At 60.5% G+C, this 111,726-nt stretch carries 85 protein-coding genes, 1 tRNA gene and 6 pseudogenes (1 of these 92 running past the window's edge); 58 read left to right on the top strand and 34 right to left on the bottom strand.

The genetic code is table 11. The features are described 5' to 3' along the window. Window positions 1-109: 109 nt before the first annotated feature. Window positions 110-874 (bottom strand): helix-turn-helix domain-containing protein, encoded by a 765-nt coding sequence (locus tag ACLD1Y_RS08145; RefSeq protein WP_429477061.1) that lies wholly within the window; start codon window positions 872-874, stop codon window positions 110-112. Between the two features lie 172 nt (window positions 875-1,046). Here ACLD1Y_RS08145 and ACLD1Y_RS08140 point away from each other — a divergent pair, with 172 nt between their 5' ends. The 10 genes from ACLD1Y_RS08140 to ACLD1Y_RS08095 all read left to right on the top strand — a co-directional run bounded on the left by ACLD1Y_RS08140 (window position 1,047) and on the right by ACLD1Y_RS08095 (window position 14,917). Then, the gene (locus ACLD1Y_RS08140) at window positions 1,047-1,973 is read left to right on the top strand and encodes a 4-hydroxyproline epimerase (protein ID WP_429477059.1); all 927 of its coding nucleotides are present in this window, start codon (window positions 1,047-1,049) and stop codon (window positions 1,971-1,973) included. A gap of 37 nt (window positions 1,974-2,010) precedes the next feature. Continuing rightward, entirely contained in the window at window positions 2,011-2,958 is a 948-nt protein-coding gene (locus tag ACLD1Y_RS08135; protein WP_429477057.1) for a dihydrodipicolinate synthase family protein, read from the top strand. A gap of 3 nt (window positions 2,959-2,961) precedes the next feature. After that, window positions 2,962-4,203 carry an NAD(P)/FAD-dependent oxidoreductase gene (locus tag ACLD1Y_RS08130; RefSeq protein ID WP_429477055.1) on the top strand — a complete coding sequence of 414 codons (1,242 nt, stop codon included), beginning with the start codon at window positions 2,962-2,964 and terminating at the stop codon, window positions 4,201-4,203. Between the two features lie 171 nt (window positions 4,204-4,374). Beyond that, window positions 4,375-7,002 (top strand): LuxR C-terminal-related transcriptional regulator, encoded by a 2,628-nt coding sequence (locus ACLD1Y_RS08125; RefSeq protein WP_429477053.1) that lies wholly within the window; start codon window positions 4,375-4,377, stop codon window positions 7,000-7,002. A 163-nt stretch (window positions 7,003-7,165) separates the two neighbouring features. Then, entirely contained in the window at window positions 7,166-9,247 is a 2,082-nt protein-coding gene (locus ACLD1Y_RS08120; protein ID WP_429477051.1) for a hydantoinase/oxoprolinase family protein, read from the top strand. 12 nt (window positions 9,248-9,259) lie between these two features. Then, window positions 9,260-10,918, top strand: coding sequence for a hydantoinase B/oxoprolinase family protein (locus tag ACLD1Y_RS08115; RefSeq protein WP_429477049.1), 1,659 nt, complete (start codon window positions 9,260-9,262; stop codon window positions 10,916-10,918). A gap of 47 nt (window positions 10,919-10,965) precedes the next feature. Further along, window positions 10,966-11,856 carry a hypothetical protein gene (locus tag ACLD1Y_RS08110; protein ID WP_429477047.1) on the top strand — a complete coding sequence of 297 codons (891 nt, stop codon included), beginning with the start codon at window positions 10,966-10,968 and terminating at the stop codon, window positions 11,854-11,856. A 32-nt stretch (window positions 11,857-11,888) separates the two neighbouring features. Continuing rightward, on the top strand, window positions 11,889-12,710 hold the full coding sequence (locus ACLD1Y_RS08105) for an aspartate/glutamate racemase family protein (RefSeq protein ID WP_429477045.1): 822 nt from the start codon (window positions 11,889-11,891) through the stop codon (window positions 12,708-12,710). Window positions 12,711-12,730: 20 nt separating this feature from the next. Continuing rightward, entirely contained in the window at window positions 12,731-14,083 is a 1,353-nt protein-coding gene (locus ACLD1Y_RS08100; RefSeq protein WP_429477044.1) for an MFS transporter, read from the top strand. Window positions 14,084-14,092: 9 nt separating this feature from the next. Beyond that, on the top strand, window positions 14,093-14,917 hold the full coding sequence (locus tag ACLD1Y_RS08095) for an avidin/streptavidin family protein (protein WP_429477042.1): 825 nt from the start codon (window positions 14,093-14,095) through the stop codon (window positions 14,915-14,917). A gap of 358 nt (window positions 14,918-15,275) precedes the next feature. On the opposite strand, the gene ACLD1Y_RS08090 is transcribed toward ACLD1Y_RS08095, so the two are convergent. The 6 genes from ACLD1Y_RS08090 to ACLD1Y_RS08065 all read right to left on the bottom strand — a co-directional run bounded on the left by ACLD1Y_RS08090 (window position 15,276) and on the right by ACLD1Y_RS08065 (window position 21,182). Then, a complete protein-coding gene (locus tag ACLD1Y_RS08090) occupies window positions 15,276-16,256 on the bottom strand; it encodes a GlxA family transcriptional regulator (RefSeq protein ID WP_429477085.1) in 981 nt (326 codons plus the stop codon). A 71-nt stretch (window positions 16,257-16,327) separates the two neighbouring features. Further along, window positions 16,328-16,996: a signal peptidase I gene (gene lepB, locus ACLD1Y_RS08085; protein ID WP_429477041.1), complete on the bottom strand. Its 669-nt coding sequence runs from the start codon at window positions 16,994-16,996 to the stop codon at window positions 16,328-16,330. A gap of 335 nt (window positions 16,997-17,331) precedes the next feature. Beyond that, window positions 17,332-17,940: a LysE family translocator gene (locus tag ACLD1Y_RS08080; protein WP_429477039.1), complete on the bottom strand. Its 609-nt coding sequence runs from the start codon at window positions 17,938-17,940 to the stop codon at window positions 17,332-17,334. A gap of 275 nt (window positions 17,941-18,215) precedes the next feature. Continuing rightward, window positions 18,216-18,383: a hypothetical protein gene (locus ACLD1Y_RS08075; protein ID WP_429477037.1), complete on the bottom strand. Its 168-nt coding sequence runs from the start codon at window positions 18,381-18,383 to the stop codon at window positions 18,216-18,218. A 224-nt stretch (window positions 18,384-18,607) separates the two neighbouring features. Next, a tRNA-Cys gene (locus ACLD1Y_RS08070) sits at window positions 18,608-18,681 on the bottom strand. A gap of 212 nt (window positions 18,682-18,893) precedes the next feature. Further along, window positions 18,894-21,182, bottom strand: coding sequence for an acylase (locus ACLD1Y_RS08065; RefSeq protein WP_429477035.1), 2,289 nt, complete (start codon window positions 21,180-21,182; stop codon window positions 18,894-18,896). 239 nt (window positions 21,183-21,421) lie between these two features. On the opposite strand from ACLD1Y_RS08065, the gene ACLD1Y_RS08060 reads away from it, so the two are divergent. Then, the gene (locus ACLD1Y_RS08060; RefSeq protein ID WP_429477033.1) at window positions 21,422-21,802 is read left to right on the top strand and encodes a fe2+ zn2+ uptake regulation protein; all 381 of its coding nucleotides are present in this window, start codon (window positions 21,422-21,424) and stop codon (window positions 21,800-21,802) included. Window positions 21,803-21,810: 8 nt separating this feature from the next. On the opposite strand, the gene ACLD1Y_RS08055 is transcribed toward ACLD1Y_RS08060, so the two are convergent. Continuing rightward, entirely contained in the window at window positions 21,811-21,999 is a 189-nt protein-coding gene (locus tag ACLD1Y_RS08055; protein WP_010210250.1) for a hypothetical protein, read from the bottom strand. Window positions 22,000-22,338: 339 nt separating this feature from the next. Here ACLD1Y_RS08055 and ACLD1Y_RS08050 point away from each other — a divergent pair, with 339 nt between their 5' ends. Beyond that, window positions 22,339-25,932 (top strand): hypothetical protein, encoded by a 3,594-nt coding sequence (locus tag ACLD1Y_RS08050; protein ID WP_429477031.1) that lies wholly within the window; start codon window positions 22,339-22,341, stop codon window positions 25,930-25,932. A gap of 11 nt (window positions 25,933-25,943) precedes the next feature. Here the strand turns inward: ACLD1Y_RS08050 and ACLD1Y_RS08045 are convergent, their stop codons facing one another. Further along, entirely contained in the window at window positions 25,944-26,861 is a 918-nt protein-coding gene (locus ACLD1Y_RS08045) for a LysR family transcriptional regulator (RefSeq protein WP_429477029.1), read from the bottom strand. A 118-nt stretch (window positions 26,862-26,979) separates the two neighbouring features. Between ACLD1Y_RS08045 and ACLD1Y_RS08040 the strand changes: the two genes are divergently transcribed. From ACLD1Y_RS08040 to ACLD1Y_RS07920, 25 genes and pseudogenes are all read left to right on the top strand, one after another. Continuing rightward, window positions 26,980-27,975, top strand: a complete 996-nt coding sequence (locus tag ACLD1Y_RS08040) for an aldo/keto reductase (protein WP_429477027.1) — start codon at window positions 26,980-26,982, stop codon at window positions 27,973-27,975. Window positions 27,976-28,107: 132 nt separating this feature from the next. Then, window positions 28,108-29,241, top strand: a pseudogene (locus tag ACLD1Y_RS08035) (HAMP domain-containing protein); the annotation flags it as partial. 15 nt (window positions 29,242-29,256) lie between these two features. Beyond that, window positions 29,257-30,102, top strand: coding sequence for a methyl-accepting chemotaxis protein (locus ACLD1Y_RS08030; RefSeq protein WP_429477083.1), 846 nt, complete (start codon window positions 29,257-29,259; stop codon window positions 30,100-30,102). Between the two features lie 81 nt (window positions 30,103-30,183). Next, on the top strand, window positions 30,184-30,642 hold the full coding sequence (locus tag ACLD1Y_RS08025; RefSeq protein WP_429477025.1) for an SRPBCC family protein: 459 nt from the start codon (window positions 30,184-30,186) through the stop codon (window positions 30,640-30,642). A 97-nt stretch (window positions 30,643-30,739) separates the two neighbouring features. Next, window positions 30,740-31,186: a DUF411 domain-containing protein gene (locus tag ACLD1Y_RS08020; RefSeq protein WP_429477024.1), complete on the top strand. Its 447-nt coding sequence runs from the start codon at window positions 30,740-30,742 to the stop codon at window positions 31,184-31,186. Between the two features lie 3 nt (window positions 31,187-31,189). Continuing rightward, the gene (locus ACLD1Y_RS08015; protein ID WP_429477022.1) at window positions 31,190-31,633 is read left to right on the top strand and encodes a YqaA family protein; all 444 of its coding nucleotides are present in this window, start codon (window positions 31,190-31,192) and stop codon (window positions 31,631-31,633) included. A gap of 44 nt (window positions 31,634-31,677) precedes the next feature. Next, entirely contained in the window at window positions 31,678-32,679 is a 1,002-nt protein-coding gene (locus ACLD1Y_RS08010; protein ID WP_429477020.1) for an alpha/beta fold hydrolase, read from the top strand. 26 nt (window positions 32,680-32,705) lie between these two features. Continuing rightward, entirely contained in the window at window positions 32,706-33,659 is a 954-nt protein-coding gene (locus tag ACLD1Y_RS08005; RefSeq protein WP_429477018.1) for a D-2-hydroxyacid dehydrogenase family protein, read from the top strand. 494 nt (window positions 33,660-34,153) lie between these two features. Then, window positions 34,154-35,707 carry a glycogen synthase GlgA gene (glgA, locus tag ACLD1Y_RS08000; RefSeq protein WP_429477016.1) on the top strand — a complete coding sequence of 518 codons (1,554 nt, stop codon included), beginning with the start codon at window positions 34,154-34,156 and terminating at the stop codon, window positions 35,705-35,707. Between the two features lie 20 nt (window positions 35,708-35,727). Next, window positions 35,728-37,473, top strand: coding sequence for a malto-oligosyltrehalose trehalohydrolase (gene treZ / locus ACLD1Y_RS07995; RefSeq protein WP_429477014.1), 1,746 nt, complete (start codon window positions 35,728-35,730; stop codon window positions 37,471-37,473). After that, window positions 37,470-39,554 carry a 4-alpha-glucanotransferase gene (malQ, locus tag ACLD1Y_RS07990; protein ID WP_429477012.1) on the top strand — a complete coding sequence of 695 codons (2,085 nt, stop codon included), beginning with the start codon at window positions 37,470-37,472 and terminating at the stop codon, window positions 39,552-39,554. Before treZ ends, malQ begins: the two co-directional genes overlap by 4 nt. Next, entirely contained in the window at window positions 39,551-42,286 is a 2,736-nt protein-coding gene (locus tag ACLD1Y_RS07985; RefSeq protein WP_429477010.1) for a malto-oligosyltrehalose synthase, read from the top strand. The genes malQ and ACLD1Y_RS07985 overlap by 4 nt, the downstream gene beginning before the upstream one ends. A gap of 24 nt (window positions 42,287-42,310) precedes the next feature. Continuing rightward, window positions 42,311-42,553 (top strand): DUF2934 domain-containing protein, encoded by a 243-nt coding sequence (locus ACLD1Y_RS07980; protein WP_429477008.1) that lies wholly within the window; start codon window positions 42,311-42,313, stop codon window positions 42,551-42,553. A 235-nt stretch (window positions 42,554-42,788) separates the two neighbouring features. Next, complete coding sequence (gene glgX / locus ACLD1Y_RS07975; RefSeq protein ID WP_429477006.1) at window positions 42,789-44,948, top strand: glycogen debranching protein GlgX; 2,160 nt, start codon at window positions 42,789-42,791, stop codon at window positions 44,946-44,948. Window position 44,949: 1 nt separating this feature from the next. Further along, window positions 44,950-45,948 carry an acyl-CoA dehydrogenase gene (locus ACLD1Y_RS07970; RefSeq protein ID WP_429477005.1) on the top strand — a complete coding sequence of 333 codons (999 nt, stop codon included), beginning with the start codon at window positions 44,950-44,952 and terminating at the stop codon, window positions 45,946-45,948. After that, on the top strand, window positions 45,945-46,703 hold the full coding sequence (locus ACLD1Y_RS07965; RefSeq protein ID WP_429477003.1) for a PIG-L deacetylase family protein: 759 nt from the start codon (window positions 45,945-45,947) through the stop codon (window positions 46,701-46,703). The genes ACLD1Y_RS07970 and ACLD1Y_RS07965 overlap by 4 nt, the downstream gene beginning before the upstream one ends. Continuing rightward, window positions 46,700-47,299: an SAM-dependent methyltransferase gene (locus ACLD1Y_RS07960; RefSeq protein ID WP_429477001.1), complete on the top strand. Its 600-nt coding sequence runs from the start codon at window positions 46,700-46,702 to the stop codon at window positions 47,297-47,299. Before ACLD1Y_RS07965 ends, ACLD1Y_RS07960 begins: the two co-directional genes overlap by 4 nt. Then, complete coding sequence (locus tag ACLD1Y_RS07955; RefSeq protein ID WP_429476999.1) at window positions 47,296-47,955, top strand: glycosyltransferase; 660 nt, start codon at window positions 47,296-47,298, stop codon at window positions 47,953-47,955. Before ACLD1Y_RS07960 ends, ACLD1Y_RS07955 begins: the two co-directional genes overlap by 4 nt. A gap of 179 nt (window positions 47,956-48,134) precedes the next feature. Continuing rightward, entirely contained in the window at window positions 48,135-48,896 is a 762-nt protein-coding gene (locus tag ACLD1Y_RS07950; RefSeq protein WP_429476997.1) for a PIG-L deacetylase family protein, read from the top strand. A gap of 247 nt (window positions 48,897-49,143) precedes the next feature. After that, window positions 49,144-51,717 (top strand): autotransporter outer membrane beta-barrel domain-containing protein, encoded by a 2,574-nt coding sequence (locus ACLD1Y_RS07945; protein ID WP_429476995.1) that lies wholly within the window; start codon window positions 49,144-49,146, stop codon window positions 51,715-51,717. 138 nt (window positions 51,718-51,855) lie between these two features. Beyond that, the gene (locus tag ACLD1Y_RS07940) at window positions 51,856-52,890 is read left to right on the top strand and encodes an alpha/beta fold hydrolase (RefSeq protein WP_429476993.1); all 1,035 of its coding nucleotides are present in this window, start codon (window positions 51,856-51,858) and stop codon (window positions 52,888-52,890) included. Further along, window positions 52,890-53,375: a cytochrome P460 family protein gene (locus tag ACLD1Y_RS07935; RefSeq protein WP_429476991.1), complete on the top strand. Its 486-nt coding sequence runs from the start codon at window positions 52,890-52,892 to the stop codon at window positions 53,373-53,375. Before ACLD1Y_RS07940 ends, ACLD1Y_RS07935 begins: the two co-directional genes overlap by 1 nt. Before the next feature lie 230 nt (window positions 53,376-53,605). Next, complete coding sequence (locus tag ACLD1Y_RS07930) at window positions 53,606-55,765, top strand: TonB-dependent siderophore receptor (protein ID WP_429476990.1); 2,160 nt, start codon at window positions 53,606-53,608, stop codon at window positions 55,763-55,765. Between the two features lie 144 nt (window positions 55,766-55,909). Continuing rightward, window positions 55,910-57,403: a methyl-accepting chemotaxis protein gene (locus ACLD1Y_RS07925; protein ID WP_429476988.1), complete on the top strand. Its 1,494-nt coding sequence runs from the start codon at window positions 55,910-55,912 to the stop codon at window positions 57,401-57,403. Window positions 57,404-57,493: 90 nt separating this feature from the next. After that, window positions 57,494-58,387, top strand: coding sequence for a LysR family transcriptional regulator (locus ACLD1Y_RS07920; protein WP_429476986.1), 894 nt, complete (start codon window positions 57,494-57,496; stop codon window positions 58,385-58,387). 230 nt (window positions 58,388-58,617) lie between these two features. Here the strand turns inward: ACLD1Y_RS07920 and ACLD1Y_RS07915 are convergent, their stop codons facing one another. The 7 genes from ACLD1Y_RS07915 to ACLD1Y_RS07885 all read right to left on the bottom strand — a co-directional run bounded on the left by ACLD1Y_RS07915 (window position 58,618) and on the right by ACLD1Y_RS07885 (window position 64,254). Further along, complete coding sequence (locus ACLD1Y_RS07915) at window positions 58,618-59,730, bottom strand: (R)-mandelonitrile lyase (RefSeq protein ID WP_429476984.1); 1,113 nt, start codon at window positions 59,728-59,730, stop codon at window positions 58,618-58,620. 16 nt (window positions 59,731-59,746) lie between these two features. Then, on the bottom strand, window positions 59,747-60,799 hold the full coding sequence (locus ACLD1Y_RS07910) for an alpha/beta hydrolase (RefSeq protein WP_429476982.1): 1,053 nt from the start codon (window positions 60,797-60,799) through the stop codon (window positions 59,747-59,749). A gap of 129 nt (window positions 60,800-60,928) precedes the next feature. Then, window positions 60,929-61,627, bottom strand: coding sequence for an arsenical resistance protein ArsH (arsH, locus tag ACLD1Y_RS07905; protein WP_429476980.1), 699 nt, complete (start codon window positions 61,625-61,627; stop codon window positions 60,929-60,931). Window positions 61,628-61,636: 9 nt separating this feature from the next. Then, window positions 61,637-62,107 (bottom strand): arsenate reductase ArsC, encoded by a 471-nt coding sequence (locus ACLD1Y_RS07900; protein ID WP_429476978.1) that lies wholly within the window; start codon window positions 62,105-62,107, stop codon window positions 61,637-61,639. Window positions 62,108-62,137: 30 nt separating this feature from the next. After that, window positions 62,138-62,485 carry a metalloregulator ArsR/SmtB family transcription factor gene (locus tag ACLD1Y_RS07895; RefSeq protein WP_429476976.1) on the bottom strand — a complete coding sequence of 116 codons (348 nt, stop codon included), beginning with the start codon at window positions 62,483-62,485 and terminating at the stop codon, window positions 62,138-62,140. 75 nt (window positions 62,486-62,560) lie between these two features. After that, window positions 62,561-63,757 carry an FAD-dependent monooxygenase gene (locus ACLD1Y_RS07890; RefSeq protein ID WP_429476974.1) on the bottom strand — a complete coding sequence of 399 codons (1,197 nt, stop codon included), beginning with the start codon at window positions 63,755-63,757 and terminating at the stop codon, window positions 62,561-62,563. Further along, a complete protein-coding gene (locus ACLD1Y_RS07885) occupies window positions 63,757-64,254 on the bottom strand; it encodes a MarR family winged helix-turn-helix transcriptional regulator (RefSeq protein ID WP_429476972.1) in 498 nt (165 codons plus the stop codon). Before ACLD1Y_RS07885 ends, ACLD1Y_RS07890 begins: the two co-directional genes overlap by 1 nt. Window positions 64,255-64,452: 198 nt before the next feature. On the opposite strand from ACLD1Y_RS07885, the gene ACLD1Y_RS07880 reads away from it, so the two are divergent. Together ACLD1Y_RS07880 and ACLD1Y_RS07875 are read left to right on the top strand one after the other, a co-directional pair. After that, complete coding sequence (locus ACLD1Y_RS07880) at window positions 64,453-65,013, top strand: hypothetical protein (RefSeq protein ID WP_429476970.1); 561 nt, start codon at window positions 64,453-64,455, stop codon at window positions 65,011-65,013. A gap of 87 nt (window positions 65,014-65,100) precedes the next feature. Further along, window positions 65,101-65,469, top strand: a pseudogene (locus ACLD1Y_RS07875) (LysE family translocator); the annotation flags it as partial. Between the two features lie 646 nt (window positions 65,470-66,115). On the opposite strand, the gene ACLD1Y_RS07870 reads toward ACLD1Y_RS07875, so the two are convergent. Beyond that, window positions 66,116-67,444, bottom strand: a complete 1,329-nt coding sequence (locus tag ACLD1Y_RS07870) for an AAA family ATPase (protein ID WP_429476968.1) — start codon at window positions 67,442-67,444, stop codon at window positions 66,116-66,118. A 492-nt stretch (window positions 67,445-67,936) separates the two neighbouring features. Here ACLD1Y_RS07870 and ACLD1Y_RS07865 point away from each other — a divergent pair, with 492 nt between their 5' ends. After that, window positions 67,937-68,824, top strand: a complete 888-nt coding sequence (locus ACLD1Y_RS07865) for a hypothetical protein (RefSeq protein ID WP_429476966.1) — start codon at window positions 67,937-67,939, stop codon at window positions 68,822-68,824. Between the two features lie 633 nt (window positions 68,825-69,457). Then, window positions 69,458-70,291: a hypothetical protein gene (locus ACLD1Y_RS07860; RefSeq protein WP_429476965.1), complete on the top strand. Its 834-nt coding sequence runs from the start codon at window positions 69,458-69,460 to the stop codon at window positions 70,289-70,291. Between the two features lie 239 nt (window positions 70,292-70,530). On the opposite strand, the gene umuC is transcribed toward ACLD1Y_RS07860, so the two are convergent. Next, window positions 70,531-71,808, bottom strand: coding sequence for a translesion error-prone DNA polymerase V subunit UmuC (gene umuC / locus ACLD1Y_RS07855; RefSeq protein WP_429476963.1), 1,278 nt, complete (start codon window positions 71,806-71,808; stop codon window positions 70,531-70,533). Next, window positions 71,801-72,226 carry a LexA family protein gene (locus ACLD1Y_RS07850; RefSeq protein ID WP_429476961.1) on the bottom strand — a complete coding sequence of 142 codons (426 nt, stop codon included), beginning with the start codon at window positions 72,224-72,226 and terminating at the stop codon, window positions 71,801-71,803. Before ACLD1Y_RS07850 ends, umuC begins: the two co-directional genes overlap by 8 nt. Before the next feature lie 480 nt (window positions 72,227-72,706). Between ACLD1Y_RS07850 and ACLD1Y_RS07845 the strand changes: the two genes are divergently transcribed. Both ACLD1Y_RS07845 and ACLD1Y_RS07840 read left to right on the top strand, forming a co-directional pair. Further along, window positions 72,707-73,006: a hypothetical protein gene (locus tag ACLD1Y_RS07845; protein WP_429476959.1), complete on the top strand. Its 300-nt coding sequence runs from the start codon at window positions 72,707-72,709 to the stop codon at window positions 73,004-73,006. A gap of 108 nt (window positions 73,007-73,114) precedes the next feature. Next, a pseudogene (locus ACLD1Y_RS07840) lies at window positions 73,115-73,736 on the top strand (LysE family translocator). Between the two features lie 127 nt (window positions 73,737-73,863). Here the strand turns inward: ACLD1Y_RS07840 and ACLD1Y_RS07835 are convergent. Further along, window positions 73,864-74,511: a hypothetical protein gene (locus ACLD1Y_RS07835; RefSeq protein WP_429476958.1), complete on the bottom strand. Its 648-nt coding sequence runs from the start codon at window positions 74,509-74,511 to the stop codon at window positions 73,864-73,866. A gap of 132 nt (window positions 74,512-74,643) precedes the next feature. On the opposite strand from ACLD1Y_RS07835, the gene ACLD1Y_RS07830 reads away from it, so the two are divergent. From ACLD1Y_RS07830 to ACLD1Y_RS07805, 6 genes are all read left to right on the top strand, one after another. After that, complete coding sequence (locus ACLD1Y_RS07830) at window positions 74,644-75,036, top strand: ester cyclase (protein ID WP_429476956.1); 393 nt, start codon at window positions 74,644-74,646, stop codon at window positions 75,034-75,036. Window positions 75,037-75,068: 32 nt separating this feature from the next. Beyond that, window positions 75,069-75,551, top strand: coding sequence for a VOC family protein (locus tag ACLD1Y_RS07825; protein ID WP_429476954.1), 483 nt, complete (start codon window positions 75,069-75,071; stop codon window positions 75,549-75,551). 283 nt (window positions 75,552-75,834) lie between these two features. Continuing rightward, the gene (dapA, locus tag ACLD1Y_RS07820) at window positions 75,835-76,683 is read left to right on the top strand and encodes a 4-hydroxy-tetrahydrodipicolinate synthase (RefSeq protein WP_429476952.1); all 849 of its coding nucleotides are present in this window, start codon (window positions 75,835-75,837) and stop codon (window positions 76,681-76,683) included. Between the two features lie 140 nt (window positions 76,684-76,823). Further along, complete coding sequence (locus ACLD1Y_RS07815; RefSeq protein ID WP_429476950.1) at window positions 76,824-78,032, top strand: alpha/beta hydrolase; 1,209 nt, start codon at window positions 76,824-76,826, stop codon at window positions 78,030-78,032. Between the two features lie 198 nt (window positions 78,033-78,230). Continuing rightward, window positions 78,231-79,607: a pyridoxal-phosphate dependent enzyme gene (locus ACLD1Y_RS07810; protein WP_429476948.1), complete on the top strand. Its 1,377-nt coding sequence runs from the start codon at window positions 78,231-78,233 to the stop codon at window positions 79,605-79,607. Beyond that, entirely contained in the window at window positions 79,604-80,770 is a 1,167-nt protein-coding gene (locus tag ACLD1Y_RS07805; RefSeq protein ID WP_429476946.1) for a cystathionine gamma-synthase, read from the top strand. The genes ACLD1Y_RS07810 and ACLD1Y_RS07805 overlap by 4 nt, the downstream gene beginning before the upstream one ends. Before the next feature lie 120 nt (window positions 80,771-80,890). On the opposite strand, the gene ACLD1Y_RS07800 is transcribed toward ACLD1Y_RS07805, so the two are convergent. Then, the gene (locus tag ACLD1Y_RS07800; RefSeq protein ID WP_429476944.1) at window positions 80,891-83,089 is read right to left on the bottom strand and encodes an OsmC domain/YcaO domain-containing protein; all 2,199 of its coding nucleotides are present in this window, start codon (window positions 83,087-83,089) and stop codon (window positions 80,891-80,893) included. A 163-nt stretch (window positions 83,090-83,252) separates the two neighbouring features. Between ACLD1Y_RS07800 and ACLD1Y_RS07795 the strand changes: the two are divergent. Next, window positions 83,253-83,525 (top strand): annotated as a pseudogene (locus ACLD1Y_RS07795) (PAS domain-containing protein); the annotation flags it as partial. A 348-nt stretch (window positions 83,526-83,873) separates the two neighbouring features. Next, window positions 83,874-84,818, top strand: a pseudogene (locus tag ACLD1Y_RS07790) (methyl-accepting chemotaxis protein); the annotation flags it as partial. Here ACLD1Y_RS07790 and cysC read toward each other — a convergent pair. From cysC to ACLD1Y_RS07755, 7 genes are all read right to left on the bottom strand, one after another. Then, entirely contained in the window at window positions 84,808-85,395 is a 588-nt protein-coding gene (gene cysC / locus ACLD1Y_RS07785) for an adenylyl-sulfate kinase (RefSeq protein ID WP_429476942.1), read from the bottom strand. The pseudogene ACLD1Y_RS07790 and the gene cysC overlap by 11 nt on opposite strands. Then, on the bottom strand, window positions 85,385-86,302 hold the full coding sequence (locus ACLD1Y_RS07780) for an alpha/beta fold hydrolase (RefSeq protein ID WP_429476940.1): 918 nt from the start codon (window positions 86,300-86,302) through the stop codon (window positions 85,385-85,387). The genes cysC and ACLD1Y_RS07780 overlap by 11 nt, the downstream gene beginning before the upstream one ends. Next, on the bottom strand, window positions 86,235-89,336 hold the full coding sequence (locus ACLD1Y_RS07775; RefSeq protein WP_429476938.1) for an autotransporter domain-containing protein: 3,102 nt from the start codon (window positions 89,334-89,336) through the stop codon (window positions 86,235-86,237). The genes ACLD1Y_RS07780 and ACLD1Y_RS07775 overlap by 68 nt, the downstream gene beginning before the upstream one ends. A gap of 42 nt (window positions 89,337-89,378) precedes the next feature. After that, window positions 89,379-90,200 (bottom strand): sulfotransferase family protein, encoded by an 822-nt coding sequence (locus ACLD1Y_RS07770; protein ID WP_429476936.1) that lies wholly within the window; start codon window positions 90,198-90,200, stop codon window positions 89,379-89,381. Continuing rightward, window positions 90,197-90,715 carry a hypothetical protein gene (locus tag ACLD1Y_RS07765; RefSeq protein WP_429476935.1) on the bottom strand — a complete coding sequence of 173 codons (519 nt, stop codon included), beginning with the start codon at window positions 90,713-90,715 and terminating at the stop codon, window positions 90,197-90,199. Before ACLD1Y_RS07765 ends, ACLD1Y_RS07770 begins: the two co-directional genes overlap by 4 nt. After that, window positions 90,709-91,785 (bottom strand): hypothetical protein, encoded by a 1,077-nt coding sequence (locus tag ACLD1Y_RS07760; protein WP_429476933.1) that lies wholly within the window; start codon window positions 91,783-91,785, stop codon window positions 90,709-90,711. Before ACLD1Y_RS07760 ends, ACLD1Y_RS07765 begins: the two co-directional genes overlap by 7 nt. A gap of 239 nt (window positions 91,786-92,024) precedes the next feature. Beyond that, window positions 92,025-93,428 carry an XAC2610-related protein gene (locus tag ACLD1Y_RS07755; RefSeq protein WP_429476931.1) on the bottom strand — a complete coding sequence of 468 codons (1,404 nt, stop codon included), beginning with the start codon at window positions 93,426-93,428 and terminating at the stop codon, window positions 92,025-92,027. 760 nt (window positions 93,429-94,188) lie between these two features. Between ACLD1Y_RS07755 and ACLD1Y_RS07750 the strand changes: the two genes are divergently transcribed. Continuing rightward, entirely contained in the window at window positions 94,189-94,941 is a 753-nt protein-coding gene (locus ACLD1Y_RS07750; protein ID WP_429476929.1) for an Asp/Glu racemase, read from the top strand. Here the strand turns inward: ACLD1Y_RS07750 and nirD are convergent. Both nirD and nirB read right to left on the bottom strand, forming a co-directional pair. Continuing rightward, complete coding sequence (gene nirD / locus ACLD1Y_RS07745; protein ID WP_429476927.1) at window positions 94,907-95,248, bottom strand: nitrite reductase small subunit NirD; 342 nt, start codon at window positions 95,246-95,248, stop codon at window positions 94,907-94,909. The two genes, ACLD1Y_RS07750 and nirD, sit on opposite strands and share 35 nt — an antisense overlap. Continuing rightward, complete coding sequence (gene nirB / locus ACLD1Y_RS07740; RefSeq protein WP_429476925.1) at window positions 95,248-97,788, bottom strand: nitrite reductase large subunit NirB; 2,541 nt, start codon at window positions 97,786-97,788, stop codon at window positions 95,248-95,250. The genes nirD and nirB overlap by 1 nt, the downstream gene beginning before the upstream one ends. A gap of 543 nt (window positions 97,789-98,331) precedes the next feature. On the opposite strand from nirB, the gene ACLD1Y_RS07735 reads away from it, so the two are divergent. The 3 genes and pseudogenes from ACLD1Y_RS07735 (at window position 98,332) to ACLD1Y_RS07725 (ending at window position 104,381) form a co-directional block, all read left to right on the top strand. Then, entirely contained in the window at window positions 98,332-102,303 is a 3,972-nt protein-coding gene (locus tag ACLD1Y_RS07735; RefSeq protein ID WP_429476923.1) for a molybdopterin-dependent oxidoreductase, read from the top strand. Window positions 102,304-102,428: 125 nt separating this feature from the next. Continuing rightward, window positions 102,429-103,478, top strand: a pseudogene (locus ACLD1Y_RS07730) (cache domain-containing protein); the annotation flags it as partial. Between the two features lie 135 nt (window positions 103,479-103,613). Next, window positions 103,614-104,381 (top strand): methyl-accepting chemotaxis protein, encoded by a 768-nt coding sequence (locus tag ACLD1Y_RS07725; RefSeq protein WP_429477081.1) that lies wholly within the window; start codon window positions 103,614-103,616, stop codon window positions 104,379-104,381. Here the strand turns inward: ACLD1Y_RS07725 and ACLD1Y_RS07720 are convergent. The 3 genes from ACLD1Y_RS07720 to ACLD1Y_RS07710 all read right to left on the bottom strand — a co-directional run bounded on the left by ACLD1Y_RS07720 (window position 104,378) and on the right by ACLD1Y_RS07710 (window position 107,480). After that, on the bottom strand, window positions 104,378-105,565 hold the full coding sequence (locus tag ACLD1Y_RS07720; RefSeq protein WP_429476921.1) for a sensor histidine kinase: 1,188 nt from the start codon (window positions 105,563-105,565) through the stop codon (window positions 104,378-104,380). The genes ACLD1Y_RS07725 and ACLD1Y_RS07720 overlap by 4 nt on opposite strands. Before the next feature lie 28 nt (window positions 105,566-105,593). Beyond that, complete coding sequence (locus tag ACLD1Y_RS07715) at window positions 105,594-106,307, bottom strand: alpha/beta fold hydrolase (protein ID WP_429476919.1); 714 nt, start codon at window positions 106,305-106,307, stop codon at window positions 105,594-105,596. Between the two features lie 144 nt (window positions 106,308-106,451). Next, window positions 106,452-107,480, bottom strand: coding sequence for a UV damage endonuclease UvsE (locus ACLD1Y_RS07710; protein ID WP_429476917.1), 1,029 nt, complete (start codon window positions 107,478-107,480; stop codon window positions 106,452-106,454). Between the two features lie 176 nt (window positions 107,481-107,656). On the opposite strand from ACLD1Y_RS07710, the gene ACLD1Y_RS07705 reads away from it, so the two are divergent. The 3 genes from ACLD1Y_RS07705 (at window position 107,657) to ACLD1Y_RS07695 (ending at window position 110,350) form a co-directional block, all read left to right on the top strand. Beyond that, window positions 107,657-108,070, top strand: coding sequence for a DUF2231 domain-containing protein (locus tag ACLD1Y_RS07705; RefSeq protein ID WP_429476915.1), 414 nt, complete (start codon window positions 107,657-107,659; stop codon window positions 108,068-108,070). Beyond that, window positions 108,067-109,359, top strand: coding sequence for a PQQ-dependent sugar dehydrogenase (locus tag ACLD1Y_RS07700; RefSeq protein WP_429476913.1), 1,293 nt, complete (start codon window positions 108,067-108,069; stop codon window positions 109,357-109,359). Before ACLD1Y_RS07705 ends, ACLD1Y_RS07700 begins: the two co-directional genes overlap by 4 nt. Before the next feature lie 70 nt (window positions 109,360-109,429). Beyond that, window positions 109,430-110,350, top strand: a complete 921-nt coding sequence (locus tag ACLD1Y_RS07695; RefSeq protein WP_429476912.1) for a bifunctional helix-turn-helix transcriptional regulator/GNAT family N-acetyltransferase — start codon at window positions 109,430-109,432, stop codon at window positions 110,348-110,350. A gap of 37 nt (window positions 110,351-110,387) precedes the next feature. Here the strand turns inward: ACLD1Y_RS07695 and ACLD1Y_RS07690 are convergent, their stop codons facing one another. Then, window positions 110,388-111,726, bottom strand: partial view of an MFS transporter gene (locus ACLD1Y_RS07690; RefSeq protein ID WP_429476910.1) — the 3' portion only. 65 nt of this gene lie beyond the right edge of the window; only the last 1,339 of its 1,404 coding nucleotides appear in the window; its start codon lies beyond the right edge, outside the window — the gene reads right to left on this strand; it ends in the stop codon at window positions 110,388-110,390.

Genomic DNA, 111,726 nt, shown 5'->3' with positions numbered 1-111,726 from the left:
AATGCGGTGTGTCAGCCAATGAATAAGTTGACTGACACACCGCTTTCGCGAGCAAGCCCGCTCCCACATTAGGACTTCAATTGACTGTGAGACCTCCATTCTAGGCCTCTCAAGTCTCGCGATATTGCCTCGGCGTAAACCCGGTGGAGGCCTTGAACTGCCGGGTAAACGCGCTGTGGTCGGTATATCCGCATTGCAACGCCACGTCGGTAATCGGCAGGTCGGTGTGCAATAGCCGATGGGCATGTTCCAAGCGTACTTTCTGGATCATCTGCCGGGGTGTCAGGTGGAACACGCGCTTGCAGTAGCGCTCCAGTTGCGCCACTGAAATCCCGGCGATTCGCGTCAGTTCACTCAAGGTCACGCGGCGGTTGAAGTGGGTGCGGATGTGGGCGTCCACGGCGGCCAGGCGTTGGTACGCGGGGTGGGTTTCGCTGGCCGATTGCAGGTCCACCGAAATACCCGCCAGGCCGATGATCACGCCACTGTCGTTGTACAGCGGCCATTTGTGCGTCAGGCACCAACCCGGTTCACGGGTGCCGTACAGGTGCAGTTCAAGCTGGTCTTGCAGCACAAACCCTTGGTCCAGCACGCGCCGGTCCTGCTCGGTGTAGCCGGGGCCCAATTGCGCGGGGAAGACTTCAGCGCTGGTCTTGCCCAGCAGCGGTTGCAATTGCTTGAGCCCACAGCGCTGCACCAGGGTGCGGTTGGCGAGCACGTAACGCGCCTGGATGTCCTTGATAAAGATCGTCGCATTGGGGATCACGTCCAGCATCGGCAACAGTTGCACGACACTGGCCAACAGTTGCTCGATGGTCTGCGGCGGATTGGCCCGGTCCCCTTGGCAAAGGGTGGCAAACGCACGTTGCATCATGACGGTATATCCCTGCGCTGATCCGCTCGACGCGTAGCAGATTGCACCATGCTCCAAGCGCTGTCGAGCGGCGAACACTGTGCTGATTTCGTCATCGAGTCCGCTAAAAAACATCAATCGCCGATGCCTTCACCGGGCTCATTGTAGGCCTGCCCACTGATTGGAGCCTCTTATGAAGCGACTGCATGTGATCGACTCCCACACCGGTGGCGAGCCCACGCGCCTGGTGCTCAATGGTTTCCCTGAGTTGACCGGCGCCACCATCGCCGAACAATTGCACAGCCTGCGCACAGACCATGACCTATGGCGCCGCGCTTGCCTGCTGGAGCCGCGTGGCAACGCTGTATTGGTGGGCGCGCTGTACTGCGCGCCGGTCACGCCCGGTGCGACCTGCGGCGTGATTTTCTTCAACAACGCCGGTTACTTGGGCATGTGCGGCCACGGCACCATTGGCCTGGTGGCGTCCCTGCACTACCTGGGCCGAATAGCGCCAGGGCTGCACACCATCGATACGCCCGTTGGCCCGGTGACGGCGACCTTGCACGATGACGGCGCGGTTACGCTGGGCAACGTGCCCGCCTACCGTTATCGCCAGCAAGTAGAAGTGCGGGTCCCGGGCCACGGCGCGGTTCGGGGCGATATCGCCTGGGGCGGCAATTGGTTTTTCCTGGTCTCCGAGCACGGCCAACGCCTGCAGATGGACAACGTTGATGCCCTCACCGAGTACACCTGGGCGATGCTCAAGGCCCTGGAAGACCAAAGTATCCACGGCGCCGACGGGGCGCTGATCGACCATATCGAATTGTTCGCCGACGATGCCCAGGCCGACAGCCGCAATTTCGTGATGTGCCCCGGCAAGGCCTACGACCGCTCGCCTTGCGGCACCGGCACCAGCGCCAAGCTGGCCTGCCTGGCCGCCGATGGAAAACTGGCGCCCGGTGAAACCTGGGTGCAAGCCAGCATCACCGGCAGCCAATTTGAAGCCCGCTATGAGTGGGACGGCGACCGCGTGCGCCCCTTCATCACCGGCCGCGCCTACATGACCGCCGACAGCACGTTGCTGATCGACGAACTGGATCCTTTCGCCTGGGGCATTTGAGCCTCTCGCCCTCAGCACACGCCAAGGAGTTAGCGCCATGAGCGACAACGTCTTCACCGGTTGCATCCCTGCCCTGATGACCCCGTGCACCCCAGCACGCAAGCCCGACTTAGACGCGCTGGCCGCCAAGGGCCGCCAACTGATCGATGCCGGCATGAGCGCCGTGGTGTATTGCGGTTCCATGGGTGATTGGCCGTTGCTCACGCAAGCCGAGCGCCAGGAAGGTGTGGCGCGCCTGGTCGCGGCCGGTGTGCCGACCATTGTCGGCACCGGTGCGGTGAACAGCCGCGAAGCGGTAGCCCATGCGGCCCACGCCGCCGAGGTGGGCGCCCAGGGTTTGATGGTGATTCCCCGGGTGTTGTCCCGGGGCGCCAGCGCCAGCGCGCAAAAGGCGCATTTCTCGGCGGTGCTCAAGGCTGCGCCGAGCCTGCCGGCGGTGATCTACAACAGCCCGTACTACGGTTTTGCCACCCGCGCCGAGCTGTTCTTCGAACTGCGGCGCGAGCACCCGAACCTGATCGGCTTCAAGGAGTTCGGTGGCGGCGCCGACCTACGCTACGCCGCCGAACACATCACCTCCCAGGACGACAGCGTGACCTTGATGGTGGGCGTAGACACCCAAGTGGTGCACGGCTTCGTCAACTGCAACGCCACCGGCGCCATCACCGGCATCGGCAACGCTCTGCCCCGCGAAGTGCTGCAACTGGTAGCCCTGAGCAAGCAAGCCGCCACAGGCAATGCCAAGGCCCGTCGCTTGGCCCTGGAACTGGAAGGCGCGCTGGCGGTGCTGTCGTCGTTCGATGAAGGCTGCGACCTGGTGCTGTATTACAAGCACCTGATGGTGCTCAACGGCGACAGCGAATACGCCCTGCATTTCAACGAGAGCGATGTGCTCAGCACTGCCCAGCGTCGGTATGCCGAACATCAATACACGCTGTTCCGCCAGTGGTACGCCAACTGGTCGGATGAACAGAACGTCGCTTAGCCCATGGCCGATCCCGATATCGTGGTGGTGGGCGCGGGTATTATCGGCGTGGCCTGTGCCCTGCAACTGGCCCGCCAAGGCCAGCGCGTGGTGGTGATGGACCCGCAGCCGCCGGGCATGGGTGCGTCCTACGGCAACGCCGGGCATCTGGCGAGCGAGCAAGTGTTTCCGATTGCCGACGCATCAATCCTCAAGCGCCTGCCCGCCATGCTGCTAGACCCTATGGGCCCGCTGCGCCTGGACTGGAGATACCTACCCCGCGCCCTGCCCTGGTTTGCCCGCCTGCTGTTGAACCTGCGCCCGGCGAGTTACCAGCGCACGGTGGCGGGCCTTCGCACACTGAATGAGGGCAGCCTGGGGGCCTGGCAACGGTTGTTGCACAGCATTGGGCACGAAGCGTTATTGCGTGAAGACGGTTCACTCCTGGTGTTTGAGCAGGCCGAATCCCGCGGGGCACTCGATGCGTTGCGACAACGGATGCAGCAACAGCAGGTGCCGGTGGATGCCTGGTCCCGCGACACCATACGCCACGCCGTGCCGCAGTTGAGCGAGCGCATTCAAGGGGGGTTGTTTTTCCCCGCGACTGGGCACTTTCTCGATCCCTACCGGGTAGTGTGCGCGTTGGTAACGGCCGCCAAGGCATGCGGTGTGCAGTTCCTCCAGCGCAAGGTTCTGGATGGGCGTGTTCAGGCACACGGCGTCTCCCTGAGTACCGATCTCGGCACCCTCCACGCGTCCCAAGTGCTGATCGCCTGCGGCGCGCACTCGGCCAAGCTCACCCATGCACTGACCGGCAAAAAAGTGCCGCTGGACACCGAACGCGGCTACCACCTGATGCTGCCCCACGAACACAATCGCCTGCCCTTCGCGGTCACCTCGCTGGAACGCAAGTTCATCATGACGCCCATGGAAGGCGGGCTGCGCCTGGCAGGCACGGTTGAGTTCGCCGGCCTTGAGCGCCCGGCGAACATGGCGCGCGCCTGGCAATTGCACCGGTTGAGCCAGGGGTTGTTTCGCCAGGATTTGAACGTGCAGGGAGCAACACCCTGGATGGGCTTGCGGCCGTCGTTGCCGGATTCGCTGCCGATTATTGATCGAGTGTGCGATGGCAAGGTGCTGCTTGCGTTTGGGCATCAGCATTTGGGGTTGACGCAGGCGGCGGTGACGGCAGAAAGGATCGGGCAATTGGTGCTATCAAGGGACACTCCGATTGACGCCCCCTATTGCTTGAGTCGATTCAAATAAAAACAGATGCGTCCTACAAAACCTGTAGGACGCTCACGGCAAGCCCGCTGCAATACCGGTCAGCGCCGTATCCGGCACGCCAGATAAACATCGCGTGACGATTCAGCCCGCCCCCCAGGAAAATCGAGCTGATAAAACCCAAAGCGGCCACTCCTGCACGAGACCGCGACTGTGAATAAACTGCCTTCTAGCGCCACTGGCGGCGCCTGGTTCTGGGTTGGAAAACTGACCCCACCCTTGACCCTGCTGACATCACTGCCCAGGCCATCGCTGCTGGAGTCCTTTCAACGGCGCGTCAAAGGCCCGTTGGTCCTGGTGGTCGCACCGGCCGGTTTCGGCAAGACGACCCTCATGATGCAGTGGCGACAAACCCTGATGTCGACGACCCACCCGGCTATCGTTGCCTGGCTGTCATTGGATGACGCCGACAGCGACCCCAACCGCTTCCTGTCTTACTTGATTCTTACGCTGGACCGAGCGGGGCTTGACCTGGGACATCTGCCCCGCCTGGCACAGGCCCAGGCGCTGGATGCCCAACCGCAGCGAACCATCACCGCCCTGCTCCATGCGCTCGCCAGGGAAAATCGCCAAGTCACGCTGTTTCTTGACGACTATCACTGCGCCGCCAATCCACAGCTCGATGCGCTTGTGCAAGCCTTGCTGGAACAAGGCGCGCCATGGTTGGAATGGGTTGTATCCGCACGCATACGCCCAGGCTGGCCACTGGCGCAATGGAAAGCCAATGGCTGGGTGCATGAAGTGTCGCCACAAGCGCTGAAACTCACGATGGCGCAAACCGCAACCATCCTGGGTCCCGACATCCTGCCCAGCGAACTCGATCATGTGTATCAAACCACGGAGGGCTGGGCGGTTGCCGTCCAACTGGCACGTTTGTGGCGGGCCAGTGGCGACGCTTCGCTGTATGGGCTCACCGCGTTTTCCGGTCGTGTTGCCGATATCGCTGATTACCTGACAGGCCAAGTGGTTCAACGCCTGCCTTTGGAATGCCAGGCGTTCCTGCGTGACATGGCGTTGCTGGAACGCTTCAACGCCGAATTGGCCGATGCGGTACGCGGGCGCAGCGACAGTGCGCAGTGGCTGATGCAGTTGAGCCATCTTGACGCCCTGCTGATGCCGTTGGATGCAGGTCGCCAGTGGTTTCGACATCACCGGCTACTGCAGGACTTTCTCAACCAGGGCATCGATGCCAGTGCGGCACGGGATATACACCACGCCGCCGCGCTGTGGCTGGCCGATCAACACGACTGGGCGCAAGCAATTGCCTATGCGCTACGTGCCCGTGACACGCAACTGGCAGTACACCTGGTGGTACGCGCCGGCAGCTGGGAAGTGGTGCTCTACAACGGCATCCGCTATGCCCAAAGCCTGCTGCAACAATTCGATGAGAAGACACGGTGCGCAGAACCGGACCTGCTGCTACTCCAGGCCTATCTGCATGCCAAGCTCGGCGAGCATGCCCTTGCCAGCCAATTGCTGAGCCTGGTCCAGCAGCGGGTTCAGGATGATCCGCGGCTGGCGCGAGACTTCCATGTCATCCAAACCTTGGCTTGCGCGTACGTGGATTGCTTCGACGTCTCACCGCCAGCCTGCGCGGCAGGCAACAGCCTGCTGGCCACTGCCACGCTGGAATGTGTCCATGCGCTGCAGGCGCTGACCCAGGGTGAACTGGCACGAGCACTGCAAATCGTTCGTTCGGCCCATATCAAGATGCGCCTGGTTGCCAGCCCGCGCGGTGAGAACTATTGCCGGGTCCATGAGGCGCAAGTCCTGGCGTTGACCGGTGACGTGTCAGGCGCCGCGCAAATGGTGCAAAACGCGTTGGCCGTTGCCGACAGCCAATTTGGCAGTGAAAGTTCAGTACGGGCGTTAGTGGGCTGCCTCAAGGCTCAGCATCTGTATTGGCAAGGCGCGTGGGCCGAGTCGACACCTTGGTTTCGTGACGGCTGGGCCTTGCTTAAGCACACCGATGGCTGGCTGGATATCGCCGCCGTTGCCGCCGAAGTGGCGTGGCGTACCTCGCTGCGCAACCTCGGCCTGCAACCGGCACTGCTGGAACTTGAGCGAGTGACTCAGTTGGCCGAAGCGCGTCACTGGCAACGATTGGTACGCTTGGCCAGCGCTTGGCGCGTCGACCTGCTGGTGCAGGCCGGCTCGCTGAACCAGGCCCGCCACGCAGCGGTGGCAGCAAATCTGGAAGGCGCCGCCGACACCCCAGGCGACTGGCGCAACCAAGAAGCCGCGACACTGGCATTGGCCCGGTTGCAGTTCGCCACGGGCGCCGCGGGCGCTGCACTCAACCGCCTACTGCGCACAGCCCAGGCGCTGCAACAGCGCGGCTTGCAATTGCCGGCATGGCGCCTACAAGTCTTGACCCTGGCAGGGTGCTCGAAAGGTTTTCCGGTTACTCAGGATGAAATCCTGGCGTCGGTTCCTGCGCAAATGCTACCTGGGTTGCTGCTGGAGGCTGGGCCCTGTGTGCTGCCCGCGCTGGAGGCCTGCAGCGCGTGGAGTGGCGCGCTGCAGGCGGTTATTACGCGACTGCGCGGATGGCGCGCGCACCCGGTTCGACCGCGCCTGCCCTTCAGCCCCAAAGAGATGCAGATCCTCACCCTGCTGGGCGAAGGCCAATCAAACAAGACCATCGCCCAAGGCATGGGCATTTCCGAAAACACCGTGAAATTCCACCTCAAGCACATCTTTACCAAACTTTGCGTCGATAACCGCAATGCCGCAATGGCGGCAGCCCTGCGCTTGGGCCTGCTGCTACCACCCTATTGACCCATCAACCTACCCATATGGGTAGCTGGCACACCCCGTCCCCCCCAACCTACCCGCCCTACAGCTGGCGGCCACCGTGTCGCGGCCCCTAGCATCCCCCCACACCAGCGAGAGGCATTCCGCTGGCTCCGACAACGATAAAAACAGGAGATGCCCTGTGGGTATGCACGGCAAGAAAACAGTACGCGTGGCCACCGATGTCGGCGGAACCTTCACCGACCTGGTGTACTTCGAAAGCGACCCGGCCACAGGCGAACAGGCGATACGTACAGCCAAAGTCGACACCACCCCACCGAACTTTGCCCAGGGTGTCCTCAACGTCATCCGCAAGGCGGGCGTAGACCTCAACAACGTGGACTTCCTGGCTCACGGAACCACCGTGGTCATCAATGCACTGACCGAGCGCCGGGGCGTGAAGACCGGCCTGATCACCACCCAGGGCTTTCGCGATGTACTGGAAATCGCCCGCGCCAATCGCCCGGATTACTTCAACCTGAAATGGGTAAAACCCGCCCCGTTCGTGCCGCGTTATTTGCGCCGGGAGGTCCCCGGCCGCCTGCACACCAACGGCCGGGAACGCCAACCGCTGGACCTGGGCCAGCTCCCGCAGATCATCGAAGCGTTTCGCGCCAACAATGTGCAAGCCATTGCCATCTGCCTGCTGCATGCCTATGCCAACCCGGCGCATGAGCAAGCGGTACTGGCGCAGGTACGCAGCCTATGGCCAGAGGTCTCGGTGGTGGCCTCCCACCAGATCACACGCGAATGGCGCGAATACGAACGGTCCAGTACCACCGTACTGTCGGCGTATGTGCAACCGATCGCGGCACGTTACCTCGACGATTTAGCCAGCGGCCTGCGCGACGACGGCTACAAGGCGCCCTTGTACATCATGCAATCGAACTGCGGTGTCGACAGCGTGGAGCATGCACGGGAAATCCCGATCACCATGGTCGAATCCGGACCGGCCAGTGGTTTTTGGGCGGCGGCGCAATTGGGACGCTTGATAGATGAGCCCAATGTATTGGGCCTGGACATTGGCGGCACCACGGCCAAGTGCGCATTGATCCGCGATGGGCAGGTGTCGATCAAGACCGATTACTGGATTGAGCGTAACCGGATCAACGCGGGTTACCCGATCATGGTGCCGGTGGTGGACCTGGTGGAAATCGGCAACGGTGGAGGTTCCGTCGCCTGGGTCGATGACTTTGACAAACTGCATGTCGGCCCCCAGTCCGCCGGCGCAATACCAGGGCCGGCAGCCTATGGCAATGGCGGCACACAGATCACCACTACCGACGCCAACCTGATGCTGGGGCGCATTAACCCGGAGTACTTTTGCGGCGGTGACGTGGTGGCCGACTTGCCTGCCGTTTCCCGGGGTCTTGAGGCCCTTGGCCATCGCCTGCAATTGCCAACGGATGAAGTAGCACGGGGCATCGTGCGCCTGGCCAACGACAATATGGTCAATGCGCTGAAGCTGGTGTCCCTGAGCCGAGGTCACGACCCACGGGAACTGACCTTGATGGCATTCGGTGGCGGCGGCGCGATGCATGCCGTAGCCCTGGCCCAGGAACTGGGCGTGAAAAAAGTCGTGGTGCCGCGCAATGCCTCGGTGTTTTCAGCCTGGGGCATGACCCTGTCGGACTTGCGTCGTGACCTATTTATCAACCGTTTCGTCGAGACCGCACACTCGCATCAGCTGGAACAAGCCCAGTTGTTCCTTGCCGAGCTGATGGTCGCCGCCCGCGAACAATTCGTGGCCGAAACCGTGCCGGCGCAGCAGGTCGAGCTGCAAGTGCATTGCAAGCTGCGCTACCAAAACCAGGAGCACTCGGTGGAGCTACTGCTCAACTCGCACGAGCGCATAGACACAGACTGGGCTGCGGTCGAACAACGCTTCCACAGCCTTTATGAACAGCACTACACCTATCGCCTGCAAGCCCCGGTGGAAATCATCGGTTTTCACCTGGTGGCCGTGGCCCAGATCGGCAAGTTGACGCCGCAGGCGCTGCCGGTTACCGGCTGCTTGGTCAGCGAGGCCTGCAAGGGCCAGCGCTACGTGGATTACGCCCAGGACGGCATTCACCTTGCGAACCTCTACGACTACGAGCTGCTTGAACCGCTGATGACTTTTTTCGGCCCGGCCATCATCGAAGACGCCGGCACCACCGTGGTCGTGCATCCCGGTAACCGCGTGCAGGTGGATCGCCTGGGCAACCTGCACATCATGATCAACGGCTAAAGGAGCGCTGCCATGAGTACCCTCGATATCTTTACCCGCGACATTATCCAGAACTCACTCCAGGCGATTGCCGACGAGATGTTCAGCGCCATGCGCAACGCGGCCATGAGCCCGGTGATTTATGAAGTGCTGGACATGGGCACCGGCATCACCGACGCCCAGGGCGAGATCGCCAGTTCCGGCGCAGGTATTCCAGCCTTTGTCGGCGTGCTGGACAAGGCCGTGAAGAAAATCCTGCTGCATCATCCCCAGCCCGAGGACATTGAAGACGGCGATGTTTTCATCAGCAATGACCCCCATGACGGCGCCGTCACCCACCTCAACGATGTGGTGCTGGCCATGCCTGTGTTCGCCGATGGCACGTTGGTGGCCTGGACCGCCAACATCGCGCACTGGAACGATGTGGGCGGCCGAGTTCCCGGTTCGTTGTCGACGGACGCCACGGATATCTTCCAGGAAGGTTTGCGTCTGGCTTCGGTGAAGTTGATCAGCAGGGGCCAGCCGATCCGTTCGGTGCTGCAAATACTGCGCGCCAACACGCGCATGCCGGACTTTATGGAAGGTGACTTGTGGGCCGGTGTGGCAGCGGTACGCGGTGGTGCGACGCGCTTGCGCGAGCTGACCGAAAAATACAGCACCCACGTATTTTTGTTGGCCATGCACGACTTCATGGACCTGGGCGAAAAAGTCTCGCTCAAGGCGCTGGCCGCCTTGCCTGCCGGGCAGTTCAACCTGGAAGAACTGCAAGACGATGGCAGCCTGTTCAAGGTACGTATCGACATTCGCAGCACGGAATTGGTGATCGACCTGCGCGACAACCCCGACCAATGCCTGGGGCCCACCAACCTGAGCCGCGACGGTGCGGTGGTGGCCGCGCAAATGGCGTTCAAGGCACTGACTGCACCGCAGGGCATTACCAATGGCGGCACGTTTCGGCCGCTGCGCGTACTCACGCGCCCAGGCTCGCTGTTCGACGCCCAATTGCCCGCCGCCGAAGGCTTCTACTTCGAAAACCTGATCCGGGTGCAGGACCTGATCCTGTGCTGCCTCGCGCAACAATTCCCGGAACGCTTGCCAGCGGGCAATTTCGCCTCGGTGTGCGCGACGATCATTGGCGGTGTTCACCCCGACACCGGGCGCATGTTCACCCTGGTGGAGCCGGAAATCGGTGGCTGGGGCGCCGAGCCCGGGCGCGATGGCAACAATGCGGTGTACTCCGGGCTGCATGGTGAAACCTACAACTGTCCGGTTGAGGTCTGCGAAGCCCGCTACGGGTTGCATGTAGAGCAGCTCGCACTGAATGACGAACCGGGCGGGCATGGCCAATACCGGGGGGGCCGCGGTGTGTGCATCGACTACCGGATTCGCGCCGACGGCAGCTTCATGACCTGCGGTTATACGCGTTCGGTCATTCCACCCTGGGGCTTGGAGCAAGGCGCGGAAGGCACGCCCAACTATGTCGAAGTCATCCGAAGCGACGGCCAATCCCAGCGCTACAGCATGGCCAGCGGGGCCCCCTTGAATGCCGGTGACCTTGTACGGGTGCGGACCGGCGCAGGTGGCGGCTACGGACCGGCGAGCCAACGCGACCCGAACGCGGTGCGCGAAGACCTGAAGAACGGCTACGTGGACGCCACCACCGCGCACACGGTGTACGGCCTGACGCTCTGACTCCGGCGCTTGGCCCTCAAGAACAACAACAAAAAGAGAGCACCACCATGAAACTGAAGCACTCATCTCGTGTATGGGTAAGGCCTGCGTTTGCCTTGATTTTGGCCGTTGCCTCACCAGCGCACGGCGAGCAATTCATCGGTTTTGCCCAGCCAGGCGAGCCCGGCAAGTGGGCGCTGGAATCCTTCCCTGTGTTCAATCGCACAACCAACGGCGACGTACGGGCCGGCAGCAACACGGTATTGGCCTACTTTTCCGAAACCGGCTTTACCGGAACCCAACGTGACCAATTGCAGTTCTGGGTCGGTGCCGACGCGGGCTACACCGCCAGCAACGGCTCGCGCAACAACGGCAACTGGGGCGTGGCCTCACCCAACCTGGGCCTGGCGTATTACTACAACGTGGTCGAACCCACCAGCACCTACGATGCTGACGATTTCACCACGTTCTGGGTCAACCCCACGCTGTCCCTGGAGTTCCCCAACGGTAACGATGAAGGTACTGGCTATGGCGCATTTGCCAATCGTTATGGCGCCAGTTTCAGCGTGGCCAACTACGTTCGCATGGGGCGTTTTGCCGCGACGTTTACACCCGTCGGCATCCACTACGCGTCTCGCAACCGCCACGCCACCGACCTGGGCAATGGCGACGCGGTAAAACTTCGCGGCGGTATCAGCTTTTGGTTTGCGGACATCGCCGCCGGTTACCGGGTAACCGACGACCTGTGGCTTGGCGTGCACCACGCCTACCACATCAATAATCGCTCGGCCTCGGACTTCAAAGAGTCTCGCCAAGGCAAGGTCGGCCCGGCGATGACCTACACCGGTTTCTCCAACCAGAAGCTCTACCTGTCGGCAAACCTGAACTTCGATTACTACCACAGCGACAACCTGCCCTATTCCAATAGCCTGACCATGGCCTTAGTGAAGTTCTTTTAGGGCGACCCAGTGCATCTATCGAGGAATACCGTATGAACCCTTCACCTTTCAACATTGCACCGCAAGACATCCCGGTCACCGTGCGTTGGCTCAACCCCATTGGCTGCCCGACGTTCGACGAACCCATCGCCCACCTGCTGCACAGCATCAAGCAACCTTCCACCCAGGTTGAAGTGGTGTCGTTTGATATGCCCCACAGCCCGTCGCACCTGGAATACCGTGCCTACGAGGCGCTCACCTATGAGCGCACGGTGCGCATCGCCCGGGACAGTGCCCGCGAAGGAATCGATGCTTTAGTGATCGGCTGTTTTTACGATCCAACGTTGGAGGACGCCCGGGAAATTTCCGGCGAGACCTTAGTGGTGGCGCCCTGCCAAGCCAGCCTGCAAGTGGTGGAGCAGTTAGCCAACCGGTTTTCGATCATCGTCGGGCGCACCAAGTGGATGGAGCAAATGCGCGCGCGAGTACAAGGCTACGGAGCGGCGGACCGCTTGGCGTCAATGAGGCCGTTGGGCATGGGCGTGGATGAATTCCAGCTGGACCATGCCGTCACCCGCCGCCGCATCATCGAACAGGCCCATCGCGCCGTGGAAGACGACGGCGCCGAAGCGATCATTCTGGGTTGCACCATCGAATTCGGCTTTTTTGAAGAGGTACAGCGTGAGGTCGGAGTACCGGTGATCGACCCGGTAGTCGCGGCGTTCAAGGTCGCCGAAGCCATGGCCGGCATGAAGCGCCGATTTGGCTGGCGTCCCAGCAGGGTCGGCAGTTGCGAACCGCCACCGGAGGCGGAAATCGAGCGATTCGGTTTATTCCAGGGCCCTGCGCCGATTGGCAATCGTGTCAACGCCTGACTTCGAAAAGGACCGCGACCATGAGTGATATACCCTCAATGCCTGCCTGCTCGGCAGTAGATCTGGACGTGAGCAACCGCACGGTAGGTGACGTTTTCCGAAACGTCCCGCTGACGCGCATCCATTTGCAGTGCTGCCTGGTGTTGTTCTTTGTGTTTGCGATTGAAGCATGGGAGATGATGATCATCGTCTACACCGCGCCATTGATCGCTGCTGAGTTTGCGCTGGATGCGCTTGCCGTGGGCCATCTGATCAGTGCGATGTTCATCGGCATGCTGCTGGGCGCATTGGGCTGGGGCAGACTGGCCGAGCGCTTTGGCCGCAAGCGCGCGATTATCTGGAGCCTGGGCGCTTATGGCGTGATCTCCATGGGCAGTGCTTTCGCACCGGACTACTCGACGCTGTATGCGTTGCGGCTACTGTCCGGGGTGGCGGCCGTGGGCATGATGGTGGTGACGTTTGCGCACTTCCAGGAGCTGTTGCCGGTCAACCATCGGGGGGCGCTGACGGTGTATCTCGCCGCGGGGTGGCCCATCGGCATGCTCCTGGCATTGGGGGCCACGGTGTGGCTGCTGCCCTACGGGTGGCGGGCGATTATTGTGCTGAGTTCCCTCGGCGGGTTATGGGCGATTGCCGTGGCGCGCTGGGTGCCGGAGTCGCCCTACTGGCTGGCTTCAGTCGGGCGACAGGAGGAAGCCAGGTCTGCAATCGGTACGCTGAGCGGTGGCACGGTCAACGTTGCCGATGCATGCGTGTTGCAAGTGGACCGCAGTGCATCTGGCCGTCAGCGGGAATTGTTCAGCCGAGCGCTGCTCAAGGTGAGCCTGTTGCAGATCACCGTCAACTTTACCTTCTCGTGGGGCTACTGGGGCTTGCAGACCTGGCTGCCGACGTTGTTACAGCAGCGCGGCTTAAGCTTGCCCCAAAGCTATGGTTTTATCGCGCTGTCGGCCCTGTGCATGATCCCCGGCTATATGGTGGCGTCGTACCTGACCGCACGCTTGGGGCGCAAGAAAGTCATCGTGGGTTTTATCAGCGCATCCGTGCTGGCCGGGTATGGGTTTGCCAACGCACACACCCTGCAAATGCTCTACCTCAGCAACTTTGCCTTGGCGTTTTTCAGCCTTGGCGCATGGGGCGTGTGGGGGGCGTGGATCGGTGAGCTTTACCCTACCCCCCTGCGCACGGTGGGCTATGGCTGGGCGATTTTTGCCCAGCGCGTGGCCAATGTGCTGGCGCCATCGTTGATCGGTGCGCTAATCGCGTACGGCTCATCGTTCAACCTCACGACCACCATCATCAATGGGTTTTTGCTGGTGACGGTGGTGCTCACGGTGTTCATACCTGAAACGGAGGGCGAGGCGTTGCGCTGAGGCGGGCCTGTGTGCACCACTGTCAGCCTGCCGGGCGCTGATATCGAACGCGCCTGCATCGCCGGCACCTGGATGAATGACTATGGCTCGGTGATGACGCTGGACGTTTCAGGCCAGCACGTTAGCGGGCGCTATCAGTCCTCTACCGGTTCAACCGGCCATTACTCAGTCACAGGATGCCTCGCAGGCGAAGCCGCTTCCCGTACCAGGAACCAACCGCTGGCGTTGGCTATCGATTGGCATGACCTTGGCGACGGCGCACGAGACCCCAGTTGGAACTGGGTGTCGGGCTTAAGCGGGCAATTCAGTGTCACGGACCGAGGCGATACCTTGACGCTGTCGCACCTGCTGGTTGCATCCGGCGACTTCCCGGAATTGGCCCACCGAGGCACCTATATGGACAAGTTGATTTATCGACGAGTTGAAGAAAAATCGCGGCTCGCAACGCCCACTGCTGCAACCGCCGCTCTTCCGATCGAAAACACGTTGACGGGCAATTGGGTCGCCGAGGACGGGAGTTCCTTGATCTTGAGTGTATGGAGTGATAGCGAACGGCGATTCGGCGTTGTACGCGGAACCTTCGCATCCGCCGGCACGAGCAGTGAGCTGACAGGATTCACAGATATCAACACGGTAGGCAGCAAACTTGAGCGTCAATCAGTGAGCCTTGTGGTTTCCAATACTGAGGCCACGACTGTGAGCGCATTGTGTGGTGTGTTGGATTTGGTGGGGGGCGCGCTAAGCCTGTTGGTCCTGGCTAGCTGCGCGGTTGCGCCGGAACATGCCTACCTGGCGACGCAGGTTTCAGCGCTGCACTTCAAACGGGGGGATTGATCATGAACGCGGCGCGACAGGTAACGAATCCGTTGCCAGCCCGTTAAAGACAACACGGNGGTTTCAGCGCTGCACTTCAAACGGGGGGATTGATCATGAACGCGGCGCGACAGGTAACGAATCCGTTGCCAGCCCGTTAAAGACAACACGGCCTCTGTGGTGAGCGGGCTTGCCCCAATGCCAGTCAGTTAAGGGTTAGAAAGAGTAAAAGCTAACCTGTGGCGAGGGAGCTTGCTCCCGCTGGACTGCGCAGCAGTCCCATCTTTGGGGCCGCTACGCGGCCCAGCGGGAGCAAGCTCCCTCGCCACACTGACGGTGTTTGCCCTTAACTGACTGGCATTAGGGCTTGCCCCGCTCACTACTTGACCAAGCGCTTCTCCTTGGAGGGCCGGTAGCCGAAATACGAGCTGTAGCACTTGCTGAAATGGCTCGGCGACACAAACCCGCACGCCACCAGCACTTCCACCTGTGACAGCTCGGTGTGCTGCAACAAGCGGCGTGCTTCGGTGACGCGCAGTTCCATGTAGTAGCGCTGCGGCGTGGTGCCCAGTTGTTCCTTGAACAAGCGCTCGAGTTGGCGACGGGAGCGGCCGGCGTACACGGCCAGTTGATCGAGTTCCAGGGGCTCTTCGAGGTTGGCGTCCATCAGCTTGACGACTTCCCGCAGCGGCGCGCTGACGCTGACGTTCTCGGTAGGCTTGATGCGCCGGTAGCGCGACTCCTCAAAGGCCAAAATGTCTTCGATGCCCTCGACCAGGGCTTTGCCGTGCAGGCCTTTGATCCAGTCCAAGGCCATGTGGAAGGCGCCAGAGGGGCTGGAGGCGGTGAGGCGGTCGCGGTCGATGACGTAGGGTTCGCTGGTGACCTGGGCGGCCTTGGCCACCTCGGCCAGGGCCGGCCGATGTTCGGGGTGGATGGCGCAGCGGTAATCCTGCAGCAAGCCGGCGCGGCCCAGGAACCATGAGCCATTCCATAGCCCGGCCAGGCGGATGCCCTGCTCGGCGGCGCTGCGCAGCAGCTGGATAAAGTCTTCGCTAGCCTTGAGTTCAGTGCGAAAACCACCGCAGATCACCAGCAGGTCGAGGTCTTGCAGCACCTCGGCGTCAAGACGCGCATCGGGGCGGATGACCAGGCCAAGGTCGCTGATGACTTCATCCGCGCAGCAGCCGAAGGTGCGTGAAGCAAACAGGTCGGGGCGCAGCAGGTTGGCGGTGACCAAGGTGTCGAGGGTTTGGGTGAACGCGGGCAGGGAGAAGTGTTCGAGCAGCAAGAAGCCGACGCGGGTGACCGACGCTGGCTGCTGGGTTTCATTGAGGTAGCGCAGGTTCTTACCCTTCATGCCACCGCTGAATTGACGTCTTTCCATCGAGGGTCAGCCCACTTTTATTGTTGATTGCCGTGGGCGCCATCTTAGAGGATTGGCGCCCCGAAACGGCGAAATCGTGGCATCCAGTGATCCAGGATCTGCGCGGAGGCGAGGATATGGTGCGCGTGGCCGATCAGCAACCGGCGCGGCACAAAGCCGATGTAGCGGGAGTCGGCGCTGTTGTCGCGGTTGTCCCCCAGCATAAAGTAGTTGTCGGCGGGCACCACCAGCGGGCCGAAGTTGCGCCGGGCGCGCACTTTGGGCATGAACTGTACCGTGCGTTGGCTCGCGGCAGCGTGTTCGGTGAGCTTGATGCCTTGGATGAATTGGCCGGGAGCAACCCGCTCGCTGATGGACTGCGCATCCAGGTAGGTCGCCGGCACGCCGTTGATCCACAGCACTTCATCCTTCATTTGCAGGGTATCGCCTGGGATGCCGACGATGCGTTTGATCAGCCGCACACCGTCCTTGGGCGAGGTGAAGGTCACCACGTCGCCGCGTTGCGGGTTGTCCAGCTTGATCAGCGAGATGTCCGTGAGGGGCAGCTTGAGGTCGTAAGCCACACGATTCACCAGCACCACATCGCCTTCCACCAGGGTTGGGCGCATGGAGCCGGAGGGGATGGGATTCCAGTCCGCCAGGGACGTACGGAAGATGCCAAAACACAGCCAGAAAAGAATGGCGTAACGGTATTTGCTCAACCAACGGTGCATAGGTCCTCGCTGCCAAAACTCACGATCAGCGCGGAAGATTACAGGTTGTAGGGCGACACACAACGACTTAAACGACTGGCGCCTGGCTGATCACTAAAAAAACATCGCTCTGCAAAGCCCGAGGACAAGCGTCGCACGGGTATCTGATACGGTTTTTTGATTGCTATCTGCGTCTGTACCGAAAACGGCCCTGGGCGGACAATAGCCGCATTCGCGACACGCCTGTCGCCCTTCCCTTTGGAGGCCTTATGACCAAGATGGCACTTTTCCTGTTCGGCTTTTTGGTACTGACCATCGGTATCGGCTTGCTGGCGACCATTTCGCCGGTGTGACTGTCAGTTGCCAAACAGCATCGGGTACAGCGACAGCACCAGCAACGCGGCCATCGACCCGTTGAACAACCGCAGCCAGCGCGGCTTACGCAATACATTGCGTAATCCCGTGCCGCAGCCGACCCATACGCAGACGCTCGGCAGGTTGACCACTGCAAACACCAGCGCGATCACCAACACATTGGTGACATACCCTTCGGCGGGGGTGTAGGTGGTGATGGCCCCCAGCGCCATGATCCAGGCCTTGGGGTTGACCCACTGGAACGCTGCGGCGCCGAGGAAGGTCATGGGTTTGCCATGTTCATTGTGGCTGTCGGACATGCCGCCCGCCGTCGCAATCTTCCAGGCCAAGTACAGCAAATACGCCGCGCCCACGTAGCGCAATACGGTGTAGGCCCACGGGAACACCTTGAACACTTCGCCCAGGCCCAGGCCGACCGAAATCACCAACAGCATGAACCCCACACTGATCCCTAATGCGTGGGGCATGGAACGGCGGAACCCGAAGTTCACCCCCGAGGCGAGCAACATGGTGTTATTGGGCCCCGGCGTGATTGAAGACACGAAGGCGAACAACACGAAAGCCGATAAGAGGCTGGTAGACATGAACATGGGGCGGTATCCGAACGGTGGTCTATGCCCGTGACAGTAGTGGGTTCAGGATGCCGACGCCCCATACAGCCAGGTGCGGATTGAGGCATACACTTTGGCGCTGCCCCTCAAGACTTTTCACAAACCTTTCACAGACGATGACCTAGGGTGGACCCAGCTCCTAATGAACATCCTTTTAGCCCGCACGCCCCATGCGGGCTTTTCTTTGCCTGGGATTTATTCCAGGCAAAGAAAAAGGCAAGCCACTTGCCATGGCTTGCCTCTATAGATTGTTACTAGCGCTGGAAGCCACCACCGCCGCCACCGCCAGGGCCGCCGCCTTGGCCATGCCCGCCACCACCGTGGCCACCGCCACCACCCGGTGGCATGAACATCCAGCAGCCCGACAAGGAGGACAACAGCGCGACAACAACGGCCGCCTTAGTTAGGTAATTCAACTTCATGACAACACTCTCTACTTAACGAGATTAACTTCTCGCTGGGTAAGACAGCGCAAACCCGCGTGCGTCACGGCTTTCGTGTAACACGTTGGTAGGGTTTGTAGGGTTGGCGATACACTCGATACGCGGCGTTCAAGCCCGCCAGAGCCGCGCAAATTGAGGATGGGTCAGAGAAACCCAAGGCAATAAAAAACCCCGTAGACGTTAATCTACGGGGTTTTTAAGAGTGGAGGCCGAGGTCGGAATCGAACCGGCGTAGGCGGATTTGCAATCCGCTGCATAACCATTTTGCTACTCGGCCTCAAACGATCAATGTCCAGACAGCTGACACTCACCGCATAAAAACTTGAGTGGGCTATAAAACCCTGCCTCTACTCTAACTCATTGAATACATTGAAGTTTTTAATGCTTCATTGCGTTCGATGGGCGCCATTATGTACGTATTTACCTATGCGTGCAACCCCTTGATTTCAAAAATATTTCGTATTGGCATCAAGGGGTTGCGTGGCCGCTTTACTCCTTGATCTGTTGCTGCTGGTAGTGCGGATCGGCCTTGATCTGGGCTTCGGTGAAGGGCAGCGGGCTGAGTTTTTTCTGGGAGAAGGCTTGGGTCTGGTCCTTGCTGTGTTCGGACGCTGGGTTGCTGGACAGGGAGAACGCCAATACGCCCTGGGCATGGGGGCCCTTCTCGTCGAAGGTGACGATTTGCAGGTAGCTGCTGCCGCTCACTACCTCACGCTTGCCATCCGCGCGGGGCACGGTTTGCATGGCGTTGTAGATGCCCAGTTCCTGGGGGCCGCCATGGATCGGGGTTTGCCCGGAAACCTGGACGTCGCCCCAGTGGCTGTCGGCGCGCAGGCCACGTTTGGCGACGTCTGCGGTGGAGGCCAGCATGGCTTCGCGCAGGGCCTTGGCCACTGGCTCGCGGTCGATGGCCAGGCCGCGGGGCGTGGTCAGTGGCTGGGCCGGGTCGAAGGCGACGCGCCAGGCGTCGGGAATTTGCTGCAGGTGATGCGCCAGGTTGATGAAGTGCACCAGGCCCACGCCGCTGTCGAGGTTGGCGTGCTGGTCCCAGTTTTTCAGGCTGGTGCACAGCGGTTGCAGGGCCGTGCTGTCGGCGCCCAATTGCTTGGCGCAGAAGTCCAACAGGTCGGGCATCACCTGCCCGGCCAGGTAGACGTCGTTGTCCATCACCATGTGTTGCAGGTCGGCGACGGTGATCGATTGTTTGCCCAGGGACTGCAGGCGTTGCAGGGCGAAGCGCGCACGGGCGCCGAGGCCGATGTGGTCTTGGCTGATCAGCGGGGAGAACCCGGTCAGCGGCGCCTCGGGGTTGGCCAGCCAGGCGGAGTCGTTGGAGTGCTGTACGTAATCGGTGCGCTCCAGTTGCGGCAACTGGTCTGCTGGGAAGATACCCGCCTGGGCGGCACGCGGGTCTACGTCCCAGGCGCAGGCACTGTGGGCGCCATCGAGCATGATCATTTGCAGCCCGGCACGCGGGTCGCTGCATTGCGCCAGTTTGGCCGCGCTGACGTTGGGCACCACCGAGAGGTTCATGTACAGGCTCTGGCCCTGGTCATCGGCCGCCAGGGTATTGACCCACGGGATACCTTGCAGGGTGTGCACCGAGCTTTGCAGCTCTTTGAGGTTGGCGGCGCGGTTCATGGCGTACCACTGTTGCAGCACGCGGTCGTTGCCCAAGTTGGCGTCGCGCAGGCTGAAGGCGTAATGGTTGTCCCAATCGAGCTTGCCGGGCCATTGCACCACGGGGCCGAATTGCGAACTGTAGACGGTATGGGGCTGGGCCTTGAGGCTGCCATCGGCTTGCTTGACCTGCACGTTCACCGTGGTTTTCTCCAACGGCAGGGATTTGCCATCAAGCAGGTAGCGTGTGGCGTCCTTGGGGTCGAGGGTCAGGCGGTACAACGTGAAGTGCTTGGAGGTATCCACGGTGTGGGTCCACGCCACGTGCTGGTTAAAGCCGATATTGATCACCGGCAGGCCCGGCAATGCGGCGCCCATCACATCCAACTCACCGGGGATGGTCAGGTGCATCTGATAAAAACGCATGCCGCCCACCCACGGAAAATGCGGGTTGGCCAACAGCATGCCACGGCCATTGAACGAGCGGTCACGGCCCACGGCCACCGCGTTACTGCCACGGTCAAAACTGAAGCGCTGTTGATTGGCAGCGGCTATTTCAAAGGACTTGGCAGCAGGCTGAACGCTGGCGCCGGCCTGTGGCGGCGTCGCGCCCACTAGGGCTTCGGCGAACTGACCTACTCCACCTTCTACTAAAAGCCTACGGGTCAACTTGACCAAGTCCTCGGCCACCAGCGGTCGCACCCAGGCGGCCTGGCACTGTACCGGTGCGCCCTGCTCTTTCAGGTAGCGGTTGTAGCCGGCTACATAGCCCTCGATGCGTTGGCGGATCTGCGGGGTCTGCGCTTTCCAGAACGCGGCAACGGCGTCCGGGGTGTTGAGCCAGGTGAAGAACACGTCACTGGCCAGGTTGTTGCGTGCTTCCAGCGTTGCCTGCTCGGGGCCGAAGTAGCGTGCACGTTCGCCATTCACCGTGACCACTTCATTGGCCAGCAGGCACAAGTTGTCTTGGGCATAGGCGTAACCAATCCCGAAGCCCAGGCCACGCTCATCGCTGGCGCGGATATGGGGCACGCCAAAACTGGTGCGACGGATATCCGCCGAAGCCTGCGCCGCTTGTTCCCGCGCCGATGCCGCCAGGCTTAGCCCCAGCAACACTCCTGCCACGCATACCCTGGACAACCCTTTGGAAATAATCACGCAGACTCCACAGTCAAATTGAACATCCTCACCAGGGGCAACTACCCCACCCGTAAGGACGCAAAAAACCGGGAACAATTTAGCGTAGGCAGGCGTTTATTTAAGGCGGTCAAGGTGTGACAAAACCGATACCGACAAAATTTCTACATCCATCACTTCATGATTTCGCTCGCTCGTTCGTCTTATTACTTAAGAGCGCTCATTTTTTCCTGATCAGGCTCTGATAAGGAGTGTTTTGCATGTACAACCCGCAAGTGCCCACGGATGGACATTCACCGGCCGCCGATGCCAATTTTGGCAGCGGCACGCAAGCGTTCGGCAAAGCGCCCGAACAACAAGGCAACCAACGTATTCGTCATTTGCTCAAGTGCTTCGGCCTGCGCACCAGCCTGATCCGGCTGAAGGTCATCGACGCCCTGCTCACCGCTGCCGACAACCAGCGCACCCTCGGGGTACGCGGTGTGCACAGCCATTTGCTGGAGCTGGGCATTCCGCTGTCGTTTCTCAGTGTGCGCGAGGTGCTCAAGCGCCTGTGCAGCGAGGGCGTGATCACCCTCAACGCGGATAAAAGCTACAGCCTCCATGAAGAGGCTGCCAAGGTACTCGAAGGTCGCGACTGACGCCGACGTTACAGCTTGACCTTGCGACGCATGATGCCGTTGATCACCACAACCACCACGGCGACGGCAATGGCGATGGTCTGGAACGTTTTCTCGCTGATAACCCCGGTGTTCTGCAAGTAGGACAGGCCAAACATCGTCGCCAGTACAGCCAGGGCAATCAGAATCGAATATTTCAAACGTTGCTTTTGAGTCATGACGGGTTCCTGAACCTGAAAAAAGATATCTACTTCGTATTGCCGAGCAGGCCAGACGCATACCCCGTAATGGGGATGGGCCAGGATCGGTGGGCCTTATGTTACAGGCGATGAAATATTTTGGCTTGTCCCACGCCAGCACCTCCCGCGAGCGCCTGGAGGATTGTGAAGTGATCCGACGCATCACGCCGCCGATTCCGTGCTGGGACGCGTGTAATTCGCCTACACAATGTCGTCAGAACCTATCGTTCCCGAACGACCACCTAGCTGACGCCCCCAAGGAAAGATATTCACTTAAACCTCCAGGAAGCATGGGTACCACTCAATTGAGTTAAACCGATGATCACTGCGCCCCTTCACTTCAACATTCCGGCCGCTACCACAACCCCCAACACACCGGCTGGCAAGGTCGACAAGCCCACAACGACCACTCGCCCCACACGTAGCCCTGGCAATGATTTTTCTCCTGCAAAAGGTTTAGAGATCGCCGCAGCCAACCGCACGAACCTTCACGAACTGGCCAACCACCTGCGCGGCCTTGACCTGTTGTGGAATGACGGCACGTCCGAGGAAGACATTGCCTCCGCGCTAGCGGGATGGAAAATGCCAATCGCCTCGGGCTCCACCTATACCTTTGAAGGCGTCAATGACCCCAGCCTGACTGAAGTAATAACCCGGTTGGGGTTCGAAATTCCCAGCACCAGAGCCCAGGCGGTCGCCCTGAGAGATCTATTGGATCAGCGGGCATTAGCCCCCCTCCTCGGCAACGCGGGCGGCGCCCTGTCTTGGCCCGTGCCGCTGCTGCCGGCGCAGCAGCAGAAAGTGAACGACATCCTGAACTACAATACTGCGCGATTGCCCGGCCTTCCCCTTGCCGAACCGCTAAAAGGCGCCCTGGGCTACCTTATGGCAGCGACGCCTCTTTCCCCCGAAGACCTGCAAGTACCCCACAAGGCGCTGGAAAAACTGCTCAGCTCACCGCAGGCGCACGCTTTGGGGCTGGCGATCCAGCGTGATCTGGAGGGCATTTCGACGCCATTTAGCCTTTACGAGCATGTGCTCAGCGCGATCCATCTGGGGCTTGATCGCGAGTCCATTGAACCCCCCCACAGAAGCAAGGTGGCGGGGTTTGACCTGGCCCAGCAACAGCTTTGGGGCAAGCCTGCGTCAGATGTCGTCGACGCCCTCAAAAAACACTTGGTCAGCTCCGGCAAAGCCTCTCAGGCCACGGCACACTTCACTGCGCACCTGTTACTCGCCCGAGTCGCACCCCAATTTCTGGTCAAGGACATACCGGATCGGGTGGCGCCAGGCAGCCAGGCCTGGGTCAATTTCTACTTGGCGGTGGCCAAGGTGGAGGCTGAGGCGCCCGGCGTATCGAGCCAGATGACGTTTGCACAGATCATGCTGCGTGCCGACCTCATTACCGACCCTGCCCCTGAGCATGCCCTGCACAATGCAGTGATCGACTGGGCGCTGGCCAGCGGCCTCCTCCCAAAGGCTACCGATGAGATTTACACCCCGCAGCAGTTGGAAGTTGCCAGGGCGGCCTTTAACGAACGGCAAAACCAGCGGATGGCTGCCAGCGAAGCCATCAATGCCCACCTCCCAACGCGCAAAGAGGTCGCTCTGGCGATACTCAAGGAGCGTTTTCCAGACACCGCCCCCGGCCTGTTTGAGAAGCCCGTTCTACAACTCGATGAAGACTACAAACAAGGCCCCCAGCCGCTCCATAACCCAAACCTGCGCCCCGTAGGCCTTTACTTTTCGATGCTCGATATTTTCATGGGTGAAAGCACACTGGGCAAATGGAAAACCCAAGACACGCGCATTCCGATCGACAAGATCAATAACAGCCCTGCGCTTGGCGTGCATCAGGCGTTCAATACGGCGTTCACCCAGGCAATAGAGACGAGAAAAAGCGGGGTTGCCACCACTGTTCGTCACCTGATTTCGCAGCTTCCTCTGGAGGATCGTCAAAAGCTGGAAACGGGAAAAATTAGCTTTTTCCATGAGTCCACTTACGACATCGCGCCCTCCCCCGACCTTTTGAAATCAAAAAACCTCGTGCTGAGTTTCAAGGTTGAACAAGGCGGGCAACGGACGATTTATGAATTGGATATTCAGAACCTGAGCATCCGCAGGAAAGACAACTACATCGACTTGAAGGAAACGACGTACCGCGATGGCAACCTCGAAACCCGTCGAACCGAATTCAAACCCAAACAGGGTGGGACTGTCGCGCAAGGCGAGCAGGCGCTTGCGGACACAGCAGTGCTGGATAGTTTTTCCAGTCCCCGTTCCCATCTCATCGCAAATGCCTTCGTGGAGCACCTGGAATACGACAACCCGGCAATCAAACAAGAGGCATCGGGCGCGACACCCCACGAACAGCAATTACAGGCCCAAAAGGACGTCGGCGATTTCTTTCTCAACCTGATACCGTTTCGCTCGGCCATCGTTAATTTTGCCAAGGGCAATTACGCTGAGGGTGCGCTGGACCTGGGTATGGACATTTTTGGCTTCCTGACCGCTGGCGTGGGTGCCGGCGCCAAACTGGTCAAAGTAGGCTCCACCACCGCGTCTGCCGGCGCCAAGTTTATCAAGGGCGCCAAGGTTATCGGGGTAGCCACCCTGGGCGCAATCAACCCACTGGACGGCGTGGGCGACCTGGCGACGGGCGCTGCGAGGACTGTTCGATACGCCACAACTCAGGTCGCCCGAGGGGTGCGAAAAGTCGGCAATGCCGGGGTTTCCTTACTGGCCGACGGTATGAATAGCTTGAGAGGAACATCCGCCAGCCACGACGTGGTCAAGGCCGGTAGAAGCCACGGTGTCAGCTCAATAGGCACATTCAAAGTGGCGGACCAGACGTTCGAAGGCGTTGCGGTTCAACGCGACAAGAACTGGTACGCCTATGACCCGACCACCGACCAACCCTTCGGTGGCCCTTTGAATGACTTCCAGCCTTCGTACACCCTTGATCCCACGTCGCCCAGATCCAATGGTGTAGCGCCGCACAGTGTGCGACATACCCCCTATAGCACCGGTGCGCGCCCAGCGCGTGCGCGCACGCCTCTGCCCCAAGGGGAATACGCCTCGGCGATGAAAGGCAAGCTGGAAGCCGATCATTTCAAGCCAGACACCAAGCACGCCACGATGAAAAAGTTCACTGAAGAGCTGCGCGACCATTACTCCAAACTGGCACTCACACCACCGGTGCGCCCTGTCACGCTCTCGCTCCGAGCGTCGATACCGACAAAGGATATGCTCGAAGATGCATTCAAGATGACGGATGGCCTGGTTCTGGGGGAACGACATAATCAAATGGCCAGCTTTAGAACACTGTTTGATAGCGTCGATACGCTCAAGCGATCGGGAGTCAAGCGTGTTTACTTTGAAGGGTTATTGTCACGACCAGACCTGCCCGGTGGGCTCCAGGTAGATGGGATCGACAAGCTGATTGGAACAGGCAAGGCCCGCAGCAACCCGAGCTTTAAGGAACTACAAGCCAAGCTTGAAGCGAATGGGATAGAGGTCCTGCCGCTTGACCATTACTACCTGACACGCCACAAAGACGCCAGGCTTCAGAATGGCGCTACCGCACCGGGGAATGGATCAATAAGACGACTCGAAGAGTTCAACTATTACGCAGCAAAAACTATAGAAGCCACCTCCAATGGCGAGAAATGGGTCGCGCTGGTGGGTCTGTCCCACATGAAAACCTCGGAGGGCGTACCTGGGTTGGCCGAGATGACCGGGAGCACAGCCGTCGGGGTGTTTGAGCATAACAAAGCGCACCTGCCCCGCACCTCAGGATTCGGCCCAAGTCTAAAAGCTGCCGACCCGTCAAAACCGATTACGGCTGATGACTTTCCGGGAGATTTGCGCATTTTTGTGAAAGCGCGGCCTGCAATGTCCACACAACCCTGACAGGGGTGGGCTCAAGCCTGGCGTTGCAACCCATTGCCGGGCTGGGCACACAGGTCTACCAGCCAGTCGACAAACACCCTCACCCGCTGTGACAACTGACGGTGCGGCGGATACAGCGCCGTCAGCGCCATCTTCGGCACCGTCAGTTGTGGCAGCACTTGCACCAGCGAGCCATCGGCCAACTGACGCTTGGCGTGATAATACGGCGCCTGGATCAAGCCATAACCCGCCAAACACGCCGCGAAATAACCGTCCGCGCTGTTGACCGCAACGCGCTTGGGCAGGTTGAGCTGACGCAGCTGCGCCCCTGCCTGAAACTCCAACCCAAACCGTTTGCCGCTGGTACTGGAGACGTACTCGACCATCTGATGCCTGGCCAAATCATCGATGCACGCCGGCGTTCCCATGCACTCCAGATACGCTGGGCTGGCCAAGGTGACCTGATCCATCTGTGCCAAAGGCCTTGCCACCAGTGATTCATCCAACGCCAGCCCGCCCCGCAAGACGCAATCCACACCTTCGCGGATCAGGTCAACGGGGTGGTCGTTAAGGCCGATTTCCAGCTCGATCTGCGGATAGCGGGCGGTAAATGTAGGCAGCGCGGGAATCACGATCAAACGTCCGATACCCGAAGGCATATTGATGCTCAAGGTGCCGCGTGGGTTTTGACGCTGGGTGGAAAACACCGCTTCGGTTTCCTCAAGGTCCGTGAGCAGGCGCACGCAGCGCTGGTAATACGCGGCGCCATCCAACGTTGTGCTCACCTGCCGGGTGGTGCGCTGCAACAGTTGCACACCGAGGTGCGCTTCCAACTGTTTGATAAGGATCGTTACCGACGCGCGGGGCAATTGCAGGCTGTCGGCGGCCTTGGCGAACCCACCCAGTTCGACAATCCGAGTGAAGACGCGCATCGCATTAAAACGGTCCAAGGGGCGGCTCCTCAGGCAATTATTTAGATATTACAAATAGTGATAGTGCTTTTAGCCGGTTTATCCAGCTTTTGTCGAGGATAACAATGGAGGCCTTACCCACCCAGGAGCTGTCCCCATGCAAACGCGTCAACTCGGTATCAACGGTCCCCACGTCAGCGCCATCGGCCTTGGCTGCATGGGCATGACCGACTTCTACACCACCGGCACTGACAACAAAGAAGCCATCGCCACCCTGCACCGCGCCTTGGAACTGGGGGTAAATTTCCTCGACACCGCCGACATTTATGGCCCACACACCAATGAACAATTGATCGGCAAAGCCCTTGCCGGCAAACGTGACCAGGTGTTCCTGGCCAGCAAGTTCGGCATCGTGCGCGACCCGGCCAACCCCGCGTTGCGTGGAGTCAACGGCCGTCCCGAGTACATCCGCAACGCCATCAATGGCACCCTGCAACGGCTGGGCATCGAAACCCTGGACCTGTACTACCAGCACCGCATCGACCCGGATGTCGCCATCGAGGAAACCGTCGGCGCCATGGCTGAGCTGGTGCAACAAGGCAAAGTGCGTTACCTGGGCCTCAGCGAAGCCTCGGCGGCCACCTTGGAACGTGCCCACAAGGTGCACCCCATCAGCGCTCTGCAAAGTGAATTTTCCCTGTGGAGCCGCGACCAGCAAGACAACGGCTGCCTTGCCGCCTGCCAACGCCTGGGCATCGCCTTTGTGCCCTACAGCCCATTGGGCCGGGGCTTTCTCACTGGCGCGCTGCAAAGTCCTGACGACTTCGCCGCCGATGATTACCGCCGGTTCAGCCCGCGCTTTCAGGGTGAGAACTTCGCCAAGAACCTGCAGTTGGTGAAACAAGTCCAGGCCCTGGCGAGCGACAAAGGCGTTACAGCCGGGCAACTGGCGTTGGCCTGGGTATTGGCGCAGGGCGACTACATCATTCCCATCCCCGGCACCAAGCAACGCAAATACTTGGAAGAAAACGTCGCGGCCCTGTCCATCCACCTCAGCCAGTCTGAACTGACCGCGTTGGATGCAATTTTCCCAGCCGACGCCACCGCGGGCCTGCGCTACCCCCAAGCGGTAATGGCGATGCTCGATATCTGACAAAGGAGCGCCTGAAAAGGCGCCTCCACTTTCTTGCACGCCCGTACCTAAAGCTCCTCCTCGCCAAGCCGATAGCCCGATGAAGCTCTAACAAAGCCGCGTCAATAATAAACGCTTCGTAAGGACGGCCCCATGCCACCACTGCGCTCTATCCAAGCCCGCTACACCCTTTTTTTGGTGCTGTTCGTCCTGGTGTTACTGGTACTGACCGTGGTCGGTATCGGCCAATTGGTCGCGCCCACGTTGCGCCACACCGAAGAACAGGTGGTGCTCAACCGCATCAATGAAGTCGCCGAGCGGATTCAGGGCGAACTGAACAAAGTCCAGGCCCAGCAACGCAGCATCACCCAAACCATCCCGTTACTCGACAGCGATGCCATCGACAAGGTCCTGCCTGGCCTGGTCGATCAGTATGGCGAGCTGAAAGTCTTTGGTGGCGGCATCTGGCCGCTCCCCAACCAGCGCACGCCGGGGCGCAATAAACACAGTACGTTCTGGCATCGCGATGCGTCGGGCAAACTCACCGTCAATACATTCTGGAACAGCGACCCCGCCCCCAACTACTACGACCAGAGTTGGTACAAGGGCGGCCTGGCCTCACCCCGTGGCCAATGTGCCTGGGCCGCAGCTTACAAAGACGATGCCAGCCAGGAGCCACGCACCAACTGCGCCATGGCGATCCAGCGCGACGGCGCGCCTTACGGCGTTGCCACCATCGACGTGACCCTGGGCTTCTTCAATGACCTGGTGGCCAGCAAAGAAAAAGACATCGGCGGCCAAATGCTGATCGTCGAAGGCGACGGCAAGATCATCAGCAACAGCTCACGCATCAGCGGTCCGGTGGTGTTGAAGAACATCAACGAGCTCACCGGCACGTCGGCGTTTGCCACCCAGGTCAGCAAAGCCCTGGCCCATCGTGATCAGGCCCTGCAACGCAGTGAGTTCGACAATGGTGGCGTGGCCAGCACGTTCTATATGCGCCCCATCGAAGGCACGCCGTGGTTCCTCGCCACTGCCCTGCCCACGTCGCTGATCACCGCCCAGCGCGATGATGTACTCGGCACCCTGGCCTTGCTGCAGATTCCCATGGTGTTGCTGCTGGTGCTGCTCGCGGCCTATGCGATCCGCCAATTGGTGCAGCGTATGAAGTCGCTGAAAACCAATATCGATGCGCTGTCCGCCGGCGATGCCGACCTGACACGACGCATCACCATCCGCGCCGAAGACGAACTGGGTGCCATTGGCCACTCGGTGAACCGCTTTATCGTCTACCTGCAAAACATGATCGGCGAAGTGACCCTGGCCACAGGTGCCATGTCCACGGGGCTTGAGCAACTGCAGCAGGCCTCGGCGCAGACCAACCGCATCCTGGTGCGTCACGCTTCGGAAACCGATCAGACAGTCACGGCCATCACCGAAATGAGCGCCACCGCCGATACCGTCGCGCAGAATGCCGCCGAAACCGCTGCGTTCACCCAGCGCGCCAATGAGCACGCCGACCGTTCCAGGGTCGTGGTGGGTGAAGCCTCCAGCAGCGTCAGCGCGTTGATCGGCGAAGTCTCCAGCGCTACCCACAGCGTGGAAAACATGCGCCAGGACGCCGCTCGCATCACCGAAACCCTCGGCGTCATCGGTGCGATTGCCGGCCAGACCAACCTGCTGGCCCTCAACGCCGCCATTGAAGCGGCACGTGCCGGCGAGCAAGGCCGTGGGTTTGCGGTGGTGGCCGATGAAGTCCGCGCCCTGGCGGCACGCACCCAGGCCAGCACCTCGCAGATCAACGAGATGCTGGCGCGCCTGACCAGCGGTGTAAGTTCATCGGTGGCGGCCATGGAGAACACCCAGGCCAGTTGCCAGTCGGCGGCGGATGCCACGGCACGGGTAAACACGGGCTTGGATGAGATGGCCGGTTCCGTCAGCCATATCAACAACCTCAGCACCCAGATCGCCACGGCCGCCGAGCAGCAAAGCGCGGTGACCGAAGAGATCAACCGCAGCATGGTGCAGATCCGACAAATGGTCGAAGAGCTGGTACAGAGCGGCCACGCCACGCAAACCAACACCCAAAGCCTGCTGGAAGCCAATGGCCGGGTGATTGGGTTGATGGGGCGATTCAAGGTACGGTGATAAACGGATGAAACACTCCCGTGCAATGTGCGGGAGTGGGACTATTCTGACAGCTCCTAGTCGCGACACAGGAGGTGTGCCATGCGCGCAGCCGAGCAATCGGTCCGCTTGGAGCGGATCAGTCAGGAACGTTTTATCAAGGCCCCCATCGATGCCGTCTATGACTATGTGACCCAGCCCGATCGCTGGCACGAATGGCATCCCACCTCCCTGAGTGCAGACACTGGCACCCACGGTTCACTCCCCGCGGGTGCCCGCTTTACCGAGTTCATTGACCTGCTGGGCGTGCGCGTGCCCATGAGCTACCGCGTGCAAATCGCCCGGCGCCCCGGCGAATTCAAAACCGTGTTTACCTCCCTGGCCGTCGATGGCTCCATCCATTATTTCCTGATATCCCATCAAGGCGGCACGCTGTTCAAGCGGGTGCTGACCTACGAAACCGAACTGCAACTGGCTACGCTGCATGAACGCATGATCGAGCTGTCGGCCATCGCCCTGGACCAGCTCAAGCACCGCCTGGAAAACCCGCCCTTCGTATAATCTTGAAACATTACCACCCTGTGGGCGCTGGCTTGCCTGCGATGACGTCGTCATGATCGCCCCGTTCTGACGACGTTCCCAACCTGCGAGCCCCACCATGAAAACCCCATTGCGATTAGCCCTGCTTTGCGCCCTTTTCACGACCACCCTGGCCCAGGCCGCCGACCTGATCCCCATCGACGTACACCGCGACGCCAACTGCGGCTGCTGCAAAAAGTGGATCAGCCATCTGGAAAGCAACGGTTTCAAGGTAAACGACCATGTGGAAGCCGACATGAGTGCGGTCAAGCAACGCCTCGGGGTCGCACCGCGCCTGGGCTCGTGCCATACCGCCGTGATCGACGGCAAATTTGTTGAAGGCCACGTGCCGGCCGAACAGGTGCTGGCCCTGCGTAAACGCAATGACTTGCTCGGCATCGCCGCCCCAGGCATGCCCATGGGCTCGCCGGGCATGGAGGTGCCGGGTCGCAGCGAGGCGTATGAAGTGATCGGCCTGACCCGTGACGGCAGCGATGTGGTAGTGGCCGAATACCCGGCAAACTGATCGGTGCTGATGGGTTACCTGGGGTTGTTCGTCGCGGCATTTGGCGCCGCGACCTTGCTGCCCCTGCAATCGGAAGCCGTGCTGGTGGGCCTGCTGGTCAGCGGGCATTACAGCCTGTGGTTGCTGCTGGGTGTCGCCACCCTGGGCAATGTGCTGGGATCGCTGGTGAACTGGTGGTTGGGCCGATGGGTGGAGCACTTCAAGGGGCGGCGCTGGTTTCCCGTGAGCGACAAACAGTTGGATAAGGCCCGCAGTCACTACGCGCGCTGGGGGCATTGGACCTTGTTGCTCAGTTGGGTGCCGATCATTGGTGACCCGCTGACGCTGGTGGCCGGCGTGATGCGCGAGCCGTTGTGGCGATTTTTGTTGCTGGTCACCCTGGCCAAAAGCCTGCGCTATGGCGTGCTCGCTGCGCTGACCTTGCATTGGGTGTTAATCCCCACTTAATCCCCTCCCAACAGCATCCGGGCACCCTTTTCGGAGCGCTGTCCATGTCTCTAACCCGTGCCATTTGCATTGCCGGCCTGCTGACTGCCAGCGCCGCCCCCGCCTTCGCCGCCCCCTACGGCCCCGAGCTGCAAGGCTTCCAATACCCCTATCCGCTTGAACACTTCAAATTCCAATCCCAGGGTAAATCCCTGCAAATGGGCTACATGGACGTTGCCGCCAAAGGCAAACCCAACGGCCGCAGCGTGGTGCTGATGCACGGCAAGAATTTCTGCGGTGCCACTTGGGGAGATTCGATCAAAGCCCTGAGCGACGCAGGTTATCGGGTGATCGCGCCGGACCAGATCGGTTTTTGCACCTCCAGCAAGCCCGAGCACTACCAGTACAGCTTCCAGCAACTGGCACTAAACACCCATCAATTGCTGGAAAAGCTCGGCATTCAAAAGGCCACGATCGTCGGCCACTCCACCGGTGGCATGCTGGCCACCCGCTATGCACTGCTCTACCCCGCACAAACCGAACAGCTTGGGCTGGTCAATCCTATCGGCCTGGAGGACTGGAAAGCCCTGGGCGTGCCCTACCGCAGTGTCGACCAATGGTATGAGCGCGAGCTGAAACTGAGTGCCGACGGTATCCGTCAATACGAGCTCAACACTTATTACGTCGGGCGCTGGAAGCCCGAGTACGAACGCTGGGTCGATATGCTCGCCGGCCTCAACAGCGGCCCGGGCCACACCCAAGTCGCGTGGAACTCGGCACTGATTTACGACATGATCTTCACCCAGCCGGTGTACTACGAGTTCAAGGACTTGCAGATGCCTACCCTGTTGCTGATCGGCACGTCCGACACCACCGCCATCGGCAGCGACATCGCGCCGCCAGCGGTCAAGGCCAGGCTGGGGCGCTACGAGGAACTGGGCAAGCAAGTCGCCAAGCTGATCCCCCATGCCACCCTGGTGGAATTCCCGGGCCTGGGGCACGCGCCGCAAATGGAGGAGCCGGCTCAGTTCCACACGGCGCTGTTGCAGGGTTTGAACGCCCTTTAATCCAACTTTTTTCGAGGCACTCGTGAATGTCGGTACAGATCGCAGTCATTGATGATTGGCAAAATGTGGCCAGTGGCGTGGTGGACTGGTCGGCCCTTGAGGCGGTAGGCCAGGTGCATTTCCTGCACGACTATCCGGCGGACACCGCTGTGATGATCGAGCGCTTGCAGGGGTTTGAAGTGATTTGCGTGATGCGCGAGCGCTCAACCTTTGACAAAGCCTTGCTGCAGGGTTTGCCCCAGCTCAAGTTGCTGGTGACCGGTGGCATGCGCAACGCCGCCATCGACATCCCGGCCGCCAAGGCGCTGGGCATCACGGTCTGTGGCACCGACAGCTATAAGCAAGCTGCGCCGGAATTGACCTGGGCGCTGATCATGGCCTCGACCCGCAATCTGCTGGCCGAAGCCAATTCGCTACGCGCCGGCGGTTGGCAGGTTGGCCTGGGCGGCGACCTGTATGGCAAGACGTTGGGGATACTGGGGCTGGGCAGCATCGGCCAGAAGGTCGCGCAGTTCGCCCAGGTGTTCGGCATGCGCGTGATTGCTTGGAGTGAAAACCTCACGCCAGAGCGCGCGACTGAGGCGGGTGTGACGTGGGTCAGTAAGCGCGAGCTGTTTGAACAGGCCGATATTCTCACGATTCACCTGGTGCTCAGCGCGCGCAGCCGTGGCCTGGTAGATGCGCAGGCGCTGGGCTGGATGAAACCGAGCGCACGCTTGGTGAATACCGCCCGTGGGCCGATTGTGGATGAGCAGGCACTCGTGGCCGCACTGGAAAGTGGTCGCCTCGCCGGGGCTGCGCTGGATGTGTTTGCCGAGGAGCCGCTGCCGGTGGATCACCCGTTCCGGCGCTTGCCCAGTGTGTTGGCCACGCCCCATGTGGGTTATGTGAGCGAGCAGAATTACCGGCAGTTCTACACCCAGATGATTGAAGACATTCAAGCCTGGGCCAGCGGGGCGCCCATTCGCGTGCTTGGCTAACGCACCATTCGGGAGCGCCTGCCCCCTTGTGGCGAGGGAGCTTGCTCCCGCTGGGGCGCGAAGCGGCCCCGCATATTGTTTTAAAAAGCTGGGACTGCTGCGCAGCCCAACGGGAGCGCCTCGCCACATGAAAGTCACCGTTCAGAGGCTTTTTTCAAAGCCGCATATGGTTACAAGTTTTTTGTCCTACAAAATCTTCCTACAAACCCTACGGGCTCTAGGATCTGTCCTAGACTGATGACCGATGGGTCCGATCGAAAACAAAAACCCCGCAAAAAATCGAAACTTTCCAACTCTGCCGTAGGTCCAGTTTTAAGGTAAGGCGAGCACCCGGCGTTCACAGCCAATGCCCGTCCATCCAATCTTTTTTCGCAACTCGTGCAACTGGCATACGCCTTGCCAGTTTGTACAGTGCTTGTGCGCCTGGCCGCAGGACGCGGTCATCGGAGCTAATGGCAGCGGGCCGTTAGCCAACCAACATGTGGGAGAGAACTATGATCAGTGCCGCTGTAGATATTCAGGGAGAGCGTGTCAGTCAGCCGGTAGGGGGACCTTCGCTGGTCGACCTGCCCACCACTGTGCGGCCGATCGTGAGTCAGAACCCTAACCGCAAGAAAGTTCTGTTTGTGACCTCCGAATTTGCCGATCTGGTCAAAACCGGCGGCCTGGGCGACGTGTCTGCCGCCCTGCCCCGCGCCATGGCTCACCTGCATGATGTGCGGGTGCTGATCCCCGGTTACCCGCAAGTGATGGAAAGCGACAACCCGATCCATATCATCGGCGAACTGGGTGGCCATGCAGCGCTGCCGCCATGCAAGATCGGGCGCATGGACCTCAAGGACGGCCTGGTCATCTATGTATTGATCTGCCCTGAACTCTACGAGCGTGAAGGCACGCCTTACGGTGCCAACAACGGCCGCGACTGGCCAGACAACCATATCCGCTTTGCCCGCCTGGGCCTGGCCGCCGCCGACATGGCCGCCAACCTGGCGCAGATCCATTGGTGCCCGGACTTGGTGCATGCCCATGACTGGCCCGCAGGCCTCGCTCCCGCCTACATGCACTGGCGTGGGTCACGTACCCCAACCCTGTTCACCATCCACAACCTGGCGTACCAGGGTGTGGTCAGCCTGGCCTCCACGCCGGAGCTGGGCATCCCGCCCCATGCCCTGCAACAGGAAGGCATGGAGTTCTACGGCAAGATGTCGTTCCTCAAGGCCGGCATGGCGTACTCCAGCCACATCACCACGGTGAGTGCCACTTACGCCGAGGAAATCACCACCCCCGAATTCGGCTGCGGCCTGGATGGCTTTTTGGCCAGCAAGACCCAGCAAGGGTTGCTCAGCGGTATTCCCAATGGCATCGATGAAAGCTGGGAAACCTCCACTGACACCCACCTGACCCACAACTTCAACATCGGCGACTGGGAAGGCAAGGCCGTCAACGCCAAGCATGTGCGTGAACTGTTCGGCTTGCACGATTCCACCGGCCCACTGTTTGCGGTGGTCTCGCGCCTGGTCTATCAAAAAGGCCTGGACCTGACCGAGGCGGTTGCCAGCTTTATCGTCGAACAGGGCGGCCAGATCGCGATTATCGGCCGTGGCGAGCCGGAAGAAGAGCAAGCCATGCGTGAACTGGCCCTGCGCTTCCCTGGCCAGGTTGGTGTGCGCATTGGTTTCAACGAAACCGATGCGCGCCGCATGTTCGCCGGCAGTGACTTTCTGCTGATGCCCTCGCGCTACGAGCCCTGTGGCCTGAGCCAGATGTACGCTCAGCGCTTCGGCTCGCTGCCGGTGGCGCGCAATACCGGCGGGCTGGCGGACACCATCGAAAATGGCGTTACCGGTTTTCTGTTCAACGAGTCCACCGTGCAAAGCTACGAAGAGGCCCTGAGCCGTGCGTTCAAGGTCTTCGCCTACCCAGGCCTGCTCAATGCCATGCGCTGCCGTGCCATGACCCAACCCTTCAACTGGTGCCAGGCGGTGGAACCCTACGCCGAACTGTATGAACAGTTGGTGGTTAAAGCACAGGGGAAATCCGCTAAATAATCCAAGGGAGGTCTCTGTAGATGCCGTCACGGACTCTGGAAACCTGGCCCCACGGCGCAATCATGCTGGACGCGCAACACACGCGTTTTGCATTGTGGGCGCCAGACGCGTTTTATGTCAGCGTTGAATTGGAAAACGGCAAGTCCATCGCCATGCTGCCCCAGGCGCAAGGCTGGTTCGAAACTGAAATAGCGTGCCCAGCGGGCACGCGCTACCGCTTCAATATCGACGGGGAAAAGGACGTCCCCGATCCAGCGTCCCGGGCTCAGGCCTCGGACGTACATGGCTGGAGCCTGGTGGTCGATCCACTGGCCTACGAATGGCGTCACAGCCAATGGCAAGGTCGGCCCTGGCACGAGGCAGTGATCTACGAAGTGCATGTCGGCGCGCTAGGTGGCTACGCCGGGGTGGAACAACATTTGCCGCGCCTGGCCGAGCTGGGTGTGACCGCCATTGAGTTGATGCCGCTGGCGCAGTTCCCCGGCGAGCGCAACTGGGGCTATGACGGCGTGCTGCCTTATGCGCCGCAAGCGTCCTACGGCACCCCCGAACAACTCAAGCACCTGATCGACAGCGCCCACGCACACGGCCTGGCGGTGATCCTCGACGTGGTCTACAACCACTTCGGCCCCGACGGCAATTACTTAGGCCAATACGCCCAGGGTTTCTTCCGCGAGGACGTGCACACGCCATGGGGTGCGGGCATCGACTTTGACCGTCGCGAAGTGCGGGATTTTTTCCTCGACAACGCTTTGATGTGGCTCCTGGAGTACCGCTTCGATGGCCTGCGCCTGGACGCCGTGCACGCCATCGATAACCCCGGTTTCCTCAAGGAACTGGCCCAGCGGGTACGCCAGCAAGTGGACATTGGCCGCCACGTCTGGCTGGTGCTGGAAAACGAATTCAACCAGGCCAACCTACTGGAGCACGATTTTGACGCGCAGTGGAATGACGACGGCCACAACGCCCTGCACGTGTTGCTGACCGGCGAAACCGACGCGTACTACAGCGACTTCGCTGCCGATACCACGGCCAAACTCGCCCGCTGCCTGGGCGAAGGCTTTATCTACCAGGGCGAGTCCACCCGCCATGGCCACACCCGCGGCGAACCCAGCGCGCACCTGCCCCCCAGCGCGTTCGTGTTGTTTTTGCAAAACCATGACCAGATCGGCAACCGCGCCCTGGGTGAACGCCTGCATCAACTGTGCCCGCCCCAGGCGCTCAAGGCCGCTACGACGTTGTTGCTGATGTCACCGATGATCCCACTGATGTTCATGGGCGATGAAGTCAGCGCCAGCGAGCCCTTTTTGTTCTTCACCGACCACCACGGCGAGTTGGCCGAAGCGGTACGTGAAGGCCGGCGCAACGAGTTTGCCGACTTCGCCGCGTTCCACGACCCCGAGCGGCGCGAGCGCATCCCCGACCCCAATGCCCTGCCCACCTTTGAGCAATCGGCGCCCTCATTTACCGAGAACGCGCACACCCGGCTGTACCAGCAACTGCTCGCCCTGCGCCATCGGCATATCGTGCCGCACCTGCCCGGCAGTGTGGCGTTGGGCGCCCAGGTGCTCGCCGACGGCGCCGTCACGGCCCGCTGGCGCTTGGGTGACGGCAGCCTGTTGCAGATCGACCTGAACTTGAGCGACGTCGCACTGGCGCATCCCGCACCGCAACACCTGTTGTTTGCAACGCCTGCCAACCAGGGCGCGCACCTGCCGCCCTACAGCGCACGCGTCACCCTATCCCCTGTTGGAGAGCACCCTTGAGCGAAGCGAACCTGGAAATTCTCGCCAGCCGAGCGGGCCTGGCCGTCGATTGGATCGACGCAAACGGCCGCCCGCAACGTGTGACACCCGACGCCCTGCGCGCAGTACTCAAAGGCCTGGGCCACCCGGCTGACAGCGACGCCGAGGTCGACGCCAGCCTGTTGGAGCTTGAGCAAGCGCAACAAGACAAACACCTGCCGCCGCTGATGACCATCGACAGCGGCGACGGCCTTGACCTGGCCCGCTACTTCGAACCCGACACCCTATGCCGGGTCAGCCTGGAAAACGGCGAAACCCTGGAACTGCGTCTGGACGGCGATGGCGTGCTGCCCGGCGTGATCGCCCTGGGTTACCACCAGGTGCACATCAACGACCAGGTCTTCACCCTCGCCGTCGCCCCCACCCATTGCTACAGCGTGGCCGAAGCGGTAGACAGCCAGCCCGCCCGCGCCTGGGGCCTCAGCGCCCAGTTGTATGCGCTACGTCGCCTGGGCGATGGCGGCTTCGGCGATACCCTGGCCCTGGAGCACCTGGCGCGTTCGGCGGCCGAACGCGGTGCCGATGCCCTGGCGATCAGCCCGATGCACGCGATGTTCAGCGCCGATACTGGGCGCTACAGCCCATATTCGCCATCCAGCCGGTTGTTTCTCAACAGCCTGTATGCGTCCCCCGGCTGTATCCTCGGTGAGCGCGAAGTACGCAACGCCATTGAAGCCCTCGACCTGACGGACGAGTTGCGCAGCCTGGAACAACTCACCCTGATCGACTGGCCTGCAGCCGCCAAGGCCAAGCAACGTTTGTTGCGTGCACTGTATGAAGACTTCCGCCACGGCCAGCACCCCCAACATGCCGACTTCCTGAGTTTCCGCCAGGCCGGCGGTGAAGCCCTGGAAAACCACTGCCGTTTCGAGGCTGTCCAAGCGCTGCGTGCCGCTGCCGGCGAAGACCTCGACTGGCGCCACTGGCCCGAAGCCTGGCGCAGCCCACAAAGCCCCGCACTCACCCGCTTCGCCGAAGAACACGCCGATGAAATCGCCTATTTCGCCTTCAACCAGTGGCTGATCGCCCGCTGCCTGGAACGCGCGCAGCAAGCCGCCCGGGGCAGTGGCATGGGTGTGGGCCTGATCGCCGACCTGGCCGTGGGTGCCGACGGCGGTGGCAGCCAGGCCTGGAGCCGCCAGGATGAATTACTCGCCGACCTCACCGTGGGCGCACCGCCCGACATCCTTAACCGCGCCGGCCAAGGCTGGGGCATCTCGGCGTTCTCGCCCGAAGGTCTCAAGCGCAATGGCTTCCGCGCCTTTATCGAAATGCTGCGGGCCAATTTCGCCCACGCCGGCGGCTTGCGCATCGACCATGTGATGGGCCTGCAACGCCTGTGGGTGATCCCCATGGACGCCTCGCCCCGCGAAGGCGCGTACTTGTACTACCCGGTGGATGACCTGCTGCGCTTGCTCGCCCTCGAATCCCATCGCCACCAAGCCATTGTGCTCGGTGAAGACCTGGGTACCGTGCCCGATGGCCTGCGGGAGAAACTCATCGGCCGTTCGATTCTGGGCATGCGCGTGCTGTTGTTCGAACAGAATCACGATGGCCACTTCAAGCCGATCCTCGACTGGCCGGACAACGCCCTGGCCACCACCAGTACCCACGACCTGCCCACCCTTAATGGCTGGTGGCACAGCCGCGATATCGAATGGAATATCCAGCTCGGCCTGATCGATGCGCCGACCGTGGAACAGTGGAGCGAACACCGTCTGCGCGAACGCCAGGCCTTGCGCCAGGCACTGAGCCAGGACCCGCAGAACTTTGTCGATGAGATCCGCAATGACACCGACCATATGATCGACGCCAGCGTGCGCTACCTTGGCCACACCCGTGCGCCTCTGGTTTTGCTGCCGCTGGAGGACGCGCTGGGTATCGAGGAACAGGCCAACCTGCCCGGCACTATCGACACTCACCCTAATTGGCGGCGACGCCTGCCGGGTGAAGCCTCCGACCTGCTCGACAATGACAGCGCCGCCCGCCGTCTGGAGTTACTCGCCGTTGCGCGCAACCAAGCCTATGAGCGTGATCGATGAAAGCACTGCCCCTGCGCGCTACCCAGCGCCTGCAATTTCATAAAGGTTTTACCCTGGACGACGCGGTGCCGTTGGTGCCGTATTTCGCTCGTCTGGGCATCAGCCACCTGTATGCCTCGCCGTTGCTCAGCGCACGCGCCGGCTCCATGCACGGCTACGACGTGGCCGACCCCACCCGCGTCAACCCGGAGTTGGGCGGTGAGGCAGCATTGCGCCGGCTGGTCGCGGCATTGCGTGAACACGATATGGGCCTGATCCTCGATATCGTCTCCAACCACATGGCCGTGGGCGGCGCCGATAACCCCTGGTGGCTGGACTTGCTGGAATGGGGCCGCTTAAGCCCCTATAGCGAGTTTTTCGATATCCAGTGGCATTCACCCGACCCGCTGCTCAAGGGCCAGTTGCTGATGCCATTTCTGGGCAGCGACTACGGCGAAGCCCTGCTGACGGGTACGGTTGCCCTGCGCTTTGATGCCGCCCACGGCGCGTTCTACGTGGAGCATTACGAACACCGCTTCCCGATCTGCCCTCGCGATTACGCGGCGATCCTCGGCCATGATCCATTGCTTAAGCCGCTCGCCGAGCGTTTCAGCGCCCTCGCCTACCAGGACGACGCCTACCACGAAGCGGCATGGCTCAAACAGGCACTGGCCGAACGGGCGACCGAGGGCGACGTGCTTCGCGCTATCGAACAACAGTTGGCGACATTCGATTTCGACCGGCTGCATTCATTGCTGGAGCAACAGGCCTATCGGCTCGCCAGCTGGCGCACGGCGGCAGACGATATCAACTGGCGGCGTTTCTTCGACGTCAACGAACTGGGCGGCTTGCGGGTAGAACGCAGCGCTGTGTTCGAAGCCACACACGGCAAGATCTTCGAGCTGATCAGCGAAGGCCTGGTGGATGGGCTGCGTATCGACCATATCGACGGCCTGGCCGACCCGCGAGGGTATTGCCGCAAGCTGCGCCGCCGGGTGGACGCGTTGTCGCCAGATCGGCACCTGCCCATCTTCGTAGAGAAAATTCTCGGCGAAGGTGAAACCCTTCGAGAAGATTGGCAAGTGGACGGCACCACCGGCTACGAATTCATGAACCAACTGTCACTGCTGCAACATCATCCGGACGGCTTTGAGCCGCTGGCCGACCTCTGGACCCGCCACAGCGAACGCCCCTCGGCGTTTGCCGAAGAAGCCCGGTTGGCGCGCCAGCAAATCCTCAATGGCTCCCTCGGCGGCGACTTCGAAAGCGTGGCCCAGGCCCTGCTGCAAGTGGCCCGCGACGATGTCATGACCCGTGACCTGACCCTGGGTGCGATCCGCCGCGCCTTGCAGGAACTGATCGTGCACTTTCCGGTGTACCGCACCTATATCAGCGCCCGTGGCCGCAGCGCTGCGGACGATGCGCTGTTCCAGCAGGCCATGGACGGTGCGCGTAGCACCCTGGGCGAAGGCGACTGGCCGGTGCTCGATCACCTGGCCAATTGGCTCGGTGGCCAGCCCTGGCGTGATCGTCCGGTGGGCCGCGAGCGCAAGATCCTCAAGCATGCCTGTGTGCGCTTCCAGCAACTGACCTCGCCTGCGGCGGCCAAGGCGGTGGAAGACACGGCGTTCTATCGCTCGGCGGTGCTGCTATCGCGTAACGATGTGGGGTTCAGCACTGAACAGTTCAGCGCGCCGCTGGGCGAATTTCATGCGGTCAACCAACAGCGCCTGCAGTCCTTCCCCGACAACTTGCTGACCACGGCCACCCATGACCACAAACGTGGCGAAGACACCCGCGCGCGTCTGGCGGTACTCAGTGAGTGCGCGCCCTGGTTTGTCGAGCAGGTGGAGGAATGGCGCACCCTGGCTGCACCCTTGCGCGGAGAAAGCAGCCCCTCGACCGGCGATGAGCTGATCCTGTATCAGGTGCTGTTGGGCAGTTGGCCGCTCGACCAGCCCCATGACATCGAAGGCTACCGGCAGCGCCTGTGGCAATGGCAGCAAAAAGCCCTGCGTGAAGCCAAGCTGCAAAGCAGCTGGAGCGCGCCCAACGAGGCCTATGAACAAGGCGTCGAAGGGTTCCTGTCGCGCCTTTTGCTCAGCGATGAAGGCCACGCGCTGCGCACCGCCATTGGCAACGCCGCCCAAGCCATCGCGCCCGCCGGTGCAGTCAATAGCCTGGCGCAATCCTTGCTTCGCATGACAGTGCCGGGCGTGCCAGACCTGTACCAGGGCGATGAGTTCTGGGACTTCAGCCTGGTGGACCCGGACAACCGTCGCCCGGTGGATTTCAATGCTCGGCAACGGGCGTTGGATACCCCGCCGGATATCGGCGAACTGTTGTTCAACTGGCGTGACGGGCGTATCAAACAGGCGTTGATTGCCCAGGTATTGGCCGTGCGCAAGGCGCATCCTGGGGTGTTCCGTAACGGCACCTACACGCCGCTGGACGTGGTGGGAAAACATGCCGAACGGGTGGTCGCGTTTTACCGCGAACACGCGGGTAAACGCCTGTTGGTGGTGGTGCCACGCTGGTCCCATCACCTGCTGGAAAACGGGGTGTCCCCCCAGATCAATGCGCAGGTTTGGGGCGATACGCGGGTGAAATTACCGTTCACCGTACCAACACAAAACTGGAAGGGACTTTTTCATACAGGCGCAGTCACACCAAACAAGGAGCTGTTGGTCAGCACTGCCCTGGGGGATTTCCCGGTCAATGTCTTTATCAATCCTGATGATCAAGAAAGCTGAAAATTTTCTGTGAGGAGCATTGCGATGAGTACTGAAGACAAACGCGTACGCGAGTTGGCGCATCAGATCTGGGAGTCGGAAGGCAAACCCCACGGGGAGGACGCGCGACATTGGGAGATGGCGCGCAAGCTGGCGGAAGCCGAGGCGCTGACGCCGAGTAAGCCCAAGGTTGCGGCTAAGCCGAAAGCTCCCGCGAAGCCTAAGGCGGCAGCCGCCAAGCCTGCGGCCGAGAAAAAGCCCAAGGCCCCGCGCAAGCCTGCCAGCTAAACACAGATCCCTTGTGGGAGCAGGCTTGCTGTGGCGAGCAAGCTTGCTTGCGCTGGGGTGCGAAGCGCCCCTAATAAGCCGGCTCCAGCTGCGCTGTCGAACGGGAGCAAGCTCCCTCGCCACGGCAAGCCCGCTCCCACAGGGGGATCGCACTCCGAATCGAATTACTCACTGACGCCCAGTCGTCAGCACGGTGCCGTTCGGCCCGAAAAAAGACCCTTGCAGGAGCAACACCATGAGCAAACCCGACAAAACACAGGCGACGCCCAGCAACGAGCCGTCGCGGATTCGTGAAGGTTTGCCCTTCCCCCTCGGCGCTACCTGGGATGGCCTGGGTGTGAACTTTGCGCTGTTCTCGGCCAATGCCACCAAGGTCGAACTATGCCTGTTCGACGACACCGGCGAAGTGGAGCTGGAGCGTATCGAGCTGCCCGAATACACCGACGAGACCTTCCACGGCTACTTGCCTGACGCCCACCCCGGCTTGATCTACGGCTACCGCGTGTACGGTGCTTACGACCCGGCCAACGGGCATCGCTTCAACCACAACAAATTGCTCATCGACCCCTATGCCAAGCAGTTGGTGGGCGAGCTCAAATGGTCCGAGGCCCTGTTCGGCTACACCATCGGCCACCCCGACGATGACCTCAGTTTCGACGAACGCGACAGCGCGCCCTTTGTGCCCAAGTGCAAGGTGATCGACCCCGCCCACACCTGGGGCAACGACCAGCCGGTGCGGGTGCCGTGGGACCGTACGATCATCTATGAAACCCATCTGCGCGGCATCAGCATGCGCCACCCCTCGGTAGGTGAATCGGTGCGTGGCACCTGTGCCGGCCTGATGGAAGACGATGTGCTCAAGCACATTCGCCAGTTGGGTATTTCCTCGGTAGAGCTGTTGCCGGTGCATGCCTTCGTCAACGACCAGCATCTGCTGGAAAAAGGCATGACCAACTACTGGGGCTACAACAGCATCGCGTTCTTTGCCCCCGACCCACGCTACCTGGCCAGCGGCAAGATCGCCGAGTTCAAGGAGATGGTCGCGCACCTGCATGAGCAGAAGCTCGAAGTGATCCTCGATGTGGTCTACAACCACACGGCCGAAGGCAACGAGCGCGGCCCGACCCTGTCCATGCGCGGCATCGACAACGCCTCTTACTACCGGCTGATGCCTGACGACAAGCGTTTCTACATCAACGATTCCGGCACCGGCAACACCTTGGATTTGAGCCACCCGTGCGTCTTGCAGATGGTCACCGACTCGTTGCGCTACTGGGCCAACGAGATGCATGTCGACGGGTTCCGCTTTGACCTGGCAACGATCCTCGGGCGCTATCGCGACGGCTTTGACGAGCGCCATAGTTTCCTTGTGGCCTGCCGCCAAGACCCGGTATTGCGCCAGCTCAAGCTGATCGCCGAACCGTGGGACTGTGGCCCCGGCGGTTATCAAGTGGGCAACTTTCCACCGGGTTGGGTGGAGTGGAACGACCGCTTCCGCGACACCGTGCGGGCGTTCTGGAAAGGTGACGACGGCCAGTTGGCCGACTTTGCCGCGCGCATGACCGCCTCGGGCGAGATGTTCAACCATCGTGGGCGCAGGCCTTACAGCTCGGTGAATTTCATCACCGCCCACGACGGTTTCACCCTGCACGACCTGGTGTCGTACAACGACAAGCACAACGAAGCCAACGACGAAAACAACCAGGACGGCAGCAATAACAACCTGTCCTGGAACCACGGCGTCGAAGGCCCCACCGACGACCCCGAGATCAACGCGTTGCGCTTGCGCCAGATGCGCAATTTCTTCGCCACCCTGCTGTTGGCCCAAGGCACGCCGATGATCGTGGCGGGTGACGAGTTTGCCCGCACCCAGCACGGCAACAACAACGCCTATTGCCAGGACAGCGAGATCGGCTGGGTCAATTGGGACCTGGACGATGACGGCAAGGCGCTGCTCAAGTTTGTAAAACGTTTGATCAAGCTGCGCCTGGCCTACCCGATCCTGCGGCGCGGACGCTTCCTGGTGGGTGACTACAACGAAGACATCGGCGTAAAAGACGTGACCTGGCTGGCCCCGGACGGCAACGAAATGACGACTGAGCAATGGCAGGACAGCCATGGTCGTTGCCTCGGCATGCTGATGGATGGCCGTGCCCAGGAAACCGGGATTCGTCGTCCAGGGGCCGACGCCACGTTGCTGTTGGTGGTGAACGCCCACCATGACATGGTCAATTTCCGCCTGCCGCCGGTGCCCGAGGGCGGGTTCTGGACCTGCATGGTGGACACCAACCAAACGTCGGTACGCGGCCAGGAGCGCTTCGAATTCGATCACGAGTATGCTGTCACCGGTCGTTCTCTGTTGTTGTTCGAGCTGCAATACGAGGAAGAGGTGTGAAATGGCACTGCATGGACTCCTTCAAGGCAACCGGGCCTATGCGGATACGCAAGCGCTGTGGAACGCCCTGAAGTCACTTCAGGACGAAGGGCTGGACCAGTTGCCGATGCCCGGTAGCGGCCAGACGTTGGAGCGTTTCAGCCGCCTGGCGCAGGTGGCTGGGCATGACCTGCGCCTGTGCAAGTTGTATGAAGGCCACACCGATGCGTTGGCCATTATCCACGAACTCAACAGCCCGCTACCGCCCGTAGGCAGTACCTGGGGCATGTGGGCAGCGGAGCCGCCCGCTGCCAGGGTGCAGGTGCGCCGCGAAGGCCCGCGATTAGTCGTCGATGGGCGTAAAGCCTGGTGCTCTGGCGCGGCGGTGGTCAGCCATGGGTTGTTGACCGCCTGGGACGAAACAGGTCATCAGCAACTGGTCGCGGTGCAGATGCAGCAGCCCGGTGTCACGGTCACCGCAGAGGGCTGGAACGCCGTGGGGATGGCCGCCACGGGCAGTGTCGAGGTCGTGTTCAACGGGGTCATGGGCCTTGCCGTCGGCGGCCCGGGGGACTATCTGTCGCGGCCGGGTTTCTGGCACGGCGGTATCGGCATTGCCGCCTGCTGGTACGGTGCGGCGCAACGTCTGGGCGAAGTACTGCGCGAGCAATGCGCCAAGTACGCCGAGCCCCATGCCCTTGCCCATCTGGGAGCCGTTGATAGCGCACTGAACAGTGCCGCCTGTGTGCTGCGCGACAGTGCCGCGCAGGTTGACCGTGAGCCGCTAGCCAATGCCCGGCAAGTCGCCCAGCTGACCCGCGCGTGTATCGAGGACGTGGTCGAGCAAGTGATGCATCACGTGGGCCGGGCCGTGGGCGCGGGGCCGTATTGCAAAGACGCGCATTTCGCCCAGTTGATGACGGACTTGCCCGTGTATATGCGACAAAGCCATGCCGAGCGCGACCTGGCCTCACTCGGCGAACAGGTGGCAGGCGAACCCAGCGGGCGGTGGCAGTTATGAAACCCAATCCAATCGTTGGCCAGGGTACGTCGCTGCAGCATTGGCAGGCGTCGACGCGGCTGGCAGAGCTACCCAACATCAGCGCCGCGCAATTGGTACCCGAAGGGCACAGGGCGGTCATTATCGCGCCGCACCCGGACGATGAAGTGCTGGGCTGTGGTGGCCTGTTGCAAGGGCTGGCGGCGCTGGGCCGGCCGATCCAGTTGATTTCCGTCACCGACGGCAGCGCCAGCCACCCTGGCTCCAGCCGTTGGCCGGTGGAGCGCCTGAGCGTGGTACGCCCGCAAGAGTCGGCGCAGGCGCTACACCGCCTGGGGTTGCCGTTGCACCGTTTGAAGTGGTTGCGGGCGGGCTTCCCCGACGGGCAGGTGGCCGCACGGGAGGAAGAACTCGTTGGGTTTATCCAGCGTTACCTCAAGCCCACCGATGCTGTGTTTACCACGTGGCGCGAGGACGGCCATTGTGATCATGAAGCCGTCGGCCGGGCCAGCGCCAAAGCGGCACAACGCGTGGGGGCCACCTTGTACGAGTTGCCGGTGTGGACCTGGCACTGGGCAACCGCCGAGGACAGCCAGGTGCCGTGGCATCGTGCACGCAAGATCGCCCTCAGTTGTGCCACCATCGCCCGCAAGCGTCATGCCATCCATGCCTTTGCCAGCCAACTGGAGGGTGACCCGCAGATCGGCCTGCCGCCGGTGTTGGCCCCCTATGTCATCGAACGTTTGCTCATGCCTTTTGAAGTGGTGTTTGTATGAGTGTGGCCACGCCGTATTTCGACCAACTGTTTGCCGACAATGATGACCCTTGGGCTTTTCGCCAACGCTGGTATGAACGGCGCAAACGTGCGCTGACCTTGGCCGTGTTGACTCGACCGCGCTATGCCTCAGTCTTTGAGCCCGGCTGTGCGAACGGCGAGCTGAGCGCCGAATTGGCGCCCCGTTGTGACCGCCTGCTCAGTTGCGACACCGCCAGCGCCGCCGTCACCCTGGCGAACACCCGTTTACTGGGATTCCCCCATGCCCACGTACAGCAGGCGCGCCTGCCGGAACAATGGCCGGCAGGCACGTTCGACCTGATCGTATTGAGCGAGTGGTGCTACTACCTCGATGCCGATGACCTGAACCGCCTCATCGACCGCGCCCTCATCGCCCTGGGCGACACCGGCCAACTGCTCGCTTGCCACTGGCGCCCCGCCATCGAGGGGTGCCCACAGACCGGCGAACACGTGCACGCCCTGCTCCACCAGCGCCTGTCGATGCCCCTCGTAGCAAGCCATCACGAACACGACTTTCTCCTCGACCTGTGGAGCCGGGACGGCACCTCGGTTGCCACCCTTGAGGGCTTGCGATGATTGGTATTCTGATCCCGGCACATAATGAAGAGGCGTTGCTCGGCGATTGCCTGGAGGCGGCGATAATCGCAGCCAGCCACCCGGGGCTGCTGCGTGAAACCGTACATATCCTGGTGGTACTCGATAGCTGCAGCGATGCCAGCGCGGCGATTGCCGAAGGATTCGGCGTGCAATGCCTGCACGTGCAGGCGCGCAACGTTGGGCATGTGCGCGGAGTGGGTGCGCGGCACCTGCTCAATCAGGGCGTGCGCTGGATCTCCTGCACAGACGCCGACAGCCGCGTCGCGCCTGACTGGCTGGTCGCGCAGCTGGCGTTGGGCACCGATGCGGTCTGCGGCACGGTGACGGTGGACAGTTGGGACGAATCGTTCGACCGCACGGCCCAGATTCGCTATCACCAGGCCTACCAGGCGCACGACGGGCACCGGCATATCCACGGCGCTAACCTGGGGGTGAGCGCCGGGGCGTACGTGCAGGCCGGCGGGTTTGAACCACTGGCCTGTCATGAAGACGTGCAATTGGTGCGCAACCTGGAGCGATGTGGTGCCTCCATCGCCTGGAGCCACACCCCACAAGTGATCACCAGCGCCCGCCTGGACAGCCGAGCAGCGGGAGGATTTGGCGGTTACCTGAACGGTCTGTTGCAGAGCGTATGAAAAAAACGACATGACAAAATGTAAAAGCGCCGAATCCTTGACTATGCTGATCACGCCTTGCCGGTAATCCAGGGTTGGAATGCCGCGCAATCACCACGGCGGAGTCTGCGGTGAATAAATAGAGTGTCGTCCCGGCATCGGGGTACGACCCAGCATCAACTGACAAGGATGTGTCACCCATGAAACCTGCCTCCCTAGGCGAAGGCCGTCGCGGCCCCGAGCAAGTCTGGAACAGTGCGCCCCAACTGGCCCAGATTCCCGTCATCCATCCAAATTCATTGGTGCCTCCGGGCGCACGCGTGGTGGTGATTGCTCCTCACCCCGGCGATGAGGTGCTGGCCTGTGGCGGTTTGCTGCAGTTGCTCAGCGCCCTGGAACACCCATTGCAACTGATCTCCGTGACTGACGGCAGCGCCAGCCACCCAGGCTCCCATGTATGGCCGGCCAGCCGTTTGAGTGTGGTCAGGCCCCAGGAAAGCGCCGAAGCCCTGCGGCGCCTCGGCATGCCGTTGCATAGCCTGAAATGGATCCGAGGCGGCTTTTGCGACAACGCCCTGGCCGCACGCGAGCAGCCCTTGAGCCAGTTCATCGCGCGTTACCTGCAACCGGGCGATGTGGTCTTCACCACTTGGCGCAACGATGGCAACGACGATCACGACGCGGTCGGCCGCGCCAGCGCCAAGGCCTGCAGCCTGGTAGGCGCGCGTCTTTACGAACTGCCGATCTGGGCGTGGCATTGGCCGGCGCGGGAAGGCTCGATCATTCCGTGGCAGCGCGCCCGCAAGGTCCGGCTCGACAGCTGGAGCGTCGCGCGCAAGCTGCATGCGGCCCATGCGTATGCCAGCCAATTGGTCGGCGACCCCGAGATTGGCCTGGCGCCGATGCTCGCTCAGGTCTTGCTTGAGCGCATGCGTGATCCCTATGAAATCGTGTTTGCATAGGCCCTGACTCGTCTATACCTGTTAGTTCTGACAGTAGCGCCTTGGTTTATCTGCAACTAAGGTGCAAACAGCGCTGCGCAGCGTGATGTGCAGTCGAGAAAGCCATGCCAACCCTTTGCATTGGCCGATGTTTTCCGAAATAGGTTATCGCTGTCCCTGATCCGTATCGTGCATCACGTTGTCATGGTCTGGTCCGCGCCCGCCGTTGCAGGTTGCGGGCACCTTCCCTCTTGCTTGAGGACGGATCATGCGCACACGGATAACCGCTGCTCGTTTTCTAGGTTTCGCTTGCTCCCTGGCCGTGGTCATTTGGCCTGCCATCGGATGGGGCGCCTGTGTCATCGTGCCCACGGCCGGGGACGACACCTACAACTGCACCAGCGGCATTGCGGCGGGCTTCACCGACACCGGCGGCAACAATACATTGAGCATGAGCGGGACCGGCACCATCGCAGGCAATGCCACGTTTGGTGCTGGGATCGACATCGTTACAATCCTCGACCCCAGTAGCACGGGCATGCAGATAAACGGCTCACTGAATCAGGGTGACGGAAACAACATTTTCCAGATGAACAACGGCACGATTACTGGCGCGCTGATCCAAGGATCAGGCTCGGATATCGTGCAGTTCAGTGGCGGTACGATTGCCTCGGTGAACCAGGGCGCGGGGGTAGACAGCATCAGTATCAGCGGCGGCACGATCCTTGGCGATGTGGATCAAGGTGACGGGCTCGACGACTTCTACATGAGCGGGGGAACCATTGTCGGCGCGTTTTTATCCGGGGACCACGCGACCATGACCGACGGCAGCATAGGCCGGGTCAATATGCTGCTCGATGACAATTTCTTCGATATGCAAGGGGGTACCATCATTACCAACCTTGTGACCGGCTTTGGCAACGATACTATTTTGGTTTCGGGCACCAGTTATATCGGCGGCAACATCAGCGTCAGCGGCGGTGCAGACCTCGTACGCATCACCGGCGGCACGGTGAATGGGCAGATTTTGATGAGCGTTGGTGCGGACCGGCTCGAATGGATCGGTGCAGGGAAGGTCAATAACTTTATCTTGATGGGGGGCGATAATGACACCGCACTCTTGCAAGGCCTGACCGAAACAAACGTGGCGTCTACCCCGCTGATCGATGGGGGAACCGGCTTCGATATCCTCACCAGCGATAACAGCCAACTCACTACGCCAGAAAGGTATTTGAACTGGGAAGAAGTAAACCTGAATAACAACGCACAGTTCACCCTAGGTGGCACCTTGACCCTAGGCGATACCGGCACTGGAACCGGTACTCTAAACGTCAATGTCTCCAGCGCACTGATTGTGAGAACGGGCGTGATCAGCGCCTACGACCCTACCCTGTCGGCGACATTGAACAACCTCGGCACCATCGACATGACCACCGGCAGTACCAGTGCCACCGACACCCTGACCGTCAATGGCAACTACAACGGCGCCAGCGGCAAGCTCGCCCTGCAAACCGTGCTGGGCGCCGACGGTTCGGCCAGCGACAAGCTGGTGGTGAGCCAGGGCACCCTCAGTGGCACAACCGGCATCAGCATCACTAACCTGGGCGGCGCGGGTGCAGCGACGTTGCAAGATGGCATCCAGGTGGTGCAGGCCATCAATGGCGCCACTGGCAGCGCCAGTTCTTTCAGCCTTGCCGGGCCTGTCTCGGCGGGGGCATTCAATTACTACTTGTTCAAGGGCGGCGTCACCGCCGGCACTGCCGAAAACTATTACCTGCGCTCCACCGTGCCTGTCGTTCCGCCACCGGACCCAGACCCATCGATTATCGTGCCGCTGCCAACCCCGGTGGATGGAACTCCGCCACTGCCGCCTGACCCGGGGACGCCGATCTACCGCGATGAAGTGCCGCTCTACGCAGCGCTATTTCCTGCCGCCCAGCAACTGGTCCAGGCCATGCTGGGCACCTACCACGAGCGCATGGGCGACCAGAGTCAGCAACAACAGGCCGCCCCCTTTACGGCGGGCTGGGCGCGGGTGTACGGCAGTAACGGCCGACAAAGTTTCGCGGGAGACGCCGCCCCTACACTCGACAGTTCGACCACGGGGTTTCAGGCAGGTATGGATCTGCTTTCCAGTACCCTGGACAACGGCATGACGCAGCGTGCCGGGTTCTTTGTCGGTCATAGCCGCTTGACGGGCGACATCAAAGGTTTTAACAACGGCTGGCAAAACATGCAGGCCGGCAGCACCACCTTGCGCAGCGACAGCCTTGGCGTCTACTGGACATTGATCAACCCCAGCCAAGCCTACCTGGACCTGGTGGTTATGGGCACACGCTTGAACGGCAACAACGAGTCCGATCGCGGAGTAAAAATGAAGACCCGCGGGCACAACGTTGCTGCTTCGGCAGAAGTGGGTTGGCCATTGCCGTTGACACAGGACTGGATCATTGAGCCCCAGGCCCAAGTGATCGTGAGCAAGACCAAGCTGGACAGCCAGAACGACGGTATTTCCGATGTGTCCTACGACGCCAACACGAGCCTCACCACCCGCCTGGGTGTGCGCCTGCGTGGCGACTACCAACTCAGCGGCATGCCGCTGCAACCCTATCTGCGCGCCAACGTCTGGCATACCCGTGCGGGGAAAAATACGGTGACCTTTGCCGATGTCACCGACATCGACACCGAACAGAAGTCCACCACGATGAATGTGAGCCTCGGTGCCACCGTTAAGTTGGCACGCGATTTCAGCCTGTACGGCGAAATGGGCTACAACCACAACCTGGACAGCAACACCTACAATGGCCGCCAGGCAACGGTGGGCTTGAGAATGGACTTCTGACGCGGGCTTTGTATCGCAGTGTGTACAGGGGCCACTGCGATACACAGTCTTTAACTCTCGCACTTTCCTGAAACAGAGCAGATACAGCACCGCGTTCAACTGTGAGCCAGGCACACATCAAGCCACAGGAGGCTCGCCATGCACGCTCAGTTGAATCGCCGCTCCAAACGCCCACTCTTTTTGGCCTTTGCCCTGTTGCAGTTCGGCGTCATGGGCATGGCCAGTGCTGAAATGCCCGAGGTCAACCTGCCCATGCCGGCCCATGCCAGCCCGGCAGGCTTCGGCGCGCTCAAGCACGTCAAAGCCGGGCTGCTGGATGTGGCGTACGCCGAGGTTGGCCCGGCCAACGGTCAGCCCGTGATCCTGCTGCATGGCTGGCCCTACGATATCGACAGCTATGCCCAAGTGGCGCCGATGCTGGCAGCCAAAGGCTACCGGGTGTTGATTCCTTATGCCCGTGGCTATGGCGACACTCACTTCCTCTCGGACAAAACCCCGCGCAACGGCCAACCTGCGGCACTGGCCAGTGATGTGATCGACTTCATGGACGCACTGAAGATCAAGCAAGCCGTACTCGGCGGCTACGACTGGGGCGCACGTTCGGCGGATATCGTCTCAGCACTGTGGCCAGAGCGGGTCAAGGCATTGGTGTCGGTCAGCGGCTACCTGATCGGCAACCAGGCGGCCGGCAAGAACCCGCTGCCGCCCAAGGCCGAATTGCAGTGGTGGTACCAGTTCTACTTCGCCACCGAGCGCGGCGCAGCCGGTTACCAGAAAAACACCCATGACTTTGCCAAGCTGATCTGGCAAACCGCCTCGCCTCAATGGAAGTTCGACGACGCCACCTTCGACCGCAGCGCCAAGGGCCTGGAGAACCCGGATCATGTCGCCATCACCGTGTTCAACTACCGCTGGCGCTTGGGCCTGGTCCAGGGTGAAAGCCAATACGAACCGCTGGAGCAAAAACTCGCTCAGGCGCCTTCCATTGGCGTGCCGACCATCACCCTCGAAGGCGACGCCAACGGTGCGCCCCATCCGGCACCCGAGGACTACGCCAAGCGCTTCACCGGCAAGTATGAATTCCGCCTGATCAACGGCGGCATCGGCCACAACCTGCCGCAGGAAGCGCCCGAGGCGTTCGCCAAGGCAGTGATTGATGCGGATCATCTGTGATGAAGCGCGTGTACTTGGTGGTAGCAGCGTTGGCCAGTTCAGCCAGCGCCATGGTCCTGGCCGACAGCGCCGCGTCGCCGATCTACGGCGTGACTATTCCTGACGGCTATCGCCAATGGGAACTGGTGGCGCCCGCCCAAGAGGCCGACCCGCTGAACGAACTGCGCGTGGTATTGGGCAACAGCGCTGCGCTCAAAGCCTACCGGGAAGGCAAGCTGCCCTTCCCCGACGGCACCGTACTGGCAAAGCTTGCGTGGAAGCATGAGCAATCGCCGGACTTCAAGACCGCTTCGATCCCCGGCGCGGCCACTACGGTGCAGTTCATGGTCAAGGACTCGAAGAAATACGCGGCCACTGGCGGTTGGGGCTTTGGCCGGTTTATCAACGGCAAGCCGGCGGATGAGGCGCAGCACCAGACGTGCTTCGCCTGCCATCAGGCATTGGTGAAGGATCGGGATTATGTGTTCACCAAACTGGCGCCCTGAAAGCAAAAAATCACCTGATTAATGTCGTCATCCTTTGGGGCGTAAACGCCAATGTTTACGCCTCTTTACATTGCAGGCATGGCCAAATGCCTCTAATTGATATGTGAAAAATTCGTTAACTAATTCTTCCCAAAGACTTTTTTGCTCTGAAACGTTCTGTCACACTGATGCGAATAATTATCAACACTTTTATTATTTGCCAGGGACGGCATTCGGGGAGAGTACGTTCCATGTCTGTGCACCAACACGGCGGCAAAGGTTTTTCACCCAGCCTGATGGCCCTGGCTATCTGTCTTGCCAGCTCACAAGCGGCCTTCGCCGCCGACGCGCAGCAGCCAACCACCACACTTGAGCTGGGGGCCACCGAGATTTCCGGCCAGCAACTGGGTGAAACCACCGAGGGCACGCAGTCCTACACCACCGGCGAGATGGCGACGGCAACCAAACTGCCCCTGACCATGCGCGAAACGCCCCAGGCGGTGACCGTGATTACCCGCCAGCGCATGGACGACCAGGCCATGACCAGCGTCAACGACGTGGTAAAAAACACCCCCGGGCTGTTCCTCAGTCAATCCAGTGGCCCCGGCCGGCAAACCTACAGCTCCCGTGGTTTTGACATCGACAACATGATGTTCGATGGCCTGCCCAGCGCCTATTCCGGCTACAGCAACAGCGTGCAACCGAACCTGGCGATGTTTGACCGCGTGGAAGTGATCCGCGGTGCCACCGGCCTGGTCACCGGCGCGGGCAACCCCTCGGCGGCAATCAACTTTGTGCGCAAGCGCCCCACTGCTACACCCCAGGTATCCATCACCGGAGCCGCCGGCAGCTGGGATGACTATCGCGGCGAGTTCGACGCCTCCAGCGCCCTGAATGACAGCGGCACCGTGCGCGGCCGCGTGGTGGGTTCGTACCGTGATGCCAACAGTTTCCGCGACGGCGAAGACAGCGATCACGGCCTGTTCTACGCCATCGGCGAGGCCGACCTGAACGAGGACACCACCGCCACCCTGGGCTTCTCACGGCAAGAGGATCAAACCAACTTCTTCTGGGGCGGCTTGCCCATCGGAACCGACGGCCATCACCTGAACCTGCCCCGCTCGACCAACCCCGGCAGCGACTGGGAAAACAAAAAACTGACCATCGATACGGTATTCGGCGAACTCGAACACCGCTTCGACAACGGCTGGAAACTGCACGTCGCCGGCTCCTCGTCCCAACTCGATGGGGTGTTCACCGGCACCTACCAGTCGCGTTACAACACCACCCTGGCACGCACCGCCTACCAGTCTCACCAGGACGACAAGCAGTACGCCTTCGACACCTTCGCCAGCGGGCCAGTGGAAGCCTTTGGTCGTACCCATGAAGTGGTGGTCGGCACCAGCAAGCGCATTTACGACGCCACCTCCAAGGAATACAGCCCCTACGACACCAACTACCCGCTCAATGGTGCCAAGCCGAACTTCACTCGCGATGGCAAAGGCCACAGCATCACCACCCAGGACGGCGTCTACCTGACCACCCGCCTGAACATCGCCGACCCGCTCAAGGTGATCCTCGGCGCCCGCCTGGACTGGTACGACTACCAAGACCGCCAGACCGCCGACAGCGACTACAAGGTCACCCGCAACCTCACCCGCTATGCCGGGGTCATCTACGACCTGAACGAGCAATACTCGGTCTACGCCAGCTACACCGACATTTTCACCCCGCAAAGCAGCAAGGACCTCTCCGGCAAAGTGCTGCAACCCATCGTCGGCGAGAACTACGAAGTGGGCATCAAGGGCGAGTACTTCAACGGTGCCCTTAACGCCAGCCTGGCCGTGTTCCAGATCGACCAGAAAAACCGCGCCACCGAGGCCGCCACTCAACTGGGCTGCCCGGAACTCACCTGCTACGAAGCCTCAGGCCTGGTGCGCAGCCAGGGTATCGACCTGGAGTTGCAAGGCGCGCTCACCGAAAACTGGCAGGTCGGCGGTGGTTTCACTTACACCCGCGCGCACTACATCAAGGACACTAATGCGGCCAACGACAACCAGCGCTTCGACACCGACACCCCGGAACGCCTGCTCAAGCTCACCACGTCGTACCGTTTCCAGGGGCCACTGGAAAAACTGCGCATCGGTGGCAACGTTTACTGGCAGAGCCGTATGTATAACGACGTCACCCTCGCCAACGGTGGCAGCTACCGCCTGGAACAAGGCAGCTACGCCGTTGCAGACTTGATGGCGGGCTACCAGGTGAACAAGCACCTGGACCTGCAAGTGAACGCCAACAACATCTTTGACCGCACCTACTACTCCGCCATTGGCACCAGCCCGACCTGGGGCGCCACCGACACCTACGGCAACCCGCGCAGCTTTGGGGTAACGGCCAAGTACAGCTTCTGATCCCGACCGGATCGACGGCTACCCATCCGGGTGGCCGTTCCTAAAGTTCCCCTCTCCCCATGCCGATAAATCTTGGCACCCCTGCGTGCCATCGTGGCACGCCGCATGCTTTGTTCCTGGCTCGACCCTCCGGAGTAAAAGTGAATGCCCCTGCGCACCCGTTTCCTTGAGCACTACCGCAAGGCCGACCGCATCATGCTGGCGTTGATCTGGCTGATGTTCGCGTTCTCCGTAGGCCTGGCGTTCTGGCACGACACGTTGCTGCAAGCCGTAATCGTCGGCGGTGGCACCAGTGTGGTGCTGACGGCCTTGTACCGTGCGCTCGGCGGGACCCGTGTGATGCGATGCTGCCTGGGTGCGGGCCTGATGGTGATGGCTGCACTGCATATCAACCAGGCCCAGGGCGTGATCGAATCCCACTTCGGCATCTTCGCGCTGTTGGCGGTGCTGACCTTCTACCGTGACTGGCTGCCGATCCTGGTGGCCGCGCTCACCATCGCGGTGCACCACGTGGTGTTCCATGCTTTGCAGCATCAGGGCTTGCCCGTGTTTGTGATGGACCATCACGGCGGCTGGGGGATGGTGTTCGTGCACGCTTTCTACGTGGTGATGGAGACCGTCGCCTTGCTCTACCTCGCGGTACACAGCCAGGCCGAAGCGGTGGAGAGCCAGGAGATGCTCGAAAAAATGCTCTCCGTCACCTCCCAACTCACCGTGCAAACCACCCAGGGCGAAGGCAAGGTGCATGTCTCCCTGACCAAGCGCTTCGACCACTTCCTGCAACAGCTCACCCACCTGATCGACGGCGTCACCCGCGATTCCCACGGCCTTGGCCAACTCGGCCAGGCGCTGGCCAGCGCCAGTGGCACCCTGGAAAAAGGAGCCCGCCACCAGTTGGCGCAAATCACCCAGATGAATGGCTCGATGCAACGCATGGAAGACGCCATGGGCGACATTACTGTGCACGTCGAACAAGCGGTCGAACACGCGGGCAAGGCCAGCCAACAAATCCTGCGTGGCCAGGAAAGCGTTGGCCGTGCCCAGGATGAAATCACCCAACTGGCGACCCGCCTCATCGGCACCAACGAAACCGTCGAAGGCCTGGCCGTAAAAGCCGAACAGATCGGCACGGTATTGGAAGTGATCAACAGCATCGCCAACCAAACCAACCTCCTCGCCCTCAACGCTGCCATCGAAGCCGCCCGCGCTGGCGAGCAAGGCCGCGGCTTCGCCGTCGTCGCCGACGAAGTCCGCAGCCTGGCTCAGCGCACCGCGGTCTCCACCCAGGAAATCAAAACCATCATCGAAGGCCTGCAACACGGCAGCCGCCAAGCCGTAGACGCCATGCACGACAGCCGCCAGGGGGTAGAGCGTTGTGTGGAAGACAGTCAGCTCGCGGTGGCCATGCTAAAGGCCGTCGGTCATGACATCGCCCATATCGATGAACTCAATGGGCGCATTGTGGCCACCACGCGGGAGCAGACGTCGGCGAACCTGGAGATTGTCGAGCGCTTGCAGTCGGTGCAGAGCATTGCTCAAAGCACCGCCGAAGATGTTCAGACGTTGGCGCGCAGCAGTGAACAATTGCCACCGATTGCCGTTCGGCTGGATGCGTTGGGTCGCAGGTTTCATCAGTGAGCCGGCAACCGGACCATCACGGTTCATTCCACCCTTTTTGCACACCACACCAGGCATAATCCAAACCCCACTCATACCAGGCCTGCATCAATGACTACCGAACGCTACGACCAACTGGCAATCTTCGCCATCGTGGCCCAGGAGCGCAGCTTCACCCGCGCGGCCGCCCGGCTGGGCATGTCGCAGCCGGCACTGAGCCGCGCCATGCGCCAGTTGGAAGAACACCTGGGCGTGCGTTTGTTGGCGCGTACCACCCGCAGTGTGTCGGCCACGCAAGCCGGTGAGCACCTGCTACAGGTGATCGCGCCCCGCTTCGAAGAGATCGACAGCGAACTGGCCTTGCTCAGCGAATACCGCGACAAGCCGATGGGCAAGCTGCGCATCACCGCAGGCGAGCATTCGGCGATCACAGTGCTGCACCCGATGCTGGCCAAGTTGCTGCCGGACAATCCTGACCTCAGCATCGAGATCATCGTTGACTACGGGTTCACCGATATCGTGGCGCAAGGCTTCGATGCAGGCGTGCGGTTGGGTGAACAAGTGGCCAAGGACATGATCGCCATGCGCATCGGCCCGGATATGCGCATGGCGGTGGTGGGCGCGCCTGCATACTTCGCCCGCCACCCGACGCCTACGATCCCCAACGACTTGATGGCGCACAACTGCATCACCCTGCGCATGCCCACCCATGGCGGGTTGTATGCGTGGGAGTTTGAAAAAAACGGACAGACCTTGAACGTACGCGTCGAGGGCCAATTGGTGTTCAACACCATTGCCATGCGCCTGGAGGCGGCGTTGCAGGGCTTGGGCCTGGCCTACATGCCCGAGGACTTGGTGCTCGAACACGTGGCGCAGGGCCGGTTGGTGCGCGTGCTCCAAGACTGGTGCGAACCCTTCTCCGGCTACCATTTGTACTACCCGAGCCGACGCCAGAGTTCACCGGCGTTTACCTTGTTGCGCGAGACGTTGCGCTATCGGGGCTGAGAGGGCCGTTGTGGTGAGCAGGCTTGCCCCAATGCCAGTCAGTTAAGGGTTAGAAAGAGTAAAAGCTAACCTGTGGCGAGGGAGCTTGCTCCCGCTGGACTGCGCAGCAGTCCCATCTTTGGGGCCGCTACGCGGCCCAGCGGGAGCAAGCTCCCTCGCCACACTGACGGTGTTTGCCCTTAACTGACTGGCATTGGGGCTTGCCCCGCTCACCACAAAAAGCCAGCTCGTTACAACGCTTCGGCCATGGCCTCGGTCGCACGCCTGGCCGCTTCCACCTCGCCCTGCTCTGCCAGCAACGCGGCCAGTTGGCGCAATTGATCCATCGTTACACCCACCCGAAGGCTGGCCGCCACATGGGAGCGCAACTGCGGCTCCACCCCTGGCATGGCAGCCAGGGCAGCCACCGTCGCCAGTTCGCGGCTGTGCCAATCGAGGTTGTCTCGCGCAAAGATGTCGCCGAACAAATGCGCTTGCAGGTACTGATTGATCACGGGGGCAAAGTCGAACAGCGGCCCCTTCACCTCGGCACCAGCGATTGTCGTCTGGTTGGCCTTGCCCAGTACCAACAGTTGCTCACCCACCGGAATGACGGCCACAGGCTCACGCCCTTGGTCATCCTTGATGCCCCGTTGCTTGCGCGCCTCCACCACGCGCATCAATTCACCCAACGCATTCAGGCTGCGCGGGAAACCGGTATAGGCATACAACTGCACCAGGATTTCCTTCGCCTCACTGACCGCCAAGCCGGCATCCAAGCCCTGGTTCAACGCCCCATTAAGCGCAGGCAGATTACTGGTGGCCATCGCCGCCGCAATCAACGGGATGGACTGCTGCTTGGCCGACAACGCACTGTCGCTGCGCGCCGAGGGGTTCAGTGACGCACCGTATTCGGCATCGGTGACCTTTTCCATCCAGTCGACGTTTTTACCGTCCACCGTGCCCGTCACTGCCAAGTGCATCATGGCGCTGTTCGGCGCGGCGCCGTGCCAGTGCTTCACCCCCGGCGGGCAGACGATCACATCACCCGGCAAGATCCGCTGTACCGGTTTGCCCCACTCTTGGGTCAACCCCACGCCCGACATCACCACCAAGCGCTGGCCTGCCGGGTGGGTATGCCAGGCCGAGCGGGCGCCCGCTTCAAAGCTGACATAGGCGCCGGAAGCATTGATCTCATCCGAGGCCGGAAACAGCGGATCGACACGCACCTGCCCGGAGAAATACGCCTCCGGCCCGGCAACACTCGCCTGGCTCTGCGCGCGGCGGATCTCCTGGGACTCAGTATCGCCCGCAGCAAACGGCGCGGTGGCGCACATCGCAATACCCAGTAGGGTTTTATTCATGGTGCTGGCCTCCGAATCAAAGGGTTCTGGCGTAAAACGCGCTCAGCTGCACGATGGCAATGTCGACATACGCGGGCACCCAATAGGTCTCGATATGCGTCGCGCCGTCGATCTTGAATAGTTGCTTGTCCTGGGTGCCGGTGGCCTTGGCGAAGGCCTGCTCGCTCATGTAGAGGCTGTCGGCCTTGCTGCCGGCGATCATCAGCAACGGCTTGTCGATCAGCTCGATCTGGTCGGTGGCATCAAAGCTCATCAGGTCCAGCAAGCTGCTCAGGGTGTATTTGAAGGTGGAGTTCGGATGGGCGTGGGTCTTGCCGTAGTACTCGAAACCCTGTCGATACAGGTCGAACGGCAGCTTGGCGATTTGCTCGTCGGTCAACTTCGCATCGCCTGTGTACACCACTGGGCCACCGGCGGCTTCTTGCGCGCGGGCAGCGGAGGCCTGCTGCAAACGCTGCTGGATCGTGGCCACTTGCGAGTCCTGGTAGCCATTGCGACGCACCAGGCCTGAGTTGAACATACTCACGGTGGCGATCGACGCAAAACGCTTATCGGTGCGCGCCGCCGCCAGGGAGTAGCCACCGCCGCCGCAGATCCCCAGCAGGCCCAGGCGCGCAGCATCGGCACCTGGATAGTTGGCGATAAAGTCCGCCATGCCGTGGATGTCTTCGATGCGATACGCCGGTTTGTCGACGTTGCGCGGCTCACCGCCGCTGGCCCCCTGATAGGCCGCATCCGCAGTGATGGTGATGTAACCCTGATCAGCCATGCGCTGGGCATACAGGCCCGCGACCTGTTCCTTCACGCCCCCGTTGGGGTGGGCGATCACAATCACCGGATAGTGCTTGGCCGCGTCATAGCCTGCCGGCGTGTAGACGTTGGCGGCGATGTCCAGACCGTTGAGCTTGTAGCTCACGGGGTGAATATTGACCTTGCCCGGTTCGTTGTTTTTCAACGCACCGTCGTAGGCCAGGGTGAAGGGGTTTTGCTTATAGTCCGCCGCATGAAGTTCAGCGCCCGACATACCGATCATGGCGGCCATGAACGAGGCTTTCAGGGTGGTTCGCATCGTGTGGGTGCTCCCGGCTAATCATTGGATGATGGCGTGGGGAGCAAACTACCGGGTTAGGCATTGATCGATAAATGGGCTGAATCGTATAGGACTGATACCACAAACGCATAAGACGCCAGCATCGGCTCAAATCGAACGCTGATTGACCCGCGCCATCAGTTGCTCAGCCGACTCCTTACGTTCCGAATAGCGGTCCACCAGAACCCCTTGCTGATCACGCAGCAACAGCGTGAACTTGACCAACTCTTCCATCACATCCACGACGCGGTCATAGAGCGCTGACGGTTTCATCCGCCCAGCTTCGTCGAATTCCATATAGGCTTTGGGCACCGAAGACTGGTTGGGGATGGTGAACATGCGCATCCAGCGTCCCAACACCCGCAGTTGATTGACCACATTGAACGACTGCGAACCGCCACACACCTGCATCACCGCCAGGGTCTTGCCCTGGGTCGGGCGCACCGCCCCAAGCTCCAGCGGCACCCAGTCGATCTGCGCCTTGAACACCGCCGACATTGCACCGTGTCGCTCCGACGAGCACCACACCTGGCCTTCCGACCACAGCACCAGGTCACGCAGCTCTTGCACTTTGGGATGGTCCACCGGGGCATCGTCGGGCAACGGCAGACCGCTGGGGTTGAAAATGCGCGTCTGCGCTCCGAAATGTTCCAGCAGGCGTGCGGCCTCTTCCACCAGCAGGCGGCTGAACGAGCGCTCACGGGTCGAGCCGTAGAGCAACAGGATGCGCGGCCTGTGGGAGTCGAGCCGCGACGGCGGTACAGCGTCGAACAGGCTCAGGTCGAGGTTGGGCAGAGGGTCAGACATGATTGCTCCTTAAATTGCGCCGATTCGATCAAGCTCGGCTTTGAGCCCATCGTGGCTGAGCATGTTGAGGGGCAGTGCGAGGAAGGCCTCGCAGCGTTGCTCAATCAGCGCCAACGTGGCGCTAAAGGCCGCGTCCATCGTTGCCTCGTCAGCCGTGACGTCCGAGGGGTCCGCAAGCCCCCAATGGGCTTTCAATGCCGGGCCGAAATACACCGGGCAGCTTTCACCGGCGGCCTTGTCGCACACGGTGATCACGATATCCGGCGGGTTACCTTCGAAGGCGTCATTGCCTTTGCTGTACAAGCCGTCAGTCGAGATGCCGGCCTGTTGCAGCGTCGACAGGCTTCGCGGCAATACCCGGCCCTTGGGAAAACTGCCGGAGCTGATCGCCTCAATGCCGTGGGGCGCCAGGTGATTGAAGACCGCTTCTGAAAGGATGCTGCGGCAACTGTTGGCCGTGCACATAAATAGGACTCGCATGAGGTGCTCCGTCAAAGACGCAAGAGGGTGTCAGCAGCAGGCGGCTTCACGCACAGGCCGCCCCTCCATGTTTCGCAGGCGAAAGGCGTTCTGCTGGAGCCAATCGATGTTGGCCTTGGACGTCACCCGCAGCACTTCGTGAACCCAGCCCGGCAGGTCCGGGTTAAGGCGGTAATAGACCCACTGGCCCTGGCGGCGGTCGAGCAGCAGACCACTGCTGCGCAGTTGCGCCAGATGGCGGCTGATCTTGGGTTGGCTATCGTCCAGGGCGCACATCAACTCGCAGACGCACAGCTCACCCTGATCGGCAATCAGCAGGGTGGCACGGGTGCGGGTTTCGTCGGCCAGGCTCTTGAAGACTTCTGGGGGGGTGATCATGGGCGCATCTCAAATCCGAAGATTCGAATATACGGATATCCATATATAACTAGCAAGGCCTGATTGATCGCCCGCTCACCCCAACCTCGAAAAATCAGGTAGGTCGATGGCATCCGCCTTCGGCGCCAGAATCTTCCCAAACACACGCCTGAACCCCGGCACGCTGGCCAATCTCAATACCGCGTGGCCCAGCGCGATGCCCAGGCGCGAGTGCGGCGAGGCCAGCCTGGGCGCGAACTTGGGCACGCTTTGCGCTTGGGCAACGTAAGGTCGCATCAGTTGCTCATACGCCGCGAACGCTCGAGTGTGATCGGCATGGCGCCCCAATTCGCCGGCCAGCACATAGGCGCCGCACAATCCCAGGCTGGTGCCCATGCCACTGATGGGCGATGCGCAATAAGCCGCGTCGCCCACCAGTGCGATGCGGCCCTTGGACCAGCGGGGCATCTTGACCTGGCCCACGGCGTCCAGGTACAGGTCGGTGGTGTTGTCCAGCGCCGCGAGTACACGCGGTGTTTCCCAACCGACGTCGGCAAACAAGGTTTTTAGCAAGCTGATCTGCTGGTCCTGGGGCAGTTTTTCATAGCCGCTGGGCGCTTGCTGAAAGGACAAAAACGCGCGCGTGGTGCCCAGGTTATCCGGGCGCAAGCACACGCAACGGCCGCCCGGAATGTTGTACCAGCGCATCACCTGGCCGTCGCTGGGTTGGCGCGGCACGGTGAAATAGGCGGTATACAGATCCAAAGGTCGGCGCTGCACCTCTGCGCCAAACACCCGATTACGCGTCGCCGAACCGATCCCTTCGGCCACGATCACCAGGTCGTAGGCCTGCTCACTGCCCTGCTCGAAACGCACATGCACTTGCTCGCCGTCGTCCTCAAGGGTTTCGATGCTGTCGCCGAAACGGTACGTGACCCGGTCCTGACTGTGCTGGATCAACAGCTTGGCCAGTTCGCCCCGCAGGATCTCCAGTTCGGCAATCGGCCCGTCGCCGTCGAACGCATCCACACCAATAAACGCCTGGGTTTGGTCATGTTGGTCAACAAAAGCGATGCCCTGCTCCTGCGTGGTGTTCGCCCGAACCTGCGCCTCCAACCCCATGCGCTGCACCACCACCCGCCCGGCGCCACGCACGTCGATGGTTTGCCCGCCATCACGAAAGGCCGCAGCCTTCTCCACAACCGTGACGTCCATCCCCTGGCGCGCCAGCCAATACGCCAACGCCGGCCCGGCGATGCTGGCGCCGGTGATCAAAACTTTTTGCGTTTTCATCAGGCGTCCTTGCTCTCAACGGTGCTGCCCGGCAACGTGCTGCGATACACCTCGACCACCTGCCCCAAAAAGGCCTCGACCACCTTCCGATCCTGTCCACCCAACGCACCCAGCACAGCGCTCAGACCGTTGAGCATCGGCGCGATATGCCGATAGGCCTGCGCCACCGACGCAGGCACCGGACACACCAGCACGCGGCGCTTGTCATCGAGTTGACGCTCGCGCACCACATGGCCAGCGCGCTCCAGGCGGTCGATGACCTGGGTGATGCCGGCAGTGGTCACGCTCAGGCGCGTTGCGAGTTCGGTGGGCGGCAGTGGCCCGTCGGTGATCAGGTGTTCAAGGGCCGCCACGTCGGTCTGGTTGATGCCCAACGCCGCCCCCAGGTGACTGGCGGACTTGCGCGTCAGGATGGCGATCTGTTGCAACTGTTGGCCCACGGTGTCACTGGCGATTTGCAGGCTGCGGGGGTCTTCGGTTGGGAGGGGGGACTTCATAAGGTGGAGTGTCCAGGCGGCTGAGAACAGCGAAACTAGCATATAGCTAACTTACTTAGCTACCTTTGTGAAGCCGATTGCCAGGCGGACATCGGTCAAGAGCAGCCATTGAAACGATGCGCTAGGATGCACGCCATGATTTTGAAAGTGGTTTCGAAAGGGACCCGATGAACGCATTGAAAACCAGCAGAGCAACACATGAACGTTGACTCACCCCCAAGCACAAGAAAAAAAATCACGGTGTGTGTCATCGCGTTTTCAGTGCTTGGCGCCCTGTTTTCTTACATGCTGTGGGCCACTCGCCTCTCACGGCAAACCGTCTTGATGCCGTGGATTCCTGAGTGGACGATCTACCTGGCAATCAGCGCCCTCCTCGGGCTCATCTTCGCAGGCAGAACGCTGTTGCGGCGCCCTGCCGACAGAACCTTAAAGCGCCTCGGCGATTCTTTTTTCAGTGGCGCCTGCATCGGCTTTGTTCTCTCCTTGAATAGTTTCAGCGTGGCGACGTACCTGCTGCCAAGCGAGATTGTTCAATACGCATCAGGCTACGAAATAGCGGTGCCGGGGCCGTCTTTGGGGAGATCCAACCGTTGCGAAGCCGGTGTGTGGATCAAGGACTTGAAGACCGAGCGGCGTATTCAACTGTGTACGTCTGCGGCTGAGCTGCGCAATCAGCTCGTGCCGGGTATGGACGCTGTGTGGGTTACTGCGCGTACAAATGCAATCGGGTCTTATTGCAATCGGGTCTTATATTGCTGAGTACAGATTTATCTATAAGCAAGACAGTTCGCGCGGCGAAGGCCAATAGGGCCGCCCCGCATAACCCCCTGTGCATACGGAGCCGCCATGGACCTCGCTACCCTCACCCTATTCCTCCCCGCCTGCTTCGCCCTCAATATGGCGCCCGGCCCCAACAACCTGTTGTCCGTCAGCAACGCCACCCGCTACGGCTACCGCACCTCGTGCCTGGCGGGCATCGGTCGCCTGCTGGCTTTCGCCGGCATGATCGCCCTCGCCTCGGCAGGGTTGGCGGTGGTGTTGCAGACGTCGGAGTTGTTGTTCTATGGGATCAAGATTCTGGGGGCGGCGTATCTGTTTTATCTGGCGCATCAGTTGTGGCGGGCCAATCCCCAGGCTGAGGTTGAATCGGCTGGGGCCAGGGTGGGGTTGTGGGGGTTGGCGCGGCAGGAGTTTTTGGTGGCAGCGGGCAAGCCTAATGATGGGGAATATTAATTCTTTTGATAGGCTGCTTTCGGCCAAGAACGGTCACTCATGATCGACTGTTATCGACCCTTAGAGGACGTTGTCAGTGCACTGAGTAACTAGTTAAAAGGTCATCTCCAATTCTAGGTGCTGAAACGAATTTATGATTACTGGCTATGGTCAACGCGTTTGTAATCGGTGCGGCGAGTCAATTACTGCTTATTGTCCATCAGCTGAAACGCTAGCAATCATTGGGATTTTTCACGGAAAAGGTGATCAGGCAGTAGTAGATGAGATAGTCCGCAGAGAAATTATTGATCCGGATGTTGTCTGGGAGTATTTCCACCATCGGATGAATTCTCTGTGCAAGCAAAAGCTTGCCAAGTGCTCATTCTGCGGAGGTCAGTTGAGGACTTGGCGCGCACGTCAATGCATGCACTGCTTTAGAGACTGGCACTGATACACAGCGATTATCGAGCTGAGCTTTCATGTTCTGAATTGCATTCTGACGATTTCTGACTGATCGCTTCTGGTAGGAAGCAGTCCGCTGCCAACGGCTGCTTTTGGCCGGTAGCGGTCGCTTGTGAGGGGCCGCTAACTGCCAAAAGCAGCCATTCGGATACTTGCTGCTTCTGTGCTCTCGTAACTATGAAGCTAATCATCCATTAAATTTAGATTTGAAATGTACAGCGAGTTGTCCAGCAGCGATATTCAGAAGCATTTGAAATACAGATGCTACGATAGTTCTATTTTCGCGCCAGCGAAGGTAGAACAAAAAACTTGGTTCCAATATATACACCGTCTTATCGCACTTACTCCATTCTAGCAACTCAAAATTTCTTTTGTCTTGAAAATTCTTTAGAGATGCTAGGGTGCTGTTGATAGATGCTGCGGGCGGCAGTTCAGAAGCGGCTAATCCAGCAGCTTTCAGGCGGATATCAATTTCGTGCCTGGTAAAACTAAATGTCGGGGGATCTTGGGCAAAAAGTGCAAGAATTATTTTATATGTATCGTATTTTCTGGCCTGCTTCCTAGGCCCTTGTACAAGCTGGGCATACCACGATTCGAAATTTGAATAACGGGTCTTAGCAACCTTGTGCATCGCTTTTTGAGCATCACTCTTAGTAAAGGAGATACTGTTTGCGGGATCCCACTCGGTAATGCCTTTGTCGATAAAAAGTTGAGCGCATATTTGTTGAGTAAGAATTGGCAAGCCTGCACTTTCTTCCGATATCGGATTTACTACTAGAGATTTATCAGCAACATTCAACAATGTCAGGCCCTTATTGGCGATGGCCTTTAGGTCACTGTCCGACCACCGGCCAAGGTCAATGTGCGTGATTCTACCAATTAGATCCGAGTTCGCTGTTGCCAAATCAACACCATGGTGAGTGGTGCCAACAACTATCACTGAAACCTCATTATCCGTGAAGATTTTCCATTGCTGAAAAACCTCTTGCTGTACCTCTTCAGTTAAGTAATGAAAATCCTCGACCACTAGTACTGCATTTGATTTTTTAAGCAAAGGAACCAGATGAGTTGGAGATGGTTTCGCGAGTATGGCGTCTTTCACTTCCTTTTCAGCTTTAGCATCGGTGATACCTACCCCTACTGTTCCCTTTAAGCTCGCAAGCCATCCCCAGCCTAAAGTCCCGCTTACGCTACCTGTTCCGCTAATTGTTCGGGCGCCCCCATCCTCCAAGGTCTTTAGGCGAGAAAAATCTAAATTCTCTAATGGATAGCTCCAGAAATCATCAGCTTTAAGGGATGCACTGCATCGTACACGAAGAGGTTCCTTATCAAGTTCCAACAATACTTTTTGGTAAAGGGTCGTCTTTCCTGTTTTTGAGGATCCGGTGATTAAACAAAGAATTCCATTTTCCAAGATTCCCTGCTTGAGCTCTGCTTCGTATCTCCCTTTTTCACGTTGGACATAGGTTTCACTAGAGGCTTTGCCCCCATTAAAAACGTTAGCGATAGTGATCATGTGCCGTCCTTGCAAAATTTGAAATTCTAAAAAATAATGGCGTAACGTATGATTCTACTATATCGCTTTATCATGGCTGATAGCTATCAGTGCTAATGGGAAAGCCAGACACTGTCGCCACGGTTACCGCCTCTGATTTACTCGTAGTGTTTGGCTGACGGCCAATGGCCGGTATCTGACCACAACAGGCCGAAGCCGGCCAATTGGAGACGTTCGAACCAACCTGCTTCCGACATTAAATGAAAACTCAGGCCAAAGCAGTGATCGTTGAACGTCGGTGGGCGACGCCTGGATTCATCGTATGGACGTTGCACGCGATCTGTCGATCGCCTAGCGTCGCAGCGGTTCAAGAAGCGATAATCCGCAGCGCACATACTCACCCTGGCGCATAGGGTTAGCCAATAAGGATGGTTAGAAATATGGACTGGAATTTGTTTTTCGGCTCGTTATCGCAGTCAGCCGCAGCTATCACGGGTAGACCAGGATCAAAAAATGCATTTTGAAAAAAAGTGGAATCGCAGATTTACTGACCCGTCCGCGTTACTTGGTGCTTTAATCATAGTCCTCATATTAATTATTATCATTGAGGTAATGTATATTTATGCTTCTGCCGATTTCTGGACAGTAAAATTTATAGATATAATCAACGCAATAGCTCAGCTTGCCACCGCTGGGGCATTTGCGCTTGCAGTATATCAATATACAAAAAGCAAAAAAAGTGAGAGACAAGCGGTTCTGATCCAAGAATGCAGAGACCTCATATTACAAATGTGCGCTGTAGCGAATTCTTTCGAGCAATCATCAGAGCACGATTTAGACCGCACTTCTTTTTTTACAGAGAAAATGGTTAGCCTTGGCGGGAGTTTTAACGCCATTTTTAAAGAACTAGTAGAAGACACTCACAAAACTATAGTTAGGATGCGCTGGCAGGAAATGTATTTCTCTGATCTCCGGCGCGCTATGGAAAAATGGAGCTTAAGATTAATTTTAACCGACATCGGCCTCGACAATAACGCATACGAAATCCTTGAGCAAAGTTATCGTTATTCTTTAAAGCAGCGGGAAAAAACAGATTTTTTCATCTCCAACGACCCATTCGAACAGTATAACGAAGTAAAATTCATAGTTTCACAGCCACAGGTTCAAGCTGTATTAGAGAGAAAGAGAACCATAGGTAGTCACTTTCAGTTCTTTGAAAGGCAATTTTTTACAAACTCCGAGCTAAGAGATCATCTATATGGCTATATGAATATTATCGATGTGAGAGCTCGAGCCCCTGCTTTAGCAGTTATTAATGAGACGCTAGATGCTACCCTTAGGGGGATACTTTTGGCGCAGGCGGAGCAGAATCAAACAAAACATCAATCAGGACGTAATTAACTTTAACGGAGTTGACAGAGCAGCAGCCTTTTCTGCCTCTGCCTCTGCCTCTGCAGTGAATAGTGCCGTGGTGGTTCGCTCATAGCCTGAGCCGCGGTCGTGGCTCGTCATCTGGACTGCGATAACATCGACTAGGTCTAAATTTTCACATAGCACTTTAAAGATATTAACGTCTTTGGACCCAGCATGGTTTTAGGGAGCGATCAGACGCTTCCCCATCTCAGCCATACTCTTGCGCACGCCCTGAATCCTTTCCTGGCCGATTTCTGCCTTTCGCCATAAGCGGACGCATCTCCCAAACCTCCTGAGCCCCTCTCGGCAGGAACTGCTGATGCAGGCCTTCCAGCTATTGGGTAGTCGGACGCTGCCAATCGAGGGTGGCCGGACAAACCTCTCAATGGTTATAATCACCTATGGTCGTATTTTTATCGTCATTTTGCAAAGCCAGCCAAATTAACAGGCGACTGGATATGGCTGAAATAGCGTGTGAGTCCAAGCTCAACCTGTCTGTTCACCTTATGCGCCGCACAGCATTGCTTGGCTCCTATCAGTCGCCTTTATTCATACTAATAAAACGCATAGCGACTACGACTATCAGCAAACAGAATGACTACTCAGCCACAAGGAAAAATAATGGAATATAAACTCAGCGATGGTTATGCCGCGACTCGCGACATCACCGCGATTTTCTGCGGTCTTAGCATGGCATGGTCCGCTTTGCAGTTTGAGATAAACAGCATTCAGACGGAAACATTTGGCGAAGTGGACTTGAGTGGAGCATCCATCCCCCTTCTGTTCATAACGATCATTGCTTATAACTCATTTCGTACCACGGTAGAGTTCATGATGCAATCTGTGGAAATCCGGCGATGGCGGTATGCGCAACTTGATTTCAAGTCAATTTTTTGGCTTACCCAAGCATCACTCACCCTACTAGCTGCAAGTGCAATACATCGCTCATTTGAGACTCTCGGGTATGTCGCACTCGCATGGATTGCGATACCTATTTCAGTAATCATCCTGACAGTGCTTATGTACGTTGTTACTTTCCCCATGACTCTTTTCATAGGAAGTCTCAAGAAGAGAACTTCCGTCGCTTCGATGGCAATGGAGGGTTTTGCTTGGGCAACACTTTTAGTCATTTTGATAGTTATCGTTGGAATTATAGGCGGATCTTTGGCGGTCGCAAAATATGAACCAATTCGTTCGCTATGGTTGACACCTCCTAGCCCTTTGAACATCGGTTTATTTGCGACCACCGCAGTAGCGGTAACCTTCATGATGTTCAGCAGAGAAAACCTGTTCATTAATGCGTTTTCGATGAGCTCAATTACAGTGCACGAACGTAATCACAAGGGGAAGCCTATACGGATGACGATTGGGAATCCGCCTCCCGTCACAACTGACTGGTATCAAGTAAAGCGTGAAGATAGCATTCAAACATCAGCAAACCCAGAAGATGCATAGAGGTGTTTCGCCCGAGCTTCGGCTTGGTCGAGTCTATTGACCAGATTAAATAGTTGTAAACGTCCGCCCGGCCCACTTTGAGCTTATAACAGGCACCCAACTACACCGCAACAGGTCAGTAATCTCACTCGCGCGCTGCATCGAGATGCGTGCAAAAACATCTTTCGGGTCGCCTTAAAGGGGAGTCGTCTCGGATTTTTCGGGCAAGGTGAGTGACCGCTTCTGGCCGATAGCTGCCCCTACCTACAAGCCACAGACCAGAGCTGATCAAGCTTCGTCGTATAACTCCGACTCATCATCTCACGGCGCATGCCCCAATCAGGATCTACCGGCACACAAGCCGACCGCAACGTCCCCCTGCCCCATCGCTCATTGATTTGGTCCATGACTGTCATCACCCGAGTCGCCTCCACCGGCTGTGATACAGCAAACAAATCATCGGTGTACTCCCCTGGCTGGCAGAGGCCGAGCAACATAACCTCAGCCTTGCTGTACTTAAAACCTGGTCGAAATATCCGATCAAGCGCGCCCACCGCAGCTTGAGTCAGCAACCGCACATCGTCAGTGGGATACGACATATCCACCACCACCCCATTCGCATACTTCGCCTCCTCCGGGTTGAACATGCCAGTACGAATGCACACACGCACCTTCTTGCACAGCGAGTTCTGAGCACGCAGCTTCTCAGAGGCCCGCATCATGTAGGTGGCCACCGCTTCCTTGATGGGCGCCAACTCCGTCAGCCGCTTGCCAAACATGCGGCTACAACAGATCTCCTGCTTTGGCGGATCCGGCTCGTCCAGCTCCAGGCAAGGCGTGCCGCCCAACTCCCTGGCCGTCTTCTCGATGACAATGCTGAACTTCTTACGGAGCGTCCACGGATCGGCCGTTGCCAGATCCATAGCCGATTTGATACCCATGGCATCAAGGTGGAGTTTCATCTTGCGACCGACGCCCCACACCTCCGCCACGTCGGTATTACGCAGCACCCAGTCACGCTTCACCGGGTCGGTGATGTTGACCACCCCACCGGTTTGGGATTGCAGGCGTTTCGCGGTGTGGTTTGCCAGCTTCGCCAGAGTTTTGGTGCGCGCGATACCAACACCGACAGGGATACCAGTGCAACGAAGCACCTGGGCGCGAATCTGTCGGCCTAAGACATCCAGCCCACCGATACCCGTCAGGTCGGCGAATGCCTCGTCGATGCTGTACACCTCAACTGCCGGCACCATCGCCTCGATCAGGCTCATCACGCGCTCGCTCATGTCGCCGTACAGCGCATAGTTGGAGGAGAACGGGACAATGCCGTGCTGCTTGAGCTTGTGCTTGATCTGGAAATACGGCTCGCCCATCTTGATGAACGGTTTGGCGTCGTAGCTGCGGGCGATGACACAGCCGTCGTTATTGCTCAGCACCACGATAGGCACCTTCGCCAGGTCGGGCCGGAATACGCGTTCGCAACTGGCGTAGAAGCTGTTGCAGTCGATCAGTGCAAAGGTCGGCTCTGGCTTAGACATGACTGCGCACTGTGCTGGTGATCACGCCCCAGATCGACAGCTCGTCGCCTTCGAGAATGTAACGCGCCGGGAACTTGGGGTTCTCGGAAAGCAGCACCACCTCCTGGCCGCGCTTACATAGGCGCTTGCAGACGGGCTCGTTGTTCAGCAGTGCCACCACCACATGCCCGTGGATCGGCTCGATGGCACGGTCCACCACGGCCAGGTCACCATCGAAGATCCCAATGCCCTGCATGCTCTCACCGGTGATTGCTACCAGGTACACGTGGGGCGCTCGGATATTCAGGACCTCATCCAATGAGATGTGCTGCTCGATGTGGTCCGCTGCCGGCGACGGAAAACCGGCCGGAACCTGGAACGAGCACAACGGCAACTTCGCGCCGACCTCAGCGATGGGACCTAGAATGGTGAAGCTCATGATGCGGCCTTTTACATTTACTGTATGAATGTACAGTTAACTTTGTAGGACGCTTGCGGTCAATTTTTCTGTAGGGGATTTCGACAAGCGGAGAGGTGCGTACGTGCAGCAGGCCCGCGCAGTTCAAGGGGATAGCGATCTTCAATGATGAATCCACCTGTCAGAACGCGCGCTTCGCGGCCCGACGCCTCTTTTACAATCTCATCGTTGATCCCCAAACCCAATGCCGCTTATAGTCCGCCCCGTCGCCCATATGGCGATCAGGTTTGGCGACCTGACTATCGGATGCAAAAGCACTGCGCTTTTTTTGCAGAGGCTATTGCACCTTCGCAAAGCTGTCTTCTATGGCGGCTGTGCGTGGGAGACCTTCGGGTCTGCCGGGTCTCCGATACCGGTTCGCCAACCTGCGCACAGCTGCCACCCTTTCGTTTGGCGACGACAGAGTGGCGGTCAACCGCTGCATTTATCGGAGCTTCAAAGATGGAAAGATACATCCCCCTCACTGGCATTGACCTCGTTCCTGCGTCGTTGCTCATTGATTCGCAAGCGCCACTCGATGTGCTGCAAGCGATGGCGGACTACCGCATACGTACCGTGACGCAAGTCTTGGAAAACATCGCGTTTCGCAGTGAGTTGGAAGCAGATTCAGTCGTGCTTTCTGACTTCGCACAACTGCTGGCCATCCCGTTACGTGATGGCTGCGACTTGATGGAAGTCATTGGCCAACGCTTGCGTGCCGAGGTCTCAACCCCCGACGAAACAACTGCAAGCCAACTCTAAGTCGCTGCATGCGCGTTGGTGTCATCGCTGATTCAACGCGCACATTGTTCATCCACGCCGCGCCCCTTATCCTCAACCCACTCGTCCCCCTGCGCACCCGGAGCCGCCATGGACCTCGCCACCCTCACCCTCTTCCTCCCCGCCTGCTTCGCCCTCAACATGGCGCCCGGCCCCAACAACCTGTTGTCCGTCAGCAACGCTACCCGCTACGGCTACCGCACCTCGTGCCTGGCGGGCATCGGTCGCCTGCTGGCCTTTGCCGGCATGATCGCCCTCGCCTCGGCAGGTTTGGCGGTGGTGTTGCAGACGTCGGAGTTGTTGTTCTACGGGATCAAGATCCTGGGGGCGGCGTATCTGTTTTATCTGGCGTATCAGTTGTGGCGGGCCAATCCGCAAGCTGAGGTTGAATCCGCTGGGGCCAAGGTGGGGTTGTGGGGGTTGGCGCGGCAGGAGTTTTTGGTGGCGGCGGGCAACCCGAAGGCCATCCTCATCTTCACCGCCTTCCTCCCGCAAATTCGTGGTGCCCGGCCAGCCAATCACGCCGCAGTTCGCGCTGCTGGGGGCGATGTTCCTGGGGCTGGAATGGGTGGCTATCAGCGCCTACGCCTGCATGGGCCTGCATATGCGCCGCTGGTTCGCCGAGCCGAAGGGCAAGCGCCTGTTCAACCGTTGCTGCGCGGGGTTGTTGTCGGCGGCGGCGACGGTGTTGCTGATGGCGCGTCGGGCTTGATGGCTGTCCACTTTTGTCGCTTTTGTCGTAGTTATAACGTGGGACGGAAAAGGGGGACAGATTTATTTCTCGGGAAAATGGGAAAATAAATCTGTCCCCTTTTGTCCTCAATAGCATCTCGGCGTACTCACAACGCACCTGGGTAACCACCGACTTCATTAAACAGCTTGCGAAGCTTCTGCCGGGCCGTCGATGACAGACGCGGCGAATAGCGCTGAAACTCCTCCTCGGCTGCCTCAGGCACGCCGTTCAACGCCAATACAAACGCATACGCAAGCGCGTGCTGCGTGTAGTTGTAAAACCCCAGCCCCCCTGTAGACAGGTGCTGTTTGACGTGCTCGAAAGCGCAAGGCAGGTCGTCTACCGTACGGGCGATGTTCCAGAACGACTCAGCTTTTGGAGCAGCAGCACTAAGCACACCGGGTGCGCAGTTCGCGATAGTTTCAGGGCCGTAGCTGTAGGAGATGTCAAACGCGGGGTCGCGTACATCAAACATCAGATCAGGGCGCGCTGACTTTGCAGTCCTGTGCCATTTGAAATCATTTCCGGAGAGATGGGGAACAAAATCCAACGACAACCCAAATGCCGGAGCCAGCGCACCGCCCTTCCATTGCACAAGGCGAAAGAGCTGACGAATGGGGGCGTTGGTGCTGCGAATCCAAGACAGCGGGCCTTGAGCCTCAAAACCCAACGGCAATAAAAGGGACTCTACGGAGGGTGAAACTATTTCGTGGATTTGGTCTATCCGCACTATTTCGAATGCTGTGTCTTGCATCGCAGGCCTCCATGCTCAAAATCGAACCCAACTTAAAGGGTTAAACCGCGTTCATCAACCGCCCCGCAGGCCTGGGCCAGCCATTGTGCGATGCACACAGCCAAGCCTCATTTTAAAAGAGGAAGTCACGTCATGACCCCAGACGAACTCACCACCCTCTACCACCGCTACATCACCTGCCTGAACCACCAGGACTGGGACGCCCTCAGCCACTTCGTCCACCCCAACGTCACCTACAACGGCACCCCCGTCGGCCTCGCCGGCTACCGCGCCATGCTGGAGCGGGACTTTCGCGAAATTCCCGATCTGGTGTTCCGCATCCAACTGCTAGTCGCCGAACCGCCCACGGTCGCCAGCCGCCTGAATTTCACCGTCACGCCACGAGGCGAATTTTTCGGACTGCCGATCAATGGCCGCACGGTGAGTTTTGACGAAAACGTGTTTTACGAATGCATCGACGGCAAATTTGCCCATGTCTGGTCGGTGATCGACAAGGCGGCCATCGAACAACAATTGGTTGGCTAAACTCCTTACACCCCTTTCCATGGAGACCGACCATGACCCACAAAGCCACGCTCTGCCTCTGGTACAACGGCACCGCCCTGGAGGCGGCCACCTTCTACGCCATGACGTTCCCGGACAGCAGGGTAAACGCGGTGCACTTGGCGCCCGGCGACTACCCGTCCGGTAAACAGGGCGATGTGTTGACCGTGGAATTCACCGTGCTGGGCATCCCCTGCCTGGGGCTCAATGGTGGCCCGATATTCCCGCCGACCGAGGCGTTTTCCTTTCAGGTACACACGGAAGACCAGGTAGAAACCGACCGCTACTGGAACGCCATCGTCGACAACGGCGGCGAGGAAAGCGCCTGCGGTTGGTGCAAGGACAAGTGGGGCGTGTCGTGGCAGATCACGCCTCGGGTGTTGACGGATGCGGTCAGCCACCCCGATCCGGCGCTGGCCAAGCGGGCGTTCGAGGCGATGATGAGCATGACCAAGATCGACATTGCAACGATTGAAGCCGCCATCGCGAGGGCTTGACACATTCGCTCACATGCCCTGAAGATGATCGCCACATTCAGGGTGTGACAATTCATGTCTGCTACGTCGCTGCTTAACCTTTGCGCTATTGGCTCCATTGCCAAGGCGCAAGGCTGCGTGGCGAACGCCCTCAAATCGAAGAAACAGTCGCTCATGTGACCGGGGCGCGCTGTCCCGTCAGATGAGCTGACAGGACATTGAGCGCGACGGTCTCCCCCCCTTTGCACAATTCCCTCTGCCCTTCTGACGGTGACTTTAGCGGTCAATCATCAGGAGAAAGTGCATGTCATCGTTCCAAGGTATCTGGGTTCCCGTGGTTACGCCGTTTCATGACGGTGCCATCGACTTTATCGGCCTGCGCCGTTTGATCAACCACCTGTTGGAAAAGCACGTGGCCGGGATCATGGTGTGCACCACCACCGGGGAAGCAGCGGCGCTGAGTCGCCAGGAACAACTGCAAGTGCTGGATGCGGTGTTGCAGTGGGTGCCGGCGCATCGCGTGGTGATGGGGTTGGCGGGCAATAACCAGATTGAACTGCTGCAGTTCCAGCGCGACATCCTGCAACGTCCTGTCGCCGGTTTGTTGGTACCGGCACCGAGCTATATCCGCCCGTCCCAGGCGGGGCTTGAGGCGTTCTTTCGCACCGTAGCCGATGCGTCCAGTGTGCCAATTATTTTGTACGACATTCCCTACCGCACCGGCGCGACCTTCGAACAGGCCACGTTGCTGAACATCGTTGCCCATGAGCGCATCAAGGCGGTCAAGGACTGCGGCGGCAACCTGGGCAATACTTTGGCGCTGCTGGCCTGCGGCGAGGTGGATGTGTTGTGTGGCGAGGACGTCCAGATTTTCAACGCCCTGTGCCTGGGGGCAACCGGGGCGATTGCCGCGTCGGCCCATGTGCACACCGAGCAATTTGTGGCGCTATGGCAGCAGGTGCGGGATAACCAACTGGCCGAAGCTCGGGCGACGTTTTTCGGATTGTTGCCGTTGATCAACACGATGTTCATGGAGCCCAACCCTGCGCCGGTAAAAGCCGCATTGGCCCTGGAAGGGTTGATCGGCAGCGAGTTGCGGGCGCCGATGCAGGGGGCCAGTGCAGCGGTTGTCAGCCGTTTGCAGCAGCTGTAGGAACCTACCGACAGAGGCGTTCGATGCAGCACCGAGTCGCCTCTAACGGCAGTTACCAATCGTCATATATTTTCATGCCGCCTGCATGGGCAGCCGCGTAAGGTCGGCTGCACGGTGCATAAGCCTCATGGGGAAATTCGATGAACTCACTGCGTTTATTGGTGCTGCTCAGCCTGGTCGGTTGCGCCGACCGCTCACCCGCCGTCTCTACGCCAGCCCCTACCCATTTCGAACAGTATCGCCAGCAGACCCTGGCACAACTTGAGCGTGACCGGCGCTTCCAGAGCCCCGACCATGCGCTGGAACTTGAATGGAACGCGCCACGCGAATGGGTCGCGCCAACGCCCAACGGCCATGGTGTGTTGCTGGTCCATGGGCTGGGCGATTCACCGGGTTCCTTCAGCGACATTGGCGCGCAATTGGCCTCACAGGGTTATCAGGTACGCACACTGCTGCTGCCAGGGCATGGCACGCAGCCGGCGGATATGCTGGACGTGCATATCGATGAGTGGCGCAGCACGGTGGCACAGCAAGTGGCCTTGCTGCGCCAGGAGGTGGACCAGGTGTACCTGGGCGGTTTCTCCACCGGCGCCAACCTGGTTTTGGAGTACGCCATGGACGAGCCGGACATTGCCGGGCTGTTGATGTTTTCCCCGGCGTTCAAGGCGCGCAACCGTTTTATCTGGCTGCTGCCGTGGCTGGCCCAGGTTAAACCCTGGCTGCGCGACCCCGCCGGCCCACGGCAGCAACAGACCGCGCTGCGCTACCAGAACGTGCCTACCAATGGTTTCGCCCAGTTCTACCGGTCCAGTGAAACGGTGCGCGACAAACTCGCTGCCGCCCCCTTCGAGCGCCCGGTGCTGGTGGTCAGTGCGGCCCATGACTCCGTGGTGGATGTGCAATTTGTGCGAGACACCTTTACAAAGCGCTTTACCCATCCTGACTCGCGGATGATCTGGTACGGCGACCTGCCAACCCCGCAGCACACACAGCGCCTGTTGGTACGCAGCGACCACTTGCCGGCTGAGCGCATCAGCCAGTTTTCCCATATGGGCGTGTTGTTCGCCCCAGACAACCCGCTGTACGGGCGCAACGGCAGCCAGCCCGTGTGCCTCAACGGGCAAACCGATGAAGACTTCCAGCGTTGCCGGGCAGGCGCGCCGCTCTGGTATTCCGCCTGGGGTTATCGCGAACCGGGCAAGGTACATGCACGGTTGACGTTCAATCCTTATTTCGACTGGCAGGCGCAGATCATGGGCCAAGTGATGCGGGCTGCCCAACACCGCCCTTGTAGTGAGCGGGCTTGCCCCGCGCTGGGGGGCGAAGCCGCCGTAAATCCAGGCACCTGAGTTCTATCTGGAAGACCCTGCCGCCTGGATTGGGACTGATGGCGCACCCGCTCATCGTCCATGCGCCAAAAAAAGACATTCAACGGCCCGCCTGGTTGCGACCCTCGCTATACCGGCCTATTTTCCAAGCTACGCTCCAAGCTACGTTTCAAGCCATGCTTTGCCGTTTGCTGTCCCCCCTCTCTCAAAGGTGACGACATGCCCACACTGCCCCGCCCCGCCGTACTCGAACTGATCGGCAACACGCCGCTGGTTCGGGTCAGCCGCTTCGATACCGGCCCCTGCACGCTGTTTCTCAAACTCGAATCCCAGAACCCCGGTGGCTCCATCAAGGACCGCATCGGCCTGGCCATGATCGACGCCGCCGAACGCGACGGCCGCCTGCGACCGGGCGGCACCATCATCGAAGCCACCGCCGGCAACACCGGCCTGGGCCTGGCGCTGGTGGGCCGGGCCAAAGGCTATCGGGTGGTGCTGGTGGTGCCCGACAAAATGTCCACGGAAAAAGTGCTGCACCTCAAGGCCATGGGCGCCGAGGTGCACATCACCCGCTCCGATGTGGGCAAGGGCCACCCGGAGTATTACCAGGATGTGGCTGCGCGGCTGGCCAAGGACATTCCGTATTCGTTCTTCGCCGACCAGTTCAACAACCCGGCCAACCCGCTGGCCCATGAGACCAGCACCGCACCGGAAATCTGGGCACAGACCCAGCACGATGTGGACGCCATTGTGGTGGGCGTCGGCTCGGCCGGCACCCTCACCGGCCTGACCCGTTTTTTCAAGCGCGTACAACCTGAGCTGGCCATGGTGCTGGCCGACCCGGTTGGCTCGGTGATGGCCGAATACAGCCGCAGCGGTCGCCTGGAAACTCCCGGCTCATGGGCGGTGGAAGGCATCGGCGAAGACTTCATCCCCTCGATTGCCGACCTCTCCAGCGTGCGCCACGCCTACTCCATCAGCGATGAAGAAAGCTTCGACCACGCCCGCCAACTGTTGCGCGCCGAGGGCATCCTCGGGGGTTCATCCACCGGCACCCTGCTCGCCGCCGCACTGCGCTATTGCCGTGAACAGACCACGCCCAAGCGCGTGGTCACCTTTGTGTGCGACACCGGCACGCGCTACCTGTCCAAGGTCTACAACGACCAATGGATGAACGACGCGGGCCTGTTGCAATACAAACACTACGGCGACCTGCGCGACCTGATCGCCCGCCGTTTCGAAGACGGCCGCGTGATCAGCGTCAGCCCCGACGACACCTTGCTCACCGCCTTCCAGCGCATGCGCCTGGCGGATGTGTCCCAACTGCCGGTGCTGGTGGACGGCCGCGACCTGGTGGGGGTGATCGATGAATCCGACATATTGCTCGGCCTGCACCACGACGCGGCCGACTTCAAGATGGTGGTCGCCAGCGCCATGACCAATACCCTGCAAACCCTTGACCCCAGCGCCAGCCTGGCCGAGTTGCAAGCAGAGCTCGATCGCGGCTTGGTCGCCATCATTGCCGACGCCTCGGGTTTCCATGGCCTGATCACCCGCGTCGACCTGCTTAACCACCTACGGAGATCCCTTGCATGAGTCAGCCTGAAAAAAGCGCCTTCGCCACCCGCGTGATCCATGCCGGACAATTCCCCGACCCAACCACGGGCGCGCTGATGCCGCCGATCTACGCCAACTCCACGTACCTGCAAGACAGCCCCGGCGTGCACAAGGGTTTCGACTACGGCCGCTCCCACAACCCCACGCGCTTTGCCCTGGAACGTTGCGTGGCCGACCTTGAAGGCGGCAGCCAGGCGTTTGCCTTTGCCTCCGGGCTGGCGGCGATTTCCACGGTGCTGGAGTTACTGGACGCCGGTGCCCATATCGTCTCCGGCAATGACCTGTATGGCGGCACCTTTCGCCTGTTCGACAAGGTGCGCCAGCGCAGTGCCGGGCACCGTTTCAGTTTTGTGGATTTAAGTGACCTCTCGGCGTTTGAGGCCAGCTTGCAGGACGACACGCGCATGGTCTGGGTCGAGACGCCGAGCAACCCCTTGCTGAGCCTTACCGACCTCAGTGCCATCGCCCGTATCTGCAAGGCCCGTGGGATTATCTGCGTGGCCGACAACACCTTCGCCAGCCCCTGGATCCAGCGCCCGCTGGAGCTGGGCTTTGACGTGGTGGTGCACTCCACCACCAAATACCTCAACGGCCACTCGGATGTGATCGGCGGCATCGCCATTGTTGGCCACAACCCTGAATTGGCTGAACGCCTGGGCTTTCTGCAAAACTCGGTCGGCGCCATTGCCGGGCCGTTTGATGCGTTCCTGACACTGCGTGGCGTGAAGACCCTGGCGCTGCGCATGGAGCGTCATTGCAGCAATGCCCTCGACCTGGCCGCATGGCTAGAACAGCAACCGCAAGTGGCGCGCGTCTACTACCCAGGCCTGCCCTCCCACCCCCAACACGAATTGGCGCGCCGGCAAATGCACGGGTTTGGCGGGATGATCTCGATTGACCTGAACAGCGATTTGGCCGGGGCCCGGCGTTTCCTGGAAAACGTCAAGATTTTTGCCCTGGCCGAAAGCCTTGGCGGCGTGGAAAGCCTGATCGAACACCCGGCGATCATGACCCACGCGACGATTCCGGCCGCTACGCGAGCGCAGCTGGGGATTGGGGATGGGTTGGTGCGGTTGTCGGTGGGGGTTGAGGATGTGGAGGATTTGCGCGCGGACCTGGCCCAGGCCTTGACCCAAATCTAGCGACTTGCGCCGGACAAAATGTGGGAGCGGGCTTGCTCGCGAATGCGGTGGTTCAGCCAATAAATCGGTTGACTGACACACCGCTTTCGCGAGCAAGCCCGCTCCCACAGGGGATTTGCGTTAAATCGAGATAGTGGCGGCCCGTGCGGCGTGCAGCTTTTTATAGCTCTCAATCAACCGCTGATGCCGCTCCAGCCCTTCCAGCTTCATGCTGGTGGGCGTCAACCCATAAAAGCGCACCTCACCGCTCACCGAACCAATCACCGCGTCCATCCGCTCGTTGCCAAACATGCGGCGGAAGTTGGCTTCGTAGTCGGCCAGTTCCAGGTCGTCGTCCAGTTCCATCTCCAGCACCGCGTTCATCGCCTGGTAGAACAGGCCACGCTCGGCGGTGTTGTCGTTGTACTGCAAGAACATCTCCACGCACTCCTTGGCCTCTTCGTACTGCTTCAAGGCCAGGAAGATCAGTAGCTTCAATTCCAGAATGGTCAACTGGCCCCAGGCGGTGTTGTCGTCGAACTCGATGCCGATCAGGGTGGTGATGTCGGTGTAGTCGTCCAGCTCGCTTTCGATCAGGCGTTCGACCAGGGCCTGCAGTTCTTCCTCGTCGAGGCTGTGCAGGTTGAGGATGTCGGCACGGAAGAACAGCGCCTTGTTAGTGTTGTCCCAGATCAGGTCGTCCACCGGGTAGATTTCCGAGTAGTCCGGTACCAGGATGCGGCAGGCGGTCGCGCCGAGGTGTTCGTACACGGCCATGTAGGACTCTTTGCCCATGCCTTCCAAAATACCGAACAGGGTCGCCGCTTCCTGGGCATTGGAGTCTTCGCCCTCGCCGGTAAAGTCCCACTCGACAAACTCGTAGTCCGACTGGGCACTGAAGAAACGCCACGACACCACGCCGCTCGAATCGATAAAGTGCTCGACGAAGTTGTTCGGCTCGGTCACCGCCTGGGCTTCGAAGGTCGGCTGCGGCAAGTCGTTCAAGCCTTCAAAACTGCGACCTTGCAGCAATTCGGTCAGGCTGCGCTCCAAGGCCACTTCCAGGCTTGGGTGGGCGCCGAACGAGGCGAATACGCCGCCGGTGCGTGGGTTCATCAGGGTCACGCACATCACTGGGAATTCACCGCCCAGGGAGGCGTCCTTGACCAGTACCGGGAAACCTTGGGCTTCCAGGCCCTGGATGCCGGCCAGGATACTTGGGTACTTGGCCAGCACCTCGGCCGGTACGTCCGGCAAGGCGAATTCGCCTTCGATGATTTCGCGCTTCACTGCCCGTTCGAAGATCTCCGACAAGCACTGCACCTGGGCTTCGGCCAGGGTGTTGCCGGCGCTCATGCCGTTGCTCAGGTAGAGGTTTTCGATCAGGTTGGAGGGGAAGTACACCACCTCACCATCGGACTGACGCACAAACGGCAGCGAGACGATACCGCGTTCCTCATTACCCGAGTTGGTGTCGAACAGGTGCGAGCCACGCAGCTCGCCGTCACGGTTGTAGACCTTGAGGCAGTAGGCGTCGAGGATCTCGCTCGGCAGCTCATCGTTGGCGCCCGGCTGGAACCAACGCTCGTCCGGGTAGTGCACGAACGCCGCGTTGGCCAGCTCCTCACCCCAGAACTGGTCGTTGTAGAAGAAGTTGCAGTTGAGCCGCTCGATAAACTCGCCCAACGCCGACGCCAGCGCGCCCTCCTTGGTCGCGCCCTTGCCGTTGGTGAAGCACATCGGCGAGTGGGCATCGCGGATATGCAGCGACCACACGTTCGGCACGATATTGCGCCACGACGCGATCTCGATCTTCATGCCCAACCCGGCGAGGATGCCGGACATGTTGGCGATGGTCTGCTCCAGTGGCAGGTCCTTGCCGGCGATGTAGGTGCCGCCCTCGGAGGTCGAGTTGGGCATCAACAGGGCTTGCGCATCCGCATCGAGGTTTTCAACTTCCTCGATCACGAACTCAGGGCCGGCCTGTACCACTTTCTTAACCGTGCAACGGTCGATGGAACGCAAGATGCCCTGGCGGTCTTTATCAGAGATATCCGCCGGCAACTCCACCTGGATCTTGAAGATCTGGTTGTAGCGGTTTTCCGGGTCGACGATGTTGTTTTGCGACAGGCGAATATTGTCCGTGGGGATATTGCGCGTCTGGCAATACAACTTGACGAAGTACGCCGCACACAACGCCGACGAAGCCAGGAAGTAATCGAACGGCCCCGGCGCCGAACCGTCGCCCTTGTAGCGAATCGGCTGGTCGGCAATCACCGTGAAGTCATCGAACTTGGCTTCAAGCCGAAGGTTGTCGAGAAAGTTGACCTTGATTTCCATGCGGGTACACCAGAATAACGGGCTAAACAAAAATGGCCGCCATTATGGGGTTTTTCATCGGGAAGTTTCAGGCTTTTGACCAATGGCTGGCGAAATATCAAATGTGCATTAATCTTTTCGACGTTGAGGCCGATTGGCTGAGTGCAATCATGGAGTAGTCGGAATGCGCAACAACCTGCCAGTGACACAACGCGAGATTTCACTCGCACCTCAACAAAAACTTATCTCCGCCACCGATGTTCGTGGTGTCATCACTTACTGCAACGATGCCTTTGTCGACATCAGTGGCTTTGACCGCGCCGACCTGATCGGCGCACCGCAAAATATCGTGCGTCACCCCGACGTTCCACCCGCTGTTTTCGCGCATATGTGGAGCGCGCTCAAACAAGGTTTGCCCTGGATGGGCATCGTCAAGAACCGTTCTAAAAATGGCGACCACTATTGGGTCAACGCCTACGTCACACCGATATTTGACGGCAGCACCGTGGTGGGTTTTGAGTCGGTACGGGTCAAGCCCAGCGCCGATGAAATCCGCCGCGCCCAGACGCTGTATCAACGTATCAGCCGTGGCAAGCCGGGCGTGCCGCGCCAGGATGCATGGCTGCCGGCCGCATTGAGTTGCGTGCCGTATGTGGCCACCGCTCTCGCGGGCAGCCTTGCCGGGCTTTACCTCAGCGCCCCTTCCGCCCTTGCGGTGGCCGTGGCGGTCGCTATTCCTGTGGGGTTGCTCTGCTCACGCGTACGCCAAGGCAGCACGTTACGCCTGTTGGAAGGTGTGGAACCTTCGACCTCAGACGCCTTGATCGCCCAGATGTACAGCGATGCACGCGGCCCCCAGGCGCGGTTGGAAACCGCGTTCCTCAGCCAGACTGCACGCCTGAAGACCTGCCTTACGCGCCTGCAAGACAGCGCCGAACAACTCAGCGCCCTGGCCGGGCAGTCCGATCAACTGGCCAGCGCCAGCGCCAAAGGCCTGGACCGCCAGCGCGTTGAAACCGAACAGGTCTCGGCCGCCGTCAACCAGATGGCCGCCACCACCCAGGAAGTGGCCAGCCACGTGCAACGCACCGCCGACGCCACCCAACAAGCCAATACCCTGACCGGACGCGGCCGTGACGTGGCACGGGACACCCGTGAAGCCATTGAGCGGCTCTCTGCCGTGGTGGGCGAAACCGGCGTGACCGTGGCGCAACTGGCCCGGGACAGCGACGAAATCGGCAGCGTGGTCGATGTGATCAAAGGCATCGCCGACCAGACCAACCTGCTGGCCCTCAACGCAGCTATTGAGGCCGCGCGGGCGGGCGAGCAAGGTCGCGGTTTTGCCGTGGTGGCCGACGAAGTGCGCCAGTTGGCCCAACGCACGTCCCAATCCACCACCCAGATCCACGCCCTTATCACCAAGCTGCAGGCCTCTTCCAACAATGCCGTGCACAGCATGGAACACGGCCAACGCCAGGCCCAGGAAGGCGTGGCTTGGGTACTGGAAGCCGACCAGGCGTTGGTGGGCATCAGTGAAGCGGTGTCCCACATCACCGACATGACCACCCAGATCGCCGCCGCCACCGAGGAGCAAAGCGCGGTGGCCGAAGAGATCAGCCGCAACATCACCACCATCGCCGAGTTAGCCGACCAGACCTCGATCCAGGCCCATCAATCCACGGACTTGAGCAAAGAGCTGACCAATACCGCAGCCACTCAATATGCGTTGGTTGAGCGGTTCAATCGCTGATCGGCACCCTGTCCAGCACGTAGTTCAACAACAGTCCCAGGCTCACCTCAAACGGCTCTCGGGCCGTATCGAGATAGAGTTGGGGTCGGTGCGGCGCTTCGTAGGGAGCGCTGATACCGGTGAATTCAGCGAGCTCACCGGCTCGCGCTTTTTGGTACAACCCTTTCGGGTCTCGCGCCTCGCAGGTTTGCAGGTCAGCGGCGACATGCACCTCATGAAAACCCTGGGCGCATAAACGGCGGGCCTGTGCCCGATCTTCGCGGTACGGCGAGATGACCGCGACGATGCACACCAAGCCAGCATCGGCAAACATGCCCGCCACCGCACCCACCCTGCGAATATTCTCGCGGCGGTCGCTGGGGCTGAATCCAAGATCAGCATTAAGGCTTTTACGCAGGGTATCGCCATCCAGCACATAGCACGCATACCCATGGCGCACCAAGGCGCGCTCCAGCCCATTGGCCAGCGATGACTTGCCTGAAGCAGACAAGCCGGTCAGCCAAATCACAGCCCCCTCATGCCCCACGCGCGCCGCGTCCATGGATGCAAGGCCCGTGGACGAAAAACTATTGGCCATCTTCATTGCTCCTCGAACAGCGCGGCAACTCACTGATCAATTGCGGCCATCTCTGTGCCCAATCGCCATCATGGCTCATTGCGGATACGACGCGAACACGTGTGCAATGCCCTGCTGCTGCGCTCGCAAAACGCTGCGCAATGCTCGCGGGCACAATTGTGTCTTCACTGCCGACGTAGTGGATCTGCGGCAAACCGCTTAACAGCGGCGCCATGTCAATGGCATTAAGCGAATCCGGCATGGGTGAAACCCGGTGCATGCGGCTGACTTCAGCCACATCCAGATTGCCCGCCACACTGCGCAGGCTGGCGATATCCTTGCGCCGGGCAGCGAGCAACGCGGCAATATTGGCGCCACCCGAATACCCCACTAGCTGCAACGGTTGGCCAGGCAACCGGGCAGCGTACTGCTCGACAGCCTGGTTCATGCTCACGACCACTTCTTCGGCGAACCGCCTGCTGGTCCAGTAACGCACATCACAGCGCGGGTTGGCGCTCATTGCCGTGAACTGGCAAGGACGGGCAAGGTAGACCACATTCGCAGCCGGGTCCTTAGCTGCCAGTGCCAGGCCCTGCGCCTTGATCGGCGTGGGGTTGAGCGACGGCTGACTGCGCGTACGCCAGGCAAAACCATCGCCTTCGATATACACGGTCAGCGGCTGGTCCGCGCGGGTGATCCGGTAAAAACTGGTGAGCACAAAGCCCTCAGTCTGCACCGGCGCCATGACCAGCCCCCCCGCTTGGGCGAGGGACTGCGCACGCCTGTTCAGCTCGCCCTGCTCCGGCACCACAGCGCACCCACCCAGCCACAGGCTGAGCAGGCACGCCAGTGCCAGCAGGTTAGAACGCCCAGCGCGCTTCAACGGAGCCGGTTTGGTTGAGGTAGTCAGTTCGTTTCTCCAGGTCATAACGCACGCCCAACTGCAGCTGGCCGTTGACCTGGTAGTTTAACCCCGTACCGCCACGCACCAGCCAGCGTTGTGGATCACCCGAATAGGTGGTGAAACTGGCGCCCGGTGCACCGGCAAAGCTGCTGCTGATGGAGTCACGCTCGGCAAGGAAGTCATAACCCACACCCAGGTTGGCGCTCACGTTGAGCTGCTGGGTCAGGTCATGGCTGAGCTTGCCGTCCACGCCCAAGATGAACTGGTCGGTGCTGCGGCTTTTGGCACTCAGGTTCAGGTCTTCGGCGCCCTTCTCACGGTAGGCCTCGTCCTTGATCCAGGTGTAGTCGGCGCGTACCGAGGGGATGAAGCGCGTCTGCTCGGTGAGCGTGAACGTACGGTCCAGGGAAACGCCCGCGTGTGCGGTCCACGAATCGTAGTTGGACTTGGCCTGCAACCCGGCAAAGTCGATATCCCGCGTGCCCTTGTTATGGTTCTGGCCGCCGTCGAGCTGGAAGTTCAGGTCGGTGCGGTCATCCAGGTGATAGCTGCCGTAGCCGACCAGTTGGTACACATCGGTCTTGAGCTGCTGACGTGCCGTGTCACCGCTGTTGCGCGTGTTCACATTGGCATAGATGAACGCGGTGCCCAGCAGCCAGCGGTCGTTGAGGCTGGCATCCAGGCCGAACGCCAGGCCACCCACCGAGGTATTTACCCCGGCGACGCCGCCACGGCTTTCCTGGTCGGCCCAGCTGCCGAACGGTTTGATCCAACCATGCTGATCGGTAAAGGTCGCGTCACCCGAAGACAACCCGCGCACCGCTTCGCTGCGACCCTGGATCACCCCGTTGATGCCGCTCAATGCGGTACGTGCAGACTCTGTAGAGCCGCCCGCCATCAACGGCAAGGTTTCAGACACCGCCTGGGACACTTCGCCCTGGGTACTCAACGGCACGAAATAACTGGCCAGGCGCCCGCTGGGGTTGCCGGCGATCACACCGTCCAACACCCGCGCAGCGCCACGGCCCGGCGTATTGCCCAGGGCCTGGACGCTGCCCTGCACCGTGTTGCCATTACCACTGTTGCCACCGGCATCGGCGACAATATTCAGGCTGACGCTGTTGCTGGTGTAGGTCGGGGTGAAGTTGAACAGCAGGCTGTTGTCGCTCACGGTGTCGAACGTGCCGCTGATGTGACCGGTGGTGGTGACCACATTCAGCAGTTGCTGACTGATGGCCAGGGTGTTGCCACTTTTCACATCCACATCAAGGGCGCCAGCCAGGAACGCATTGCCATCAATGTCGAGCTTGCCGTACCGCAATGTGCTGAACGCGCCGACACTCAAAGTGCCATGGCTGCCCTGGGTGTAATCACCGCCCAGCGACAGCGTCGCGCCGTCAGCGATGTTCAGGTGACCGGCGTTGATCACGCCACCGCCAATAGACGCGGTGCCCGAACTCAGGGTGCCGTCATTACGGATACCCAGTGCGCCTGCCAGCTGGGTGTTGTTTTCCAGCACCAACGTGCCAGCCTGCACATCCCAGATCCGGCTCACGGTGTCGGTGCCGGTCAGCGTCCAGGTGCTGGTGCCAAGCTTCTGGAAACTGTCGAAGCCCTGGTACTGGGTTCCCAGGTCGGAAAGATTGAAGCCGTTGCTCAGCGCATTGACGTTACCGCCAAGGGCAAGCGTGTCGGTGCCGCCAGAGGTGCTGACGACGTTGCCGAGAATCTGCGAACCGGCTTCCAGGACCAGGGTGTTACCGCCGCCGGAAAACTCGATGGCATTGGCCTGCACGCCGTTGCCATCGTTGGCGTAGCCGCCGGCGATGGTCCCGGCGTTGCGAATGGTTGAATTGCCCGTGGACACCAGGCCTACGCCGCCGACGCCAGCCGTTCCGGCCGTGCCAGCACTACCGGCGGTGCCACTACTACCTTCAATGCCGGAACCGTAGCGTGGCCCTGCTGCACCCGCAGCACCGCCCTGGCCCGCAGCGCCTGCCAAGCCACCGTTACCGCCCTGGATCGTGCCGGTGTTGAACACCTGCATATTGAAGCCCACGATACCCGCGCCACCGGCACCACCGTTACCGCCATTGCCACCGTTGCCGCCGATGCCGCCGTTACCACCACGGGGGCTACCGTACTTGCCACTCATCCCGCCCCGGCCGCCGGCACCACCAGCACCACCGGCTGCGCCATTGGCGCCACTACCGCCATAGATAGCAGCATTGTTAGCCAGCGAAAAAGAATTGCCGGAAACACCAGAACCACCACTGGCGCCGACGCCACCGTTGGCCCCTGCCCCCCCGTTGCCGCCGTTAAGCCCGCTATCCGAGCCGAACTGATACCCGCTGCCGCCAATGCCTCCCGCCCCACCGTTGCCGGCAGACACTACCGCGGTGCCGGCGCCGCCAATCAGGGTCGCATTATTGGTAACGGCAAAAAAACTCCCAGTGATAGCGCTTGACGCAGTCCCCACCGCGCTGAGGTACTGGCCCGCCATGCCGTTGCCGCCGGCGGTTCCACCGCCGGCACCAGTGTTATTGACCCCATTGGTTCCAGCAGCCCCGCTGGTAGCGGTTCCTCCGGCCGACGCGGCGCCGTTGAATTGGCCGTCAATGGTTGTGGTCAACGTGCCGGTCGCAGAACCGTTCACGTTCAGCGCGCTACCCGCGCCGACCAGGCTGCCACCTGTGATGGTCAGGGGTGCAGTCGTGTTAAGCACGGTGCCGCCACTGCCCAGGGAAATATCCGAAGCCAGGGTGATCGCGTTGACCGTGGGCGACACGAAGGCACTGCTGCTGTTAGCCAGTTGTTCGCGCAGCGACCCCGCCCCCGAGTCTGCCCCCACTGTCACGGTGTAGCCGGGTGTCGCCCACACAGTGGAAGCCATGCTCATTGACAACACTGCCAGGGGCCAGGTGAAGGCCCTACGGCCCACGGCCGGCGGGGCCGAACCCGATCCGCCCGCACAACCTTTCGATTTCGCAACTTCGGAAACCACCTGCAACGCCCCCAGGCGGGTATTCCATACCAACCGATAAATGCCCTTGTTCATCTACACCGCTCCAGTGTGTTTTTTCTATTTATATAAAACTGTTTAAAGAACCCTGACCCCATGGGGGTTGTATTGCGGGTGTTGCCAGAAGGCATCATTGGAAAACCGTGCGAACAGATCCGGCGGCAACAGCGTCGGTCGAGGGACGGCTTGCACGCTCGGTCGCACATCGTGCAAGCCCGGTGTACCGGCGCGCAGGTCGAATTCCTGGGCATCGAACGTGAGGTTGTGCAGGTCGTGACTGAAGGCCGGCTCATCGATGAAATCGTAGATCCCGTTGAGTACCGCCTGAGGGTCACTCACCAGGCTCTCGTAACGCACCAGCAGTAGCTGGCTTGTCTGTTCACCGTAAAAAGCCTGTTTGAGCGCGTTGTAGGGGAAACCCAGCATGCCTTCGGCGTTCGCCAGGCCATCAGCGCGGCTGTACACGGTACCGCCGGCCTGGAAATTGAACATGGCCGAAGGCGTGATCGCGTTGCGTTGGATCAGACGCTCAACGCTGTCGATGATCCACGGCACCTCGCGCACGCAGGCAATTACCTTGCTGGCGGGAAACAGTTGGGCCAGCAACGGCATCTGCGCGCACCAACCACGGTTGCTGTCGAACAGCACCGGTTGCGTGAACTCCTCACCGTAGAACTGCTCGAACAGCCCTCGCAGAATGCGCACGCGCTGGGGGTCGGAGATGAACAGGGAATATTCATTGCTGCCACCCATGCCAGTGATCAGGCTGGTGATCAACCCCGACACCGGGCTGCTCATATTCGCGTGAAAACGCGGGTTCTGACGCAGCAAGGCTGACAGCAACGTGGAGCCGGATCGGGGCAACCCGGAGATAAAGTGCAACGTCCGTTCAACCATCATGCATCCCCTCCTGCATCCCCTCGTTGGACAGATGGCTCAAACAGCAAATGCCACACGCTTTGCCCCTGCTCGTTGTAGCCAAGGTGTGACAGGCCGGCACGCTGGCTCACACGGATGCCCGCCGGCGTCTCCAATTTTGGGTTCTCAGACACCACCATCATGCCCACCGGCGCTTGAGGTTCATCAACGTACGCGTGGGCCAATTGCAGGTGGGTGCAGGCGAATATGCGCGGTGCCAGCCCCACTTCACGGCAATCCTCACGGATAAAGGTGCGGTAGAACCAATACGGCGAACCCGCACCATAGGCGCCATACACTGAGCTGACACCGACGATCTGCCCTTGCGGGTCAAGGGCTACACACGCCACTTCGAAGGTACGGCGCCAGGCATCGAAGCTGTCCTGGACGGCAGCGTTTTCCTGCCAGAAGCGGATCAAGGCCTGGCGTAAGTCTTGGTTGACCTGCTGCCATACCCAATAAATCTGATGGTTGTTGAATTCACTGATGGCTAGCACGGCAGCATCTCGTCGAGGCGTCGGGAATGGGCGCTTGCCGGCGCTTGCCGATGCAGACGCGCGTCATTCAGAAAGAGTTCGCACCACAGGCGCCAGAGCTTGACCAGCCGCTGTTGACCGCCGTCCTGACGCATCTCGCGGGTCGCGCGGGTCAACACACTGGCGAACGACTGCGCATACAGCCGGCAACTGCGGCAATCGATATTCGGTGTGCAACATTTGCCGCTGCTCTGGCTCAGGTCGGTGTTGTAGTGGCGCAGCGCAGGTGTCAGCAGCACACCACAGTCACGCGTGATGGCGCCGGGCGCTTGTGCGTCCGGGTACAGACCTGCGGGGTCATGGATCAGTCGATTGAAATCGGCGTCATACAAAATGCGTTGCCCTGGCTGCTCCAGCAGTTGCGCGATGCTGTCGTGGGCCTGGCGCAGATGGTCAGCGCCCAGCACCAGGTTGTCATCGGCGGTGCTGCTGATGTGGTACTGATCGGCACCGGCGCCACTGCCGATAAAATCCAGGTACTTGGTGGTGGGGCTGTAGTGATTGAAGGTCAGCGCCAGGCCATTGTCGGCACACAGCTGGGCGATATAGGGAATGTCGTCAAGATTGCGCGCGGTCAAGGTAAAGACAAACACGGCCCTGGGGTCATCGCGATAGTTGCGGATCTGCTTGGCCATCGTATCGGCCCCGCGCAACTGCCGGGTACGCTCTGGGTTGCCCCACAGTGACACGTGCACCCGGTAGCCGATCTCCGTGCTCAGGCGCTTGATGCCATTGGTGAACACCACACCGTAGGGAATATGCCGGCTGGCAATCACCAGTTTCTTTTCGGCCAGGGACGGTTCGGCCCCGCCGAAATACCCGTAGCGCACGCCCCGTGCAGCTTCACCGGCAAAGAATGTCTCGATACGCTGAAGGTCGCTGACGTCTTTATGCCCGAGGTAATCGTCCCCGGAAAAGAACAGGCAGCCTTCGCAGGTCAAGTTACAGACAGACGTGATGTCGTACTGGCTGGGGCGCAGAGGCAACACCTGCTCACGCAACAGCTTCCAGAACTCTCTGTCGTTCATCATTTGAAACCCCGTTTATGTCGACAACCAACGCCTGAGACGCCCATTTCGAGGGGCTGCTACCCGCACTCGAAAATGGATTTGGAACGACACAAAGGGCCTGCGATCGGCAGCTATCCGTTGCGGTTAATTGACGTCAAAAAAATGATGGCAATTTAGTGTCACCGCAGGTTGCATAGTGCCAGTATTCAGGGGCCTTAAGCAACGGGGAGGCCGCAGACACACACTGGATTAACCGCCTGTTATTGCTTGCGATAATACCCCGTGAAGTACGCCTGATTATCCGGCGCCGAGTTGTGCTCGATCACCGCAAAACCCCTCACCAATTGAATGTGATACGGGCCGTTGCCCTTGGGTGCCAGCGGCTCGCGCACGATGATCAGATTTTCGGTTTCCATGGGCACGGTGTGCTGCGCGGACACGAGCGGTTTGCCGGTCTTGATGTCTTTGAGCGTCACGGTGAATTCGGCCACTTCCCTGCCCTCGGCGTCGCGCTCGGGGAGCACCTTGATGTCCAGGTCACCGTCGCGACCGAGGAAGTCATCGCGCATCTGGTAGTGGCCGTTACGCTGGTCGCGCTCCACTTCGCTGAGTTTGTCGTAGTCGGGTTCGCGCTCATCGGCGTGCAGCAGGATCGCCAGTTCCGGGTGATCGCCTTTGGCGCTGCTGACCCAGGTGCCGGTGTAGTTGTAGGGCTCGGTGGTTTCCCGCGTGATGCGCCAGATGCCGGTCTGATGGCCGTCGTTGGCGTATTCGTGCAGGTAGACGAAGGGCTTGTCGTCGTAGTCGCTGCGGTCGCCCACCAGCTTGATGGGTTTGCCGCTGCCGCTCTGGGTGTAGCGCAATTCGCCAATCAGCACGGCGCCCTGCTGCTGGTACCAGAGCTCGACCGGGATCTTGCCGTCCAGGGTGCCGGCGAGCATTTGCGGGTCTTCGTTGACCGGGCCTTCCAGGCGTGGGGTCTCCTGCCATTGGCCGTCTTTCCATTCACCGGTGGTGCGCAGCATGTAGCCGCTGGGCATGCTGGAGTTTTCGCCGAACTCGGTCGGCGGGACGTCTTCCTGGGTGTACGAGCTCACCCGCACCAGTTGACCGTCGCGCATTTGCCACCGGGACGCACGCGTCCAGCAGCAGCCACGGTCGGTTTGTGAGTGGATCACGCCGTCATTGGGGGTGACCGAAAACATGCCGCCGCTGGTTTCATTGGCCAACTCGGTCAGCGGGCCGTTGAGCACCCACTGGCGTTGCTGCGGGTCTTGCAGGTACACATCGTAGTTGGACTGAAAGCCCGCATACGCGCCATCGCCATTGCGGATCGCCAGGTCCATGCGGCCATCGTGGTCGATGTCGGCGAAGTACAGCACGCCGCTCTCGCCCACCAGGCGCCAGTCCAGGGTCTTGCCGTTCGGATCCAACGGCACTGGGGCGGCAGGAGTTTGCAGTTGCTGGAGGATCTCGAGGGTGGTTTTGTCACGCACGGTGATCAGCGCACGGGCGTGTTGTTCCAGGTCTTGCGGCGCATCGGGGAACAGCACTTCCACCAGGAACTGGCCGCTGGGGTCGTTGACCGAGAATGAACGGGGTTCGGCGGTGACCTGCAGGGTCACGGCCAGGGAAAGGAGTACAACGCTGACAAGCGAACGCATCCAAAGCATCCTTGCTGAAATTTGGGGGCGGCAGTGTAAAGGTAAATCTGCGTGGGGTGCTGACTGCCGATGAAATCCTGAATCACTTCGCGGCAGCTTGATGCTCGGCCAATAACGCTGCGATCTTTCTACGCAGTGCTCTACATAACCTTGAGCATTGCTGCTGGACCTGTGGCGAGGGAGCTTGCTCCCGTGACGGCCTGGCAGTCGGGCGGTTTTTCCGGGTGTAAATCGGTTCAAGTGTGGGAGCGGGCTTGCTCGCGAAGGCGGTCTATCATGCGACTGGGTTTTCTGAGATGTACATCGCTCTAGTTGTGTGGCTTGCCTGCGATGGCTATGTGTTAGGCGCTGGAGCGTTTGGGTCGGAGTACATATCCGTTGTTTAGGTGATGGCTGATATAGGTTCCGCCCTTACGGCGGGTCACTTTGGAAAAGAGCCCCAAAGTAACCAAAGGGCTCTTGCCCCACCACTCGGCACCTCGCCTAGGCTCAGTGTGCCCGAACACAGGCTTGAATCCGTGGGCCGCCGCAATGGGCCATCCATGGCCCAGTGCGGCTAACCCGGCGTCCTGCCGGGTTACCCACGGATTCAAGCCTGCGTTCGGCCAGCGTGGTTAACGGGGCGCCTAAGATCAAGATCAAAAGCCAGAGCCAGAGCCAGAGCCAGAGCCGGAGCCGGAGTAAACAACTATCTACAAGATGTATGGAGATCCAAATGTGGGAGCGGGCTTGCTCGCGAATGCGGTGCGTCAGTTGATGCATGTGGCGACTGATACACCGCATTCGCGAGCAAGTCGAATCGTCGCACCGCCCCTCCCACAGTTCATCGCTAGTGAGTTTTGCCCACCCTCTTCAATTCTGGATATCACCCATGCGCATTGCCTGCCTTCATACCGCCGCCAGTAACATCGCCGTCTTTGACGCGGCAGCCACTGCACTTGGCATCCGCCCCGGCGTACTGCTCCATGACGTGCGCGCGGAGCTGCTGGCGGCTGCGGAGCTCGCCGGGCAGCTGACCGCCGAAATCGCCGCGGCAACCGCGTCTGCACTGCTTGCGCTTGCAGAGCAGGCAGATGTGGTTGTGCTCACGTGCTCGACCCTGGGGCCGGTGGTTGAAAGCCTTCATTCCCCACGCGCCCCCGTCCTGCGAACCGATGCAGCCCTCGCCGCCACCGCGCTTAAGTGCAGCGGCAACGTCGTGGTGTTGTGCGCGGTACAAACAACCGTTGAGCCTACCTCACGGCTGTTCCACACGGCAGAGGTGCAACGGGTTCCGGGCGCTTGGGACTTGTTCAAGGCAGGCGATATCGACGGCTACCTGGCGATCATCGCCAAGGCCGCCGACCTGGCCTACTCCGGCGGCGCATCGGTGGTGGTGCTGGCCCAAGCGTCAATGGGCGGTGCGGTCTCACGCGTCACCGCCGGCCCGCCGCCGCTCACCAGCGCATCCGCCGGTTTGACCGCTGCCTTGCAGGCCATTACCCCACCGCCAATTCCACCACCCCACCCTTGAGCCGCACCGGCCATACCCGCAACCGCTGATGCGGCGCCTCCAGGCACTGGCCGTCGTGCAGGCGGTAATGCTGTTTGTAGATCGGCGCGGCCACCACCAGGTCGCCCTTGATGCTGCCGATCAAGCCGCGACCGATCACGTTGGCGCCCGATTCCGGGTCGTGATTGTCGATGGCGTACAACGGCTGCTCCTGCGCGCCCGGCAGGTAAAACAGCGCGACTTGCGTGCCGTCCAACCACACCACCACGCCAGAGTTGGTGACCAGGTCCTGTTCGTTGCACACGGTTTTCCAGGTGGGTTGGCTCATCAGGCAATCTCCTCGGCGACGGCAATCAGGTTGAGTTCGGTGGCCATGACCGGCCGACGTTGGCCGCGCTCCTGCACAAAGTGGATATCCGGGTCGGGGCGTTTATCGTTGACGAAGGTGCGGAAGCGCTTGAGTTTTTCCGGGTCTTTGAGGGCGTTGGCCCATTCGCACTCGTAGCGGTCCACTACCAGTTGCATCTGCGCTTCTAGTTCGCCGCCCAGGCCCAGACTGTCGTGGATGATCACGTCCTTGAGGAAATCCAAGCCACCCTCCAGGCTTTCGCGCCAGACCGAGGTGCGTTGCAGTTTGTCGGCGGTGCGGATGTAGAACATCAGGAAGCGATCGATGTACTGGATCAGCGTGGCGTCGTCCAGGTCGGTGGCGAACAGCTCGGCATGGCGTGGGCGCATGCCACCGTTGCCGGCGATGTAGAGGTTCCAGCCCTTCTCGGTGGCGATCACGCCCACGTCCTTGCTCTGGGCTTCGGCGCACTCGCGGGTGCAACCCGACACCGCGAACTTGAGTTTGTGGGGCGAACGCAGGCCCTTGTAGCGGTCCTCGATCAGCAGCGCCATTTTCACGCTGTCCTGCACGCCGTAGCGGCACCAGGTGCTGCCCACACAGGATTTGACCGTACGCGTGGATTTGCCATAGGCGTGCCCGGTTTCAAACCCGGCGGCGATCAGCTCGCCCCAGATCTCTGGCAGTTCATGCAACTGCGCGCCAAACAGGTCGATGCGCTGGCCGCCGGTGATCTTGGTGTAGAGGTCGTATTTCTTCGCCACCTCGCCGATCACGATGAGTTTGTCGGCGGTGATCTCGCCGCCCGGAATACGCGGCACCACCGAGTAAGTGCCGTTCTTTTGCATATTGGCCATGAAGGTGTCGTTGGTGTCCTGCAAGGGCACGAGCGAGGCGTCCATGATCGGCTGGTTCCAGCACGACGCCAGGATCGAGCCCACGGCGGGTTTGCACACATCGCAACCGATATGGCCACGGCCGTGCTTGGCCAGCAGTTCATCAAAGGTGGTGAGCCCTTCCACGCGCACCAGGGCGTAGAGTTCCTGGCGCGTGTAGGCAAAATGTTCGCACAAGCTTTTGTCCACGCTGACGCCACGGGCAATCAACTCATGCTCGAACACCTGCTTGAGCAACCCGGCGCAGCCACCGCAACCGGTGCAGGCCTTGGTCTGGGCCTTGAGCAGGCCGAGATCGCTGCAACCACCGTCGATGGCCGAGCAGATCGCGCCTTTGGTCACGTTGTGGCAGGAACACACGGTGGCCGACTCCGGCAAAGCGCCAGGGCCCAACGCGGGGGCACCGGCAGACGATGGCAGGATCAGGCTGGCGGGCTCAGCCGGCAGCGCGATGCTGTTTTGCATGTATTGCAACAAGGTGTCGTAGTAGCTGTTATCACCCACCAGTACCGCGCCGATTACATGCTTGCCGGTTGCATCCACCACCAGGCGTCGGTAGCTGGCGCTGGCCTCGTCGATAAATTGATAGCTGCGGGCGCCCGGCGTATGTGCGTGGGCATCGCCGATGGAGCCTACGTCTACGCCCAGCAGCTTGAGTTTGGTGGACATATCCGCGCCGACAAAAGGCTCGGCGGCCTGCCCACACAACAACGCGGCGACCCCACGGGCCATCTGGTAGCCCGGCGCGACCAGGCCAAACAGGCTGCCATTCCAGGAGGCGCACTCGCCGATGGCGTAGATATTCGGGTCGCAGCTTTTGCATTCGTCGTTGATCACCACGCCACCGCGCGGGCCGATCTCCAGGCCGGCCTGGCGTGCCAATGCGTCCTGGGCGCGAATACCGGCAGAGAACACGATCAGGTCGGTTTCAAGAAATTCATTATTGGCAAAATTCATGCGGTAGCGATATTCCTCGCCCGCACTGATGGACTGGGTGGCGCGGGACAAATGCACACCCACACCCAAGCGTTCGATCTGTGCCTTGAGCGCCAGGCCACCAAAGTCATCCAGCTGTACCGGCATCAAGCGCGGCGCGAACTCCACCACATGGGCTTCCAGGCCCAGGCTTTTCAGGGCGTTCGCAGCTTCCAGGCCCAACAGCCCGCCACCCACCACCACGCCACGACGCGCATTGGCAGCCGCGCCACGAATGGCATCCAGGTCTTGCAGGGTGCGATATACCAGCCGCGATTCGCCTTCGGCCCCTTCAATCGGCGGCACGAACGGGTAAGAGCCGGTGGCCAGTACCAAGGTGTCGTAGGCCACACAACCGTCTGCGGTGATCACTTCGCGGCGGGCACGGTCGATTTCCAGCACCGGCACGCCCAAGTGCAAGGTTACCCCCGGCGTCTGATACAACGAGGCTTCGGACAGCGCCAACGACTCGGCATCACGGCCGGTGAAGTACTCCGACAGATGCACCCGGTCATAGGCGCGCATCGGCTCCTCGCTGAACACATGCAAGCGGTAGTGATCCAGCGCACCGCGCTCGATCAGCTGTGCCACGCAGTGGTGGCCGACCATGCCATTGCCGACGACGATCAGGGTTTTGAGACTGTTCATATTTAGCACCCGACGAAGCTCATCACGGTTTTTAAAAAGCAAAAAAAAACGCCTGAAACCTTTCGGTTCCAGGCGTCTTTGCCTGTTCTTATGCGGTCATGCCGCTTATGCCCTAGACCGGTGTTGGCCTGTCGATCGTCGTTGACCGAGGTGGGATGAGGGTGGCGCTTGCAGGTGGCGTGCCAATGGGGGCAGATGCCCGCGACAGCAGCTCCGGGCCTTACTAAACGCGTTTGGACACCCCCGTGCGATGCCTCCCACTGGTGCGCCGCGCCTCATAAATGTGCACTCATCCCTGTGGCGAGGGAGCTTGCTCCCGTTGGGGTGCGCAGCGCCCCCAAAAGCGACGCCTGCTGCGCAGTCGAGCGGGAGCAAGCTCCCTCGCCACAAAGCAGCTGTTTGCAGCAGTTCTGGCGCGTGACTTGCTAGAGACTCAACCATCAGCAGTCAACGCAGACTGCCCTCTCACGACAAAGGCGCCGTGCGATCCCCGTTTTTCAACGGAGGGTCGCAAGGCGCCTTTTTTTGTCTACAGGATTTCGGATGGCAAGCCAAAGCATACGCAGCGTGTGTCCTTATTGTGGTGTGGGCTGCGGCATCATCATGCAGGTCGAGCACAACACCGTGGTCAAGGTGATCGGCGACAAGGCCCACCCCACCAACTTCGGCCGGTTGTGCACCAAGGGCACCACGTGCGGGCAGGCCATCGCCGAATCCGGCCGCATGGAACACGCCTACCTGCGCCAGGCCCGCGACCATGACCCGGTGCGCATCGCCATGGACACGGCCATCAGCGAGACCGCCGCGCGCTTGCGCCAGGTCCTCGATGCCCACGGGCCGGAGGCGCTGGCCTTCTATGTGTCCGGGCAAATGTCATTGGAAGCCCAGTACCTGGCCAACAAACTGGCCAAGGGTTTTGTGCGCACCCCCAACATCGAGTCCAACTCACGCTTGTGCATGGCCAGCGCCGGCAGCGGCTATAAACTGTCCCTCGGTTCGGACGGCCCGCCCGGTTCCTACGAGGACTTTGACCGCGCCGACCTGTTCTTTGTGATCGGCGCCAATATGGCCGACTGTCACCCGATCCTGTTCCTGCGCATGATGGACCGGGTCAAGGCCGGCGCGAAGCTGATCGTGGTCGATCCCCGGCGCAGCGCCACGGCAGACAAGGCCAACCTGTTCTTGCCCATCAAGCCCGGGACCGACCTCGCCCTGCTCAATGGCCTGCTGCACTTGCTGGTGAAAAACGGGCATACCGATCCAGCCTTTATTGCCGCCTTCACCGAAGGCTGGGAAGCCATGCCCGGCTTCCTCGAAGACTACCCGCCCCACACCGTCGCCGAACTCACGGGCCTGCCCGAAGCCGATATCCGTCAAGCCGCCGAGTGGATCGGCCACGCCGCCGAATGGATGAGCTGCTGGACCATGGGCCTGAACCAGAGCACCCATGGCACCTGGAACACCAACGCACTGTGCAACCTGCACCTGGCCACCGGCGCCATCTGCCGCCCCGGCAGCGGGCCGTTTTCCCTCACCGGCCAACCCAATGCCATGGGCGGCCGCGAGATGGGCTACATGGGCCCTGGCCTGCCAGGGCAGCGGTCGGTGCTGGTGGAAGCCGACCGCCGCTTTATCGAAGACCTGTGGCAACTCCCCGAGGGCAGCCTGCCGCGCCAGGCCGGCAACGGCACCGTGGCGATGTTCGAACACATGGCGGCCGGGCAGATCAAGGCCTGTTGGATCATCTGCACCAACCCCGTGGCCAGCGTGCCCAACCGCCGCACCGTCATCGAAGGCCTGCAGGCCGCCGAACTGGTGATCACCCAGGACGCGTTCCTCGACACCGAGACCAACCGCTACGCCGATATCCTGCTACCCGGCGCCCTGTGGGCCGAGGCCGAAGGCGTGATGATCAACTCCGAACGCAACCTCACGCTGATGCAAAAGGCCGTGGACGCGCCGGGCGACACCTTGCCCGACTGGCAGATTATCGCCAAGGTCGCCTGCGCAATGGGCTTTGCCGAGGCCTTTACCTACGCCTGCGCCGCCGATGTGTTCGACGAGATCAAGCGGGCCTGGAACCCCAAGACCGGCTACGACATTCGCGGCGCCAGCCACGCCCGCCTGCGCAACACACCGCTGCAATGGCCTTGTGCAGCCGAGGACGGCGCCGAGCGCAACCCGATCCGCTACCTGCACGAGGGTACACTCCGATTCGCCACTGCAACCGGCAAGGGTCAGTTCCTCCCCCGCCCCCATATGCTGCCTGCGGAAATGCCCGACGACGCGTTCCCTTTCGTGCTCAACACCGGGCGCCTGCAACACCAATGGCACACCCTGACCAAGACCGGCAAGGTCGCGACCCTGAACAAACTCAACCCCGGCCCGTTCGTGGAGTTGCACCCCGAAGACGCAACGCGCCTGGGCATCAAGGACAAGGACTCAGTAGAAGTCCGCTCCCAACGCGGGCGCGCCGTGCTGCCCGCCGTAGTCACTGACCGCGTGCGCCCGGGCAACTGCTTTGCGCCCTTTCACTGGAACGATGTGTACGGCGAACACCTGGCGATCAACGCGGTGACCAACGATGCCGTGGACCCGATTTCGTTGCAGCCTGAATTCAAGTGCTGCGCCGTCGCCCTGGCACGGGTCGAACTGATCGACCATCAATTTCTCGACCTTCCCTCCCCTGTTGCAGAGGACTCCACCATGTCGCGCCTCGACGCCTTCGCCGACCTCGCCGGCATCCGCAACCTTACGCCACCGCCCTTGAGTGACCACGAGCGCCTTTACCTCGCCGGTTTCCTCAGCGGCCTGCAAGCCAACGCGGCGATGCCGGGCGTGCCGGTGATGCCGGACAGTGCACCGCTGGCCAAGCCTGCGCGATTGTGGCTGGACGGGGTGCTCGGCGGCTTATTCAGCCGCGCCGGGCAAGCCTGCACCGCTCCCGCCTCGACGGTGACCCTGCTGTGGGCCTCGCAAACCGGCAACGCCGAAGCCTTGGCGGAACGGTTCGCCAAGCGCCTGAACGAGGCCGGAATTGCCGTGGAGCTGAGTGCCATGGCCGATTTCCCACCGAGCAAACTGGCGACCACGCACACCCTGGCCCTGATCAGCAGCACCTTCGGCGACGGCGACCCACCAGACAATGGCGAAGGTTTCTGGCAGAGCCTCAACCGCAGCGAGGCACGCCTGGAATCCTTGCGTTACGCGGTACTGGCGCTGGGTGACCCCAACTACGATCAGTTCTGCAAGCACGGCAAACAACTCGACCAGCGTCTGCAGGCGCTGGGCGCTACCCGCCTGCTGGAACGGGTCGACTGCGACACCGATTTTGAAGCCCCGGCCGACGCCTGGCTGGAGCGGTTCCAACAGAGCCTGCACCCGACAAAACCCATCGCGCCAGCTACACCGGCCGGTAAAACCAAACTGCATGGCTCGCGCCTGCTGCTCAACCGTCACCTCAACCCACAAAGCGCCCACAAGGAAACCCGCCAATTCGCCCTGGACCTTACCGACTCAGGCCTGAGCTACCAAGCCGGCGATGCCCTGGGGGTGATGCCGCGCAACTGCCCGGAACTGGTCAGCGAACTGCTCGACCTCACCCGCCTGGCTGGCACGACCTCGGTGACGATCGACACCTTCGGCGAAGTGGCGCTGCAACAGGCGCTGACCCAGCATTTCGAAATCGCCCGGCCCAGCCACGATACGCTGGCGTTTATCGCCGAGCGCAGCCGCGACCCCCAGCTTAAAAACCTGCTGGAGCCTGAGCACAAAGCCCAATTAAAGGACTGGCTCTGGGGCCGACAGTTGGCGGATGTGCTGCACCAATACCCCATCGAATGCTCGGCGGATGAATTGCTCGGTACCCTCAAGCGCCTGCAACCGCGCCTGTATTCCATTGCCTCCAGCGCCAAGGCGTACCCCAGCGAAGTGCACCTCACCGTGGCCGCCGTACGCTATGGCAAACGCAAGGGGGTGTCCTCGACCTTCCTGGCCGACCGCGCCAGCGACAACGAAGTGCCGCTGTTCGTGCAGCCTGCCAAACACTTCCGCACACCCGCCGATGGCGATGTGCCGATGATCATGATCGGGCCCGGCACCGGCGTGGCGCCTTTTCGGGGGTTCTTGCAGGAGCGGCGCGCGCTTGGCCACCAGGGCCGTAACTGGCTGTTCTTCGGCGAACAGCACGCCGCCAGTGACTTTTACTACCAGGACGAGTTGCAAGGCATGCAGCGCGACGGCCTGCTCACCCACCTGAGCCTGGCGTTTTCCCGCGACCAGGCGCAGAAAATCTATGTGCAAGACCGCATTCGCGAACAAGGCGCGCAGCTGTGGCAGTGGTTGCAGGACGGCGCCCGCGTGTATATCTGCGGCGATGCCAGCCGTATGGCCAAGGACGTTGACCTGGCGTTGCGTGAGGTCGCGCAACACCACGGCGGGCTTGGCGTTGAGGGTGCCGTGGAGTACTGGCGCCAACTGAGCGAGCAAAAGCGTTACCTGCGTGATGTGTACTGATTGGATACAGAACAATCACCTATTTGTATTGTGTACAAAAAACCCTAAAGATTTATCGACGTCGGGCCGAAACAGCAGTGATAGCAGATCGCCAAGCCTTCGGCGGTCTGGCCGCCCTCTAGCTGATGGTCGTCTCGATGAAAATAAAAAATAAGCTTGTACTGGCGTTTGTCTCGGTCGCGTTTATCCCGGTAAGCCTGGTGGCGGTGATCTCCGTCATGAACACACGGACCCAGGCGGTGGACCAGTTCATCGACGGCAGCACCCGGGAAATCCGCCAGATCGACGGCAACATCCGCCAGTTTTTTGATGGCACGCTGCAGAACGTCGATCAAATGGCCGCCGATCCTGTATACACCTCCGTCAATACCCTCAAGGACTACCAGCCTGCCAATGCCGCCAGCCAACCGATGCCGGCACAGGCCCAACAGGTCATTGACCTGTTTGCACGCTATGGCGCAACCCACCCCGCCGCCGCGATCCTGTCCATCGGCCTGGAAGACGGCACCTACGCCAAATGGCCGGATGACCCGCAACTGTCCAAGTACGACCCGCGCACCCGCCCCTGGTACAAGGCCGCCATGGCCAGCCCCGGCAAGACCGTGCGCACCCCGGCGTACTACTACGACAAAGACGACGTAGCACTAGTGGGCACCGCCCGCGCACTGCTGGATAACACCGGCAAGGCCAAGGGCGTGTTTGTGGTCAGCGTGTCGCTCAAGAACCTCACCGAACTGGTCAAGAGCATCAAGCTGGGGGAAAGCGGCTATGTGATGCTGATCGAGGACGGCGTGGTGCTGGTAGACCCGCGTGACGCCAGCCACAACTTCAAGCCCCTCAAAGACCTCGGCGAGCCCTACGCGCAGTTGGCCAATACCCCGCAAGGCTCCACCGAGGTGGTGATCAATGGCGTGCGCTACATGGCCAATATCTGGACCTCCCCCGGCCTTGGCTGGCGCTATGTGGGCCTGATCGAATACAACGAAGTGATGGCCGAAGCCACCCGCATGACCTACCTCACCAGCGTGATTGTCGCGGTGCTGGTGTTGATCTTCGGGCTGATCGCCGCTGCGTTCTCCAAAGTCATCGTCAAACCCATCGGCCAGGTCAGTACTGGCTTGCAGTCCATCGCCCAAGGCGAAGGCGATTTGCGCCATGAGTTGCAGGTGCAAGGCCGCGATGAAACCGCTGAGTTGGCCGGCTGGTTCAACAAGTTCCTCGCGGCGATTCGCCAACTGATCCAGCACATCGGCGCCGCCTCCAGCAACTTGCAGAATGCGTCCAAGGTCAACAGCGAAGTGGCGCACAACATGAACGAAGCCGCTGGGCGTCAGCGTGAGGCGGTGGAGTTGGTGTCCACGGCGTTCAACGAGATGGTTGCCACCGCCAACGAGGTGGCACGCTCTTGCAGCGGTGCGGCAGAGTCCGCCGAGAACGGCCACCGCCGCGTGGCTGAGGGCAAGCAGCAGATCGAAGTCACCACCGATAACGTCAACCGCCTGGGGCGTCGTTTGACCGAGTCGTCCCAAGCCATGGTCGAGCTGGAGGCTGGCAGCCGCAGCATCAATCAGATCCTCGGGACGATTCGCGCAATCGCCGAACAGACCAACCTGCTGGCGCTCAACGCCGCCATCGAAGCCGCCCGCGCCGGTGACCAGGGCCGTGGTTTTGCCGTGGTGGCCGACGAGGTGCGGGCGCTGGCCAAGCGCACCTCCGACTCCACCGGCGAAATCGAACAACTGCTGGGCACCCTGGAAAACAAGACCCAGGAAGTCACGCAAAAGATGGGCAGTTGCCTGGACCTGTCACGGGCCAGTGTGTCGTCCATCGAAAGCGCGCGGGACAGCTTTGAAGGCATCCAGCTGTCGGTCAACGAGATCCGCGACCAGAACCTGCAGATCTCTGCCGCCGCCGAGGAGCAACACAGCGTGGCCGAAGAGATCAACCGGCATATCCAGCAGATCTACGACGAGGCGCGACTGGTGGAAAGCTTGGCCAACTCGGCCCAGGACGACTCGGGGCGCTTGGCCAACCTGTCGGATGAGTTGAATGGGTTGGTGGGCCGCTTCAAGTCCTAACCGGAACAGGCAAAACGCACCGAAAATTCGGCGCCTTTGGCCAGGTTCTGGACCTGCAAGTCGGCCTTGAGGTCGGCGACAAATGAGTGAATCAACCGGGTGCCCAGGCGTTTGTGCTTGGGCATCAGGTTGCCCTCGGGCAAGCCTTTGCCGTTGTCGCGCACGGAGAACACCACGGACTCAACATCTCGGTGCAGGGTCACCGTAATGGTTCCCGCCTGGCCGTCCTCGAAGGCATGCTTGATGGCGTTGAGCACCAGTTCCACCGCCAGCAGCCCCAGGGAGGCGCAGCGCTCGGCGGGCAAGGTGATCCCCACTTCCTTGGACATGATCAGGCGCAGGTTTTTGTCGCCGGCAAAGGCTTTCGCCAGGTCGTTGACCAGGCTGTCGAGAAAACTGGAGGCGTCCAGGTCGACTTCGCTGTTCTGGGTCAGGGCGAACAGTTTCTGGTGCACCAGCGACATCGCCCGCACCCGCTCCAGCGCCTCGGCGGTGGCGGCCTTGGCCTGCGGGTCAAGCATGGCGCGCACCTTGGCCGAGAGCAGGCCTTCGAACACATGGAAGGTGTTCATGACGCGGTGGCTCAGTTCGCGGGTGGCCAACTCACTGCGTTGCAGCGCCGCCAGGGTGTTTTGCAACGTGGTATCGGCCACCGAGCGTTCGATCATCAGTGCGGCGGTGTGAGCCAGTAGCTCGATGGCTTCCAGCTCTTGGTCGCTGGGAAGGCGTGGTTGGGTGTGATAGATGGCGTAGGTGCCCAGGATCACCCCGTTGGCGTCCTTGAGCGGCTTTGACCAGCAGGCGGCAATCCCGTGCTCGTGGGCCAACGCAAGGAACGGTGCCCAGAGCGGGTCGGCGGCGACGTCACCGACCACCACCAGGTTGCCGCTGTACGCCGCCGTGCCGCAGGACGGCGAATGGGGGCCGATCTCGAAGCCGTGGATCGCCGCGATATAACGCGCATCCAGCCCCGAGGAGGCGCCGTACAACAGGGTTTCGCGGTTGTCGTCCACCAGGAACACCGCCGAGCGCCCGCCCAGATGGTCGCTGCCGGCCGTGGCCAGAAACCCCAGCAGCTCTTCCAGGGGCTGGCGTGCCACCGCCATTTCCAGTGCCTGGCGTTGGGCCGAGAGTAAATGCTGCCAATGCGGGGATTGCCCCTGGAGGTGAATTGCGGTGTCCATGGGGTCTCCCTATGCGTTGATCAGAGGATCATACAGAGATCCCGGCGGCGGTTGGCGTGGGCTGATGAACAACCGCCTGGTGGAAATCGGCGATCTGCTGCCACATCGCAACCGGGTTGGAATACATGGGGAAATGCCCGCACTGGGCAATCGGTGCCAGGCGCACGCCGTTGGCCTGGATATGGGGCAGGTACGACAGCGTGGCGTTTTGTTCGCCGTACATGAACAGCTTCGGGCATGGCAGGCCGAGGAATTTGCCCATCAGGTCGGCGTTATCAGACAGTTGCACCATCGACGCAAAGATCCCGCGCACCGCCCCAGCCCGCACTTTGTGACGCAGGCTCGCCGAATACAGCGCGCTGGCGTACGCCGGTGCCTGGCGGGTGCGCTTGATAAAGGCGGCGAAAAACCCCTCGAGTTCATGAGCGGGGTAATCCACGATTTGCCGGCAGAGAAAGCAGTCTTCGGGGGCAATGTTGCCTTCGATGTCGGTGAAACTCTGCACGCGTTCGGGGCAATGGTGCGCGAGCATCAACGCGGTCAGCCCGCCCATGGAATGGCCAACCAGGTGGAAACGCTCGACCTGCAAGTGCGCCAGCACCTGCAACAGGCGGTCTTCCAGCAGCGGCAACGACTGGATCGCCGAGCCGAGGTCGTCATCGAGGCGAGCAAACGCCAAATCGATATCACCGGCCTCCAGTGCCGGCACCGCTTCAACGTTGTCGATTTCCCTCACAGACACGATTCGGCCGACGCGTTCTTTCAGACAGAGCCTGATTGTCTGGTTTTGGGGCCGCTTCGCAGCCCAGCGCGGGGCGAGCCCGCTCACCGCAAGTATGTGGCTGCCTTTCGTTTTCTCGCCCTTCAAGGCAAGCAGTAACCCGACTCAACCTTGGCGGCGTTGCCAATGTTCATAGAACGCCAGGGTCGTGACGTTCTTGTCCTTGGCTTCGAGCATGATGTCGAAGCGATCAAGAAACTGCAGTGCGTAGTCATTGGTCCAGCGGTTCCACATCTGTGCGCTGTGGGCGTACAGGTCGCGCTTGGAAATCACCGCCAGCAGTGCGTCCATTTCCAGCTTGTGCTCGGCATCAAATCCCAGTTCCTGCAAAACTTCCTGGGGCTGGGAGTAATGCATCGTGGGGCGCACACCGCGCCAGCTGTCGATCACCCGCGCAACCCGCTCCGAGTGGGGGTCGATGTAGTCGTTTTCATTGATCCAGCAGTGATGGATGTCCAGCACCACTGGCGCCAGGTCGGCGACTTGCAGGCAGTGGTCCAGGCCGTAGGTCTTCTCGTCGTTCTCGAAGGTGATGCAGTTGCGCGCCACCTGCGACAACCGTGACCACACCGCGCGGGTGCCTTCAACGCCCAGGCGGCCGGCGATATGCACGTTGCATTTGAGGTCCTGGAACTGGCGCCCATAACCCATCATGCGAATCATGTCGGCGTGGTATTCGAATTCCGCCAGGCTGTTTTCCACCACGCCGGGGTTCTCCGAGCCCAGCACGCAATACTGGCCGGGATGGAACGACAGGCGGATGTCCGACGCACGCGCCAGCTCGCCGATGGCGGCAAACCCTTCGATCAACTGCTGTTCAATGGCCGGGTCTTTGTAAACGGCGGCTACTTTGGGGTGGCTGTAGAACGGCAGCAGGTCGCTGCTCAGGCGTAGCATGCGCAACATCGGCGGCAACCCGGCAACATACGTCAGCAGCCGCAATTGGGCCGCCAGGTTATGGGTCACTACTTCGACCAGTTTTTCGCGGGCCACCTGCGGCGTTACCCCGTCCATCCAACGCAAGGTGGTCGTACGGGGGTTGAACGGCCCTTCGATCAACTTCAGCGCACTGGCCGAAAGCAGGCGCTCGGGATGCTTGTATTGGCATGCAAAGCCGATGCGAGGATGGGTCATGGGAGCGCCTGGAAAGGAGAAAGGGCGGGATAATACGGCGTTAGTCCCAGCGCCTCCCAGGGGGTTCATAATATTTCGACACGTTTCACGCTGAACTTTCTGACACGCGGCGCGTTCATTTCCTATGCGCGGCCCCCGCTCAGGGGGCGTTGTACAAACAAGGAGACGCCCTCAACATGACCACCCTTCCCGTCTACCGAAGTGGCCCGGGGCCGCTGCACGCGACCTTGCTCGCCGGCACCGTGCCGCTGTTTCTCGGCGCCTTGCTCAGCGATATTGCCTACACCCAGACCTACCAGATTCAATGGGCCAACTTCGCCTCCTGGCTGATCGCCGGCGCGCTGGTGTTCGCCGGGTTTGCGTTTTTATTCGCGCTGGTCAACCTGTTCCGCACCGGGCTCAGGGCCGGGCGGCCCGCACGTTACGTGTTGCTGCTGTTGAGCGCCTGGGTGTTGGGCCTGGTCAATGCGTTCCAGCATGCCAAGGACGCCTACGCCTCAATGCCCACCGGCCTGGTGCTGTCGGCCATCGTCCTGGTGCTGACACTGGCCGCTACATGGACCGGCCTGCGTAGCGGAGGTTTCAAATGAAAACGTCCCACACCCTGACCTTACTAAGTGCAGCCCTGCTGCTGGTCGCCTGCGGCGGCGAAGGCGACAAGACCCAAGCCCGTGGTCCCGACCCCAAGCTACCCGAGCAACAAAGCAGCCTGCTGCCCAGCATGAAAATCGCCGAGCCCGCGCCGTGGGGCGATCAAAAGCCCAGGGTGCCAGAGGGGTATAGCGTCACCGCCATTGCCACCGACCTGGCTATCCCGCGCCAGACCCTGGTGCTGCCCAACGGCGACATCCTGATCGCTGAAGGCCGCGGTGGCAGCGCCGCCAAGCTCAAGCCCAAGGATGTGATCGCCAGCCTGATCAAGGCCGAGGGCAACACCAAGGTCAAGAGCGGTAACCGTCTGACCTTGTTGCGCGACGCTGATGGCGACGGCGTCTATGAATTGAAGACGGTATTTGCCGACAACCTCAACGCGCCCTACGGCCTGGCTTTTGCCAACAATAAGCTCTACGTCGCCAACCAAGATGCACTGGTGAGCTTCGACTATGCCGACGGCCAGACCAAGGCCAGCGGCCCGCCGTCCAAAGTCACCGACTTGCCGGCCCAGATCAACCATCACTGGACCAAGTCCTTGGCCGTGAGCGCCGATGGCAGCCAGCTCTACGTGGGCATCGGTTCCAACAGCAACGTGACCGAACGCGGCATGGAAGTGGAGATCGACCGGGCGATGGTTTGGCAGATCGATGCCGCTACCGGCGCTCACAAGCCTTACGCCACGGGCCTGCGCAACCCCACCGCGCTGACGATCCAACCTGACTCCGGGCAACTGTGGACAGTGGTTAACGAACGTGACGAACTGGGGCCAGACCTGGTGCCGGATTACCTGACCTCAGTACGCGAAGGCGCCTTCTACGGCTGGCCCTATAGCTATTGGGGCCAGAACGTTGACCCACGCGCGCAACCACAAAACCCGGCCAAGGTGGCGTCGGCGATCAAGCCTGATTACAGCCTCGGTTCCCACGTGGCCGCGCTCGGGGTGGACTTTTCCATCCCGCAAATGGGCGAGCCATTCGCCGATGGCGTCTTCGTCGGCGAACACGGCAGCTGGAACCGCGACAACCCGGTGGGCTACAAGGTGATCTTCGTACCGTTCAGCAATGGCAAACCGTCCGGTGAACCCATCGACTTCGCCACCGGCTTTCGCGGCGACGACGGCAAGACCCGTGGCCGCCCGGTGGGGGTGACGGTGGACCCTAAAGGTGCGCTGATCATTGCCGATGATTTGGCCAATACCGTTTGGCGGGTGACGCGTAACCGCTAAGCAAAGCGTTTGACATGCTTGCCCGAGGCAACAATATAATTGCCTCAGGCAACCATACCGAGCACCCACCATGTCTACTCCCCTGCTGGTCGAACGCGCTGGCATCGTGCGCAGCTTCAATCGCTTCTACACCCACCAGATCGGCGTGCTGCAGGAACACCTGCTGCAAAGCGACTATTCCCTTACCGAAATCCGTGTGATGTACGAGTTGTCCTCCCATGGCGACCTGACGAGCGTCGAGCTGTGCCAGATGCTTGGGCTGGATGCAGGCTACTTGAGTCGCCTGATCAGCGGCTTTGAGAAAAAAGGCCTGATCCAGAAAGTCCGCTCCACTACCGATGGGCGAGCCGTGCAATTGCACCTCAGTGAGCTGGGCCGCTCAGTGCTGGCCCCGCTGGAGCAAAAGACCCAAGACGAAGTCATCGCCCTACTGCAAGCACTGCCGCAAGCGCAGCAGCAACAGCTGACGGCGTCCATGCAACGCATCCAGACGTTGTTGCAAGGCACACCCCCCAGCTACCTGTTGCGAGACCCGCAGCCGGGGGACATGGGTCTGGTGGTGCAGCAACAGTCGGCGCTGTATACCCGCGAGTACGGCTGGAACTGGGAGTTCGAGGCGCTGGTGGCGGAGATTGTTGCCAAATACCTGAGGGAATTCGACCCGGCCTGCGAGCGCTGCTGGATCGCCGAGAAGGATGGCATGGTGGTGGGTTCGGTCTTCGTGATCCGCCATGACGCCACCACGGCCAAGCTGCGCATGCTCTATGTAGACGCCAGCGCCCGGGGTATGGGCATTGGCCAGCGCCTGGTGGAAGAGTGCGTACGTTTTGCCCGTCAAGCCGGCTACACCCGCATGCTGCTGTGGACCGTGGATATCCTTACCGATGCACGCAAGCTCTATCAAAAAGCCGGATTTGAACTGATAGAGGAAGAGCCCATGGTCAGCTTTGGCAAATCCCTGGTCAGCCAGACCTGGGCCCGCACGCTGTAAAGCCGTCCCGCGCCGTTGCCGCGCGGGAACTTGCGCCTTAAAGGTCAGTGATTTCCTTGTGACGCGGCACCAGCGTCTTCATCACACTCCAGGCCACCAGGTAAGCCAGCGCACAGATCGCGAACATGATCATGTAGCCGGTATGAATATCGTTGATGGACTTGTAGTAGTCGAACACCCAGCCGCCGATCTTGGTCATTACCACGCCGCCAAGGCCGCCGGCCATGCCGCCGATGCCCACCACCGAGGCGACGGTTTTCTGCGGGAACATGTCGGACACGGTGGTAAAGATATTGCACGACCACGCCTGGTGCGCCGAGGCGCCTACACCGATCAGCAACACCGGCACCCAGAAGCTGATGTAGCCCAACGGTTGCGCCAACAACACCACCAGCGGGAACAGTGCAATCACCAACATGGCTTTCATGCGCCCGTCATAGGGTGCGTCGCCACGGGCCATGAAGTAGCTGGGGAACCAGCCGCCGCCGATACTGCCGACCATGGTCATGCTGTACAGCACCGCAAGCGGCATCACGATATCGGCGCCCTTCATGCCGTATTGCGCCGACAGGTAGGTGGGCAGCCAGAACAGGAAGAACCACCACACGCCGTCGGTCATGAACTTACCGAAGGCAAAGGCCCAGGTTTGGCGGTAGGTGAGCAACTTGAACCACGAGACTTTTTTCTGCACCGCACCAGCAGGCGCCGGGGTGAACGGCTGCACAGTAGAATCGCTGCGGATGTAGGCCAGTTCGTCCGCCGACAGGCGCTTTTGCTGGTCGGGCTTTTCATAGATGGCCGCCCACACCGCGACCCACACGAAGCCCAGCATGCCGATCACCATGAATGCCGCTTCCCAACCCCACATCCCCGCAATCAGCGGTACGCAGATCGGCGCCAAAATCGCACCCACGTTGGCACCCGAGTTAAAAATGCCGGTGGCCAGGGAGCGCTCTTTCTTGGGGAAGTATTCGGCGGTGGCCTTGATCGCAATCGGAAAGTTACCCGCCTCGCCAATCGCCAGCACCGCACGGGACAGCATAAAACCGGCAATCGACACCGGAATCACCGCCAGGCCAACCGCCGTGCTGATCGCCGCGATGCCCTCGCCCATCTGCACTGAAAAAGCATGCATGATCGCGCCGGTGGACCAGATGCCAATCGCCACCACATAGGCCGCCTTGGTGCCGATCTTGTCGACAAAGCGCCCGGCGAACAGCATGGAAATGGCGTAGACAAATTGGAACACCGCAGCAATGTTGGCGTAGTCGGTGTTGCTCCAGCCAAATTGCGTGGACAGCTGGGGCGCCAGCAGGCTGAGCACCTGGCGGTCGAGGTAGTTGACGGTGGTGGCGAAGAACAGCATCGCGCAGATG

This window comes from Pseudomonas sp. 18175, from assembly GCF_050432925.1.
Taxonomy (GTDB): Bacteria; Pseudomonadota; Gammaproteobacteria; order Pseudomonadales; family Pseudomonadaceae; genus Aquipseudomonas.
The sequence above is the reverse complement of the archived record's forward strand: the minus strand, read 5'-3'. Positions and strand labels throughout refer to the sequence as shown.

Bases quoted from the DNA above. Each gene is read 5' to 3' on its own strand.
- ACLD1Y_RS08145 (WP_429477061.1), bottom strand. From the start codon at position 874: ATGATGCAACGTGCGTTTGCCACCCTTTGCCAAGGGGACCGGGCCAAT.
- ACLD1Y_RS08140 (WP_429477059.1), top strand. From the start codon at position 1,047: ATGAAGCGACTGCATGTGATCGACTCCCACACCGGTGGCGAGCCCACG.
- ACLD1Y_RS08135 (WP_429477057.1), top strand. From the start codon at position 2,011: ATGAGCGACAACGTCTTCACCGGTTGCATCCCTGCCCTGATGACCCCG.
- ACLD1Y_RS08130 (WP_429477055.1), top strand. From the start codon at position 2,962: ATGGCCGATCCCGATATCGTGGTGGTGGGCGCGGGTATTATCGGCGTG.
- ACLD1Y_RS08120 (WP_429477051.1), top strand. From the start codon at position 7,166: ATGCACGGCAAGAAAACAGTACGCGTGGCCACCGATGTCGGCGGAACC.
- ACLD1Y_RS08115 (WP_429477049.1), top strand. From the start codon at position 9,260: ATGAGTACCCTCGATATCTTTACCCGCGACATTATCCAGAACTCACTC.
- ACLD1Y_RS08110 (WP_429477047.1), top strand. From the start codon at position 10,966: ATGAAACTGAAGCACTCATCTCGTGTATGGGTAAGGCCTGCGTTTGCC.
- ACLD1Y_RS08105 (WP_429477045.1), top strand. From the start codon at position 11,889: ATGAACCCTTCACCTTTCAACATTGCACCGCAAGACATCCCGGTCACC.
- ACLD1Y_RS08100 (WP_429477044.1), top strand. From the start codon at position 12,731: ATGAGTGATATACCCTCAATGCCTGCCTGCTCGGCAGTAGATCTGGAC.
- ACLD1Y_RS08090 (WP_429477085.1), bottom strand. From the start codon at position 16,256: ATGAAGGGTAAGAACCTGCGCTACCTCAATGAAACCCAGCAGCCAGCG.
- lepB (WP_429477041.1), bottom strand. From the start codon at position 16,996: ATGCACCGTTGGTTGAGCAAATACCGTTACGCCATTCTTTTCTGGCTG.
- ACLD1Y_RS08080 (WP_429477039.1), bottom strand. From the start codon at position 17,940: ATGTTCATGTCTACCAGCCTCTTATCGGCTTTCGTGTTGTTCGCCTTC.
- ACLD1Y_RS08075 (WP_429477037.1), bottom strand. From the start codon at position 18,383: ATGAAGTTGAATTACCTAACTAAGGCGGCCGTTGTTGTCGCGCTGTTG.
- ACLD1Y_RS08060 (WP_429477033.1), top strand. From the start codon at position 21,422: ATGTACAACCCGCAAGTGCCCACGGATGGACATTCACCGGCCGCCGAT.
- ACLD1Y_RS08055 (WP_010210250.1), bottom strand. From the start codon at position 21,999: ATGACTCAAAAGCAACGTTTGAAATATTCGATTCTGATTGCCCTGGCT.
- ACLD1Y_RS08050 (WP_429477031.1), top strand. From the start codon at position 22,339: ATGATCACTGCGCCCCTTCACTTCAACATTCCGGCCGCTACCACAACC.
- ACLD1Y_RS08040 (WP_429477027.1), top strand. From the start codon at position 26,980: ATGCAAACGCGTCAACTCGGTATCAACGGTCCCCACGTCAGCGCCATC.
- ACLD1Y_RS08030 (WP_429477083.1), top strand. From the start codon at position 29,257: ATGATCGGCGAAGTGACCCTGGCCACAGGTGCCATGTCCACGGGGCTT.
- ACLD1Y_RS08025 (WP_429477025.1), top strand. From the start codon at position 30,184: ATGCGCGCAGCCGAGCAATCGGTCCGCTTGGAGCGGATCAGTCAGGAA.
- ACLD1Y_RS08020 (WP_429477024.1), top strand. From the start codon at position 30,740: ATGAAAACCCCATTGCGATTAGCCCTGCTTTGCGCCCTTTTCACGACC.
- ACLD1Y_RS08010 (WP_429477020.1), top strand. From the start codon at position 31,678: ATGTCTCTAACCCGTGCCATTTGCATTGCCGGCCTGCTGACTGCCAGC.
- ACLD1Y_RS08005 (WP_429477018.1), top strand. From the start codon at position 32,706: ATGTCGGTACAGATCGCAGTCATTGATGATTGGCAAAATGTGGCCAGT.
- glgA (WP_429477016.1), top strand. From the start codon at position 34,154: ATGATCAGTGCCGCTGTAGATATTCAGGGAGAGCGTGTCAGTCAGCCG.
- treZ (WP_429477014.1), top strand. From the start codon at position 35,728: ATGCCGTCACGGACTCTGGAAACCTGGCCCCACGGCGCAATCATGCTG.
- ACLD1Y_RS07985 (WP_429477010.1), top strand. From the start codon at position 39,551: ATGAAAGCACTGCCCCTGCGCGCTACCCAGCGCCTGCAATTTCATAAA.
- ACLD1Y_RS07980 (WP_429477008.1), top strand. From the start codon at position 42,311: ATGAGTACTGAAGACAAACGCGTACGCGAGTTGGCGCATCAGATCTGG.
- glgX (WP_429477006.1), top strand. From the start codon at position 42,789: ATGAGCAAACCCGACAAAACACAGGCGACGCCCAGCAACGAGCCGTCG.
- ACLD1Y_RS07970 (WP_429477005.1), top strand. From the start codon at position 44,950: ATGGCACTGCATGGACTCCTTCAAGGCAACCGGGCCTATGCGGATACG.
- ACLD1Y_RS07965 (WP_429477003.1), top strand. From the start codon at position 45,945: ATGAAACCCAATCCAATCGTTGGCCAGGGTACGTCGCTGCAGCATTGG.
- ACLD1Y_RS07960 (WP_429477001.1), top strand. From the start codon at position 46,700: ATGAGTGTGGCCACGCCGTATTTCGACCAACTGTTTGCCGACAATGAT.
- ACLD1Y_RS07955 (WP_429476999.1), top strand. From the start codon at position 47,296: ATGATTGGTATTCTGATCCCGGCACATAATGAAGAGGCGTTGCTCGGC.
- ACLD1Y_RS07950 (WP_429476997.1), top strand. From the start codon at position 48,135: ATGAAACCTGCCTCCCTAGGCGAAGGCCGTCGCGGCCCCGAGCAAGTC.
- ACLD1Y_RS07945 (WP_429476995.1), top strand. From the start codon at position 49,144: ATGCGCACACGGATAACCGCTGCTCGTTTTCTAGGTTTCGCTTGCTCC.
- ACLD1Y_RS07940 (WP_429476993.1), top strand. From the start codon at position 51,856: ATGCACGCTCAGTTGAATCGCCGCTCCAAACGCCCACTCTTTTTGGCC.
- ACLD1Y_RS07935 (WP_429476991.1), top strand. From the start codon at position 52,890: ATGAAGCGCGTGTACTTGGTGGTAGCAGCGTTGGCCAGTTCAGCCAGC.
- ACLD1Y_RS07930 (WP_429476990.1), top strand. From the start codon at position 53,606: ATGTCTGTGCACCAACACGGCGGCAAAGGTTTTTCACCCAGCCTGATG.
- ACLD1Y_RS07925 (WP_429476988.1), top strand. From the start codon at position 55,910: ATGCCCCTGCGCACCCGTTTCCTTGAGCACTACCGCAAGGCCGACCGC.
- ACLD1Y_RS07920 (WP_429476986.1), top strand. From the start codon at position 57,494: ATGACTACCGAACGCTACGACCAACTGGCAATCTTCGCCATCGTGGCC.
- ACLD1Y_RS07915 (WP_429476984.1), bottom strand. From the start codon at position 59,730: ATGAATAAAACCCTACTGGGTATTGCGATGTGCGCCACCGCGCCGTTT.
- ACLD1Y_RS07910 (WP_429476982.1), bottom strand. From the start codon at position 60,799: ATGCGAACCACCCTGAAAGCCTCGTTCATGGCCGCCATGATCGGTATG.
- arsH (WP_429476980.1), bottom strand. From the start codon at position 61,627: ATGTCTGACCCTCTGCCCAACCTCGACCTGAGCCTGTTCGACGCTGTA.
- ACLD1Y_RS07900 (WP_429476978.1), bottom strand. From the start codon at position 62,107: ATGCGAGTCCTATTTATGTGCACGGCCAACAGTTGCCGCAGCATCCTT.
- ACLD1Y_RS07895 (WP_429476976.1), bottom strand. From the start codon at position 62,485: ATGATCACCCCCCCAGAAGTCTTCAAGAGCCTGGCCGACGAAACCCGC.
- ACLD1Y_RS07890 (WP_429476974.1), bottom strand. From the start codon at position 63,757: ATGAAAACGCAAAAAGTTTTGATCACCGGCGCCAGCATCGCCGGGCCG.
- ACLD1Y_RS07885 (WP_429476972.1), bottom strand. From the start codon at position 64,254: ATGAAGTCCCCCCTCCCAACCGAAGACCCCCGCAGCCTGCAAATCGCC.
- ACLD1Y_RS07880 (WP_429476970.1), top strand. From the start codon at position 64,453: ATGAACGTTGACTCACCCCCAAGCACAAGAAAAAAAATCACGGTGTGT.
- ACLD1Y_RS07870 (WP_429476968.1), bottom strand. From the start codon at position 67,444: ATGATCACTATCGCTAACGTTTTTAATGGGGGCAAAGCCTCTAGTGAA.
- ACLD1Y_RS07865 (WP_429476966.1), top strand. From the start codon at position 67,937: ATGCATTTTGAAAAAAAGTGGAATCGCAGATTTACTGACCCGTCCGCG.
- ACLD1Y_RS07860 (WP_429476965.1), top strand. From the start codon at position 69,458: ATGGAATATAAACTCAGCGATGGTTATGCCGCGACTCGCGACATCACC.
- umuC (WP_429476963.1), bottom strand. From the start codon at position 71,808: ATGTCTAAGCCAGAGCCGACCTTTGCACTGATCGACTGCAACAGCTTC.
- ACLD1Y_RS07850 (WP_429476961.1), bottom strand. From the start codon at position 72,226: ATGAGCTTCACCATTCTAGGTCCCATCGCTGAGGTCGGCGCGAAGTTG.
- ACLD1Y_RS07845 (WP_429476959.1), top strand. From the start codon at position 72,707: ATGGAAAGATACATCCCCCTCACTGGCATTGACCTCGTTCCTGCGTCG.
- ACLD1Y_RS07835 (WP_429476958.1), bottom strand. From the start codon at position 74,511: ATGCAAGACACAGCATTCGAAATAGTGCGGATAGACCAAATCCACGAA.
- ACLD1Y_RS07830 (WP_429476956.1), top strand. From the start codon at position 74,644: ATGACCCCAGACGAACTCACCACCCTCTACCACCGCTACATCACCTGC.
- ACLD1Y_RS07825 (WP_429476954.1), top strand. From the start codon at position 75,069: ATGACCCACAAAGCCACGCTCTGCCTCTGGTACAACGGCACCGCCCTG.
- dapA (WP_429476952.1), top strand. From the start codon at position 75,835: ATGTCATCGTTCCAAGGTATCTGGGTTCCCGTGGTTACGCCGTTTCAT.
- ACLD1Y_RS07815 (WP_429476950.1), top strand. From the start codon at position 76,824: ATGAACTCACTGCGTTTATTGGTGCTGCTCAGCCTGGTCGGTTGCGCC.
- ACLD1Y_RS07810 (WP_429476948.1), top strand. From the start codon at position 78,231: ATGCCCACACTGCCCCGCCCCGCCGTACTCGAACTGATCGGCAACACG.
- ACLD1Y_RS07805 (WP_429476946.1), top strand. From the start codon at position 79,604: ATGAGTCAGCCTGAAAAAAGCGCCTTCGCCACCCGCGTGATCCATGCC.
- ACLD1Y_RS07800 (WP_429476944.1), bottom strand. From the start codon at position 83,089: ATGGAAATCAAGGTCAACTTTCTCGACAACCTTCGGCTTGAAGCCAAG.
- cysC (WP_429476942.1), bottom strand. From the start codon at position 85,395: ATGGCCAATAGTTTTTCGTCCACGGGCCTTGCATCCATGGACGCGGCG.
- ACLD1Y_RS07780 (WP_429476940.1), bottom strand. From the start codon at position 86,302: ATGACCTGGAGAAACGAACTGACTACCTCAACCAAACCGGCTCCGTTG.
- ACLD1Y_RS07775 (WP_429476938.1), bottom strand. From the start codon at position 89,336: ATGAACAAGGGCATTTATCGGTTGGTATGGAATACCCGCCTGGGGGCG.
- ACLD1Y_RS07770 (WP_429476936.1), bottom strand. From the start codon at position 90,200: ATGATGGTTGAACGGACGTTGCACTTTATCTCCGGGTTGCCCCGATCC.
- ACLD1Y_RS07760 (WP_429476933.1), bottom strand. From the start codon at position 91,785: ATGATGAACGACAGAGAGTTCTGGAAGCTGTTGCGTGAGCAGGTGTTG.
- ACLD1Y_RS07755 (WP_429476931.1), bottom strand. From the start codon at position 93,428: ATGCGTTCGCTTGTCAGCGTTGTACTCCTTTCCCTGGCCGTGACCCTG.
- ACLD1Y_RS07750 (WP_429476929.1), top strand. From the start codon at position 94,189: ATGTGGCGACTGATACACCGCATTCGCGAGCAAGTCGAATCGTCGCAC.
- nirD (WP_429476927.1), bottom strand. From the start codon at position 95,248: ATGAGCCAACCCACCTGGAAAACCGTGTGCAACGAACAGGACCTGGTC.
- nirB (WP_429476925.1), bottom strand. From the start codon at position 97,788: ATGAACAGTCTCAAAACCCTGATCGTCGTCGGCAATGGCATGGTCGGC.
- ACLD1Y_RS07735 (WP_429476923.1), top strand. From the start codon at position 98,332: ATGGCAAGCCAAAGCATACGCAGCGTGTGTCCTTATTGTGGTGTGGGC.
- ACLD1Y_RS07725 (WP_429477081.1), top strand. From the start codon at position 103,614: ATGAACGAAGCCGCTGGGCGTCAGCGTGAGGCGGTGGAGTTGGTGTCC.
- ACLD1Y_RS07720 (WP_429476921.1), bottom strand. From the start codon at position 105,565: ATGGACACCGCAATTCACCTCCAGGGGCAATCCCCGCATTGGCAGCAT.
- ACLD1Y_RS07710 (WP_429476917.1), bottom strand. From the start codon at position 107,480: ATGACCCATCCTCGCATCGGCTTTGCATGCCAATACAAGCATCCCGAG.
- ACLD1Y_RS07705 (WP_429476915.1), top strand. From the start codon at position 107,657: ATGACCACCCTTCCCGTCTACCGAAGTGGCCCGGGGCCGCTGCACGCG.
- ACLD1Y_RS07700 (WP_429476913.1), top strand. From the start codon at position 108,067: ATGAAAACGTCCCACACCCTGACCTTACTAAGTGCAGCCCTGCTGCTG.
- ACLD1Y_RS07695 (WP_429476912.1), top strand. From the start codon at position 109,430: ATGTCTACTCCCCTGCTGGTCGAACGCGCTGGCATCGTGCGCAGCTTC.